We start from the raw sequence: 88207 nt of genomic DNA, 5'->3' as shown, positions 1-88207 counted from the left end.
GAACAGCGCACCGCCGCCGAGGCGTACGCCGCCGACGTCCGGGCCAAGGCCGAACAGGCCGCCACCGAACTCACCGAACGCACCACCGCCGAGACCGCCGAACAGCGCGAGACGACCGAACAGCACGTCGCCGAACTGCGGGCCCTCGCCGAACGCGAGACCGCCGAACAGCGCGAACTCGCCGAGCGGGAGAGCGCCGAACTGCGCGAACTCGCCGACCGCGAGACCACCGAACAGCGCACCGCCGCCGAGGCGTACGCCGCCGACGTCCGGGCCAAGGCCGAACAGGCCGCCACCGAACTCACCGAACGCACCACCGCCGAGACGACCGAACAGCGCGAGACGACCGAACAGCACGTCGCCGAACTGCGCGCCCTCGCCGAACGCGAGACCGCCGAACAGCGCAAGGCGACCGAACAGCACGTCACCGCCCAGCGCGCCGAAGCCGAGGAACTGCTGGAGGGCGCCCGGAGCGCCGCCGAGCAGCGCCGGGCCGAGGCCGCCCGGGACGCCAAGGCCGTGCGGGAGAAGGCCGCCGCCGAGCTGGCGTTCGCCGCCGAGCAGGCCGAGACGGTCCGCGCCGAGGCCGGCCGCGAGCTGTCCGAGGCCCGCGCCACCGCCGACGGCATCCGGGCCGAGGCCACCGCCGTCCTGGAGCAGGCCCGGGTCGACGGCGAGGAGCTGGTCGCCGCCGCCGGCGTCGAGGGCGCCGCCCTGGTCGAGGCCGCCGAGGAGGAGGCCGCCGAGGTCCGCCAGTCGGTGGCCGGCATGCACGAGGCCGCCGCCGAGCAGATCGCCGAGCGGAAGGCCGCCGCCGAGCGGGAGGCCACCGAGGTCCGCGACCGGGCCGAGCAGGCCGCCGCCGAACTGCGCGAGCTGGCCGAGCGCGAGACCGCCGAGCAGCGGGCCCTCGCCGACGCCGAGACCACCGCCCTGCGCGAACTCGCCGACGCCGAGACCGCCGAGCAGCGGGCCCTCGCCGACCACGAGACCACCGAACTGCGCGCCCGCACCGACGCCGAGACCACCGCCCTGCGCGAGCTGACCGACCGCGAGCTGGCCGCCGAACGCGAGGCCCACGAGGCCGAGTTGGGCCATCAGCGCGCCGAGGCCCAGGCCTACGACGAGCACCTGCGGGCGGAGGCCGACGCCGTGCTGCACGCGGCCCGGGAGGGCGCCGGGCAGCTGCGCGCGGACGCCGAGGCCCAGGCCGTCCGGACGATGGCCGCCGCCGACGAGCGCTCGGCCGGCCTGGTCGCCGACGCCGAGGAGCTGGCCGCCGCCCTGCGCGCCGAGGCCGAGGAGTACGCGCTCGCCACCCGCACCCTCGCCGACGAGTACGACGCAGCCGCCCACGGCCGCGCCGACGCGTACGACGCGGAGACCCGGGAGGCCGCCGAGCAGTTCGACAAGGCCACCCGCGAGCAGGCCAACTCCGTCCTGGAGAAGGCCTTCGCGGATGCCGAGTCGCTCGGCGAGGACGCCCAGACCACCGCCCTGGCCACCACCGCTGCCGCCGAGGAGCAGGCGGACGCGATGGTCGCCGCCGCCCGCAAGGAGGCCGACCGGCTGGTCGCCGCCGGCGAGGCGGCCGGCCAGGCCGAGGTGGAGAAGGGCCGCTCCGACGCCGACACGCTGCTCGCCGAGGCCCGCCGGGACTCCACCGCGATCCGCGAGCGCGCCGAGGAGTTGCGCGAGCGCACCGACGCCGAGGTGGAGGCGCTGCACGAGCGCGCCCGCAAGGAGAACGCGGCGGCCATGAAGTCGGCCGGCGAGCGGGTCGACGCCCTGGTGACGGCCGCTCAGGAGCAGCTGACCGAGGCCGAGGAGCAGGCGGTGGCCACCGTCGCCGAGGCCGAGGACCGGGCGGCGGCCCTGGTCGCGGCCGCCGAGGACCGCGCGGGCGAGCTCACCTCGGAGGCGTCCGCGGAGGCCAGCAAGGTCCGGATCTCGGCCGTCCGCAAGGCCGAGGGGCTGCTGAAGGAGGCGGAGACCAAGCTCTCCGACTCCACCAGCCGCGCCGAGGCGCTGATCGTCAAGGCCGAGGCCAGGCTCCAGTCGGCCGAGGCCGAGTCCGAGGAGCGGTTGGAGAACGCCGCCACCGAGGCGGAGAAGCGGCTGCAGGACGCCGACCGCAGCGCCGACGAGCAGGTCGAGCTGGCGAAGGCGGAGGCCGAGCGGCTGCTCGCCGAGGCGCAGGCCGAGGCGAAGCGGGTCACCGACGAGGGCCGGCGCGAGCTGGACGAGCTGGTGCGGCGGCGCAAGGACATCAACACCGAGATCTCCAGGGTGCAGGACGTGCTGTCCGCACTGGAGGCGTTCGAGGCACCGGCACCGGTCGCCCAGACCAACGGGGGAAGCAGCACCAAGAAGGACGGGGGTGCCAAGGCGGGTGCCGGAATTGGTTCCCCCCGGTCGGGTGGCAATCGCTCCAAGAACGCACCACCCGATTGAGCGGACATTGTCCGCGGGACGACGGCATCTCGCCGTCGACACTCCGGTACCGTGTCAGGATTCCCTCAACCACCTCAGCGGTTTGACGACAGGAAGCCCAGAACCCCATGAGCGACAGTCACTCCCCTCACGGCTTCGACCTGGTGCGCCGTGGGTACGAGCGCGCCCAGGTCGACGAGCGGATCACCAAGCTGGTGGCCGACCGTGACAGTGCCCTGACCCGGATCAGCGCGCTCGAGAAGCGCATCGAGGAGCTCCACCTGGAGACCCAGACCGCGCAGGCGGCGGTCACCGAGGCGGAGCCCTCGTACGCCGGTCTCGGCGCCCGGGTCGAGAAGATCCTGCGACTGGCCGAGGAGGAGGCCAAGGACCTGCGCGACGAGGCGCACCGCGCCTCCGAGCAGCACCGCGAGCTCGCCGAGGCCGCTGCCCAGCAGGTCCGCACCGAGGCCGAGAACTACGCCAAGGACCGCAAGGCCAAGGCGGAGGACGAGGGTCTGCGGATCGTCGACAAGGCCAAGAGCGACAGCGCCCAGCTGCGCGCCGAGGCCAACAAGGACGCCCAGAACAAGCGCGAGGAGGCGGACGCCCTCTTCGAGGAGACCCGCACCAAGGCCGCCCAGGCCGCGCTGGAGTTCGAGACCAACCTGGCCAAGCGCCGCGAGCAGTCCGAGCGTGACCTGGCCGCCCGTCAGGCCAAGGCCGAGAAGCGCCTGGCCGAGATCGAGCACCGGGCCGAGCAGCTGCGCCTGGAGGCCGAGAAGCTGCGCACCGACGCCGAGCGCCGCGCCCGCCAGACCGTCGAGACGGCGCAGCGCCAGTCCGAGGACATCGTGGCGGACGCCAACGCCAAGGCCGACCGGATCCGCAGCGAGTCCGAGCGCGAGCTGGCGGCGCTCACCAACCGCCGCGACAGCATCAACGCCCAGCTGACCAACGTCCGCGAGATGCTGGCGACGCTGACCGGCGCGGCCGTGGCCGCCGCCTCGCTGCCGGGCGACGACACCATGGGCGTGCCCGCCCAGCAGTCGCGCTGACGCCGCCGCCGGGCGCCTGCGCCCGGCGGTACGTGCGCAACGGACGGCACGTGCGGAACAGCAGACAGGCCCTCACCCACCCGGGTGAGGGCCTGCCGTCTTTCCACCGTCATCATCTCGGGTGACCTGGGTGAGCGGGCGTCACCTGGGGTAGGCCCCGTCGGGCCGCTGGTACCCGCTGCTGAGCTGGTTGCCCTCGTCGTCGGAGACGGTGCCGAACCACGAGGTGCACCAGACCGACACCGAGTCCGGCCAGTACTGCACCTCGAACGGGTGGCCGGAGCCGTGGTCGCCGTACGAGGTGACGATGAAGGTCTCGCCGGGGCGCAGCCAGTAGTCCTCGCCGAGCGGTTCCAGGGTCAGTTCGACCAGGCCCTCGCCGCGGTTGGTCACGGGCATCCGGCCGGTCACCTCCAGCGCCGAGAAGTCCCAGCCGGTCGCTTCCTCCCTCATCCGGCCGCCGCCCGGGCCAGCAGGTCGCGGACGGCGGTGTTGAACGCCTCCGGCGCCTCCAGGGCGCTCAGATGGCCCGCCCCGGGGATGACGGTCAGTTCGGCGTCCGGCCGGGCCCGGAGCATCAGTTCGGCCTCCTCCGGCGCCACCAGGCCGTCCTGCGCGCCCGCGACGACGGCGGTGGGCACCCGCAGCCCGGCCAGCACGTCCAGCGCGTCCGGCCGGGCCGCCATGGCCCGCTGGGCCCAGGCGACGGCGGCCGGCGACGCGGCGGCGACCAGCGACCGCACCCGCTCCACCAGGTGCCGCGAGTCCGGCCCGAGCTGCCCGGCGGCGACCTCCTCGTCGAGCAGCAGTTGGACGCTGCCCCGGGCGGTGACGGCGGCCGCGATCCGCTCCCGGTTGGCCCGGACGGCGTCGGTGTCGGCGGTGGCGCGGGTGCCGGCCAGCAGCAGTCCGGCCAGCCGGTCCGGGTGGCGGCGGGCGAAGGCCAGCGCCACGTAGCCGCCCATGGAGAGCCCGCCGACCACCGCGCGTTCGATCCCGGCCGCGTCCAGCAGCAGGGCGAGGTCGTCGGCGACCAGGTCCAGCGAGGGTTCGTCGGTCCCCAGCTCGGTGCCGCCGAAGCCGCGCTGGTCCGGGGCGAGCACCCGGGCCTCGTCGCCGGTCAGACCGGGCAGCGCGTCCAGTTGGGCGGACCACATCGAGGCGTTCAACGGAAAGGCGTGCAGCAGTACGAGGGGTGTTCCGGTGCCGCTCTCGCGGACGGACACTGCGGAGGGGGGCTGGGTCATGGGCCCACCGTATTCCGGCACGCCCGGCGGGCCCACTCAGCGGGCCGCGATATCCGCTTTGTCCGGGGGCCTGTCTCGTGGTTTCCGCCGGGCCCACGGCGCCCTGGCACGCACCTCGCCGCGTTGTCGTCGGTCGCCAATGCTCCGCAGTGACTCCCTCCTCCGCCTTGCGATGCACGCACCCGGACGCCGCAGTCTGATCCGGCGGAAACCACGAGACAGGCCCTAACCTGACCAGGAGTAAGGGAGCGCGAATGATCGAGTTGCACGACCTGACAAAACGTTACGGCAGGACCCTCGCGGTGGACCGGCTCAGCTTCCAGGTCCCGCAGGGCGTGGTGACCGGCTTCCTCGGCCCCAACGGCGCAGGCAAGTCCACCACCATGCGCATGATCCTCGACCTCGATCGCCCCACCAGCGGCCGGGTCACCATCGACGGCAAGCGCTACGGGCAGCTCAGCGAACCGCTCAAGTACATCGGCGCGCTGCTGGAGGCCAAGGCCGTCCACCCCGGCCGCACCGCCCGCGACCACCTGCTCTGGCTCGCCCAGAGCAACCGCATCCCGACCCGCCGGGTGGACGAGGTGCTCAACCTGGTGGGCCTCACCCCGGTCGCCCGCAAGCGGGCCCGCGGCTTCTCGCTCGGCATGGGCCAGCGCCTGGGCATCGCCTCCGCCCTGCTCGGCGACCCGGAGATCGTCATGTTCGACGAGCCGGTCAACGGGCTGGACCCGGAGGGCATCCTCTGGATCCGCAACCTGATGAAGCGGCTCGCCACCGAGGGCCGGACCGTCTTCGTCTCCTCCCACCTGATGAGCGAGATGGCCGTCACCGCCGACCACCTGGTGGTCATCGGCAAGGGCCGGCTGCTCGCCGACCTGCCGATGCCGGAGTTCATCCGACGCAACTCCCGCTCCGCCATCCGGCTGCGCACCCCGCACCCCGAGCGCCTGCTCGACGCCCTGTCCGGCGTCGGGCTCCGGCCCGAGCCCGGGCCCGGCGGCTCCTACGAGGTGGTCGACGGCGATCTCGCCCGGCTCGGCGACCTGGCCGCGGCGCACGGCGTCGTCCTGCACGAACTCAGCCCGCAGCAGGCCTCGTTGGAGGAGGCGTTCATGCAGATGACGGCCGACTCGGTGGAGTACCACGCGGGCGACGGCCCGGGCCGGGACGCGGCCGGCGCACCCGGCGTCTGGGGCGCCGGCTGGAAGGCGGACGGCGCCCCGCAGACCGCGGCGGCCCGGCAGGAGGAGAACTGAGATGACGTCCTTCCCGGCGATCCTGCGCTCCGAGTGGACGAAGATCCGCAGCGTCCGCTCGACGGTCTGGACGCTCGCGCTGACCTTCGTCGTCACCGTCGGCATCGGCGCGCTGCTGTCCCTGCTCACCAACAACAACTTCGGTGAGTTCCGGCGGGGCGACCAGTCCGTCTTCGACGCCACCGGCACGGCCTTCTCCGGCATCATGCTCGGCGAGCTCGCCATCATCGTCTTCGGCGTGCTGGCCATCGGCAACGAGTACAGCACCGGCATGATCCGGGTCACCCTGGCCGCCGTCCCGCAGCGCGGCACTCTGCTCACCGGCAAGGCGGTGGTGCTCGGCGCGATGGCCCTGGCGGTCTCGGTGGTGACGGCCTTCGTCACCTTCTTCACCGGCCAGGCGCTGCTCGGCTCGCACTCCACCAGCCTCGACCAACCGCACGTGCTGCGCGCGGTGTTCGGCGCCGCGCTGTACCTGACGATGCTGTGCCTGTTCTCGGCCGGCGTCACCACGATGCTGCACAGCCAGACGCTGGCGCTGGGCGTACTGGTCCCGTTCTTCTTCCTGCTCTCGCCGATCCTCTCGGCGGTGCCGAAGGTCAAGACCCTGGCCCACTACTTCCCGGACTACGCGGGCTCGCGGATGCTGCTGGTGTACGAGCAGTACGGCCAGCCGTACGGGCCGTGGGCGGGCTTCGTGATCTGCCTGGCCTGGACGCTCGCCGCCCTGCTCGGCGGCGCGCTGGTGCTCAAGAACCGGGACGCCTAGGGGGCGCGCAGCCGGCTCAGTACCGCGGAGCGCCGCGGCCCCGCAGGACGTTGGAGGCCCGGCGCTCCCGCGCGCCCCAGCAGGCGCGGTGCCAGTGCCGCCGGTCGTCCACGCCCGCGCCGTGCATCGGCCAGGCCACCACGTGGCCCATCCCCGGCGGGATCTCCTGGTCGCAGCCCGGGCACCGGTAGTGCCGCCCGGCCGTCCCGGCGACCGTCTGGACCACCCAGTCGTCGCCTTGGTGGCTCTCGGTGCGGCGCAGCGATCCACCGAGCGGGGAGGCCTGCTCGGCGCTCCCGCTCGGGTCGGCGCTCTTGATCCGGTTGCGGCGCGGCGACACGTCGGACTACCTCTCTTCCGGGGTTTCGGGGCCGTTCCAGCCTACGGCCGGCCACCCCTCCGGCAGGCCACTATCACGGCATCGTCCGACGCTCCCGCGTTTTTGCCGAGATCCACCCGATCTCCGACGAAATCCGGGTTTCCGCGTGCCGTTGGCACATGACATCGGATACCCACAAGGGGAACAGGCGGGGCCCGCAGACCCTGCGCGCACCCGAGGAGGCCCCACCATGACCAAGACCAGCGCCCGCGCCGAGACCCGTCGGCCCGTCGGAGTCCGGCCGCCCGCCCCCGGCCCGGTGCTGACCTCGCCCGCCCCGGTCACGGCCGCGGCGGGCGAGCCGCTGCCCGCGCCGCAGCGGGCGGGCGCGCTCCCGCCGGACACCGCGCCGGTGCGGGTCGGCGCGTTCCTGCTGTCCGCGCAGTTCCCCGGGCAGAGCCACCGCGAGGCGCTGGACCGCACCGTCCGGGCCGCCGTCGAGGCCGAACGCGCGGGCCTGGACAGCGTCTGGCTGGCCGAGCACCACTTCGTCCCGTACGGGGTCTGCCCCAACGCCGCCACGCTGGCCGCGCTGCTGCTCGGCCGCACCCGCCGGATCGGCGTCGGCACGGCGGTCAGCGTGCTCTCCACCGCCCACCCGGTGGCGCTCGGCGAGCAGGCCGCGCTGCTGCACCTCACCTCGGACGGGCGCTTCACGCTCGGGGTGGGCCGCGGCGGCCCCTGGATCGACCTGGACGTGTTCGGCGGCGGCGTGGACGCCTTCGAGAACGGCTTCCCGGAGCGGCTGGACCTGCTGCTGCGCTGGCTGCGCGGCTCCCGGGTCGGCGCGGACGGCCCGCAGTTCGCCTTCCCCGAGGTGGCGGTGGTGCCGCGCGCCACCGAACCGGTGCGCCGGCCGGGACTGGGCAGCTGGCTCGGTCTCGGCGAGCAGTCCGGCCCGGTGCGCTTCCCGCGCCAGCGCCAGGACGTCGAGGGCCTCGGCGAGGGCGTCGGTGAGGAGCTCGACCCGTCCGGGCGGCCGGTGGCCGGCCCGCCGATGGTGGTCGCGTGCACCTCGCCGAGCGGGGTGCGGCTGGCCGCCGAACGCGGCCTGCCGATGCTGCTCGGCATGCACTCCGGCGACGACGACAAGCTGCGCATGCTGGAGCTGTACCGCACCGCCTGGCTGGCCGCCGGGCGCGGCGAGGAGCAGCTGCGCCGGGTGAACCGCCGGCACGTCGCGGCCGGGGTGGCCCAGGTCGACGACCGCACCTCGGCGGCCCGCGCCACCCTGCTGAACGCCATGCCGGGCTGGTTCGAGTACGGGCTCGGCGCCCACCGCACCGTGGACGGCCGGGAGCGCAAGATGCGCGACCCGCGCGAGTACACCGAACTCCTCTGCGACCTGCACGCGGTGGGCACGCCGCGGCAGTGCGCCGACCGGCTGCTGGCCACCGCCGAGCGGACCGGCATCCGCCGCTTCGCGCTGCTCGCGGAGGGCAGCGGCGAGCGCGAGGCGACCCTGCACAACATCGCCCGGCTCGGCTCCGAGGTGCTGCCGCAGCTGGGGTGAGCCCGGGGGTGGAGCGGCCGGGCCCGGTCCGGGCCGCCGCCCCTCCCCCCGCACCGGGGGACGGGGGCGGCCCGACGACCTTCAGGACCGCTAGGGCCGATCAGGACCCAGGGCCCGGGATCGGCGGTGCTGCCGGGTCAGCAGTCCCGCAGTTCCTCGGACTGGTTGAGCAGCTGCTCCCGGACCGAGGTGAAGCGTGCGTGCCGTGCCTCGTTGGCGTCCGACGGCAGGAAGACCGCCACCCGGTGACAGTTCTGGAAGGCCAGCCGCACCCCGAAGTGCCGCTGCAGGGCCCCCCGGATGGCGTCGCTGGCGAGGGCCCGCAGGAGCTGGCCGCGGGCCTGCTCGCTGGGCGGCGGTACCTGGTTGTCGGCGAAGTCGGTACCGTCGACCTTCGCCTGGGCGACCAGCGAGCTGATCAGGTCCCAGGCGTACGGCAGCGAGACGCGGACGCAGTCGACGAATTCCCGCTCGTCGACCTCGCCCCGCTCGGCCTTTTCCAGCAGGGCCGGTGAGACGTCGAGCGACATGGATTCTCCTCTCGCGGTCCACCCGCGCGGCGCCCGGGTGGTCGTGCGTAGTCCAAGCTCACAGTGAGGGTGGGCGGATCGCGCGTGGTGTCCGGAACGCCGTGGAACGGGCGTTTTTGACACCCTGCGAAGGCGGCGGCACCACGGGACGTGACGTCCCGGACACCGACCGCGCTCGGAACAGCGTGGCAGTCAACGGCGGGACGGGCCGGTCATTCCTGTGGATTGCTTTGGAAATACGCGGTGGTGCACCACATTGGCCGGATCCCGTCGGATCGTTCATCTGAAGTCTCCGTCCCCGTTGACAGCGATCCCGCACGCGTGCCGTCACGTACGGTAGCGACCCCAGGGGGTGGGCGCCAGACCGCGACGGGCGGTGCGCGGAATTGCCGAACCTCCATGTTCGCGGGGTTCCCGGTTTCTTCACCCGGTCGTCGTGGAATCGCATCAACTGGCCCCGGTGGGCTAGCGTGGTCGACCGTGCGTCTCGTAATTGCCCGCTGCTCAGTCGACTATGCCGGTCGGCTCTCCGCCCATCTGCCCTCCGCCACCAGGCTCATCCTGGTCAAGGCCGACGGCAGCGTCAGCATCCACGCCGACGACCGCGCCTACAAGCCGCTCAACTGGATGTCCCCGCCGTGCGCGCTCAAGGAGGCGGACGGGGTCTGGACGGTGGTGAACAAGGCCGGCGAGAAGCTCATCATCACGCTGGAGGAGGTGCTGCACGACTCCTCCCACGAACTCGGGGTGGACCCGGGCCTGATCAAGGACGGCGTCGAGGCGCACCTCCAGGAGCTGCTCGCGGACCGGATGGAGGTGCTCGGCGCCGGTTGGTCCCTGATCCGCCGCGAGTACCCCACCGCGATCGGCCCGGTCGACATCCTCTGCCGCGACTCGGACGGCACCACGGTGGCCGTCGAGATCAAGCGCCGCGGTGAGATCGACGGCGTCGAGCAGCTCACCCGCTACCTCGAACTCCTCAACCGGGACCCGCTGTTGGCCCCGGTCAAGGGCATCTTCGCCGCCCAGGAGATCAAGCCCCAGGCCCGCGTGCTGGCCACCGACCGGGGCATCGGCTGCGTGGTGCTGGACTACGACGAGCTGCGCGGCATCGACGACGACAAGCTCAAGCTGTTCTGACCGGTCAGCTCGCGGGCGGCGAGGACGCCGTCGACGACGGACTGGGCGTCCCGGTCGCGGGGCCCGTCGTGGCGGGCGGCGGTGTGGTCGCGGTCGCCGAGGGCGACGTGGTCGACGGCTTCGGCGGGGGCGGCGTACTGGCGCCTCCGCCGGGCTGAGTGCCCCCGGAGTTGCCACCGCCACCGCTGCCACCACCGGCACCACCACTGCCGCCGCTGCCACCACTGCCACCGCCCGGCGGCGGGCCGGACTGCTGGGCCGGCGGCTGCGACTGTCCCGGTGCGGGCGGCTGCGACTGCGACTGCTGCGGCTGCTCGGTGGCCCCCGCGGTCTCGCTCGGCCCACGGCTCGGCTTCTTCGACGCACTCGGCGAGCGCGACGCGCCACCGCTCTGCGACGGCTCCGGGCTGGTCCCGTCCGCCGCCGGACCGCCGCCCGCGTCCGTCCCCGGCGCCCCCGTACCGGTGGCACCGGTGGCGGCGGTCGGGCCGCCGGCGTGCGGCGACGGGAGCGGCCCGCCCTGCCCGCCGTCGGGGTCGTCGAGCCGGGTGTGCGGGTCGTTGCCCGGGTGCTGCTCCGGACCGGTGGCGCTCATCGCCACCGCCGTCCCGAGCGCCCCGAGCGCGAGGACGGCCGCCGACGCGGCGATCACCCGGCGCCTGGTCCCGGAGCGCAGGCTGGACGGCACCTTGGCTATCGCGCGGATGACGGGCCGCCGCACGGGCGCCGGCCCGGGGGTCGCGGCGGGCGCCAGCTGCCGCCCGTCGGCGCGCAGCAGGTCCAGCATCCGGCCGGCTGCCGCGACGCCGCGCTGCTCGCCGGCGGCGGACCGCAGGGTGAGCGCCGTCTCCAGCTCGGCCATCGCCCGGGACGGCTCCTGGACGCAGAACGCGTGCACGCCCGCCTCGTGGTGGAACCAGGCCTGGTCGGTACCGGAGCCCGTCCTGCGGGCCGCCTCCAGCCCCAGGTGCAGGACCCGCTCCCAGGCGCCCCAGCGCAGTGCCAGCGCCAGCGCGGGCGCGGCCGCCCGGGCCAGGCGCACGACCGCGTCGTGCCGGCCGGCCTCCCGGTCCGCGACCAGCACGCCGACCACCACCTCCGCCTCGGCCGCGACCTGCGCCAGCGACACCGAGCTGTGCCCGACCCACCAGGAGAAGTGCTGGGCGGCGCCGTCCAGGCAGCCGCGGGCCGGCCAGTGCGGGGCGAGCAGGTCCAGCACCCCGGCGGTCAGCCGGTGGTGCCCGCCGATGGACACCGCCAGCCCGGCGTCGGCGAGTTCGGCGAGGGCGCTCTCGCCCTGGCCGACGTCGATCAGCGCGGGCAGGTGCGGCGCGGTGGGGCACTCGCCGCCGAGCGCGACGGCGAGCCTCAGGACGGCCTGGGCGGGCTCGCTCAGACCCTCCGCGAGCCGGACGGCGGGTGAGGCGGTCTCGGCGACGGACGGCAGCGGGACGGTGCGGCGCAGCGCGTTCTCGCGGACGGCCGGGTCGGGGTCGTGGACGGGCTCCTCGACCGCGCCGAAGACCCCCATCCGGTCCTCCTCGGCGGCGACCAGCGCGTCCACCGCGACGTCCCGCTGGCGCAGCAGCGCGGCGGCCTGGACGAAGCGCAGCGGCAGTCCCTCGGACTCGAACCAGAGGTCGACCGCCCAGGCCTTCTCCTCGACGTCCAGCGGCCGACCGGCCTGGCGGGCGGCGAGGGCGAGGCAGGCGGAGCGGGAGAGCCCGGCGACCAGGTGGTCCTGCAAGCGGGAGCCGGGCGACAGCGCCGGGCTCCCGGGGGCGACGGAGATCAGGAAGGCGCAGCCGGGGGCGATGGCGAGCAGGCCCTCCAGCTCGGCGCCGGACTGCTCCGCGCCGTCGACGACCACGATCGCGCCGACCTCGGCGAGGTGCACGGCCAGCCGGCCCGGGTCGGGCCGGTAGCCGGGGGCGTGATGGGTGGCCGCGAAGAGGTCCTGGAGCAGGTCGGCGGTGGTGCGGCGGTGCCCGCAGAGCTGGACGACGCCGCCGGGGGCGAGGTCGGCGGCGGCCTCGGCGACGGCCGACAGCAGCGCGCTGCGGCCCGAGCCGGCCTGGCCGACCAGGCGTATCGAGCGGCCCTCGGCGAGCAGGCCGAGGAGTTCGGCGACGTCGGCCTCGCGGTCGAGCAGCGGCAGGTCGGCGGGCCCGGCACCGAGGGCGAGCGGGCCGACCGCGCGGCCGACGCCGCCGACCGGGCCCCGGGCGGGCTCGCTGCGCTCGATCCGGCGCGGGCGGGGCCGCCACTCCTCGGGGCAGGGCCTGACCTCGGAGCCGTCCGGGGCGCCGACGCCGACCAGCAGGGCGCCGGAGACGAGTTCGCCGCCTCGGGTGCGGGCGGCCTCCTGCCGGAACTCCCCGGTTGGCTGTGCCACGTTCTGCTCCGCATCCTGCTCGGCCGCCGGCGCCCCGCGCCGGTCGGCTGACGTCTCGGTCGCGGCCGCGCGCGGGCTGGGGGCAGCTGGCTGAGGCGGCCGTCATCTGACGGGCAGACTCTTGCACATCCGGGCCCGCCCGCGCAGGGGCAGTCCGGTCGGGGGCCGGGCGACGGCCGATCCGGGCCGGGTCGGAGCCGGACGAAGACCGGGCAGGGGACGAACGCGGGCTGGGAACGAGCAAGGGCAGAGGCCGAACGAGGGCAGGGCGGGACAGGCCCTAGAGGGCGATCCCCTGGGCCTCGGTGACGCCGTCCACGGCCAGGATGCGGTGCAGCTTGGTGGCCACCAGCAGCCGCTGGAGCTGGGCCGGGACGGAGCGCAGCACCAGCCGGCGGCCGATCCGGCCGGCCCTGCGGTGGGTGCCCATGATCACGCCGAGGCCGGTGGCGTCCCAGAACTCCAGCCGGGCGAGGTCGAGCACGAGGTCGCCGAGGCCGCCGTCCACGGCCTGGTGCAGCCGGGCACGCGCGTCGGCGGCGGTGCGCACGTCGAGGCGGCCTTCGATGGCCAGCGCCCTGTGGTCGCCGGTGATGCGCATGCTCTCCTCCTTCGCCTGACCGGTCCGGTACGGGGGTGGTCCGACCCGGCCGTGCCGGGTCGGGGGGTGGGGTGTCCATCCGGGCGGGCCGTGGCCCCTCGCCCGGGTCCGGTCGCAGCCTCGTCGTGCTGGGCCGGGTCTCCCTCTTCTGACGGCGAACCAGCAGCGCAGGTTGCTGGTTCCGGCCAGATCTGAAGCAACTTCACTCGTCCGAGGGAATATACGCAGTCAGTCTCCACACCTACGCTCGATTACCGCCCAAATCACCCGTCTGCGGCACCTGGCGTGAGGAAACTCACCCGCCCCCGACCGGGCGGGCCGTACGGTGTTCGGCCGCACGGCCCGCCCGGTCGCCGGGCGTCGTCGTTCACCCGTTCCGGCGGGGGCTCACTTGCCCTCGTACGGGTAGAAGCCGCGGCCGCTCTTGCGGCCGAGGTCGCCGGCGGTGACCATGCGCGCCATGATCTCCGGGGCGGCGAACTTCTCGTCCTGGGTCTCCTCGTAGATGTTGCGGGCGGCGTGCAGCAGGATGTCCACGCCGGTCAGGTCGGCGGTCTCCAGCGGGCCCATCGGGTGGCCGAAGCCGAGGCGGCAGGCGGTGTCGATGTCCTCGGCGGTGGCGACGCCCGACTCGTACAGCTTGGCGGCCTCGACGACCAGTGCGGTGATCAGGCGGGTGGTGACGAAGCCGGCCACGTCCCGGTTGACCACCACGACGTCCTTGCCGACGCCCTCGGCGAAGGCGCGGGCGGCGGCCAGGGTCTCGTCGCTGGTCTTGTAGCCGCGGACCAGCTCGACCAGCTTCATCAGCGGCACCGGCGAGAAGAAGTGCACGCCGACGACCGACTCGGGGCGCCGGGTGGCGGCGGCGATCCGGGTGATCGGGATGGCGGAGGTGTTGGAGGCCAGCACCGCGCCGTCCTTGGCGAGCTTGTCGAGCTCCCGGAAGACGGCCTCCTTGACCTCGAACTGCTCGAACACGGCCTCGACCACGATGTCGGCCTCGGCGACGGCGCCCAGGTCGGTGGTGGTGGTGATCCGGCCCAGCGCGGCCTCGGCGTCCTCGGCGCTCAGCCGGCCCTTGGCGACGAACTTCGCGTAGGAGGCGCGGATGCCCGCGAGACCGCGCTGCAGGGCCTCCTCGGTGACGTCCCGCAGCACCACCGGGTGGCCGGCCTGCGCGGACACCTGGGCGATGCCGGCGCCCATCAGGCCGGCACCGATCACGGCGATCTGCTTGCTGGACGCATTGCTCATGGCTGGGTCTCCCGATGCCGTCGCCGCCCTGGGGCGGGCCCTGAAGGCGGCTCAGGGCAGGGGTCACCGCCGGAGAGCCGCGTCGCTCGTTGCCGGGACTCTAATGCCCAATCCGGCCCCGTGGTGTCAATCGGGAGTGTGATCTGCGCCCGACCTGGTCGGGCGACCCAGACCCGCCGTGACCAGCTGATCAGACCAGCCGATCGGACCATCCGACCGGACCGGATGGCCAGACCATCAGACGGTCAGACGGTCAGACACTCAGCCCGAGGTCCTGCGCCAGGATCGCCGCCTGCACCCGGTTGCGCAGCCCCAGCTTCGCCAGGATCCGGCTGACGTGCGTCTTGGTGGTCGCCTCCGCCATCTCCAGCCGGGCCGCGATCTCCCCGTTGGACAGCCCGGCCCCGATGCAGGCCAGCACCTCCCGCTCACGCGGGGTCAGTCCGGCCACCGCCTCCCTGGCTTCCGGCCCGACCGCCCGGTCCGGCCGGGCGAAGGCGCCGATCAGCCGCCTGGTCACCGAGGGCGCCAGCATGCCGTCCCCGCGCGCCACCGTCCGGACGCCCTCGACCAGGGTGTCCGCCTCCAGGTCCTTGAGCAGGAACCCGGCCGCGCCGGCCCGCAGCGCGCCGTAGACGTACTCGTCCAGGTCGAAGGTGGTCAGCACGAGCACCTGGCCGGCCCCGGCGGCGACCACCTGCCGGGTCGCCGAGACGCCGTCCAGCCGGGGCATCTGCACGTCCATCAGCACCACGTCGGGCCGCAGCTCCAGCGCCAGCCGGACGGCCTCCTCGCCGTCGGCGGCCTGCCCGACCACCTCGATGTCCGGTTCGGCCCGCAGGATCATCACCAGCGCCGCCCGTACCGCCGCCTGGTCCTCGGCCACCAGCACCCGGATCGTCATGCCCCTGCCCCGCTCTCCCGCCCGCGCGGCAGTACCGCGCGCACGCTCCAGTAGTCGTTCCGTGGCCCCGCCTCGAAGCTGCCGCCGAGCAGCCCGGCCCGCTCCGCCATGCCGACCAGCCCGGCCCGGGCGCCGGGCAGTTCGCGGCCCGGGCCGTGCCGGTACGGGCTGTCCACGGCGATCCGCAGTTCCTCGGGGCCGAACTCCATCCGCACGCTGACCAGTCCGGGCCCGGCGTGCTTGAGCGCGTTGGTCAGCGACTCCTGGACGATCCGGTACGCGGCCAGCCGGACCGGCACCGGGACCTCCCCGCGCTCGCCCTGCTCGGCGAGTTCGAAGTCCAGCCCGACGTCCTGACCGGCCGCCCGGGCCTTGGCCAACAGGGCGTCCACGGCGGCCAGGTCGGGCGCCGCGTACGACTCGTCCGCCTCTCCCCCGCCGCTGTCGCGCAGCAGTCCGATCATGCGACGCATTTCGGCCAAACCCTGGACGCTGCTCTCCCGGATCACCGCCAGCACCTCCACCAGCGGGTCGTCCCCGGCCAGCCGACGGCGCCGGGCGACGGACTGCGCGCCGGTCGCGTGGATCGCGATCGCCGACAGGTGGTTGGCCACCACGTCGTGCAACTCCCGTGCCATCCTGGCGCGTTCGGCGACGACGGCCTCACGCCGGTCCATCTCCGAGAGCAGCGCGGTCTGTTCGGCCCGCAGCCGCTCGCTCACCGCCCGGTCGCGGTGCTTGCGGACCACGTCACCGGTCCAGACCGGCGCCAGGTAGATCAGCACGGTGAGCACCACCACCGCCACCGCGTTCGAGGCGTCGCTGTAGATCAGCACCAGGGTGGACAGCACCAGCACCGAGCCCGTGCCGGTCAGGTGCAGGATCCGGGACATCCTCGGGGTGCCGTAGAGCACCGCCGCGTAGAGCAGGTCGGTGTACATCAGGCTGGTCGCCAGCAGGGCGCCGGTGAAGATGCTGTACCCGAAGGCGAGCCCGCCCAGCGTCGTGGTGAGCACCGGCCTGGTCCGGCGGAACAGCTCCAGCACCGCCATCACCAGCAGCGACGGCACCACCGCCCAGCGCGGGATCCGCGACGAGTTGTCGTAGACCTGGAGCGCGATCAGCAGCGCTCCGCCGAGCAGACCGAGCAGGGCGATCCCCCGGTCCTCCTGGCGCGGGGTGAGGGTCGGTCTCAGCACACCCCCATCTCACCATCCCCGGGCGCCGGGCGGCTCCCGTCCCCGGAGGAGCAGCCGTACATCGAAAGGTGCAGGCCGGGACGGCACCCGGCGACGACGACGCGGCCACGCCCGCGCGCCAGGCTGGAGGCACCGCCGACCGCCCGGGAGCACAACGTGATCGTCACCCTCATCGTCGCGGCCGAGATCTCCTTCTGGATCCTGCTCGGCCTCGGTCTCGCCGCCCGCTACCTGCTGCGGTGGCGCCGCACCAGCACCGCCCTGCTGGTCGGCCTGCCGGTGGTGGACCTCACCCTGTACGCGCTCACCGTGCTCGACCTGCGCGGCGGCGCCGCCGCGAGCTGGACGCACGCCCTCGCGGCGAGCTACGCGGGCTTCTCCATCGGGTACGGGCCCTCCCTGGTCCGCTGGGCCGACCGGCACTTCATGTACCGCTTCGCCGGCGGCCCCAAGCCGCCGCGCTCACCGAAGTACGGTGCGGAGCGGTCCCGGTACGAGTGGCAGATCTGCCGCCGCACGGTGGTCTCGGCCGTGATCACGCTGAGCCTGATCACCCTGCTGGTGCCGCTGTCGGGAGGCTCCGCGCACTTCGGCACCTTCCTCCAGTGGTACCTCAAGCTGGGCATCGCCGCCGTGGTCAACGTGGTCATCGCCGTCAGCTACACGCTCTGGCCCAAGCAGCCGCCGGCCGGCGAGCAGGGCGCGCACGCCCCGATCGCCGAGCAGCCCGTCGCCGGCGTCCCGGAGAAGCGGCTCTGAGTGACTCGCCCTAGCGGTTCTCGCCCGGCACCCAGAGCACGTCGCCGCGCTCCTTGTTGGCCGCCCGGGCCAGGATGAACAGCAGGTCGGAGAGCCGGTTGAGGTACTTCGCGGTCAGCGGGTTGACGCTGTCCCCGTGCTCCGCGATCGCCGCCCAGGTGGCCCGCTCGGCCCGCCGCACCACCGTGCAGGCCAGGTGCAGGTAGGCCGCGCCGGGCGTACCGCCGGGCAGGATGAAGCTGCGCAGCTTCTCCAACTGCTCCAGGTAGTGGTCGCAGTCCCCCTCCAGCCGGTCGATGTACGACGGCAGCACCCGCAGCGGCGGGTACTTCGGGTCCTCGACCACCGGCGTGGACAGGTCCGCGCCGACGTCGAACAGGTCGTTCTGGATCCGGACGAGCACCGTGACGATGTCCTCGGGCAGCGATCCGGCCGCGACGGCCACCCCGATCGCCGCGTTCGCCTCGTTGGTGTCGGCGTACGCCGCCAGGCGGGGATCGGTCTTGGTGGTCCGGCTCATGTCGCCGAGCGCGGTGGTGCCGTCGTCGCCGGTACGGGTGTAGATGCGCGTCAGATTCACCATGCGGCCAGCGTAGCCGGACGGGTTAGGCGGCGTTAACCCCGAGCGGGGATCAGCCCGGCGGCCGGGGGTGCCCCCACCCCGAGGGTCCGTCGCTACGCGACGTTCACCTCCCCCAGCCTCCGGCCGGGGGTACCCCCACCCCGAGGGTCCGTCGCTACGCGACGTTGACCCTCTGCCCGGGTGGGGCGGCCTCCAGCCAGGCGAGGAAGCCGGTGAGCGCGTCCTCGCTCATCGCCAGCTCCAGCGGCTCCCCGTTGTGCAGGCAGCGCAGCACCACCGAGCCGGAGAGCAGGGCGAGCTCCTCCTGGCCCTCCGGGTAGCGCCGGCCGAGCACCTCGATCTCCCGGCGCGGCAGCACCCTGCGCGGGCGCGGGGCGTACGAGAAGACCCGGAACCACTCGATCGAGTCACCGCTGTAGCGGCCGATACCAAAAACCCACCCCTTGCCGTCGGTCTGGGGGACCGGGGCCGAGGTGGGTTTGCCGTTCTCGTCGAGGTCGGGCTGCGTCGAGGCGTCGGCGGGCATTTTGAGTCGGTAACTGCAGTCGAACGTGCCGCCGACCCGCTGGATCAGGCGGCGTCGTACCGCGAACGCCACCAGGCCGATCACACCCAGCGCCACGACCGCCGCACACACCACAAGCGCGAGGACCATGCTCACCTACCTCCTCGCTACCCGCGTTCCCCGTATCGGTCGTATCAAGCGACCGCGTTGACCTACCAACTACGACGACAGTCCCGGGGTCACGCTCACGCGTCCCCGGGACCGTCGGTCGACCCCGCTGAACCGGGGTCTCGGCGCACTCAGACGTGGGCCTTGAGGCCGCGCGCCGCGAACAGGCGGACCTCGGCGCGCCGCTCGGCGTGCTCGTCCAGGCCCGACTTGGCCTGCTCCAGCGCGCGCTCGGCGCGGGCGACGTCGATCTCGTCCGCCAGCTCGGCGATCTCCGCGAGCAGAGACAGCTTGTTGTCGGCGAAGGAGATGAAGCCGCCGTGCACCGCGGCGATCACGGTGCCGCCGTCCGTCGTGCGGATGGTGACCGGACCGGTCTCCAGCACACTCAGCACCGGGGTGTGACCCGGCATGATGCCGGTGTCGCCGGAGGCCGTACGGGCGACGACGATGGTGGCCGCACCGGACCACACCTTGCGGTCGGCTGCGACCAGCTCGACGTGCAGCTCAGCCAACGTGGGCTCCTAGGCTCATGCAACCCCCGATTACTCGGGAGTTTCGGTAAGAATAACGGCCGCGCGCCCCCGGCATGAAACCGGCGGCACGGATTTGACCGGAATCACAGCCGATGCGACGCGAGGGGTGGTCCCGGGCTCGGGGCCACCCCTCACGGTCACTCAGCTGCTACCGGCCGCGATTACTTCTTCGCCAGCTCGGCGGCGTTCTTCTCGAGGTCCTCGATGCCACCGCACATGAAGAAGGCCTGCTCCGGGACGGAGTCGTACTTGCCGTCGGCGATCGAGTTGAAGGCCTCGATGGTCTCCGACAGCGGCACGGTCGAACCCTCGACACCGGTGAACTGCTTCGCCACGTAGGTGTTCTGCGAGAGGAAGCGCTCGATGCGACGGGCCCGGTGGACCGTGATCTTGTCCTCCTCCGACAGCTCGTCCATGCCGAGGATGGCGATGATGTCCTGGAGGTCCTTGTACTTCTGCAGGATCCCCTTGATACGGAGGGCCGTGTCGTAGTGGGTCTGCGCGATGTACCGCGGGTCGAGGATGCGGGACGTGGAGTCCAGCGGGTCGACGGCCGGGTAGATGCCCTTCTCCGAGATCGGGCGCGACAGAACGGTCGTCGCGTCCAGGTGGGCGAAGGTGGTGGCCGGGGCCGGGTCGGTCAGGTCGTCCGCGGGGACGTAGATCGCCTGCATCGAGGTGATCGAGTGACCGCGGGTCGAGGTGATGCGCTCCTGGAGGAGGCCCATCTCGTCGGCCAGGTTCGGCTGGTAGCCCACCGCGGAGGGCATGCGGCCGAGCAGGGTCGACACCTCGGAACCGGCCTGGGTGAACCGGAAGATGTTGTCGATGAAGAGGAGCACGTCCTGCTTCTCGACGTCACGGAAGTACTCCGCCATGGTCAGCGCGGAGAGCGCGACGCGCAGACGGGTGCCCGGCGGCTCGTCCATCTGGCCGAAGACCAGCGCGGTCTTGTCCAGAACGCCCGAGTCGACCATCTCGTCGATGAGGTCGTTGCCCTCACGGGTGCGCTCGCCGACGCCGGCGAACACCGACACACCACCGAAGTTCTCGGCGACGCGGTAGATCATCTCCTGGATCAGAACGGTCTTGCCGACACCGGCACCACCGAACAGACCGATCTTGCCACCCTGGACGTACGGGGTGAGGAGGTCGATGACCTTGATGCCGGTCTCGAACATCTCGGTCTTGGACTCGAGGTCCTTGAACTCCGGCGCCTTGCGGTGGATCGGCCAGCGGACCTCGACCTGCTGGTTGAACTCCTTCTGGTCCACGTTCAGCACGTCGCCGAGGGCGTTGAAGACCTTGCCCTTGGTGATCTGGCCGACGGGCACCGAGATGGCGGCACCGGTGTCGGTGACCTGGGTGCCACGGACCAGACCGTCGGTCGGCTGCATCGAGATGCCGCGGACCATGCCGTCGCCCAGGTGCTGGGCGACCTCGAGGGTCAGGGTCTTCTTGCCCGAGCCGTCGGGGTTCTCCACCTCGACGTGCAGGGCGTTGAACATGTTCGGAATGGCGTCGACGGGGAACTCCACGTCGACGACCGGGCCGATGACCCGCGCGACGCGGCCCGTCGCCGTGGTCGGCTCAACAGTGGTGGTCATTCTCATTCGCTCCCGCGGCTAGCGTCGGCGAGGGCGTTGGCACCGCCGACGATCTCGCTGATTTCCTGGGTGATCTCGGCCTGACGGGCCGAGTTGGCAAGCCGCGTGAGCGACTTGATGAGCTCGCCGGCGTTGTCCGTCGCGCTCTTCATCGCGCGGCGGCGGGCGGCGTGCTCGGAGGCGGCCGACTGCAGCAGCGCGTTGTAGATCCGGCTCTCGACGTACCGCGGCAGCAGCGCGTCGAGGACGCCCTCCGCCGACGGCTCGAAGTCGTACAGCGGGAAGATCTCGGCCTTGGCCGACGTCTGGTCGCTGAGCTGGACCTCGTCCAGCTTCAGCGGCAGCAGTCGGGCGTCCACCGCGTCCTGCGTCAGCATCGACACGAACTCGGTCGAGACCACGTGGAGTTCGTCCACGCCGCCGGTCTCGGCCGTGAAGGCCTCGATCAGCTCGCCCGCGACCGTCTTCGCGTCACCGTAGGTCGGCTTGTCCGAGAAGCCCGTCCACGAGTTCCCGACCGCCAGGTCACGGAAGGTGTAGTACGACAGACCCTTCCGACCGACGATGTAGGTCACCACGTCCTTGCCCTCGCCGCGCAGGCGCTCGGTGAGCGCCAGCGCCGCCTTGATGGCGTTGGACGAGTAACCGCCCGCCAGGCCGCGGTCCGCCGTGATCAGCAGGACGGCGGCACGCGTGGCGTTCGGGTTCTCGGTGGTGAGCGGGTGCTTGGCGTTGGACCGGGTGGCCACCGCCGTCACCGCCCGGGTGAGCTCATCGGCGTACGGGGCGGAGGCGGCCACCGCGCGCTGCGCCTTGCCGATGCGCGCCGCGGAGATCATCTCCATCGCCTTGGTGATCTTCTTCGTCGCGGTGACAGAGCGGATCCGGCGCTTGTAGACCCGAAGCTGTGCTCCCATGGGTCGTTACGTCCTTTCCCTCGCTACCGGACTCAGGCCTGCTCGGAGAGCAGCTTGCCGTCGGCGGTCTGGTACCCCTGCTTGAAGGCGTCGATGGCCGTGGTCAGCGCGTCGACGGTGCCCTCGGCGAGCAGACCGGTCTCGACGATGCCCGCGAGCAGGTCCTTGTGCTGGAGGCGCACGTGGTCCAGGAACTCGCGCTCGAAGCGGCGGATCTCGGCGACCGGGACGTCGTCCAGCTTGCCGGTGGTGCCGGCCCAGATGGAGACGACCTGCTCCTCGACCGGGAACGGCTGGTACTGGCCCTGCTTCAGCAGCTCGACCATGCGCGCACCGCGCGCCAGCTGGGCCTTGGAGGCCGCGTCCAGGTCGGAACCGAAGCCGGCGAAGGCCTCCAGCTCGCGGTACTGGGCGAGGTCCAGACGCAGACGGCCGGCGACCGAGCGCATGGCCTTGATCTGGGCGGAGCCACCGACGCGGGAGACCGAGATGCCGACGTTCACGGCCGGGCGGATGCCGGCGTTGAACAGGTCGGACTCCAGGAAGCACTGGCCGTCGGTGATGGAGATGACGTTGGTCGGGATGTACGCCGAGACGTCGTTGGCCTTGGTCTCGATGATCGGCAGACCGGTCATCGAGCCGCCGCCCAGGGCGTCGTTCAGCTTGGCGCAGCGCTCCAGCAGGCGGGAGTGCAGGTAGAAGACGTCGCCCGGGTAGGCCTCGCGGCCCGGCGGACGGCGCAGCAGCAGCGACACGGAGCGGTAGGCCTCGGCCTGCTTCGACAGGTCGTCGAAGATGATCAGGACGTGCTTGCCGTCGTACATCCACTCCTGGCCGATGGCCGAACCGGTGTACGGGGCGAGGTACTTGAAGCCGGCCGGGTCGGAGGCGGGAGCAGCCACGATGGTGGTGTACTCCAGCGCGCCGGCCTCCTCCAGGGCGCCGCGGACGGACGCGATGGTGGAGCCCTTCTGGCCCACGGCGACGTAGATGCAGCGGACCTGCTTCTCCGGGTCGCCCGAGCGCCAGTTGTCGCGCTGGTTGATGATCGTGTCGACGGCCACCGCGGTCTTGCCGGTCTGGCGGTCACCGATGATCAGCTGACGCTGGCCACGGCCGATCGGGGTCATCGAGTCGATGGCCTTGATGCCGGTCTGCAGCGGCTGCTTGACCGACTTGCGGGCCATGACGCCGGGGGCCTGCAGCTCCAGGGCACGACGGCCGGTGGAGGCGATGTCACCCAGACCGTCGATCGGGTTGCCCAGCGGGTCCACGACGCGGCCGAGGTAGCCGTCGCCGACCGGAACCGAGAGGACCTCGCCGGTGCGGCGCACGGTCTGGCCCTCTTCGATGCCACCGAACTCGCCGAGGATGACGACACCGATCTCGCGGGTGTCGAGGTTCAGCGCGAGGCCGAGCGTGCCGTCCTCGAACCTCAGCAGCTCGTTCGCCATGACCGAGGGCAGGCCCTCGACATGCGCGATGCCGTCCGCCGCGTCAGTGACCGTGCCGACCTCTTCCACAGAAGCGGCGTCCGGCTGGTACGACTGGACAAAGTCGGCCAGCGCGTCCCGGATCTCCTCCGGACGGATCGTAAGCTCCGCCATCAGGCTTCCCTGCTCTCCTAGTTTGCGATCCTCGGCCCGCCATTGAGGGCCGCAAGTATTCGACTCTCGGCCGGGTCTGCCGAACCGGCCGTCCGATGTGCCGGCTCCTTGGGGAGCCGGTTTCCCGACCGAGGGTCGGATGTGCTGCTGCTTCGGTGCTCAGCCTTCGAGCGACTGGCGAGCGCCTTCGAGGCGGCTCGACACGGTGCCGTCGATGATCTCGTCGCCGACCTGCACCCGGACACCGCCGACGACCTCGGGGTCGACATCGATGTTCAGGTGGACCTGGCGGCCGTACATCCGGGCCAGAGCACCGGACAGGCGCTCCTTCTGGGTGTCCGACAGCGGCACCGCGGTGGTGACCAGGGCCACCACGCGGCCGCGGCGCGCGGCGGCGAGCTTCGAGTAGGACTCCAGGCCCTGCTCCAGGCTACGGCCACGCGGCGCGTTGACGATGGCCGTGACCAGCCGGACGGTGCCCGCGTGGGCGCGGCCGCCGAGCAGCTTGTTGATCAGCGCGGCCTTCGGGGCGATGCCGGCCTTCGGCTCGGTCAGCGCGGCGCGCAGCTCGTGCGAGCCGCTCACCACCCGGCTGAACCGGAACAGCTCGTCCTCGACGTCGTCCAGGGCACCTGCCCTGTCCGCCGCGATGACCTCGGCGTACGCGGCCAGCTCCTCGGTCCCGTCCACCAGGTCGCGCGAGCCCGACCAGCGGGAGCGGACCAGACCGGAGACGAGGTCGACGGTCTCGCCGGAGACCTGACCGGTCAGCAGCGAGGAGACCAGCTGGGCCTTGTCCTGACCCGACCGGGACGGGTCGGTCAGGACACGGCGCAGCGACACCTCACGGTCCAGCACGGCCGTGACGGCGGTGAGCTCCTCGGCGAGCTTGGCCGCGTCCACCGAGGTGGAGTCGGTCAGGCTCTCCAGGTTCTGCCGGCCGGCGGCGAGGGCCTCGCGGCTGGCGCCGATCACTTGGCCGCACCCTGAGCAACGGCGGCCTTGGCCTCCAGCTCGTCCAGGAAACGGTCGATCACGCCGCTCTGCCGAGCGCTGTCCTCAAGGGACTCACCCACGATGCGGGAAGCCAGCTGGGAGGCCAGCGAACCCACGTCCTGGCGCAGGACGGCGGTCGCCTGCTTCTTGTCGGCCTCGATCTGCGCGTGGCCGGCGGCGACGATGGCCTCGCGCTGACGCTGGCCCTCCTCGCGCATCTCGGTGAGCTGGGCAGCGCCCTGCTCGCGAGCCTGCTCGACGATGCGGGCAGCCTCGTGACGCGCCTCGGCGAGCTCGGCGCGGTACTGCTCAAGCAGGGCCTGAGCCTCGGCCTGGGCGGCCTCGGCGCGCTCCATGCCGCCTTCGATGGCGTCCCGACGCTCCGACAGCACCTTCTCGATGCTGGGGAGGAGCTTCTTGCCGAGCAGGCCGAAGACGATGAAGAAGCAGAGCAGGCCGATGATGATCTCGGGCCACGCGGGCAGGAGAGGATTCATGATCTCCTCCGTCTCCGCAAGCTGAGCCACGACGCTCATATCTGGACCTTCCTCGAAGGGTCTACGCCGGGGATTACTTGGGGCCCTGGCCGAAGACGAACGGCATGACGATGCCGATGAGGGCGAGCGCCTCGGTCAGCGCGAAGCCGATGAACATGTTGGAGCGGATCAGGCCGGCAGCCTCGGGCTGGCGGGCCATCGCCTGCACACCGTTACCGAAGATGAGACCGACACCGATGCCGGGGCCGATCGCGGCGAGGCCGTAACCGATCGAAGCGACGGAACCGTAGACGCCGACCTCAGCGAGCATGCTCATTGCAGTGTGTCCTTTGCGGGGATGGTGTACCGGTGGTGATTGGCCACCGGGCGTTCCGGGAGTGGTTCAGGAGGGCCGGGGCCCCCTGGCTCAGTGCGCCTCTTCGAGGGCACCGGCGATGTAGCTGCTGGCGAGCATCACGAAGATGTAGGCCTGCAGGAACTGGACCAGCAGCTCGAAGGCGGTCAGGCCGACGGCGACGACGAACGAGGCCGAGCCGTAGAGCGCACCCAGGGTCGGGCTGAGCAGGTACCAGGAGGCAACGGAGAACATCACGACCAGCAGGTGGCCCGCGAACATGTTCGCGAAGGCTCGGACCGCGAGCGTGAAGGGGCGCACGAAGATGTTCGAGAAGAACTCGATCGGCACCAGGATGAACATGACCCAGCCGGGGATGCCCGAGGGCCAGCAGAGGTTCTTGAGACCGCCGACGAAGCCGTGCTTCTTGAAGGTCAGCGTCATGTAGGTGATCCACACGACCGCCGCGAGGCCGGCCGGGAACGCGATCGCCGCCGTCACGGGGAACTGTGCGAACGGGATGATCGACATGATGTTCATCAACCAGATGAAGAAGAACATCGAGACGAGCATCGGGACGTACTTCTCGCCCTTCTTGCCGATCGTCTCCAGCACGATGGAGCGCTTGACGAAGTCGTAGCCGATCTCGCCGACCAGCTGCAGCTTGCCGGGGACCAGGCGCGGCTTGGCGAAGGCGGCCCAGAAGAAGACGACGACCAGGAGCGCAACGATGACCGACAGCAGCATCGGCTTGTTGAACTCGATGCTGCCGATCGAGAAGATCGGCTTGAACTGGAACTCGTTCAGACCCGGGGCCGGGAAGCCGCAGCCAGCGTCCCCGAAGTGGCAACTGCCTGAGGCGAGGAACGTGAGCTGATCAGCACTCACCACGGACTCCTTCGTCGTGACGCATGGTTACGGCAACCTCGGTGTGTCGGCGTGGCCTGCGGCCACGGAGCGGCACTGAAACTTGATGGGTTTCTCGCGGATCCCGCGCGCCGGTGCGCCGCACCACAGCGGGATCATCGAAGACTGCGCGGATTCGGGGGGCGATCCGTCCGCTGTTCGGACAGACCTGGCCGCTTCCCGTACTCCGTTGTTGCGACGGACGATAGCAGTCCGTCAGTGCGGCATAAACACCGCCCCCCTCGTTGGGGGGACAGTCGGGCCTCGTCACTGTTGACGCCCCGAGTCGGAAGGCTTGTCACCCTTCTTTTCCGAGGCGTCGGGGTCGACGTAGAAGGTCTTGGCCTTCAGCGCGCCACGCACCTGGAACCCCGTCCAGATCAGCGCGCAGCCGAGCAGCGTGAAGGCGAAGGCCTGCCGGTTGAAGAGCCCGGTGTCCTTGAAGACGGCCAGGACGATGCCGACCAGCAGGATCTGCGTGGTGTACACCAGGAGCGCCGCGGCCATCATGATCTGCGGGTTCGACCTGGTCAGGCGGTCGAGCGCGACCTGGCCGGAACTGAAGAAGGCCATCACCAGCAGCGCGCCGAAGAGGGCGCCGAGCAGCCCCTTCCCGCCGGCGACGGCGAACGAGATCGCCATGGCGATGATCCCGGCGGCCGCAGTGGGAATCGCGGCGCCTCGGAGGATCCGGGCGTCGGTGGACGGCATGTCGGCAGCTCCGGCGGCATGTCGATGAGACGGGGGGACGGGGCACAGAAGGTGGTGGGTGACACCGGACCGAGAGGCCGCCGCCCGGGCCGCCCGCTGGAGCGGCGGGCCCGTCGAGGGAGACCGACCAGGGACGGAAGTCCTCCACCTGTCAGGTCTTTCGGCGTGTTCTCGGTACTCGTGAACGGTATCACAAACTATTTGATGAGAGCTTTACCATGAATGTGTGGCACCTGTCACACCGACGGCGCAACGGTACAGCCGAACGGGTGAGGCCATCCGACGGAACATCAACTGCCTTGCTAGCGGCGGCCGGTGGTCCGGCCGTGGTCGTCGAGCGCGGAGGCTCCCCGGTCGGCTTCACCGAGAAGTTGCTTGTCCTTTGCCGACAGTTCGGCCATGGGGGCGGGCGGACGGCGCCGGTAGCGCGGCGGGACGAAGGCCTGCACCGCCTTCGGCGCGCGCGGCCGGAACTGCGGCGTCAGCAGCACCACCAGGCCGACCAGGCAGAGCCCGGCGAGCGTCAGCACCACCGTGCGGCCGGTGTTGGTGACCGAGAAGGCCACCGTGCCGAAGGCGATCAGCGCGGCCCAGAAGTACATGATCAGGACCGCACGGCTGTGCGAGTGCCCGACCTGGAGCAGCCGGTGGTGCAGGTGGCGCTTGTCCGCGGCGAACGGCGACTGGCCGGCCCAGGTGCGGCGCACCACCGCGAGCAGCAGGTCCGCCAGCGGCAGCGCGATGACCGTCAGCGGCAGCAGCAGCGGGATGTAGATCGGCACCAGGGCGTGCACGGTCGCGGTCTGCGAACCGGTCTCGCTGCTGATCAGGTCCGGGTCGACGCGGCCGGTGATGGAGATCGCGGCCACGGCCAGCATCAGGCCCAGCATCATCGAGCCGGAGTCGCCCATGAAGATTCGCGCGGGGTGCATGTTGTGCGCCAGGAAGCCCAGGCACATGCCGATCAGCAGCACGCTGAACAGCACCGCGGGCGCCGCGTCGGTGATCGTGTAGCCGTACCAGAGCCGGTAGCTGTACAGGAAGAACGCCATCGCGGCGATGCAGACCATGCCGCCCGCCAGGCCGTCCAGGCCGTCGATGAAGTTCACCGCGTTGACCATGACGACGACCAGGGTGACCGAGATGACCATGCCCTGGGTGGGGCTCACCGCGACCGCGCCGACACCGGGCACCGGGAGGGTGATCACCGTGACGCCCTGCCAGACCATCACACCGGCGGCGATCATCTGGCCGCCGAGCTTCACCAGCGCGTCCACGCCCCACTTGTCGTCGAGCACCCCGAGCAGCCACATGATCCCGGCGCCGGACAGCAGCGCGCGGATGTCGGTGCCCTGGGAGAACACCTTGCTCAGGTTGTCCAGCTGCGAGGCGACCAGGATGCCCGCGCACAGCCCGCCGAACATGGCGATCCCGCCGAGCCGCGGCGTCGGCTCGCGGTGCACGTCCCGGGCGCGGACCGGCGGCATGGCGCCGGCCGCGATGGCGAACTTCCGGACCGGGCCGGTCAACAGGTAGGTGACGGCGGCGGTGCAGAACAGCACCAGCAGATACTCACGCACCACCGGCCTCCTGCGTCACTGTCCAACGGGGAGGTACCGAAGGTACTCCCCTGCGTTCCCGGGGTTCGAGGTGCGTCGCCACGCCCCACACCTTATTGAGTCGGACGCTCAAGGCACGCATCGCGGTTCGCTCTCCCGGGTAGGAGATCCGAATATCCGTCGACGAGGCTCTCGTCACCGTCGGTCGGCGAAGGACAGGGCCAGCTCCCGGACCCGGTTCGCCACCCGCGCGCCCGTGCCCCCGGCGAGCGCCTGAGCGATCAGCCCGGCGAGCTCGGCGAGTTCCGCCTCGCCCATCCCCTGGCTGGTCACCGTGCCGGTGCCCAGCCGGATCCCGGAGGCCTCGGCCGCCGGAGCCGGGTCGAAGGGCAGCGCGCACTTGCCGAGCAGCAGTCCGGCCACGGCGCAGCGCCGCTCGGCCTCCGCGCCGGTGACGCCCAGCGGGCTCACGTCCGCCGTCACCAGGTGGGTGTCGGTGCCGCCGGTCAGCAGGCGCATCCCGGCCGCCGCGAGCCCTGTCGCCAGCACCCGCGCCCCGTCCACCGTCCGCTGCGCGTACGCCCGGTAGCCGGGCGTCGCCGCCTCGGCCAGTGCCACCGCCTTGCCGGCCACCTCGTTCATCGCCGCCCCGCCCTGGCTGAACGGGAACACCGCCCGGTCGATCCGCTCGGCCAGCTCCGCGGTGGACAGCAGCAGGCCCCCGCGCGGGCCGCGCAGCAGCTTGTGGGTGGCCGCCACGGTGACGTCCGCGTACGGCACCGGGGAGGGCGCCACGCCGGCCGCGACCAGGCCGGCGGTCTGGGCGACCGAGGCGATCAGGTAGGCGTCCACCTCGTCGGCGATCTCCCGGAAGGCGGCCCAGTCCGGGTGCCGGGGGTGCGAGATCGAGCCCGCCACGATCGCCTTCGGGCGGTGCTCGCGGGCCAGGTCGCGCACCTGGTCGAGGTCGATCAGGCCGTCGGCCTCGCGCACCCCGTACCCGGTGAAGGCGAACCAGCGGCCGGAGAAGTTCGCCCGCGAGCCGCAGCTGAGGTGGCCGCCGTGCTCCAGCGACATCGCCAGCACCCCGTCGCCGGGCCGCAGCAGCGCCGCGTACGCCGCCAGCATCGCCGAAGTCGCCGACCGGGGCTGGACGTTGGCGTGCGGGGCGGCGAACAGCTCACGGGCCCGGTCGATCGCCAGCAGCTCGGCGGCGTCCGCGAGGGCGCAGCCGGTGTGGTGCCGGCGGCCCGGGTAGCCCTCGGCGTACTTGTCGATCAGCGGCCCGCTCAGCGCCGCCAGGACGGCCGGGGAGGTCAGGTTCTCCCCCGCCAGCAGCTGGACCGTCTCGGCCCGCCGCTCGGCCTCGGCCGCCAGCAGGTCGGCCACCTGCGGATCGGCCCGGTGCAGTGCCTCGGAGGCCCACGGGCGCCCTCTGGTCGCGGTCGGGCCGGTCGGGGCGTCGGTGACGGTCATGGCGGGGCTCCGGGGCGGCGTGGGGGCGCCTCCCGGCGTGGGGGCCGGGAAGGGTGGGTTCCTCCAGCGTAGGACCGGCCGGGCCGGGCGGCTCGTCGGCGCGGGGCCATTCGGCGCTCGGCCGCCGCGGGCCGTCCCCGGGCCGCCGGGGGGCCTTCGGGCCGCTCGCGGCGCGGGTGGTCAGCGCAGCGCGGGCACGCCGGTGAGCGCGGTGACCACCGGGTCGACCGCGTGGAATATCTCCTCGCCGCAGTTGCGGAACATGCCGATCGGGGCCCCGTACGGGTCGTCCAGTTCGTCGGACTCCGGGGTGGCGGCGAGCAGCCAGCCGCGCAGCGCGGCGGCCGCCCGGACCAGGGCGCGGGCGCGCTCGGTGACGTCGGCGCCGCGGCGCGGGTCGGGCAGGGTGCCCGGGTCGATCGTCCGCACCAGGCGGGTGAACTCCTTCAGGGTGAAGGTGCGCAGCCCCGCCTCGTGGCCCATCGAGATGACCTGGGCGCGGTGGTCCAGGGTCGCGGTGAGCACCAGGTCGGCCTCGACCACGTGCTCGTCCAGCAGCTCGCGGCCGGTGAAGCCGCCGCTGTCGGCGCCGTACTCGTCCAGGACGGTCACGGCGTGGTCCTCCATCGGCGCGCCCACGTGGCCCCAGGTGCCGGCGCTCTCCACCAGGATCCGGCCGGCCACCCGGGGGCTGAGCCGGGTGTCCAGCTCACGCCGGGTGAGCCGCTCGGCGATCGGCGAGCGGCAGATGTTGCCGGTGCAGACGAACAGGATCCGGAAGTGGTCCAGCGGCCTGGGGCCCACACTCAGGTACGGCGCTATGCCGGGCCCGGCATGGAGCGAGGCGATGGGCGTCAACTGCCGGCCTCCAGGTCGGGGACGACCTCCCTCAGCTGCTCGACGCTGATCGCGCCCGCCCGCAGCAGGACCGGGACCTTGCCCGTGACGTCGACGATGGACGAGGCGGTCGCGTGGTCCGCCTGTCCGCCGTCCAGGTAGACCGAGATGGCGTCGCCGAGCTGCGCCTGCGCCTCGTCGCAGGTGGCCGGGGACGGGCCGCCGGTCTTGTTGGCGCTGGACACGGCCAGCGGGCCGGTGGCGTTCAGCAGCTCGATGGCGACCGGGTGCAGCGGCATCCGGACGGCGACGGTGCCGCGGGTCTCGCCGAGGTCCCAGCGCAGCGAGGGCTGGTGCTTGGCGACCAGGGTGAGCCCGCCCGGCCAGAACGCGTCGACCAGCTCCCAGGCCTGCTCGGAGAAGTCGGTGACCAGGCCGTGCAGGGTGGTCGGCGAGCCGACCAGCACGGGCGAGGGCATGTTGCGGCCGCGGCCCTTGGCGGCCAGCAGGTCGCCGACGGCCTCCGGCGAGAAGGCGTCCGCGCCGACCCCGTACAGGGTGTCGGTGGGCAGCACGACGAGTTCGCCCCGGCGAATGGCCGAGGCGGCCTCGCGCAGGCCGGTGGCGCGGTCCCCGGCGTCGGCACAGTCGTAACGGCGGCTCATCGGTGCGGTCCCCTTCCGGAATGGCTCATCACAGCGTTCACAGCACGGTCTTCACGGCGCGGCCGGGCGAGCGGCGCTGCCGCGGCCCGGCTGGTCACAACGACGCCCTGCGGGCTGTCGTGAAGCGCGGTCGGTTGTTCAGGTCGCGGTGGTCGGCGGTGTCCGTCCAGCCGCGTTCCTCGTTGAAGATCCACGGGACCTGCCCGCCCTGCTGGTCGGCGTGCTCGATCACCACCGCGCCGCCGGGGCGCAGCAGCCGGGCGGCCACCCGCTCGATGCCGCGGATGGTGTCCAGGCCGTCCTCGCCGGAGAACAGCGACATCTGCGGGTCGTGGTCGCGGGCCTCCGGGGCGACGTACTCCCACTCGGTGAGCGGGATGTACGGCGGGTTGGAGATCACCAGGTCGAAGCGGCCGTCCCAGGAGCGGTCGTCGGCGAAGGCCCGGGTGGCGTCACCGGCGTGCAGGGTGACCCGGGCGCGGTCGGGGCTGGCCTCGATGTTGCGCCGGGTGTACTGCAGCGCGCCCTCGTCGAGTTCGAAGGCGTGCACGGTCGAGCGCGGCAGCTCCTGGGCCAGGGCGAGCGCGATGGCGCCGGAGCCGGAGCACAGGTCGACGACCAGCGGCTCGGCCACGTCCATGTCGCGGACGGCGTCTATGGCCCACTCGACGACCGTCTCGGTCTCCGGCCGGGGCACGAACACCCCGGGGCCGACCTCCAGTTCGAGGTAGCGGAAGAACGCCCGCCCGGTGATGTGCTGGAGCGGTTCGCGCGCCTCGCGGCGGGAGACGGCCTCCCAGTAGCGGGCGTCGAAGTCGGCGTCCTTCACCGAGTGCAGCTGGCTGCGCTTGACGTTGTGGACGTAGGCGGCGAGTTCCTCCGCGTCGAAGCGCGGCGACGGCACGCCGGCCGCGGCCAACCGCTGGGTGGCCTGGGCCACCTCGGCGAGCAGCAGGTTCATCCGTACGACCTCTTGTTTCTGCGCTCCGGCTCGCGCCGTCGCTCGGGCTGGGGCGCGCCGGTCTCAGTTCTGTTGGGCCGAGGCGAGCTTGGCCGCCGCGTCCGCGTCGACGCAGGACTGGATCACCGCGTTCAGTTCGCCGTCCAGGACCTGGTCCAGGTTGTACGACTTGAACCCCGTGCGGTGGTCCGAGATGCGGTTCTCCGGGTAGTTGTACGTCCGGATCCGCTCGGAGCGGTCCACCGTACGGACCTGGCTGCGACGCGCGTCCGAGGCCTCGCGCTCGGCCTCCTCCTGCGCGGCGGCCAACAGGCGCGACCGCAGGATGCGCATCGCCTGCTCCTTGTTCTGCAGCTGGCTCTTCTCGTTCTGGCAGGACGCCACGATACCGGTCGGCAGGTGGGTGATCCGGACCGCGGAGTCGGTGGTGTTGACCGACTGGCCGCCGGGGCCGGACGAACGGTAGACGTCGATCCGCAGGTCGTTGGCGACGATCTCGACCTCGACCTCCTCCGCCTCGGGGGTGACCAGCACGCCCGCCGCGGAGGTGTGGATGCGGCCCTGGGACTCGGTGGCGGGGACGCGCTGCACGCGGTGCACGCCGCCCTCGTACTTCAGCCGGGCCCAGACGCCCTGCCCGGGCTCGGTGTTGCCCTTGGTCTTCACGGCCACCGAGACGTCCTTGTAGCCGCCGAGGTCGGACTCGTTGGCGTCGATGATCTCGGTCTTCCAGCCGATCCGCTCGGCGAAGCGCAGGTACATCCGGAGCAGGTCGCCGGCGAACAGCGCGGACTCCTCGCCGCCCTCACCCGCCTTGATCTCCAGGATGACGTCCTTGTCGTCGCTCGGGTCGCGCGGCACGAGCAGCATCCGCAGCTCCTCGGTCAGCCCCTCGCGGCGCTGCTCGCCCTCCTTCACCTCGGCGAGGAACTCCGGTTCCTCGGCGGCGAGTTCGCGCGCGGCCTCGATGTCCTCGCCGGCCTGTCGCCACTGCCGGTAGACCCGGGTGATCGGGGTCAGCTCGGCGTACCGCTTGGCCAGCTTGCGAGCGTTGGCCTGGTCGGCGTGGACGGACGGGTCGGCCAGCCTCTTCTCGAGGTCGGCGTGCTCGACGAGGAGCTCTTCGACTGCCTCGAACATGGAGTGGGCCTTCTTCCCGTGAGAACCGTTGGGAGCCGGTGAGGACCGGCCGGTCGTGCGAACCGCTGGAGGGGGTGCTGGGGGGATGCGAACGGCGCCGGCCCCCAGCGCCCCCGGAACGAGTACGGGGGCACCGGGAACCGGCGCCGTGGGAGCGCTAGGCCTTCGCGCTGTGCTGCTTGCCGAAGCGGGCCTCGAAGCGGGCCACGCGGCCACCGGTGTCGAGGATCTTCTGCTTGCCGGTGTAGAACGGGTGGCACTGCGAGCAGACCTCGGCGCGGATCTCGCCACTGGCCTCGGTCGAGCGGGTCGTGAACTCGGCACCGCAGGTGCAGGTCACACGGGTGACCACGTACTGGGGGTGAACGTTGGGCTTCAAGGGGTTCTCCTAGGTTCGGGAGGGCACCGGGTCGGCGGCGGGAGCGCCGCACGTGAACCGGGACCGACGGACCAGTCTGCCAGGACCGGCCGCATCTTCCCAAACCGGGTCGTGTTCCGGGATATTCCGGGCGCAGCTCAGCGCCGGGCGGGAGCCTTCGCCGGGGCCGTGGGGGCGGCCGTGGGGGCGGCCTGGGCGGGGTTCTCGGGCTGCGCCGAGACGATCGCCTGCGGGACCGGCTGGTCGGCCTTGAGGGCCGCCCAGAGCTGGTCCGCCTGCGGCTGCTGCTCGACCACCCGGTTGGGGTCGCCGGGCGCGGTCACCACCGGCAGGGTCACCATGCCGAGCTGGTCCGGCCCGATCCCCTTGAGCTCCTGGACGAGCCCCACCAGGGCGTTCACCGAGCCCAGCGCGGAGTCGGTGGTGATGCTGCGGGTCATGGTGTCGCCGATCGACCAGAGCTTGACCGGGTTGGAGTAGAGCCCGATCCCGCCGGCCTGCTGGAGCAGCGACTTCACCATCTGCTTCTGGAGTTCGATCCGGCCGAGGTCGCTGCCGTCGCCGACGCCGTGCCGGGTGCGGACGAAGGCCAGCGACTGCTGTCCGTCGAGGTGGTGCTCGCCCGGTGCCAGGTCGAGCCCGCTGTCCTTGTCGTGGATGGCCACCGTGGTGCTCACGGTGGCCCCGCCTATCGCGTCCACGACGCGGGCGAAGCCGGCGAAGTCGATCTGCACGTAGTGGTCCATCCGCAGCCCGGTGAGCTGCTCGGTGGTCTTGACCGCGCAGGCCGCGCCGCCGGCCTCGAAGGCGCTGTTGTACATCGCGCGCTTGGCGCCGGCCACCGCCTTGCCGCCGGCATCGGTGCAGTCGGGCCGGGTGACCAGGGTGTCGCGCGGGATCGAGACGACCTCGGCGTGCGAGTGGTCCTGGTTGACGTGCAGCACCATCGCGGTGTCCGAGCGGGCGGTGTCGCCGGTGTCGCCGCCGGCCAGGTCGCCGTTCTCGCCGTTGCGCGAGTCGGAGCCCAGCACCAGGACGTTGAACGAGCCGTCGGTGGCGGCCGGCGGGCGGGCGTCGCCGAGGCGGGCGTTGATGTCGACGCTCTTGATGTTGCCGTTGAGTTTGACGTACGCGTAGCCGGCCGCTCCGGCGCCGAGGACGACGAGCGCGGCGAACGCGCAGGCGGCCGCCCGCAGGATCTTGCGGCGGCGGGTCAGGACCCTCTTGTGCTCGGCCATACGGTCCAGAGTAAAACGGACAAGATGATCAAAAAGCCTCATGATGTCCCAACTCTGGAACAAAGCCGGGTGGACGCACCGAACCCCGGACCGCTCGCGCGATCCGGGGTTCGGTGGGCGACAACCGTCCGGCTACGGTCAGTCGTTGGAGCCGGGGGTGGTCTTGGCGATCTGCATCAGGAACTCGGCGTTGCTCTTGGTCTGCTTCATCTTGTCCAGGAGCAGCTCGATCGCCTGCTGCGAGTCGAGCGCGTGCAGCACCCGGCGCAGCTTCCAGACGATGGCCAACTCCTCGCTGCCGAGCAGGATCTCCTCCTTGCGGGTACTGGAGGCGTCCACGTCGACGGCCGGGAAGATGCGCTTGTCCGAGAGCTTGCGGTCGAGCTTGAGCTCCATGTTGCCGGTGCCCTTGAACTCCTCGAAGATCACCTCGTCCATGCGCGAGCCGGTCTCGACCAGCGCGGTGGCCAGGATGGTCAGCGAGCCGCCGTTCTCGATGTTGCGCGCGGCGCCGAAGAACTTCTTCGGCGGGTACAGCGCGGTCGAGTCGACACCACCGGACAGGATGCGGCCGGAGGCCGGCGCCGCCAGGTTGTAGGCGCGGCCGAGGCGGGTGATCGAGTCCAGCAGGATGACCACGTCGTGGCCCAGCTCCACCAGGCGCTTGGCGCGCTCGATGGCCAGCTCGGCGACGGTGGTGTGGTCCTCGGCCGGGCGGTCGAAGGTCGAGGAGATGACCTCGCCCTTCACCGACCGCTGCATGTCGGTGACCTCTTCCGGACGCTCGTCGACCAGGACGACCATCAGGTGGCACTCGGGGTTGTTGTGGGTGATCGCGTTGGCGACCGCCTGCAGCACCATCGTCTTGCCGGTCTTCGGCGGCGCGACGATCAGACCGCGCTGGCCCTTGCCGATCGGCGACACCAGGTCGATGATCCGGGTGGTCAGGATGCCCGCCTCGGTCTCCAGGCGCAGCCGGTCCTGCGGGTAGAGCGGGGTGAGCTTGTTGAACTCGGGGCGGCCGCGGCCGCTCTCCGGGTCCATGCCGTTGACGGAGTCCAGCCGCACCATGGCGTTGAACTTCTCGCGGCGCTCGCCGTCCTTGGGCTGGCGCACCGCGCCGGTGATGGCATCGCCCTTGCGCAGGCCGTTCTTGCGGACCTGGGCGAGCGAGACGTAGACGTCGTTCTGGCCCGGCAGGTAGCCGGAGGTGCGCACGAACGCGTAGTTGTCGAGGATGTCGAGGATGCCCGCGACCGGGATCAGGACGTCGTCCTCGCCGACCTGCGGCTCGGCGGGGCCGGCCTCGAAGCCCTCGCGGCGGGCGCCACGGCCCCGGCGGTCGCGGTAGCGGCCACGGCGGCCGCGGCGGCCGTCACCGAACTCGTCGTCGTCGTAGCCGCCCTGCTGGACCTGCGGCTGCTGGGTCTGCTGGCCGCCCTGGCGGGCCTGCTGGCCGTCGCCCTGAGCGGCCTGCTGCTGGCCGCCGCCCTGCTGGGGCTGGCGGTCGGTGCGCTCGCGGCGGTTGCGGCGGTCGCGGCGCGACTCGCGGGAGTCGCCGTCCTGGGCCTCGCCGCCGTCCTGGCGCTCGGCGCGCTCGGGGCGCTCCGCCCGCTCCGGGCGGTCGCTGCGGTCCCGGCGGTCCCGGCGGTCGCGACGGGTCTCGGTGCGGCCCTCCTCGCGGCCCTCGAAGGCGCGGGTCTCGGCCTGGCGGGTCTCGGCCTGCTTGGGCTCGGCCACGACGACGGCGGCGTCGGCCGTGACGTCGGCGGTCGGGGCGCCGGCGGCCGAGGTGGCGCGGCGGCGGGTGCGCTCGGCACGGGCGGGCGCGGCGGTCTCGGCGGCGGCCTGGACCGGGATCTCGATCTGGGCCTGCGACTCGGCGGCGGCCGGGGCCGCGGCGGCCGCAGCGGCGGCGGCCTTGGTGCGGCGGGCCGGCTTCTCGGCCGGCGCCTCGGCGGCGTCCGCCTTGGCGGCGGTGCGCTTGGTGGCGGCGGCCGGAGCACCACCGGCGGCGAGCAGCGGGTCTCCGCCGCTCTTCTCCTTGATGGTCTCGATCAGCTGGCTCTTGCGCATGCGTCCGGTACCGGTGATGCCCAGGTCCCCGGCGAGCTTCTGCAGCTCGGCCAGGACCATGCCGTCCAGGCCAGCGGCGGCGGTACGGCGGCGCCGCGCCGGGGCCGCGGGGGCGGCGGCTGCGTCCGACGCCTCGGCGTCCTGGCGCGCGCCCATCAGATCGGTGGAGTCGCTCACTAAGGGTCCTTCCCTGGAGCGGACGTCGGCCTGTCTGGCTCGGCGACCGGTTGTGCTGTCCTGACCGACGCTCGACTGCGTCGGTCCGAGGCGGTGATCCCCCGAAAGGCGGAAGCCGGTCGAGGGAGAGCTGCGAGGTGCGGTGCGTGAAGCACGGTGGTGCTGAGTGGCGCGGCGGGCCGGTCGGTCGTGTGCCGACCGGGCGTACCCCCACGCTTGCCTGCGAATCCCGGGCCCCCGTCGCGTGACGGTGGACCGCGCTCCGCCCGTCCTGGCCTCAAGGTGGGAGGCCGCGAGTGGGAGTCAGGTGCCGTCACGGCTTCGGGATGCGGCCGCGTGTCGCGCAGGCAGGCTGCGTACGCGCTGCGGTGGGCTCCCGGAGAATCGTCGCCCCGTGCATCGCCGCGACTCCACGGCAGTGGAGTGCTGGGATCGGGACGCGGCGCACCGAGCCCCGGAGGGCACCTGGTGCAGCAATGAGGTTAACACTACCGACCCCCTCAGACATTCCCCAGCCTTGCGCTTGCCAATCGTGTCCGGACGGCCCGGCTCGGCAGGTGGCCGGGCCGGGCCGGACGAGCAGCCCGGACGGGCCGTTCAGCCGTCCAGCGGGAGCACGGTGGCCCCGATCCGGTCGAGCTCCAGGCGGTGCGCGGCGAACGCCGGGTCGCCGCCGTGGCCGTGGTGCCCGGCGAAGGAGAGCACCTTGTCGGCGCCCGCCTCGTCGGTGAGCGCGAGGACGGTCGGGCCGGCCCCGGAGATCACCGCGGGGACGCCCTCCGCGCGCAGCGCGCCCACCAGGGCGGCGCTGTCGGGCATGGCGGAGGAGCGGTAGTCCTGGTGCAGGCGGTCCTCGGTGGCGGCGAGCAGCAGCTCGGGCCGCCTGGTCAGCGCCTCGACCAGCAGCGCGGCGCGGCCGGCGTTGACGGCGGCGTCGGTCAGCGGGACGGTCTTCGGCAGCAGGCCGCGGGCGGTCTCGGTGAGCACCTCGTCGGCGGGGACGAACACCACCGGGACGACCTGGTCGGAGGGCTCCAGGCTGACCGCCTTGGCCGACTCCTCGTCCGTCCAGGCGATGGTGAAGTTGCCGCGCAGGCAGGCCGCGACGTTGTCGGGGTGGCCCTCCAGCTCGGAGGCGAGGGCCAGCAGCGCGTCGTCGTCCAGCGCGGACGGGCCGCCGATGGTGACCGCGCGGGCGGCCACGATGCCGGCGCAGATCGCGGCCGAGGAGGAGCCGAGGCCACGGCCGTGCGGTATCCGGTTGGCACAGACCACTTCGAGGCCGCGCGGCTGGCCGCCGAGGCGGTCGAAGGCGGCGCGCATCGAGCGGACCAGCAGGTGGCGCTCGTCGCGGGGCAGCGTCTCGGCGCCCTCGCCGGCGATGTCGATGGAGAGCCCGGAGTCGGCGACCCGGACGACCACGTCGTCGTACAGGCCCAGCGCGAGGCCGAAGGCGTCGAAGCCCGGGCCGAGGTTGGCGCTGGTCGCGGGAACCCGGACCCGGACGGCGGCGGCACGGAACGCGGGACCGGCCATGCGGTGGACTCTCCTGGGGAAATCGGGCGGCGCGGATCGCGTCGTCGGTGCGAAGGCGGGGAATGGACCGCAGGCCCCGGCGGGGCGGGCGGTCACGGTCGTTGGCGCGGCCTGGAGAAGGCCGGACCCGGGGCATGTGCCACACGGCCGAACCCAGAGTATCGAAGAGAGGTTCCCCAGTGGTACACCCCGTGGTCCTCCGATCTGGTGTGTTGCCGCTTCTGGCCGGAATGCGTACCGGAATCGGATCGGAATGCGCGGCGTAATTGACACAAAAGTGTCACCGGAGAACATCGACGGGCCGACCCCCGAAAGGGTCGGCCCGTCGAGGCGTCGGGCGCCCGCGGGGCCCGACGGCAGGTCAGTCCAGCAGGCCCAGGCGCTGCGCCGCCGCCTCCGGGTCGATCGGGACGATCTGCGGCTGCGGTGCGCCGGCCACCGCCCAGTCCGGGTCCTTGAGGCCGTTGCCGGTCACGGTGCAGACGATGCGCTGGCCCGGGTCGACCAGGCCGGCCTCCGCCTTGGCCAGCAGGCCGGCCACCGAGGCGGCCGAGGCGGGCTCCACGAAGACGCCCTCCTGCGCGGCCAACAGCCGGTAGGCGGACAGGATCTGACGATCCGTCACCTTGTCGATGAGGCCGCCCGACTCGTCCCGCGCGGCGAGCGCGAAGTCCCAGGAGGCGGGGTTGCCGATCCGGATCGCGGTGGCGATGGTCTGCGGCTTGAGCACCGGCGCGCCGTCCACGATCGGGGCCGAGCCGGAGGCCTGGAAGCCCCACATCCGCGGGGTGCGCGTGGCCAGGCCGTCGGCGGAGTACTCGCGGTAGCCCTTCCAGTACGCGGTGATGTTGCCCGCGTTGCCGACCGGCAGGACGTGGATGTCCGGGGCGTCGCCGAGCATGTCGACGATCTCGAAGGCCGCGGTCTTCTGACCCTCGATCCGCACCGGGTTCACCGAGTTGACCAGCGCCACCGGGTACTTCTCGGACAGTTCACGCGCGAGGGTGAGGCAGTCGTCGAAGTTCCCGTCCACCTGGAGGATCTTGGCGCCGTGCACCAGCGCCTGGCCCATCTTGCCGAGGGCGATCTTGCCCTGCGGGACGAGCACCGCGCAGACCATCCCGGCCCGCACCGCGTACGCGGCGGCGGAGGCCGAGGTGTTGCCGGTGGAGGCGCAGATGACGGCCTGCGCCCCCTCCTCCTTGGCCTTGGAGATGGCCATCGTCATCCCGCGGTCCTTGAAGGAGCCCGTCGGGTTGGCGCCCTCGACCTTGAGGTAGACCTCGCAGCCGGTGCGCTCGGACAGCACCTGGGCGGGGACCAGCGGCGTGCCGCCCTCCAGCAGGGTGACCACCGGGGTGGCCGCGGTGACCGGCAGGCGGTCCCGGTACTCCTCGATCAGGCCGCGCCACTGGTGGGTGTGCGCGCCTCGGACGACGTTCTCGGCAACGGCGTTCATGGCTGTTCCTTACTCCCCTTCGACCCGCATGATGCTGGCCACGTCCCGCACGCTGTCCAGCGCGCGGAGCTTGTCGACCGTCGCCGACAGCGCGGCGTCGGTGGCACGGTGAGTGACCACGACGAGCGAGGCGTCGCCGTCGCGGCCCTGCTGGCGCACGGTGTCGATGGAGACGCCGTGCTCCGCGAAGACGGACGCGACCTGGGCGAGGACGCCCGCACGGTCGTCCACGTCCAGGCTGACGTGGTAGCGGGTGACCACCTCGTCCATCGGCTTGGCGGGCAGCTGCGTGTACACCGAGTCACCGGGACCGGTGGCGCCGGCCAGCTTGTTGCGACAGACCGCGACCAGGTCGCCGAGCACCGCGGAGGCGGTCGGCGAGCCGCCCGCGCCCGGGCCGTAGAACATCAGCCGGCCGGCCGCCTCGGCCTCGACGAACACCGCGTTGTACGCCTCGCGGACGGAGGCCAGCGGGTGCGACAGCGGGATCATCGCCGGGTGGACCCGCGCGGTGACGGACTCGCCGTCCGCCGCCCGCTCGCAGATCGCGAGCAGCTTGACCACGCAGCCCATCTCCTTGGCGGAGGCGATGTCGGCGGCGGTCACCTCGGTGATGCCCTCGCGGTAGACGTCCGCCGCGGTGACCTTGGTGTGGAAGGCGATGCCGGCCAGGATCGCGGCCTTGGCGGCGGCGTCGAAGCCCTCGACGTCGGCCGTCGGGTCGGCCTCGGCGTAGCCCAGCGCGGTGGCCTCCTCCAGCGCCTCCGAGTAGCCGGCGCCGGTGGTGTCCATCTTGTCGAGGATGAAGTTGGTGGTGCCGTTGACGATGCCCAGCACCCGGTTGACCTTGTCCCCCGCGAGGGACTCGCGCAGCGGGCGCAGCAGCGGGATCGCGCCCGCCACCGCGGCCTCGTAGTACAGGTCCACCCCGGCCCCGGCGGCCGCGGCGTGCAGCTCGGTGCCGTCCTTGGCGAGCAGCGCCTTGTTGGCGCTGACCACCGAGGCGCCCCGCTCGAACGCCGACAGGATGAGGTGTTTGGACGGCTCGATGCCGCCGACGACCTCGACCACCACGTCGATGTCGCCCCGGTTGACCAGGGCCTCGGCGTCGGTGGTGATCAGGTGCTCGGGCACGCCCGGACGCACCCGGCCGGCCCGGCGGACCGCGATCCCGGCGAGCTCGACCGGGGCACCGATGCGCGCGGCGAGGTCGTCGGCCGTCGTCGTCATGATGCGCGCCACCTCGGAGCCCACCACACCACAACCCAGCAACGCCACCTTCAGCGGGCGCGTACGCATCATCCGACTCCGCTCTGCATTCTTCGTGCTTCGGTAATTCCGGCGGGATTCTGGGGGCCGCCGGGAACTTCGGTCCGTACCAGTCTCGGGGACTTCCCGCACGGATCTACGGTCGTTCCATGATCTGAGACAAGGATTTCGTCATCCGATATCGAGACGCAGGAGATCCTCCTCCGTCTCGCGCCGGACGATCACCCGCGCGGCACCGTCCTTGACGGCCAGCACGGGAGGCTTCAGGGCGTGGTTGTAATTGCTCGCCATCGAGCGGCAGTACGCGCCGGTGGCGGGCACCGCGACCAGGTCGCCCGGGGCCAGGTCGGCCGGCAGGAAGGCGTCCCGGACCACGATGTCGCCGGACTCGCAGTGCTTGCCGACCACCCGCACCAGCATCGGCTCGGCGTCGCTGCGGCGCGACACCAGGGCCACCGAGTACTCGGCGTCGTACAGCGCGGTCCGGATGTTGTCGGACATCCCGCCGTCCACGCTGACGTAGGTGCGCAGGCCCTCCAGCGGCTTGACGGTGCCGACCTCGTACAGCGTGAACGCCGTCGGGCCGACGATCGCCCGGCCCGGCTCCACGCTCAGCCGGGGGGTGTCCAGGTTCGCGGCGGCGCACTCGCGGCGCACGATGTCGGCCAGCGCGGCCGCGATCTCGGCCGGCTCGCGCGGGTCGTCCTCGCTGGTGTACGCGATGCCCAGGCCGCCGCCCAGGTCGATCTCGGGCAGCTCGACGCCGTGCTCGTCGCGGATCTCGGCCAGCAGGCCGACCACCCGGCGGGCGGCCACCTCGAAACCGGCGGTGTCGAAGATCTGCGAGCCGATGTGCGAGTGGATGCCGCGCAGCTCCAGGCCCTCGTGCCCGAGCACCCGGCGCACCGCCTCGGCCGCGGACCCGTTGCCCAGCGACAACCCGAACTTCTGGTCCTCGTGCGCCGTGGCGATGAACTCGTGGGTGTGCGCCTCGACGCCGACGGTGATCCGGATCAGCACCTGCTGGCGGACGCCCTGGCGGGCCGTGACGGCGGCCAGCCGCTCGATCTCCTCGTAGGAGTCGACCACGATGCGCCCGACGCCGGTCTTCACCGCGTGTTCGAGCTCGTCCGCCGTCTTGTTGTTGCCGTGCAGCGCGATCCGCTGCGGCGGCATCCCGGCGGCCAGCGCCACCGTCAGCTCGCCGGAGCTGCACACGTCGAGGTTCAGGCCCTCCTCGTGCAACCAGCGCACGATCGCCTTGGAGAGGAACGCCTTGCCGGCGTAGAAGACGTCCGCCTCGGTGCCGAAGGCGTCGCGCCAGGCCCGCGCCCGGGCCCGGAAGTCGTCCTCGTCGAGCACGTAGGCCGGCGTGCCGAACTCGGCCGCCAGGGACTTGACGTCGATCCCGCCGACGGTGGCCACGCCCTCGGCGTCGCGGGCGACGGTGCACGACCAGACCTTGGGGTCGAGCGCGTTCAGGTCGGCCGGCGGGGCGGAGTAGTGGCCCTCGGGCAGCACGTCACCGTGACGGGGGCCTGCGGGGTGTGCGGAGCGAGACATGTCCTGCTTCCTTGACCTATGGCGAGGGGCGGCGACGGTCTCCGTTGACCGTCAGCCGCCCCCGCTGCGCACTTGGGGGTGGTGCCTACATCCGCTCGGGCGCCGTGACGCCCAGGAGCGTCAGGCCGTTGGCCATCACCGTTCGCGTGGCCTCGACCAGCCAGAGCCGGGCGCGGTGCGTGTCCGTGAGCTCCTCGTCGCCCTTGGGCAGGAACATGCAGTTCTCGTACAGGCGGTGGTACTTGCCCGCCAGGACCTCCAGGTAGCGGGCGACCCGGTGCGGCTCGCGCAGTTCGCCGGCCGTGGCCAGGACCCGCGGGAACTCGCCGAGGGCACCGAGGATGTCGTTCTCCCACTCGGTGGCGAGCAGCTCGGGCTTGAAGTCCTGCGCCGCGCCCTTGTCGACGCCGAGCTGCGCGGCCTTGCGGGCCACGCCGCACATCCGGGTGTGCGCGTACTGGACGTAGTAGACCGGGTTCTCGTTGGACTGGCTGGTCAGCACGTTGATGTCGAGCGTGATGGTGGAGTCCGTGGGGGACCGCGTCAGGGTGTAGCGGGCGGCGTCCACGCCGATCCACTCGATCACGTCGTCGATCGTGATGATGTTGCCGGCCCGCTTGGACATGCGGACCTCTTCGCCGTCGCGAAGCATCTTCACGAACTGGCCGATCTTGACCTCGATGTTGCGGTCCATGTCGTCGCCCGCGCAGGCCACGATGGCCTTCAGCCGGTTGACGTAGCCGTGGTGGTCGGCGCCCAGCATGTAGACGGAGACCTCGGCACCGCGGTCCCGCTTCGACAGGTAGTACGCGGCGTCGGCGGCGAAGTAGGTGGTCTCGCCGTCGGCCTTGACCAGGACGCGGTCCTTGTCGTCGCCGAAGTCGGTGGTGCGCAGGAAGACCGCGCCGTCCTGCTCGAAGACGTGGCCCTGCTCGCGCAGCCGGTCCATGGCCTTCTCGACCGCGCCGGAGTCGTGCAGCGACTTCTCCGAGAACCAGACGTCGAAGTGGGTGCCGAACTCCTGCATCGAGCGCTGGATCTCGGCCACCATGAGCTTGAGGCCCTCGGTGCGGAAGGCCTCCAGCTGCTCGGCGTCGGGCAGGTCGAGCACGCCCGGGACGCCGTCGGTGATCGCCTTGGCGATGTCGCCGATGTACTCGCCCACGTAGCCGTCGGCGGGGACGGGCTGACCGTTCGCGGCGGCCTTCAGCGAGCCGGCGAACTTGGAGATCTGCACGCCGGCGTCGTTCAGGTAGTACTCGGTGGTGACGTCGGCGCCGCTGGCCCGCAGCACGCGCGCCAGCGAGTCGCCGACGGCGGCCCAGCGGACGCCGCCGATGTGGATCGGGCCGGTCGGGTTGGCGGAGACGAACTCCAGGTTGATCTTCAGGCCCTTGAGCGCCTCGTTGCGCCCGTAGGCCTCGCCCGTCTCGACGATGGTGCGCGCCAGCGCGCCCTGGGTCGCGGCGTCCATGGTGATGTTCAGGAAGCCCGGCCCGGCGATGTCGACCTTGGCGACGCCGGTGATCCCTCGCAGGCGGTCGGCCAGCAGTTCCGCCACGGCTCGCGGCGGGCGGCCGGCCGCCTTGGCGAGCTGGAGGGCCACGTTGATCGCGTAGTCGCCGTGGTCCCTGTTCTTGGGTCGCTCGACCGTCACGTGCTCGGGCACGGCGACGGTCAGCTCGCCCGCCTCGACGGCGGCGCTCACTGCGGCCTGGACTGCCTGGGAAAGCTCTGCGGGTGTCACGACGCCAAGCGTAGGCGAGACGGGGTACCCGCCCGCCACCCGGTTTGCCGGTCGGGACGCCCGCGGGCGCTCCCGTCAGCGGTGTCAGCCTCGATCCGTCCGCTCTGTTCGCTCAGGGCGAAACCCGCTCGGCTGTCCGCCCAGGGTCATCAGCCGCCGCACCAGCGCCACCAGATCGGCCGGGTCGAAGGGCTTGCCGAGGTAGCCGTCCACCCCGACGGCCTCCCCCAGGTCCAGATCGGCCGGGGTGCAGGCGCTCACGATCGCGATCGGCAGCCGGCTGGTCCCCGGGGTCGCGCGCAGCCGGGCCGCCGTCCGCAGGCCGTCCAGGCGCGGCATCATCACGTCCAACGTCACCACGTCCGGCTTCACCCGGCGGACCACCTCCAGGCACTCGGCGCCGTCGGCGGCGGTCACCACCTCGAAGCCCTCAAGCTCCAGGTTGACCCTGATCAGCTGGCGGATCACCTCGCTGTCGTCCACCACGAGGACCCGCCCGGACACTCCCGACACCTCACCGAGGGTATCGGCGCCCCCGCCGCCCCGTCCGGCCTTTGGGCACTTCCACCGCCCCCGCGCCCGCCGCCGACGCACCCCGCACCCGCTCCTGCTCCCCCGCCGCAAACCCGTGCACGGACCACGCCCGGAGCCTGGTAGTGTTCTTCAAGTCGGAGGCCGAAACGCCGACGACATCGAGCAGGCCCCCGTAGCTCAGGGGATAGAGCACCGCCCTCCGGAGGCGGGTGCGTAGGTTCGAATCCTACCGGGGGCACTTCGCAAGAAGTGCAACTGAGGCCCAGATCAGTGGAGTTGATCCACGGATCTGGGCCTTCGTCATGTCCGGGCCCGGTCGGCGGCGCGCGCTGCGGGCCCGACCGGGCTCAGGACGAGGTGCCCTCGACCTGGGAGACCAGCCCGGCGATGGTGTGGTCGAAGTAGGCGCTGTAGGACACGTCGTCGCTGTCGCCGCCCTGCTGGTAGCCGCCGATGGCGCCGACCACGTCGCCGGTGGCGACGTTGATCCAGGGGCCGCCGCTGGTGCCGGACGGGTAGGCGGGGCAGTCGATGACGCGCTGGTAGGTGCTCTGCCGGCCGGTGGTGTTGGTGCACAGGAGGGGCTCCTCGGCGTCGCCGGGGTAGCCGTAGAGGCGGACGGTGGCGCCGAAGGGCTCGTCGGCGCCGAGCCGGTTGCCGCCGACCACGTCCTCGACGTTGCGGCCGTTGTTCGGGGCCGTCTCCAGGATGGCGAAGTCCTCGTCCTGGTCGCCCTTCTGGGACCAGCCGGTGGTGGTGTGGACCGCGGTGACCTGCCAGCTGCCGTACGGGGCGGAGCCGTCCCGGTAGCCGGGGACGAAGGTGACGCCGCCGGCGCTGCCGAGGCAGTGCGCGGCGGTCAGCAGCAGGTTGCCGCCGGGACTGTGCAGCACGCTGGCGGTGCAGAAGTGGTTGCCGGCCGCCGCGGCGCCGCTGAACAGCGCGCCCACGGTGGCCGCTTCGGGGGTGGCGGCGGCGGTGGCGGTGGTGCCGAGGACGACGCCGCGGGTGTCGGGGGTGGCCGGCGCGGAGGGCGTCGGGGTGGCCGCCGGGGCGCTGCCCGGGTCGGCGCTCGCGCCGGCGCCCGCACTGCCGGTCGGGCCGTCCGTCGGGCCGTCCGTCGGGGCGGCGGAGGGGCTGTCGGTCGGAGCGGGGGCGTCGACCGGTGCGGGTGCGGCGGGCGCCTCGGACGCGGGCGCGGTCGCGGCCGGCGCGACGGCGGCCCGGGAGCTGCGGGCCGCCTTCCCGGCGGCCGTCGCGTCGGACAGGCTCAGCCCGTGCGTGCCGGTGACCACGGCGGCCACCACCACCGCCGAGAGCGCGGTGAACAGGGTCGGCCCCAGAAGGCTGCGGCGGCGGCGCGACGTCGGGCGGCTGTGCTGACCCATGTCTGTCTCTCCTGCCAGTGATCGACGGCTTCCCGGGGGCTGCGTGCGATCAACGACTATGCCGCTTCAGCCTGGAAAGGTCGTTACCGGTGGCTGGGATATCCATGAGAAAAAGCTCACCCGTCGGCGCGTAAGCGGTCCAGCGCGCTCCCCAGTTCCTCGGCCCCGATGAAGGCGGTGTGCGTCCCGGCGACGGTGCAGGTGAAGGCACCGGCGACCGAGCCGGCCCGGGCGCACTCCAGCGGCGGGCGGCCCCGGAACCAGGAGGCGAGGAAGCCCGCGACGAAGGCGTCCCCGGCGCCGTTGGTGTCCACCACCGGGCGGCCCGGGTCGACGGCCGGCAGGTGGCGCACCTCGTCGTCGTCCCGGGTGAGCAGGTAGCAGCCGTCGGCGCCCGCGGTGGCGGTGACGACACCGGCGCGGCCCTCGGCGAGGATCGCGCGCATCACCTGCTCGTGCCGGCCGCGGCAGCCGGCCACCGAGAGGAACACCAGGTCCGAGCCGAGCGCGTAGTCGCGGTGGTGCGGGTTGCTGCCGTCCCAGTCGTGCAGGTCGGTGGAGGTGGTGCGGCCGAGCCGGTGGAGGTCGGCGTACATGTCCCGGTTGACGCCGGTGATGGAGAGGTGGACGTGCCGGCTGCGCCGCGCGTACGGCAGGTAGAACTCGGGCGGCAGCCGCAGGTCGGCGGGGTGGCGGCCGTCGAAGAAGGAGAACCGGCGGCCGGCGGCGTCCACCAGGTTGACCCCGCGCGGGGTGCCGTGCGGGCTCACCAGGTGCGCGAAGTGCAGGCCGTGGTGCTCGTAGGAGGCGCGGACCAGGGCGCCCTGCGGGTCGTCGCCGAGGAAGTCGAGGAAGGCGGTGCGCAGGCCGAGGCGGTGGGCGCCGAGGGCGACGCCGTTGCCGGTGTGGCCGACGTAGTCGCGGACGGGTCCGACGAACAGCGAGTCGCCGGGCGGGACCTCCAGCCGGTCCACCCGGACGATGGTGTCGACGCCGGAGCCGCCGACGACGAGCAGGTCGAACTCGGGCAGCACGACGGCGCCTCCTCGGTCCCTGGACGGTGGCCAGGAGTCAAGCAGGCGCCGGAGGTTGACTGCAAGGTCTTGCTGAAAATTTCAGGGTTCTCGTCGGGGCTCTGCCGGGACGGCCGGGTGGGCCCCCGCCTGCGCCTCGACCGGGGCGACGGTCGTCACGGCGGGCGCCGGCCGGTGGTCGATCACCCGGAAGGCGATCAGCGCGGCCAGCAGCAGGACGCCCGTCGACACCCAGTTCGCGACCACGTAGCCGTGCACCGTGGCCTGGGCCCGCACCACCGGCGACGAGGCGATCCGGGTCGCCAGGAACGACGCGGTGGCACTGGCCGCGACCGTGTTCAGCAACGCCGTGCCGAACGAACCACCCACCTGCTGGGCCGAGTTGATGGTGGCCGAGGCCGCGCCCGCCTCGCGCGGGGAGACCCCGAGGGTGGCCAGGTTCATCGACGGCATGAAGACCAGGCCCATGCCGGAGCCGAGCAGCAGCTCGGCGGGCAGTACCGTGCCGGCCCACGGGCTGTCCACCGTCATCCGGGTCAGCCAGGCCATGCCGGCCGCGGCGAGCAGCAGCCCGGGGCAGACCAGGTTCCGGGTCGGCACCCTGGTCATCAGCCGGGCCGCGAAGCCGGTCGAGCTGAGCACGATGGCGGCCGTCATGGGCAGGAAGGAGACGCCCGACAGCACCGGCGAGAAGTGCTTGATGACCTGGAGGTAGTAGGTGAGGAAGAGGAACAGGCCGAACATGCCGATCATGGCCAGGCCGACCGAGAGGGCGGCCCCGCCGCGGTTGCGGTCGGCGACGATGTGCAGCGGCAGCAGCGGGTGCGCGGTGCGCCTCTCGACCAGGACGAACACCGCGAGCAGCACCAGGCCGAGGGCCAGCGAGCCGAGCACCAGCCCGTCGCCCCAGGTCCGGGTGACGGCCTCGGAGGTGCCGAAGACGATCGCCAGCAGGCCGCCGCAGCCGAGCAGCGCGCCGGGCAGGTCGAGCCGGACCCGGCGCCCCCCGGCGGCGTGGTCGCGCTCCAGGAGGCAGGTGGCCGCGAGGGCCGCGGCGGCGGCGATCGGGACGTTGACGAACAGGCACCAGCGCCAGTCCAGGTACTCGGTCAGCAGCCCGCCCAGGATCAGGCCGAGGGCGGAGCCGCCGGCGGCGATCGCGCCGAAGACGCCGAAGGCCGTACTGCGCTCCCTGGGGTCCGTGAAGGTGGTGGAGAGCAGTCCCAGGGCCGAGGGGGCGAGCAGGGCGCTGAACCCGCCCTGGAGGGCGCGGGCACCGAAGAGCATGGCCGGGCCGTCCGCCGAGCCGCCGAGGGCGGAGGCGGCGGCGAAACCCAGCAGGCCGACGGTGAAGACGCGTTTGCGGCCGAAGAGGTCGCCCAGCCGTCCGCCGAGCAGCAGCAGGCCGCCGAAGGCGAGCGTGTAGGCGGTGATCACCCATTGCCGGTCGGCGTCGGAGATGCCCAGGTCCCGCTGGGCCGACGGCAGCGCGATGTTCACGATGGTGACGTCGAGGACGATCATGAGCTGGGCGACGGCGATGACCGCCAGCGCCCACCAGCGGCGGCTGTCCGCGTTCTCATGACCGGTGGCGGTTCGCGCAGACACTGGTCAGCCTTCCGGAGGGGTACGGAGGGGTCACGCAGTCGGGGAAGTCACGCAGTCGCCTTCAAGCGAAGCTCCCGCACGGACGGATGGCAAGGAAAAACCTCACCAAATCGACCTTTTCGGGCCAAAGGACCAGCGGCCCCGGGACTCGCGGACGAGGCCCGGGGCCGGCGGCCGACCTACAGTGCGGACAGCTCCTCGACCAGGTCGTCCAGCCCCAGCGAGCCCTGCGAGAGCGCCGCCATGTGCCAGGCCTTGAGGTCGAACTCCTCGCCGCGCGCCTCGTGCGCCGCCCGCGCCGCCGCCCGGCCGCGCAGCCAGGCGCGCTCGCCCAGCTTGTAGCCGATCGCCTGGCCGGGCATGCCCAGGTAGCGGACCAGCTCGCTGTCCAGGTAGTCGGGGGTCAGGCCGCAGTACCGGCCGAAGAACTCCCGGGCCGCCTCCGGGCTGACCGGCTCGCCCGGCAGGTACGGGGAGTCGGCCGGGAAGTCCAGGCCCGCGTGCATGCCGATGTCGACGATCACCCGCAGCGCGCGCATCATCTGCGCGTTGAGGTAGCCGAGGCGGTGGCCCGGGTCGGTGAGGTAGCCGAGCTCGTCCATCAGGCGCTCGGCGTACAGCGCCCAGCCCTCCAGGTTGGCGCTCACCCCGCCCAGGCTGACCTGGTAGGTGGAGAGCCGGTCCGCGACGTAGTTCCACTGCGCGAGCTGCAGGTGGTGGCCCGGGACGCCCTCGTGGTACCAGGTGGAGACCAGGTCCCAGACCGGGAAGCGCTCCCGGCCGAGCGCCGGCAGCCAGGTCCGCCCGGGGCGGCTGAAGTCCAGCGAGGGCGCGCTGTAGTACGGCGCGGCCGCACTGCCGGGCGGGGCGATCCTCGACTCGACCCGGGTGATCGGCTCGGCCAGGTCGAAGTGGGTGCCCTGGAGGTCCCGGACCGCCTGGTCCATCAGCTCCTGGAGGTACACCCGGGTGGCCTCGGCGCCCTCCACGGCCGGGCCGTCCGCCTCCAGCCACTTCATCGCCGCCATCGGGCCGGCGCCGGGGCGGACCTTCTCGGCCTCGGCCTCCATCTGCGCGAGCAGGTCGCGGAACTCGCCCCAGGCCCATGCGTAGGCCTCGTCCAGGTCCAGGTCGGAGCCGGTCCAGAAGCGGACGAAGCGGCGGTAGCGCTCGCGGCCGGTGGTGTCGGAGGTGTCGGCGGCGGCCGGGCCGTAGACGTCGCGCAGCCAGTCGCGCAGGGCGGCCAGCGCCTCCCCGGCGGCCAGCGCGGGCCCGGACAGCTCGGCGCGCAGGCCCTCCGGCGCGCCCTGGACGAACGCGCCGAACCAGCCGCCGGGCACGTCCCCCTCCAGCCACTCGCCGAGCTGCCCGACCACGGTGGCCACCTGGCGCGGGCCGGACAGCAGGCCGCGCTCGATGCCGGCGGCCAGCGTCTCCCGGTACTGCGCCAGCGCGAGCGGGACGCGGGCCAGCCGGCGGCCGACCACCTGCCACTCGGCCTCGGTGTCCGTCCCCATCAGGGTGAAGACGTCCCGGACCTCGTGCACCGGGGAGCCCAGGTTGCGCACCGCGCGGAAGTTCTCCCCGGCCTCGTGGACGGCGAGTGCGGCGGTCAGCCGCTCGCGCAGCAGCCGGGCGCAGCGGCGCTCCGCCTCGTCCTGCGCGGCGTCGGAGCGTTCGGCCTCGGCGAGGGCCGCCAGGGTGCGGCGGCCGAGGTCGGCGATCGCCTCGGCGCCGACCGGCGAGAGGTCGGGCAGCCGGTCGTCCTCGGGGCTGAACCCCAGGTAGACCGCGGTCAGCGGGTCGAGTTCGGCCAGGGCCCGGACGTAACCGTCGGCGACGCGGCGCGGGGTGGTGGCGTCGGAGGTGATCAGTTCTTCAACCATTCGGACATCATGGCGCGGCGAGGGCCGATTGCAAGCCTTTACCGGGCGATCGGTGACATGCACCGGCCGACCGCCGCCGGGCGGGCCCACACAAACACACGTTCGGGAAACCGCCGCGCGCGACAGGATCCGATCGGGCCCACGCCCATTACGCTGACCGCCATGGAAGCCCGCCCCGCCACGGCAACCGACCAGGTGCCCGCCCCGGCCGCACCCGGCCCCCGCCCGCGCCGCACCGGCTACCGGCGGCTGCCGGTGCAGCAGCGCCGCGAACAGCTGATCGCGGTCGCCCTGGAACTGTTCGCCGCCCGGCCGCCCGAGGAGGTGGGCCTGGACGACGTCGCCGAGGCCGCCGGGGCCTCCCGCCCGCTGGTCTACCGCTACTTCGCGGGCGGCAAGCAGCAGCTGTACGAGGCCGCGCTGCGCAGCGCGGCCGACGAGCTGACCAGCCGCTTCACCGTCCAGCTGGCCGGGACCCCGTCCGAGCAGCTGGCGGCCGTCCTGGACGGCTACTTCGCCTTCGTGGCCGAGCACGACGCCGGCTACTCGGCGCTGCTGCGCGGCGGTTCGGTGGTGGAGACGGCCCGCACCTCGGCGATCGTCGACGACGTCCGGCGGGCGGCGCTCAAGCGGACCCTGCGGCACCTCGGCGTGCGGGAGGCCGGGCCCCGGCTGACACTGCTGGTGCGCTCGTGGATCGCGGTGGTCGAGGGCGCGTCGCTGACCTGGCTGGACGAGGGGCGCACGCTGCCGGTGGGCGAGCTGCGCGACTGGCTGGTGGACCAGTTCACGGCGATGGCGGCGGCGACCGCGCTGCACGACCCGCAGACCGCGCAGGTGCTGGCCGTGCTGCTCGCGCTGGAGGGGCCGCAGGCGTCGCGGGCCGAGCGGCTGCGCGAGGTGCTGGCGGCCCGGTGACCCGACCCCCGTGCCCGGGGTCGGGGCGGCCGGTGCCGCGCCGGCGGGGTTGTCAGGGAGTGTCAGGCACGCCCTACGCCTTGCCGAGGACCTGCCGCTGGCGGCCGAGGCCCTCGATCTCGATCTCGACGATGTCGCCCGGGGCCAGGAACGGCGCGCCGGGGTGGCCCAGGGTGACGCCGGCCGGGGTGCCGGTGACGATCACGTCGCCCGGCTCCAGGACCATGAACTGGCTGACGTAGCGGACCAGTTCGAGCACCGGGAAGATCATCTTGCCGGTGTTGCCGTCCTGCCGCAGCCCGCCGTTGACCCACAGCCGCAGCGGCAGCTGCTGCGGGTCGGCCACCTCGTCCGCGGTGACCAGCCAGGGCCCCAGCGGGGTGAAGGTCTCCGCCGACTTGCCCTTGTCCCACTGGCCGCCGCGCTCGAACTGGAAGGCCCGTTCGGTGACGTCGTTGGCGATCGTGTAGCCGGCGATCACCGCCGCGGCCTCCTCGTGCCCGGCCAGGTAGCGGGCGGTGCGGCCGATCACGACGGCCAGCTCGGCCTCGTAGTCGGTCTTCTCGCCGCCACGCGGCACCAGCACCTCGTCGTACGGGCCGACCACGGTGCAGCTCGGTTTGAGGAAGATCACCGGCTCGTCCGGGGGCGCGACCCCGGCCTCGGCGGCGTGGTCGCGGTAGTTGAGCCCGATGCCGACCACCTTGCCCGGGCGGGCGACCGGCGCGCCCACCCGCTGCCCGGCGAGGTCCACCCGGGGCAGCGCCCCGGCGGCCACGTCCCGCGCCAGGGCGGCGGCGTCCAGCCCGGCCAGGAAGGCCCCGTCAATGTCCCGGGCACGCCCGGAGAGGTCGTACCCGATGCCGTCCTGGCCCAGCACGACCGGGCGCTCGGCGCCCGGGGGTCCGACGCGGAGGAGCTTCATCGATCCGTCACCAGCCTTTTCGTCGCAGCTCACCGGGGCGGCCGAAGACACCGCACCCGACTCTGGCAACGAGGTATATCAACGCCGCCGGCCGTGAACCAGACCGTCCCGGTGGGCGGATTCCTCTCAATTCCCACAGTCTCCGCAGACGCCGAATCAGCGGCCCGCACGGTTGACAGCCTCCCGCCCGTACGGCGCCGAGGGCCCTCAGCCGCCCTGCGGACCGCCGCCGAGCAGGCCGGCCAGGCTCAGCGCCCGCGGCCGGCCCGGCCCGCTCCGGGCCGCCTCCCGGTGCCAGCGGTCGAGGTCGCGCAGCGCGTCGGCCCGGACGTCCGGTTCGGCGGCCGGCTCCGCGGCCAGCTCGCGCAGCAGCGCGACGGCGGCGCCCGGGCTGCCGTCCTGGGCCAGCCACAGGGCCAGGTCGTGGCAGGTGCGCAGGGTGCGCGGGTCGGCCGGGCCGCAGATCCGGGCGAGGTCGGGGATGAGCGCGGTGAGCATCTCGACGGCCTCCCCGGGGGCGCCCTGCGCGCCGCGTAGCCAGGCCTGGTCGGCCCGGCGGCGCAGCTGCTCCGGGCTGGGGTCGTCCGGGCGGAGCACCCCGGGCCGGATCCGGCGCAGCCGTTCCAGCACCTCGGCGGCGGTGGCCGGCCGGTCCGCGGGCCGTTTGGCGAGCAGCCCGGCGACCAGGTCGGCCAGCGCCGGATCGGTGCTGCGCACCCGGGGCGGGGTCTCCTCCAGGTGCTTGTACATGTACTCGGCGGCCGAGGAGGCGCGGAACGGGCGCCGCCCGGTGCAGAGTTCGTACAGCATGACGCCGAGCGCGTAGAGGTCGGCCCGACCGTCCACGGCGGCGCCGGACCAGCACTCGGGCGCCAGGTACGGGACGGTGCCGACCACGCTGCCGGTGGAGGTGAGCACCGCGGACTGGGTGAGCAGCCGGGCGATGCCGAAGTCCAGCACCTTGGCCTTGCCGCCCGCGTCGACCATCACGTTCTCGGGCTTGATGTCGCGGTGGACGACGCCCGAGCGGTGCGCGGCGTCCAGGGCCTTGCAGACCTGGCGCATCCACTTCAGCGCGGCCTCCTGATCCGGGACGCCGTCCTTGAGGATGTCGGACAGGGCCCGGCCGCGGACCAGTTCCAGCACCAGGTAGTGGGTCCCCCCGGTGGCGGTCGCGACCAGGCCGTAGTCGTACACGGTCACGATGTGCGGATTGGAGAGGCCGCCGGCCGTGCGGGCCTCGCGGACGAACCGCCCGACGGCCTCCCGGTCGGCGGCGTGCTCCGCCAGCAGCAGCTTGACCGCGACCTCGCGGTCGAGCCGCTGGTCGGTCGCCTTCCAGACCACCCCGAAGCCGCCCCTGCCCAGCCACTCGTCCAGCCGGTACCGGCCGTCGAGCACCTCCCCCTGCTGCATGTCCTCCCCCAAGTCCGCCGTGTCCGGGCGGTGTTCGCCGTCGGATCGGAGGGGTCACCATAGCGGCGGGGGGCGGCGAACGGGTGAACGGACGGGCCCTACGGCTTGGGCAACCCGGGCGGGTTGACCTCGGAGGTCGGCACCGCCTCGTTGTCCAGGCCCCAGCGCTTGAGCACCTGGCCGTAACTGCCGTTCCTGATCACCTCGTTCAGCGCCCCGTTGAGCGCCTGGACCAGCCCGTTGCCCTTGCGGGTGGTCGCGGCGATCTTGCCGAGGACGTCCGCGCCGCCGCCCGAGTAGGTGCCGACGATCTCGGTCTCGCCGGTCTGCGCGACGTGGAAGGCCAGGTTGGGATTGGGGCCGACGTAGGCGTCGATCCGGCCGGAGGAGAGCGCCAGGTAGAACTCGGCGCCCTGGAAGTACTTGATGTCGATCGGCTTGAGGCCGTTCCTGGTGTTCTCCTCGCTCCAGGAGATCAGCAGCTTCTCCTGGTTGGTGCCGGAGGAGACGCCCACCGACCTGCCCGCCAGGTCCTTGGCGCCGGTGACCTTGAGACCGCTGCCCTTCCTGGCCTCGAAGCCGAGGACGTCCAGCCGGTAGGTGGCGAAGTCGTACTTCTCCTTGCGCGCCTCGGTGACGGTGATGTTGGAGAGGCCGACGTCGTACTTGCCGCTGTCCAGGCCGACGAAGATGTTCTCCCAGGAGACCGGGTTGAACTCGACCTTGAGGCCGAGCACGTTGCCGACCAGGGCGGCGATGTCCGGCTCGACGCCGATGATGGTCCTGTCGTCGTTGGCGTAGAAGTCCAGCGGCGGGGTGGTGCCGAGGGAGTCGACGACGGCCAGGGTCCCTCTCCTCCTGATCTCCTCCGGGACGAGCGCCGCGATCGCGTCGACCTTGGCCGTGGTCACCCGCTTCTGGTCGGCCGTCAGGTTCACCACGGCGCCGTTCGGCGCGGTGCTGCCCTTGGCCGGGGCGAGTTCCGCCGTGGCCCCCGAGGACGCGCCGCCGCAGGCGGTCAGGGCGAGGGCGGCGGCGAGCGCGCCGGCGGCGGTCACGAGGGCGCGACGGGGTAGGGGCATGGCGGAACTCCTGCTCGGTGAAGGGGGTTTCGGTGCGGCGGGAAGGGCTGGAGGCCCTCGGCTCAGGGCAGATCGGCTCGGGGCAGCTCGGCTCGGAGCACCTCGGCTCAGAGCACCTCGGCTCAGAGCACCTCGGCTCAGAGCACCTCGGCTCAGAGCACCTTGGCGAGGAAGGCCCGGGTGCGTTCGTGCCGGGGGCGGTCCAGGACTTCGGCCGGCGGGCCCTGCTCGACCACCACGCCGCCGTCCATGAAGACGACGGTGTCGGCGACCTCGCGGGCGAAGCCGATCTCGTGGGTGACCACGATCATGGTGGTGCCGGTCCGGGCGAGGTCCTTGATGACGTCCAGCACCTCGCCGACCAGCTCCGGGTCGAGCGCCGAGGTGGGCTCGTCGAACAGCAGCACCTTCGGCTCCAGGGCCAGCGCCCGGGCGATCGCCACCCGCTGCTGCTGGCCGCCGGAGAGCTGCCGGGGGTACGCGGCGGCCTTGTCCGCCAGCCCGACCCGCTCCAGCAGCGCCAGCGCCGTAGCCCTGGCCTCGGCCCTGGGGCGGCGCAGCGCGGCGATCGGTGCCTCGACCAGGTTCTCCAGCACGGTGAGGTGCGGGAACAGGTTGAAGTTCTGGAACACGAAGCCGATGTGGGTGCGCTGGCGCAGCACCTCGCGCTCCTTGAGCTCGTACAGCCGGTCGCCGGAGCGCCGGTAGCCGATCAGCTCGCCGTCGATGGCGACGTAGCCGCCGTCGAGCTTCTCCAGGTGGTTGATCGCGCGCAGCAGCGTGGACTTGCCGGAGCCGGACGGGCCGAGCACCACGGTGACCGAGCCGGCCGGGACGTCCAGGTCGACGCCGCGCAGCACCTCCAGTGGCCCGAAGCTCTTGTGCAGGCCGCGGACCTGCACCATCGGTGCGGCCGCCGGTTCGGTCCTGGTGAGCGTGGTCATCGACGTCCTCCGGTGGTGCGGGCGGTCGCTGCGCGGGCGGTCGGCGTGCGGGTGGTCGGCGTGCGGGTGGTCGGCGTGCGGGCGGGCAGGCTCCGGACGAAGGCCCGGGCGCGCTGGAGCGGGGTGGGCGGCGGGGTGCGCTGCGCGCCGCGGGCGAAGTAGCGCTCGACGTAGTACTGGCCGATGGACAGCACCGTGGTCAGCAGCACGTACCAGACGGTGGCGACCATCAGCAGCGGCACCACCCGGCCGGTCCGGCCGTAGACCACCTGGGCCTGGTAGAAGAGCTCGCCGATGGCCATCACGTAGACCACCGAGGTGCCCTTGAGCAGCGAGATCACCTCGTTGGCGGCGGCCGGCAGGATGCCGCGCATCGCCTGCGGCAGCACGATCCGCCAGCTCTGGCGCCAGCGCGGGATGCCGAGCGCGGTGGCGGCCTCCCGCTGGCCGACGTCCACCGCGATGACGCCGCCGCGGATGATCTCGGCGGCGAACGCGGCCTGGTGCAGCCCGAGGCCGAGCACGGCGGCGCCGAGCGCGCTCAGCACGCCGACCGTCTCGAAGTCCCCGAAGGTCGGGCCGAACGGGATGCCGATCCCGAACCGCTTGTAGAGGTACGACAGGTTGAACCAGAACACCAGCTGGACGATCAGCGGGATCGAGCGGAACACCCACACGTACGCCCAGGCGATGGACTGGAGGATCGCGCTGCGGGACAACCGCATCGCGGCCACCACGGCGCCCAGCAGGAAGCCCAGCCCGGTGCCGTAGACGGTGAGTTCGAGGGTGCGGCCGACCGCCTGGACGATCGTGTCGGCGGTGAAGTAGAGGCGGAAGGTGGCCCAGTCCCAGCCGGGGTTGGTGGCCAGGCCGTGGGCGAACTGGGCGAGCACGACGAGGGCGGCGACCCCGATCCCCCAGCGCCAGGGGTGCCGGGCGGGGACGGCCCGCAGAGCGGCCAGTTCGTCGAGGTCCAGGCGGGGGCCGGAGCCCGGACCGGGATCGGGTCCGGTCGCCGGTGCCCGCTCGGCCCGGACCGGGACCGGGGCCTGGGCTTGGGCTTGGGCCTGGGCTTGGGACGTCGCGGTGGTGCTGGCGGTCATCGGGAGGCTCCTTCGGCAGACCCGGGGATCACTGGTGTTCGGGCGGGCTGATCAGGGACTCCTTGATCGCCGATTCGGCGACCCCCCACTTCCTGAGGATCCGCTCGTACGTCCCGTCCTTGATCAGCTGGTTGACCGCCGCCTGGAAGGCCGGGGTGAGCTTCGAGCCCTTCTTGAACGCGAAGCCGACGTCCAACCGGTGGAACTCGCCGAGGAAGCGCGTCCCGGAGGCCTCCTGCGCGGCCTGGTAGCGCAGGCCGTTGATGGTGGACATCAGGACGTCGACCCGGCCCTGCTGGAGGCCGGTGAGCACGGCCCCCGGGTCGCTGAACGCCTTGACCTCGTACGGCTTCTTCCCGGCGTCGGTGCAGGCGGTGCGCTTCGCGTTCAGCGTGGTCTCGAAGGTGGTGCCGGCGCCGGTGCCGATGGTCAGCCCGCAGAGCTGGAGCAGGTCGGTGACCGGCTGGACGGCCTGGTTGTCCTTGCGGACCGCGAAGCCCTGGCCGTCGTCGATGTAGGTGACGAAGTCGATGGTCTTCAACCGGGCCGTGGTGACCCCGAAGTTGCCGGTGCCGACGTCGAACTTGCCGCTGTCCAGGGCGGGCAGGATGGTCTCGAAAGCGGCCTCCTGGCGCTGCACGGTCAGCCCGAGCAGCCTGGCCACCGCATCGGTGAAGTCCACGTCGATCCCGGCCGGCTTCTTGGTGGCCTGGTCGGCGTAGAAGGCGGTGGGCGGCGAGCCGAAGGACGCGCCGAAGGTCAGCGTGCCGGCCTTGCGGACCTCCTCGGGCAGCAGCGCGGCGGCGGCGTCCGACTTCGCGAGGCCGGAGACGACGTCCTGGGAGACGGCGGTGGCGGCGGGCCCGCTCGCCCCCGCCGGGCCCGCGATCTTCGGGTCCGAGCCGCACGCGGCCAGCGCCAGCACCGGCAGCAGGGCGGTGGCCGCGAGCAGGCGGCGGCGGACGGTGGTGCTTCTCACGGGGGGCCTTTCAGGGGGTCGGAGCCAGCACCGGCAGGTGCTTCTCGAACGGGAGCGGGCCGATCGTCAGGGGGTCGGCGGCGACGTCGAACAGCGGGGTGTAGCCGGACGCCAGGTAGAGGCCCCTGGCCTCGGGCTGGCGCGGACCGGTGGTGAGGTAGATCCGGGCGTAGCCGGCGGCGGCCGCCGTCCGCTCCAGCTCGGCCAGCACCCGGCGGGCCAGGCCGCGGCGGCGGTGCGCGGAGTGCGTCCACATCCGCTTCAGCTCGGCGGTGCGCTCGTCGTACCGCTTGTACGCGCCGCCGGCGACGGGCTCGCCGTCCTCCAGCAGGAGCAGCAGGACGCCGTGCGGCTCGGCGAAGGCGTCCCGGGGGTAGCGGGTCATCTCCTGGTGCGCCTCGGGGCCGTAGCGGCTGACGTACTCGTGGGTGAGCTCGCGCAGCAGCGGCTCGACCAGCGGGTCGTCGATGGTGACCCGGCGGAACCCGGCCGCCGGGCCCGCCCCCCGGTCCGGAGCGCTCACGCCTGCACCGCGATCAGCTGGTGCCGGTCCCGCTCGGCACGCTCGGCGTGCTCGGCCGCCGCCGCGGCCTTGGCGGCGTCCCGCTTGGCGACCTCCTCGCGGACGATCGGGATGACGTGGCGGCCGAAGTCGATCGCGTCGTCGAGCAGGTGGTAGCCGCGGGCGGAGAGGATGTCCACGCCGAGGTCGTAGTAGTCGAGCAGCGCCTCGGCGACCGTCTCCGGGGTGCCGACCAGGGCGTTGGAGTTGCCGGCCCCGCCGGTGGCCGCGGCGGTCGGGGTCCACAGCGCGCGGTCGTAGCGCTCGCCGGCCTCGGCGATCTCGATCAGCCGCTGGGAACCAGTGTTTTCGGGCGCTGCGGCGCCGAGCGGGCGGCCCCGGCGGACCAGTTCCCCGGACTCCCGGCGGGCCTTGATCGCGGCCACCGTCCGGTGCGCCTTCTCCCAGGCCAGTTCCTCGGTCGGCGCGATGATCGGCCGGAACGCCACCTGGATCCGCGGCACGTCGGTGCGCCCGGCGGCCCGGGCCGCCTCCTTCACCCGCTCGATCTGCTCGGCGGTGCGGGCCAGCGGCTCGCCCCACAGGCAGTAGACGTCCGCCTCGGCGCCGCCGGCCGCGTAGGCGGCGTCCGAGGAGCCGCCGAAGGAGACCCCGGGGCGCGGCTGCTGGACGGGGAAGACGTCGGAGACGAAGTCGTTGAAACGGTAGTGGGCGCCCTCGTGGTCGAAGGGCTCCCGGCTGGTCCACGCCTTCTTGACGATGCCGATGTACTCACGGGTGCGCTCGTAGCGCTCGTCCTTGGACAGGAAGTCGCCCTCGCGCTGCTGCTCGTGGTCGCTGCCGCCGGTGATGAAGTGGACGGTCAGCCGCCCGTCGCTGATCTGGTCCAGGGTCGCGAAGGTCTTGGCGGCGAAGGTCGGGTAGGAGACGTTCGGCCGGTGCGCCAGCAGGATCTGCAGCCGGTCCAGGTGCGAGACGAGGAAGGCCGCCGCGGCCGCGGGTTCCGGGGAGCCGGCGCCGTACGCGAAGAGCACCCGGTCCCAGCCGTGGTCCTCGTGGGCCCGGGCCAGCCGCAGGGTGTAGTCGCGGTCGAAGGCGGCGGTGGAGCGGGGGGTGGTCTCCGAGCCGTCGCCGGTGGCGGCGATACCGAGGAATTCGACGGGCATGGCGGAACCTTTCGGGGTGAGCGGAGTCCGGTGGACTGCGGGTGGGCAGGCCGGAACCGGCCGGGGCGGGGCGGCCGTGAGCACGGGTGCGCGGCGGCCGCGCCGACGGTGGGGTCGGCGCTCGCGCGGCGGGAGGAGGTGGGAGGCAGGCGTGGACGAGGGAGTACTGCCGGAGTTCAGTGCGCGGTCGTCGGACGGCAGCGTGCGCCTGGGACGCCGTCAGCTGCGGACGGCTGGTCCCGGCCCGCGGCGGGGCAGACCGAGGGAGGGCTCCCCGCGGGAGATCAGAGGGCCGGACGGGCGGCCCGCTGCCGGGTCAGCCGCGACACGCCGCGGACCACACCCGACCGAAGTCGATGTGGTCGCGGGTGACCAGGGGCTGCTCGGCGTACATGGTCTCAAGTTGAACAGCCTGCCAAGTGGTCCGTCAACCATCCATCATTGCCGCTCTGTTGCGATCTCCTGTCGCCCTGCGACCGGTCCGCGCCGGGCCCCGGTCAGGGCCCGGACCACCCTTGACAGCCGTCGATCGCGCATGCGTACGATCACGGCGGAGTGCAGTGCACAGCGCCGGCCGTGTTGAGGGACACGGGCCGGTGCGACGGCCGTACGTGACCACACCCGTACCTCCCGCCCGCCCGCACCTCCGCCAGGAGCCGCCGCCATGGCCAGCCCGCAGGACCTCCTCCCCGCCCGCTCCACGCCCACCCCCGCCGCCGCCTCCTCCGCCTCCGCCTCCGACCGCCCCGGCCCGCCGCCCGACCCCGGCGCCCGGATCGTCGCCCGCCGCCGACCCGGGCAGTGGGTCTGCGCCGGGATCGCGCTGCTGCTGACCGCGATGGCCGTCAACTCCGTGGTGCGCAACAAGGCCTTCCAGTGGGACGTGGTCGCCGACTGGTTCACCGCCGGGTCGGTGCTCAACGGCCTCACCCTGACCCTCTGGCTCACCGCCGTCACCCTCGCCCTCGGCTTCGTCCTCGGCACCGGCCTCGCCGTCATGCGGATGTCCGGCAACCCGGTGCTGCGCACCCTGAGTTGGGGCTACATCTGGATCTTCCGCTCCACCCCGCCGCTGGTGCAGCTGCTGTTCTTCTTCAACATCGGCGCGCTCTACCCGACCCTCGGCCTCGGCATCCCGTTCGGCCCCGAGTTCGTCACCGTCAAGACCGTCAACCTGATCGGCCCCACCCTCACCGCCGTCATCGGCCTCACCCTGCTGGAGACCGCGTACGCCGCCGAGGTGATCCGCGGCGGCATCCTGTCCGTCGACCGCGGCCAGCTGGAGGCCGCCTCGGCGCTCGGCCTCGGCCGGTGGCGGGTGCTGCGCCGGATCGTCGTCCCGCAGGCGATGCGCTCGATCGTGCCGACCGCCGGGAACATGCTGATCAGCGCGCTCAAGGGCACCAGCATCGTCAGCGTGCTGGCCGTCTCCGACCTGCTCTACTCGGTACAGCTGGTCTACCTGCAGTCGTACCGAGTCATCCCGATGCTGGTGGTCGCCACCATCTGGTACCTGGTGGTCACCACCCTGCTGTCCGTCGGGCAGTACTACGTCGAGCGCCACTACGCCAAGGGCGCCACCCGGGACGGCCTGCCGCCCACCCCGCTCCAGCGGACCCGGGCCGCCCTGCGACGGCTGCGCGAGGTGGCGGCATGAGCGAGCGGAGCGAGCGAATCATCGAGAGGTGCGTGTTGCGCGAAGCGCCTGCCGAGCGAAGCGAGGTGGCCGCATGAGCGAGCGGAGCGAGCGAATCATCGAGAGGTGCGTGTTGCGCGAAGCGCCTGCCGAGCGAAGCGAGGTGGCCGCATGAGTGTCCTGGTGATCGTCGGCGCGGGCCCGCGGGGCACCGGGCTGCTGGAACGGATCGCCGCCAACGCGGCCGAACTCCTGCCCGCCGAACGCCCGTTGCACGTCCACCTGGTCGACCCGCACCCGCCCGGCGCGGGCCGGATCTGGCGCCACGAGCAGTCCCCGCTGCTGCGGATGAACTCGATGGCCGAGGACGTCACCATGTTCACCGACGAGCGCTCGACCATCGACGGGCCGGTCCGCCCGGGCCCCTCGCTGGCCCAATGGGCGCTCCGGCGGCGGGAGTTCGCGCCCTACCGGGAGGTCGCCGATCCGGCCGTCCGGGCCGAACTGGACACCCTCGCGCCCACCGACTTCCCCACCCGCCGGGCCCAGAGCGCCTACCTGGACTGGGCGTTCCGCCGCGCCGTCGCCGACCTGCCGCCGCACGTCACGGTCACCGTGCACCGGGACACCGTCCGGCGGATCGACGGCCCGCCCGGCGGCCCGCAGACCGTCCACCTCACCGGCCGGACGCTCACCGCCGACCACGTCGCCCTCACCCTCGGCCACCTCGACTCCACCCCGCACCCCCGGTACGCCGCCGACGCCGACTTCGCCGCCCGGCACGGCCGCTTCCACCTCCCGCCCGCCTACTCCGCCGACGCCGACCTGGACGGCATCGCCCCCGGCGAGCACGTCGTGCTGCGCGGCCTCGGCCTGGCCTCCGTCGACCTGGTCGCCCTGCTCGCCGAAGGGCGCGGCGGCCGCTTCGAGCCCACCGGGGACGGGCTGCGCTACCGCCCGTCCGGCCGCGAACCGGTGCTGCACCTCGGCTCCCGGCGCGGCGTCCCGTACCACTCCAAGACCGACTACCGACTCCAGGGGCCGCCCGCCCCGCTCCCCCGGTACTTCGACGCGGCCGCCGTGGACGCCGTCCTCGCCACCGACGGGCCGCTCGAACTCCGGCGCGACTTCTGGCCGTTGATGGCCAAGGAGACCGCCTTCGGGCACTACCACGAGCTGTTCCACGCCCACCCCGAACGCACCGCGCTGCCCTGGCCGGAGTTCCTGGCCCGGTTCGACCGGCACGACTGGTACTCCCCCGACCTGGCCGCCCTGGTCGCCGAGGCGGTACCCGACCCGGCCGACCGGATCGACTTCGAACGGCTCGACCACCCGCTGGCCGGCCTCGAACTCGGCTCCGCCGAGGAACTCCAGCAGCACCTGCGCGCCTACGTCACCGCCGACGCCGACCGCCGCGCCGACCCCGCGCACAGCGCCGACCTCGGCGCCTTCCTCGCCCTGCTCTCGCTGTTCGGCCAGCTCCCGCGCATCCTCGCGACCGGCCGGCTCACCGCCCGCTCGGTCGCCGAAGAGGTGGACGGGTGGTTCTTCGGCTACTTCAGCTACCTCGCCTCCGGCCCGCCCGGCTTCCGGCTGCGCCAGCTGCTCGCCCTCTCCGAGGCCGGGATCGTGCACTTCCTGGGCGCGGGCGTCCGGGTCGAACGGGACGAGACCACCGGCACCTGGCGGGCCGGCGGCGACACCGTGCCGGGCCACCGCATCACCGCCACCGCCCTGGTCGAGGCGTACCTGCCCAAGCACCAGCTGACCCGCACCCTCGACCCGGTGCTGCGCGAACTGCACCGCGCCGGGCGGCTCGTGGAGGAGGTGGTCGCCGACGAGGAGTACACCCACCGCTCCGGCCTGGTCACCATCGCCCCCGGCGACAGCCGACTGCTCGACCCGGCCCTGGGCGGCGCCCCGCACCCGCGGCGCACCGCACTCGGCCCGCACACCAGCCTGCGCGCCGCCGCCGCCTTCGCCCGGCCCCGCACCGATTCCCCGGGATTCCGACAGAACGACGCCGCCGCCCGCGCGCTGCTGCGGGCACTGGCCGCGCTCCCGGCCGCCGCCCCGGCGCCCGTCGTCGATCCCCCGCCCGCCCGCCGCCGCCAAGGCACCCGCCTCGCCGCGCGGTCGGCGGTCGCCGCCCCTGCTCCGCCGTGCGGTCAGCGCACCCCGCCACCGCCGCGCCCGCCCTCCGGCCGGACGAGGGGGGCCTGACGGCGGGCCCCGGGAGCGGCCCGGTCGCAGGTTCGGGGCCCGAAGACCCGTTCGACCCCCCTCCCCCCGTCCGTACCCGGGTGGAAGGATGGGCCCTCAGCCCCCGCGCCGAAGCGGCGGGCCCGGCGGGCCCGGTGTCACCCCGGTGTCACGGCCGCCGGACGAGCAGAGCCGAGGAGAAGCGGTCATGGCCAAGCAGGCCCCGCAGAGCGACCCGGCGCAGGACGCCCCCGAGGTGTCCGCGCCCCAGCACGCGGCGGCCGGGCTGCCCGCGGTCGGCCACAGCCTGCGGATGGCCGCCGAGCAGATGGGCCCCCTGCGCACCCTCGCCACGCTGCGCAAGGTCAACCAGCCGGACGGCTTCGACTGCCCCGGCTGCGCCTGGCCGGAGCCGGGCAAGACGCACACGGCGGAGTTCTGCGAGAACGGCGCCAAGGCCGTCGCCGAGGAGGCCACCGAGCGCCGGATCCGCGCCGAGTTCTTCGCCGCCCACCCGGTCGCCGAGCTGGCCGAGCGCTCCGGCTACTGGCTGGGCCAGCAGGGCCGCCTCACCCAGCCGATGCTGCTCGACGAGGGCGCCACCCACTACACGCCGGTCTCCTGGGACGACGCCTTCGCGCTGATCGCCGAGGAGCTGCGCGCCCTGGACACCCCGGACGGCGCCGCCTTCTACACCTCCGGGCGGACCAGCAACGAGGCCGCCTTCGCGTACCAGCTGTTCGCCCGCCGGCTGGGCACCAACAACCTGCCGGACTGCTCCAACATGTGCCACGAGTCGTCCGGCTCGGCGCTCACCGAGACGCTCGGCGTCGGCAAGGGCAGCGTCAGCCTCAAGGACCTCTACCAGGCCGACCTGATCATCGTGGCCGGCCAGAACCCGGGCACCAACCACCCCCGGATGCTCTCCGCGCTGGAGCGCGCCAAGCGGGCCGGCGCCACCATCGTGAGCGTGAACCCGCTGCCGGAGGCCGGCCTGGAGCGCTTCAAGAACCCGCAGCACGCGCGCGGCCTGGTCGGCCACGGCACCAAGCTGACCGACCTGTTCCTGCAGATCCGCCTCGGCGGGGACCTGGCGCTGTTCCGCGCGCTCAACCGGATGATCCTGGAGCAGGACGGCGTCGACCGCGCCTTCGTCACCGAACACTGCCACGGCTTCGAGGAGTTCGAGGCGCAGGCGGGCACGACCGACCGCGCCGAGGTGCTCGCCGCGACCGGCCTGCCGTGGGAGCAGATCGAGGAGCTCGGCCGGCTGGTGCTGGGCTCCCGGAAGATCATCGTCTGCTGGGCGATGGGCCTCACCCAGCACAAGCACGCCGTCCCGACCATCCGCGAGGTGGTCAACTTCCTGCTGCTGCGCGGCAACGTCGGCCGCCCGGGCGCCGGGGTCTGCCCGGTGCGCGGGCACAGCAACGTCCAGGGCGACCGGACGATGGGCATCTTCGAGCGGCCCTCGACGGCCTTCCTGGACGCGCTCGGCAAGGAGTTCGGCTTCGAGCCGCCGCGCGCGCACGGCCTCGACTCGGTGGACACCATCCGGGCGATGCGCGACGGCCGGGTCGGGGTGTTCTTCGCGATGGGCGGCAACTTCGTCGCGGCCACCCCGGACACCGACGTCACCGAGGCGGCGATGCGCCGCTGCCGGCTGACCGTGCACGTCTCCACCAAGCTCAACCGCTCGCACGTGGTCACCGGCGCCCGCGCACTGATCCTGCCCACCCTGGGCCGCACCGACCGGGACGTCAGCGGCGCCGGCGCCCAGTTCGTCAGCGTCGAGGACTCGATGGGCCAGGTGCACTCCTCGCGCGGCGGCCTGCGCCCGCCCGCCCCGGGCCTGCTCTCCGAGACCGCGATCGTCTGCCGACTCGCCCGCAGCGTCCTCGGCCCCGGGGACACCGTGCCGTGGGAGGACTTCGCCGCCGACTACGACACCCTGCGGGACCGGATCGCCCGGGTCGTCCCCGGCTTCGAGGACTACAACGAGAAGGTCCGCCGCCCCGGCGGCTTCACCCTGCCGCACGGCCCGCGCGACTCCCGGACCTTCCCCACCGCGACCGGGAAGGCCAACTTCACCGTCAACCCGCTCACCGCCCCCGAGGTCCCGCCGGGCCGCCTGCTGTTGCAGACGCTGCGCTCGCACGACCAGTACAACACCACCATCTACGGCCTGGACGACCGCTACCGGGGCATCAAGGGCGGCCGCCGGGTCGTCCTGGTCAACCCGGCCGACGCCGCCGAACTGGGCCTGGCCGAGGGCGCCTTCGTCGACCTGGTGAGCGAGTGGCGGGACGGCGTCGAGCGGCGCGCCCCGCACTTCCGGGTGGTCCACTACCCGGTGGCCCGCGGCGGCGCGGCGGCCTACTACCCGGAGACCAACGTGCTCGTCCCGCTGGACTCCACCGCCGACATCAGCAACACGCCGACCTCCAAGGCCGTGGTCGTCCGCTTCGAGCCGGACACCGGCGCCCCGGCGTGACGCACGCGAAGGCCGCCCGGTGTCCGTGGACGCCGGGCGGCCTTCGTCATGGCTCAGGCCCTGTCCGGACCTAGGGCCTAGTTGCTGCCGAGCGGCAGTGTCGCGGTGGCGCTGCCCGGGGCCCCGGCGCTCGCCGAGCCGGTGGTGGTGGAGGCCGCGGTGCCGGTGGAACCCGGGGTGCCGGTGCCGGTGCCGGTGCCGGTCGGGGCGGGCGTCGCCGGGCCCGTGCCGGTCGGCGCCGGGGTGCCCGTCCCGGTCGGGGTGGGCGTGCCCGTCCCGGTCGGGGTCGGCGTGGGCGTGGGCGTGCCGGGGGCGGTGGTGCCGGTGCCGGACGGCGTCCCCGGGTCGGTGGGCGTTCCGGTCCCGGTGCCGGACGGCGTGCCGGTGCCGGTGTCCGCGGGCGTGCCCGGGGTGGTGGACGGCGTGCCCGGGGTGGCCGGCGGGTTGGCGGGCGTGCCGGGGGCCGGGGCGGTCGGGACCTGGTTGGCCGGGCTGGGCGCGATCGGGGTGACGGTGTCCCAGCCGGCGGGCAGGTCGGGCACCTTCCAGCTGCCGCCGGCCTCGTCCGCCGCGCCGGACGGGTCGGGCCGCACCGCCCCGAGGATCGGCATCGAGCCGATCGGCGACACCTTGATGACGGCGCCCGGCCGGGGTGCCTGGACGACCAGCCCGCCGCCGATGTACATCGCGACGTGCGTGGCGCCCTCGAAGTAGATGACCAGGTCGCCGGGGCGCAGCTGGTTCAGCGCGATGTGCGGGAGCTGGGCCCACTGCTCCTGGCTGGTGCGCGGGATCGGCAGCCCGGCGTGCAGCCAGGCCTGCGAGGTGAGGCCCGAGCAGTCGTAGGAGTCCGGCCCCGCACCGCCCCACAGGTACGGCTTGTTGAGCTGGGCGAGCGCGAAGGCGATGGCGGTGCGGCCGGCCGCCGACGGGGTGCGCTCGCCCTTGCCGAGGGCGCCGGAGGCGAGGAAGGCGAGCTGGGCCTCGTCGGCCTTGGCCTTCTCCAGCTTCTCCAGTTCGGTGCGCTGGGCGCCGGTGAGCGAGGAGACCAGCTGCTCGACGGAGGCGAGGTCGGTGGCGACCTTGGCCTTGGCGGCGTCCTGCTGGGTGACCAGCGTCTGGGAGGTCTTGAGCGCGTCCTCGGTCTGCTTCGTCAGGCCGGCGAGGGCCTCGCGGTCGGTCTTCAGCCGGTCCAGGAACTCGGACTGCGAGCGGCTGGCGGCGGTGAGCAGTTCCGCGATGGTGACGGCCTCGTACGGGTCCTTGGAGAGCAGCAGTTCGGCGTAGGCGGAGGCGGCGCCGTTGCGATACTGGGCGGCGGCGAGCTGGGAGGCGATGTCGGTGCCGGCGTCGACCTGCTTCTGCTGGCGGTCCATCCGGCCCTGGAGGTCGGTGAGCGCGGCCTGCTGCTCGGCGACCTTGGCGACGGCGCCGTTGTACTGCTCGGTGGCGGTCTCGGCGCTCTGGTAGAGCGCGTGCAGCTGGTCGAGCAGCGGGCCGAGGGTGGCCTTGGCGGCGGCGAGCGGGTCGTCGCCCGGACTGGCCGCGGTGATCGAGGCGCCCGGGTCGGGGGCGGCGTACGCGGCCTGCGCGGCGAGCGGGAGGGCGAGCGCGGCGGCCGCGAGGGCGGCTCCGCAGCGCAGTGCCGCCCGCAGCCAGGGCCGTACGACTGCCGTTTCAGTGCGCTGTGCAGCCCCGCCCATGGGTTGGTCCTCCCCGCCCCAGCCTGTCACCGGCGTCCCCGGATCCCGCAGATCCTCCCACGGGTTACTCACCGGAAACAGGGCGCATCCGGACTGGGAGGTTAATTCTCGGTTGATCTGTGAGACAGCTCTCAGCAAACCGGAGCGAACCGGGGCGAACTTCGCTAATGTCCAGCTCAGCGCGACCGCCGACACCCTTCCGAAAGCTTCCGGACACCACCGGGACACCAGCGGAACCACGATTCCCGGCTCAGTTCACCTTCCGTTTACCAAACAGACCTACGGTCGCGACGACACCAACGTCCGTGCGACAACTACGACGATTGTTTGGGTATGGAACACATCTCGTTCCTGGTAGCCGTTGTGATCATCACGGCGCTCGCCTTCGACTTCACCAACGGGTTCCACGACACCGCCAATGCGATGGCCACCTCCATCGCGACGGGAGCCCTCCGGCCGAAGGTCGCGGTCACCATCGCGGCCGTCCTCAACTTCGCGGGCGCGTTCCTGTCCGTGAAGGTCGCCACCACCATCTCCGGCGGCATCGTCAACGAGAAGAGCGGCATCCACCCCGAGATCATCTTCGCCGCACTGGCGGGCGCGATCCTCTGGAACCTGCTGACCTGGCTGCGCGGCCTGCCGTCCAGTTCCTCGCACGCGCTGTACGGCGGCCTGATCGGCGCCACCGTCGTCGGTGTCGGCATGAACGGCGTCAACTTCGACACCGTCCTCTCCAAGATCCTGATCCCCGCGATCGCCTCCCCGCTGGTCGCCGGCCTGGCCTCCTGGGGCGCCACCAAGCTGGCCTACGCGATCACCCGCAAGGGCAACGAGACCACCGCCACCAAGGGCTTCAAGACCGGCCAGATCTTCTCGTCCTCGCTGATCTCGCTCGCGCACGGCACCAACGACGCCCAGAAGACGATGGGCATCATCACCCTGACCCTGGTGTCGGTCGGCGCCCTGCCGCACGGCGCGCTGCCGCCCACCTGGGTGATCATCTCCGCGGGCGCCGCGATCGCGCTCGGCACCTACATGGGCGGCTGGCGGATCATCCGCTCGATGGGCAAGGGCCTCGCCGACATCAAGGCGCCGCAGGGCTTCGCCTCCGAGTCGGCCGCCGCGACCGTCATCCTGACCTCCTCGCACATGGGCTTCGGCCTCTCCACCACCCAGGTCTGCTCCGGCGGCATCATGGGCGCCGGCCTCGGCGGCCCGAAGGCCGAGCTGCGCTGGAGCCTGGTGCGCCGCATGGTCTACACCTGGGCGCTGACCCTGCCGGCCGCCGCGCTGGTCTCGGGCGGCGCCGCGCTGCTGGTCCGCCAGGGCACCTGGGGCATCGTCCTGGTGGGCGCCGTGCTGGTGGCCGGCTCCGGCGCGATGTGGCTGATCTCCCGCCGCCAGCCGATCAGCGCGGACAACGTCAACGACGTCAACGACGTCACCCCGGTGGAGGTCCCCACCACCGCCGCCCCCGCGAACGCCCCCACCCCCGCCTCGACCACGGTCGCGGCCTGAGCGCCGCAGGCTGAGGAGCACCCGCCATGCACATCAAGTGGAACGCCCTGGCCCAGACCGCCGGTGCCAGCTTCGGCATCACCGTCGCCGTGGTCTCCGTCTTCGCACTCGGCATCCTGGCCCTGTCCCGCCGCGAGGCCGCGCTGAGCGCCCGCGAGGGCGAGGCCGCCCAGGAGCCGGGCGGCGGCCGGCTGGCCCTGGCCGGCGCCTACGCCTGCTTCGGCCTCTGCGCCGCGGCCGTCGTCTACGGCCTGGTCCTGATCGCCGCACCGTAGCGCGTGGTCCTGGTCGCCGCGCCGTAGCGCGTGGCCGACGGTTCCCGCCGTCCGCGCGCGCGGGACGAACCGAACGGGCCGGGGAGTGTGATCCACACTCCCCGGCCCGTTCGCGCATCCCCGCCCGGAGTCAGCCCTGCTGGCTGGTCTTCAGCGCGGTCTCCCGGATGAACAGCACCGTGACGAAGGCCAGCGCCGCGAACGGCGCGGCCCACAGGAAGACGGTGCCGACGCCGTGCCCGAACGCGTCCGTCACCAGCGGGACGATCGGGGCGGGCAGCTTGTGCAGGTCCGGGATGCCCCCGCCGCCGGCCGCGCTCGCGGCCGGGATGTGCGCGGCGGCCAGGTTCTCCGCGAGGTAGTGGGTCACCTTGCTGTTCATCAGCGCGCCGAGCGCGGAGACGCCCATCGCGCCGCCCATGGTGCGGAAGAACGTCACCACGGAGCTGGCCGCGCCGAGCTCGTGGCGCGGCACCGTGTTCTGCACCGCGAGCACCAGGTTCTGGCTGGTCAGGCCGAGGCCGATGCCGGTGATCGCCATGTAGACGCAGAGCAGCTTGTAGTCGGTGTCGGCGCGGGCGGTGGCGAGCAGGCCGAAGCCGATCGCGAGCAGCGCCGTGCCGGCGACCAGGTAGGCCTTCCACTTGCCGTACTTGGTGATCAGCCGGCCGGCGACGGTGGAGGCGAGCGCCAGGCCGAGGATCATCGGCAGGGTCATCAGGCCGGCCATGGTCGGGGACTTGGCGCGGGCCAGCTGGAAGTACTGGCTGAGGAAGGTGGTCGCGCCGTACATCCCGACGCCGACCAGCACGCTGGCCACCGCGGCCAGGGTGACGGTGCGGTACTTGAAGAGGTCCGGCGGGATGATCGGCTCGGCGGCGCGGCGCTCGATCACCACGGCGAGGGCGCCCAGCAGCAGGCCGCCGCCGACCATCGCGGCGGTCTGCCAGGACAGCCAGTCGTAGTTCGTGCCGGCCAGCGTGATCCAGATCATCAGCAGGCTGACGGCGCCGGTGATGACCAGCGCGCCCAGGTAGTCGATCTTCGCCTTGCGCTTGACCACCGGCAGCTTGAGGGTGCGCTGCACCACCAGGATCGCGGCCAGCGCGAACGGGATGCCGACGTAGAAGCACCAGCGCCAGCCCAGCCACGAGGTGTCCACGATGACGCCGCCGATCAGCGGTCCGCCGATGGTGGCCAGCGCGAAGACCGCGCCGAAGTAGCCGCTGTAACGGCCGCGCTCGCGCGGCGGGACCATCGCGGCCAGGCAGATCTGGCCCAGCGCGACCACACCGCCGGCACCGATGCCCTGGAGGGCGCGGCAGGCGATCAGCTCGGCGGTGTTCTGGGAGAGGCCGGCCAGGGCGGAGGTGGCGATGTAGATCAGCAGGGCTATCTGGAGCAGCAGCTTCTTGCTGACGAGGTCGGAGAGCTTGCCCCAGATCGGGGTGGAGGCGGTCAGGGTCAGCAGGGCCGCGGTGATCACCCAGGTGTAGGCGGACTGGCCGCCGTGCAGGTCGGTGAGGATGTGCGGCAGGGCGTTGGAGACGACGGTCGAGGAGAGCACGGCCACGAAGAGGCCGAGCAGCAGGCCGGACAGCGCCTCCATCACCTGCCGGTGGGTCATCGGTTGATCGTCGACGGCGGCTCCGACGGTCGCCTCGGCTGTGACGGTCATCTGGGTCCTTCGGCGGGAGGAGTGAGCGGGGGCGGGGAGTGCGCAGGCAGGGAAAATTGTTGCCTTACGCAACCATAGGCCCGATGGTTGACTAAGGCAACTTTCTTCAAGCCCAAGTAAAGGCCGCGCCCCAGCCGTCGCGAGCGCGGCCCAGACCGCCGCGAGCCCGACCCCCGACCCGGGCCCCGCCCCCGGTCACTCCGCCGGCGGCTCCCCGATCACGTCGTTGAAGCGGTGCAGCAGCACCGCGAAGCAGTCCACGTCCTCCGGCGACCAGCTGCCCAGCAGCTCCCGCACCCGCCGCATCCGGACGTCCCGGGCCGCCAGGTAGCGCCGCCGCCCGTCCTCGGTCAGCGAGACCAGCGCGGCCCGGCGGTCCAGCGGATCCGTCTCCCTGGCCACCAGGCCCAGCTCCTCCAGCGCCCGGATCTGCCGGCTCACCGTGGCCTTGCCGACCGCGAAGTGCACGCCGACGTCCGTCACCCGCACCCGCCCGGCCTGCTCGATGTAGCCGAGCATGCTGTACGCCATCCCCTCCAGCTCGGGGTGCACCCGGCGTGAGAGCTCCGCCACTCGGGCCCGGCCCCGCCGGAACATCAGCGCGACCTCGCGCTCCACCGCCAGCAGGGATTCCTCGTCACTCACCGCGCCAGTATCCCGCAGCCGCACTGGCTGGAAGGCGGCGCGTGGGGTGCGACAAGCTAACTAGTTCATGGTATGAAGTATCCGTTTTCCCCCAATACACAAGGAGATGTGGATGGCCGCCCCGGGGCAGGGTTTCGTCGCTGAACTGAAGGGCGCGGTCACACCGCGTGCGGCACTGCTCGTGATCGGCGTGCTGCTGCTGCAGCTCGGCTTCATCACCTCGTACGTCGGGGCGCTGCACCACCCGGCCCCGCACGAGCTGTCGATCGCGGTGGTCGCCCCGCCGCAGGTCGCCCCCAAGCTGGTCCAGGCGCTGGAATCCGTGCCGGACGACGCCGTCAAGGCCGTCACCGCCCCGGACGCCGAGACGGCCACCCAGCAGATCAAGGACCAGAAGATCTACGCCGCGCTGGTCGTGAACCCGACCGGCACCGAGGACACCCTGCTGGTCGGCGGCGCCCGCGGCACCTCCGCCGCCAAGGCCGCCGAGTCCATCACCACCGCGCTGGACAAGGCCCAGGGCCGCACCGTCAAGGTCGAGGACGTCGTGCCGCTCGCCAAGGGCGACACCAACGGCCTCTCCGCGTTCTACCTGGTCATCGGCTGGTGCGTCGGCGGCTACCTGGTCGCCTCGATCCTCGGCATCAGCGCCGGCTCCAAGCCCGCCAACGTCCACCGCCTGCTGATCCGCCTCGGTGTGCTGGCGCTGTACTCGGTCGGCGCCGGCCTCGGCGGCACGATCATCGCCGGACCGGTGCTGGACGCGCTGCCCGGCTCGATCCTGGCCCTGACCGGCATCGGCGCCCTGGTGGTGTTCACGGTCGGCGCGTTCACCATGGCGCTGCAGTGCCTGTTCGACGTCATCGGCATCGGCGTCGCGGTGCTGATCTTCGTGGTGCTGGGCAACCCGAGCGCCGGCGGCGTCTACCCGGCACCGATGATGCCGCCGTTCTGGCGGGCCATCGGCTCGCTGATCCCGAACGGCGCCGGGACCAGTGCCACCAAGTCGATCGCCTACTTCGGCTCCACCAACCTGGGCATGCCGATCGTGGTCCTGGTGGTCTGGGCGCTGATCGGCATCGGCGTCGCCTACCTGGCCGTACTGCGCGGCCCGCGCTCCGGCGGCCGCGAGATCGTCGCCGCCGAGGCGTCCTCCGAGGCCTGATCCCCCGCGTTCCTGCGCCCGAGCCCCCGGCCGCCCGGCCGGGGGCGCGGGCGCGCCCCGGGCCGGGAGGTCAGCCGCCGGCGAGCCGGCCCGGGTCCGCGACGACGGCCCGCACCACGCCCACCGCGGCGCCCAGCAGCGGCCCGCGCCGGCCCAGCCGGGACACCGTCAGCCGCTCGTCCGACCAGGGCCGCACCGTCACCCGGGCGGCCAGCTCGGCCCGCATCGCCGGCAGCAGCCAGGGCGCCAGCCGGGCGTAGCCGCCGCCCAGCACCACCTCGGCCGGGTCCAGCAGGTTGACCGCCCCGGCGGCCGCGATGCCCAGCGCCGAACCGGCCCCGGCCAGCACCGCGAGGGCCGGCTCGTCCCCGGCCCCGGCCCGCCCGGCGAGCAGCGTCACCCAGTCGCCCCGCGCGCCCGCCGGCCCGGCCGCCCGCAGCACGGCCGCCTCCCCCGCGTACTGCTCCAGGCAGCCGTGCGCGCCGCAGGCGCAGCGGTGGCCGTCCGGGTGGACCGGTACGTGGCCGAACTCGCCCGCGTAGCCGCGCGCCCCGCGCAGCAGCCGCCCGCCGACCACGATCGCCGCGCCGACGCCGGCCTCGGCCGAGACGTACAGGAAGTCCTCCGGCCCGCCGCCCAGCCACCGTTCGGCCAGCCCGCCCAGGTTGGCCTCGTTGTCCGCCTCGACCGGCAGCTCGGCCAGTTCGGCCGCGCCGGCCGCGCGCAGCGCCGGGCGCAGTTCGGCCGCCAGCGGGACATCCCGCCAGCCCAGGTTGGCGGCCCGCTGGAGCACCCCGCCGGAGGTGCCGACCAGCCCGGGGACGGCCAGGGTCAGCCCGGCCGGGCGCAGGCCCGCCTCGGCGACGGCCGCGTGCAGCAGTTCGGCGAGGTCGGCCATGACCGCGGCGGGCCGGCGGCCCCGGTTGCGGACCTCGCGGCGGCGCCAGGTCCGGACCTCCCCGCTCAGGTCGACCACGCAGGCGCCGAGGTGCTCCACGCCGATCTCGGCGCCGAGGCCGCCGGGCCCGAGCGGGTTGAGCCCGAGCGCGGTGCCGGGGCGGCCGACCTTGCCGCTGGGCGCGGCCGGGCCCTCCTCGACGACCAGGCCGCCGGCGATCAGCTGCTCGGCGAGCGAGGAGACGGCGGCCCTGGTCAGCCCGGTCTCGGCGGCCACCTCGGCCCGGGAGCGCGGGGCGCGCGCGATCACCCCGAGCACCAGGGCCAGGTTGGCCCGGCGCATCCCCTGCTGGCTGGCGGGCCCGCTCCGAACCGCGTCCGGTTCCCCGCGCATAACCCTCACCTCACGGCCTTATGGGGCATCCCGTGGCATCTCGGGTGCAGCGTAACCGGGTTCGTACCTCGGGTGCGCCCGTTCGGCGGGCCGGGTGAAGACCCACCGCTGCATCGCCCAGAAGCGGAACAGCATCGCGGCGAAGGTGCCGACGACCATCCCGCTGAGGAAGTCCGCGGTCTCCTGGACGAACGGGCCGACGTACGGCTCGCGCAGGTCCAGGGCGTAGCGGGAGAGTGCCAGCGGCAGGTCGTTGACGGCGATCGCCATGGCGCTGACCAGGAAGAACAGCAGTGCCTCGCGCGGGTGCCCGGCCGTCCGGAAGGCCCAGCGACGGTTGAGCACGTAGGAGACGACGGTCGAGATCACGGTCGCGACCGTCAGCGCGACCACCGGCTTGTGCTCCAGCACGGTGAACTTCAGCTCGAAGTCGGTCACCGTGGTGAGCACGAAGCAGGCGCCGCCGACCAGCAGGAACTTCACCAGCCGGCGGTGCCGCAGCAGGAACGGACGCAGCCGGGCCGGCACCCGGGCCAGGGCGCGCTGCGTGGGGGACGGCATCTCCGCAGTGTGGCACGCGCAGACGCCGTCCTCCCGTCGATCCTCCCGCCGACCCGGCGCGGCCGGGTCAGGCCGCCGCGGCCAGGACCTTGGCCGGCTCCAGGGCCAGCTCCAGCACCTCCCGCACGTCCGCCACCGGGTGCACGGTGAGCCGCTCCAGCACCTCGGCCGGGACGTCGTCCAGGTCGGCCTCGTTGCGCTTGGGGATGATCACCGTGGTGACGCCGGCCCGGTCGGCGGCGAGCAGCTTCTGCTTCACCCCGCCGATCGGCAGCACCCGCCCGGTCAGCGACACCTCCCCGGTCATCGCCAGGTCGGTGCGCACCTTGCGGCCGGACAGCAGCGAGGCGAGCGCCGTGGTCATGGTGATGCCGGCGCTCGGCCCGTCCTTGGGGACGGCCCCGGCGGGGACGTGCAGGTGCACGCCGCGGTCGCGCAGCGAGGTGACCGGCAGCTCCAGTTCGGCACCGCGCGAGCGCAGGTAGGAGAGCGCGATGTGCGCGGACTCCTTCATCACGTCGCCCAGCTGCCCGGTGAGGGTGAGCCCGGTGCCGCCGGTCTCGGCGTCGGCGAGCGAGGCCTCGATGTAGAGGACGTCGCCGCCGGCGCCGGTCACGGCGAGGCCGGTGGCCACGCCGGGGACGGCGGTGCGCCGCTCGGCCGGCGCCTGGGCGGCCTCCGGCACGTGGTGGGGCCGGCCGATCAGGGCGCGCAGGTCGTCCGGGCCGATCGCGGCGGGCAGTTCGCGCTCGCCGAGCTCGGCCTGGGCGGCGATCCTGCGCAGCACCCGGGCGATCGAGCGCTCCAGGTTCCGTACGCCGGCCTCCCGGGTGTACTCCCCGGCCAGCCGGCGCAGCACCGCCTCGTCGACGCTGACCTGCTCGCCGCCCAGTCCGGCCTTCTCGCGCTGGCGCGGGAGCAGGTGGTCGCGGGCGATGACGACCTTCTCGTCCTCGGTGTAGCCGTCGAGGCGGACGAGCTCCATCCGGTCGAGCAGCGCCTCGGGGATAGCCTCCAGCACGTTGGCGGTGGCGAGGAAGACGACGTCCGAGAGGTCGAGCTCGACCTCCAGGTAGTGGTCCCGGAAGGTGTGGTTCTGCGCCGGGTCCAGCACCTCCAGGAGGGCGGCGGCCGGATCGCCCCGGTAGTCGGAGCCGACCTTGTCGATCTCGTCGAGCAGGACGACCGGGTTCATCGAGCCGGCCTCCTTGATCGCCCGCACGAGCCGGCCGGGCTGCGCGCCGACGTAGGTGCGCCGGTGGCCGCGGATCTCGGCCTCGTCCCGGACGCCGCCGAGCGCGACCCGGACGAAGGTGCGGCCCATGGCGCGGGCCACGCTCTCGCCGAGCGAGGTCTTGCCGACGCCGGGCGGGCCGACGAGTGCCAGCACCGCGCCTCCGCGCCGGCCGCCGACCAGTCCGAGCCCCTGGTCGGCCCGGCGCTTGCGCACCGCGAGGTACTCGACGATGCGGTCCTTCACGTCGGCGAGGCCGGCGTGGTCGGCGTCCAGCACGGCGCGGGCACCGGCGATGTCGTACGCGTCCTCGGTGCGCTCGTTCCAGGGCAGCTCCAGGACGGTGTCCAGCCAGGTGCGGATCCAGGGGCCCTCGGGGGACTGCTCGGAGGCCCGCTCCAGCTTGTCGACCTCCTTGAGGGCCGCGTCGCGGACCTTCTCGGGCAGGTCGGCGGCCTCGACCCGGGCACGGTAGTCGCCCTCCTCGTCGGCCGGGTCGCCGTTGAGCTCGGCCAGTTCCTTGCGGACGGCCTCCAGCTGGCGGCGGAGCAGGAACTCCTTCTGCTGCTTGGCCACGCCCTCCTCGACGTCCTTGCGGATGGTGTCGTTGACCTCCTCCTCGGCGAGGTGGTCGCGCAGCAGGGTCAGCGCGTACTCCAGGCGGGCGACCTGGTCGGCCTCCAGCAGCACCTTGAGCTTCTGCTCGGCGGTGGCGAAGGGCGCGTAGCCGATGTTGTCGGCGAGCTCGCCGACGCCCTCGATCTGGGCCACCCGGTCGACGATCTGCCAGGCGCCGCGCCTGCGCAGCCACTGGGTGGACAGCGCCTTGTACTCCTTGACCAGCTCGGCGGCCCGGCCGGCCACCGGGGTGTCCACCGAGGACTCCCGGAAGGGCGTGGTCTCCACCCAGAGGGCGGCGCCGGGGCCGGTGGTGCCGACCCCGATGCGGACCCGGCGCACGGCGCGCACCAGCGCGGCCGGCTCCCCGTCGGCCAGCCGGCCGACCTGCTCGACGGTGGCCAGGGTGCCGACCGCCGCGTACGAGCCGTCCACCCGCGGGACCAGCAGGACCTGCGGCTTGCCGGTGCCGGTGGCCGCCGCGCGGGCGGCCTCGACCGCGGCGCGCACCTCGGTGTCCTTCAGGTCCAGCGGGACGACCATGCCCGGCAGGACGACCTCGTCGTCGAGCGGCAGCACGGGCAGGGTGAGCGGTGTGGACGTCGATGCCATGATCTCTCCCCAGTCAGTGAAGTTGAGTCGACCTGACTAAGGCCTGGCGTGCGCCGGATGTTCCCGGGGCGGTGTTCGCCATGAGCGAACAGGAGGAGGGTGTGGAGCGAACGGGGGGAGGGTGCGGGAAGCGCCGTCAAAAGCACGCGGGAGCGGCACCCGGAAGGGTCAGCGCGCGTCCAGGACCGGAGCGCCGCCCGGCGCGGGCGAGGAGCCCGCGGCCGGCGCCTCGACCCGGCGCGTCCGCGGCTTCGGCCGCGGCCGGCGGGCCTGGGCCCGGCGCAGCCAGCGCCACAGCGCCACCCCGGTGAGCACCGCGGCGGGGTGCCCCACGGCGGTGACCAGGTCCCGCTCGGTGAGGATCTGCTCGGCGATCAGCAGCCCGGCGCCGCCGAGCGCGACCAGCCGACCGCGCCACGGCAGCAGCCCGGCCACCGCACCCAGGCAGGTGAGCACGCCGTAGCTGACGCCGATGTCCAGGTAGTCCAGCGCCGCGGTCTCCATCCGCCCGGTCTCCACCGCGGTGATCACCACGCCCTGGGACAGCAGCGTGGCCGTGACGTGCCCGATCGCGAAGACCGCCGCCGCCCGGGCGGGGCCGATCCGGCGCTCCAGCGGCGCGAGGGTGACGGCGAATCCCCACAGGTAGGGCATCCACACCTCGCCGGCCACCCAGAAACCGCTGAGCAGCAGCGCACGCAGGGGGTGCTGCAGGAGGTTGTGGCCGTCGGAACTGGAGGCCTCCTGCAGCCGCTGCACGAGTTCCGGATCGGCGAGTTTGGCAAAGGTCGTGGTGGCGCCCACCACGGCGAGATAGCCGAGGGTGAAGGGGTTTCGCCGGGGTGTCGGCACCCGCGCCAGCAGCCACTCGACGACGCCGGTGCGCAGACCGTGCCGGAGCATGCCGTACGGCGGGCCGGCGGGCGACGCCCCGACCCGTCCGGCACCTCGCCGCAGTCCAGCCATGCCGCCCTCCGCTCCACGCCGGCAGCCACCGGCCCCTCACCAGGTGCCCAACGTACCGGCGCGCGCCGCGGATCCCGCCCTGCGGGGCGTTGTCGTGGCCACGTTACGTCGAGGTTCTGAGAGGCATCTGAGAAAAGCCGGTGAAGACCGTCAGGAAACCGGTCGACCGGATTCCCGATATTGGTCCAGACCTTCTTCCGGCGGGCGCGCCGGCAGGGGCTCTGACCGGCGACTTGGCGTCAACTCGACTGCATACGTACCGTTACGCAGAGAAAAATCGCCGGGTAAGGTATCGGCCCGTGCCCACTCGTGCAGTGGGCTCCGAGGGCGGCCCGACAGCCGGCCCACGGGCCGGAAACGTCCGGTCCACCTGCCGGGAGGCATCCGCTGTCCGTACGCTGCGAAGTGCGCGGGAGAAGTGGGCGGGCGACAATCCGCCCGCCGACCCGCACGCACGACGGGACGGCGGACCCGGCACAGTCCACGACGGAACAAGACTACGAGCGGAGCCCGCCATCCCCACAGGTGGCCGGCCCGCAGCCCTGGGGGCGGTGGCGTGACCGTGACAGAACTTCAGCAGGACAACAACCACAGCGGCGGCACGGTGAGCAGCCAACGCAGAGTGCTGGTGGTGGAGGACGAGCCGACGATCGCGGAGTCGATCGCGGCCCGGCTGGGCGCGGAGGGCTTCAAGGTCGCCGTGGCCCACGACGGGCCGGGCGCGGTCGACGGCTTCCACACCTGGCAGCCGGACCTGGTGGTCCTCGACATCATGCTGCCCGGCTTCGACGGCCTTGAGGTGTGCCGCCGGATCCAGGCGCAGCGCCCGGTGCCGGTGCTGATGCTGACCGCGCGCGACGACGAGACGGACCTGCTGGTCGGCCTCGGCGTGGGCGCCGACGACTACATGACCAAACCGTTCTCGATGCGCGAACTGGCCGCCCGGGTCAACGTGCTGCTGCGCCGCGTCGAGCGCGCCCAGCAGGCGGCCCGCACGCCCGCGCTCGGCTCGCTGCGCTTCGGCGAGCTGGAGATCGACCACGTGCAGCGCCGGGTCCGGCTCGCCTCGGGCGACGTCCACCTGACGCCCACCGAGTTCGACCTGCTCGCCTGCCTGGCCGCGCAGCCGCGCGCCGTGCTGACCCGCGAGCAGCTGCTGGCCGAGGTCTGGGACTGGACGGACGCGTCCGGCACCCGCACCGTGGACAGCCACGTCAAGGCGCTGCGCCGCAAGATCGGCGCGAGCTGGATCCGTACCGTCCACGGCGTCGGGTACGCGCTGGAGGCCCCGCTCTCCTAGCGGCGAGCCTCGGGCGACGGGCCTCCGGGGGGCCCGTGTCCCGAACTGCCGCGCACCACGCGGGGGACGTACGCGGGGATCACAGGGGACCAATGACCTTTCCACAGCAACGCAACGGGGACACCGGCGGCACGCGGTCGCAGACGTTGGCCGCCCGCGCCGCCCGCCGGGTCTGGGCCGACATCAGGCCGCTCGACCCGGTCCGCTCGATCAAGGGCAAGCTCGCCCTGCTGGTGATCGTCTCCGTCTTCCTGGCCACCGGCATGGTCGTCGTGGCGATCCGGTCCGAGACCCAGATCCGGATCATCATGGTCTTCTCCATGATCGCCTCGCTGCTCTTCATGCAGTTCCTCGCGCACGGGCTGACCGCCCCCCTGCGCGAGATGACGGCCGCCGCCCGCGCGATGGCCTCCGGCGACTACAGCCGCCGGGTCGAGGTGAACTCGCGCGACGAGATCGGCGAGCTGGCGACCACCTTCAACCAGATGGCCGCCGACCTGGGGGCCGCCGACCGGCACCGCCGCGAGCTGGTCGCCAACGTCTCGCACGAGCTGCGCACGCCCATCGCCGCGCTGCGCGCCGTGCTGGAGAACGTGGTGGACGGCGTCGTCCAGCCCAATCCGGCGACCCTGGGGGCCGCCCTGGAGCAGACCGAGCGGCTCGGCCGCCTGGTCACCCACCTGCTGGACCTCTCCAAGATCGACGACGGCGTGGTCGACCTGGACGCCCGCCCCTTCGAGGTGCGCGAGTTCCTGGACGGCGTGCTGCGCGGGGTCACCGTGGACGGCGCGACGGCCGGCGGGGCGTTCTCCCGGCGCGGCGACGTCCGGCTGGCGCTGGAGGTCAGCCCGACCGGTCTGACCGGCGTGGCGGACCCGGAACGGCTCCACCAGGTGGTCGCCAACCTGGTCGACAACGCCTGCAAGCACTCCCCGCCCGGCGGCACCGTGACGGTGCGCGCGCGGCCCGACGGCGGGCCCGGCGGCCTGCTGCTGGAGGTCGAGGACGAGGGCCCGGGCATCCCGCCGGCCGACCGCGGCCGGGTGTTCGAGCGGTTCAGCCGCAGCGGCACCGCGACCGCCCAGGGGCCCGGCTCGGACGGCGGCACCGGCCTCGGCCTGGCCATCGCCCGCTGGGCGGTGGACCTGCACGGAGGTCGGATCGCGGTCGCCGAGTCGCCGCGCGGCTGCCGGATCGAGGTCCGGCTGCCGGGGCAGCGCTGAGGGTCGGATGTGTCACAGAAGCGACACAGACGTACACGAAGATCATTGGATGATCTACATGCGCCTTTGTCCGGTTTTGCCCGGATATGCCCTATGGGTGGGCGTGATCGCTTCCCCTCAGATACGGCTTTCTAACGCACATTTTCAGCCAAACTGCAGGTCAGGACTGTGATCTGGGCGACGCCTGGGGCCCGGGGACTGCGCGATCACTGGTCAGGGGCGTAGCCTTAATCCCCGCTGTCCAAACATCCCAAAAGGAAGCGGAAGAGGGCGGTTGCCGCCGTGTCGCCACAGTCCCCTGAAACCCCCAATAGCTCGGCTAGCTCCACTGGCTTCGGTCCCAATGAGTGGCTCGTCGATGAGATCTACCAGCAGTACCTCCAGGACCCGAACTCGGTCGACCGAGCCTGGTGGGACTTTTTCGCCGACTACAAGCCCGGTACCGAGGTGACCCCAGTGACCCAGGCCGCGACCCAGGCCGGCCCCACGCCGACCCCTGCCGCTGCCCCCGCGCCCGCTGCTGCTGCTCCGGCCGCGACCGCCCCCGCCGCACCGGCCGCCCCGGCCGCTCCGGCGCCGGCGCCCGCGCCGCTCGCCGCAGCTCCCGTCGCGCCCCCGGCTCCGGCCCCGGCCCCCAAGGCCGCCGCCCCGGCCCCTGCGGCCGCTCCGGCCGCCGCCGCGGCGGACGCGCCCGCCGGCCCCGAGCTGATCCAGCTGCGCGGCCCGGCCAAGGCCGTCGCCACCAACATGGACGCCTCGCTGGAGGTGCCGACCGCGACCTCGGTCCGCGCGGTGCCCGCGAAGCTGTTGATCGACAACCGCATCGTCATCAACAACCACCTGCAGCGCGCCCGCGGCGGCAAGGTCTCCTTCACCCACCTGATCGGCTACGCCCTGGTCCAGGCCATCAAGGCCGCCCCGGGCATGAACTACAGCTACAAGGTGGAGAACGGCAAGGCCTTCCTGGTCAAGCCCGAGCACGTCAACCTCGGCCTGGCCATCGACCTGGTCAAGCCGAACGGCGACCGCCAGCTCGTCGTCGCGGCCATCAAGAAGGCCGAGACCCTCGACTTCTTCGGCTTCTGGCAGGCCTACGAGGACATCGTCCGCCGGGCCCGCGCCAACAAGCTGACCATGGACGACTTCACCGGCGTCACGGTCTCGCTGACCAACCCCGGCGGCATCGGCACCGTGCACTCCGTGCCGCGCCTGATGCAGAACCAGGGCACCATCGTCGGCGTCGGCGCCATGGAGTACCCGGCCGAGTTCCAGGGCTCCGCCCCGGAGACCCTGTCCCGGCTGGGCGTCTCCAAGATCATGACGCTGACCTCGACCTACGACCACCGCGTCATCCAGGGCGCGGCGTCCGGCGAGTTCCTGCGCGAGATCCACCGCCTCCTCCTCGGCGAGAAGGGCTTCTACGACGAGATCTTCGAGTCGCTGCGGATCCCGTACGAGCCGGTCCGCTGGGCCACCGACGTCGCCACCACCCACGACGACGAGGTCAACAAGACCGCCCGCGTCATGGAGCTGATCCACGCGTACCGTGTGCGCGGCCACCTGATGGCCGACACGGACCCGCTGGAGTACAAGCAGCGCAAGCACCCCGACCTGGACGTCACCACCCACGGCCTCACCCTGTGGGACCTGGAGCGCGAGTTCGCGGTCGGCGGCTTCGGCGGCCAGAAGATGATGAAGCTCCGCGACATCCTCGGCCTGCTGCGCAACACGTACTGCCGCACCGTCGGCGTCGAGTACATGCACATCCAGGACCCGAAGCAGCGCAAGTGGCTGCAGGAGCGCCTGGAGAAGCCGTACTCCAAGCCCGAGCGCGAGGAGCAGCTGCGCATCCTGCGCCGGCTGAACTCGGCCGAGGCCTTCGAGACCTTCCTGCAGACCAAGTACGTCGGGCAGAAGCGCTTCTCGCTGGAGGGCGGCGAGTCGCTCATCCCGCTGCTGGACGCCACCATCGACGCCGCCGCCGAGCACCGCCTCGACGAGGCCGTCATCGGCATGGCCCACCGCGGCCGTCTGAACGTGCTGGCCAACATCGTCGGCAAGCCGTACGGCAAGATCTTCGGCGAGTTCGAGGGCAACCTCGACCCGAAGTCGATGCACGGCTCCGGCGACGTGAAGTACCACCTCGGCTCCGAGGGCACCTTCACCGGCCTGGACGGCGAGACCATCAAGGTCTCGCTCGCCGCGAACCCCTCCCACCTGGAGACGGTCGACCCGGTCGTCGAGGGCATCGCCCGCGCCAAGCAGGACATCCTGGACCAGGGCGGCACCACCTTCCCGGTGCTGCCGATCCAGATCCACGGCGACGCGGCCTTCGCCGGCCAGGGCGTCGTCGCGGAGACCCTGAACATGTCGCAGCTGCGCGGCTACCGCACCGGCGGCACGATCCACCTGGTGGTCAACAACCAGGTCGGCTTCACCGCCGCCCCGGCGTCCTCGCGCTCCTCGATGTACTGCACCGACGTGGCCCGGATGATCGAGGCCCCGATCTTCCACGTGAACGGCGACGACCCGGAGGCCGTGGTCCGCGTCGCGCGGCTCGCCTTCGAGTTCCGCCAGGCGTTCCACAAGGACGTCGTGATCGACCTCATCTGCTACCGCCGCCGCGGTCACAACGAGGCCGACAACCCGTCGTTCACCCAGCCGCTGATGTACGACCTGATCGACAAGAAGCGCTCGGTGCGCAAGCTGTACACCGAGGGCCTGATCGGTCGCGGCGACATCACCATGGAAGAGGCGGAGCAGGCGCTCCAGGACTTCCAGGGCCAGCTGGAGAAGGTCTTCGCCGAGGTCCGCGACGCCGCCCAGACCCCCGCCCCGGCCATCGCCGGCAAGCCGGTCGCCGACTTCCCGGTCAACATCCAGACCGGCATCTCCCAGGAGATGGTCAAGCGGATCGCCGCCTCGCAGGTCAACCTGCCGGACTGGCTGACCGTCCACCCGCGCCTGCTGCCGCAGCTCCAGCGCCGCGCCGCCTCCGTCGAGGACAACACCATCGACTGGGCGACGGGCGAGACCCTCGCCATCGGCTCGCTGCTCATGGAGGGCCACCCGGTCCGCCTGGCCGGCCAGGACAGCCGCCGCGGCACCTTCGGCCAGCGGCACGCCGTCCTGATCGACCGCAACACCGGCGAGGACTACACCCCGCTGCAGTACCTCACCGAGGACCAGGCCCGCTACACCGTCTACGACAGCCTGCTGTCGGAGTACGCGGCGATGGGCTTCGAGTACGGCTACTCGCTGACCCGCCCGAACTCGCTGGTCATGTGGGAGGCGCAGTTCGGCGACTTCGTCAACGGCGCGCAGACCGTGGTGGACGAGTACATCGCCTCCGCCGAGCAGAAGTGGGGCCAGCACTCGGGCGTCACCCTGCTGCTGCCGCACGGCTACGAGGGCCAGGGCCCGGACCACTCGTCCGCCCGCCCGGAGCGCTTCCTGCAGCTGTGCGCGCAGAACAACATGACGGTCGCCATGCCGACCCTGCCGTCGAACTACTTCCACCTGCTGCGCTGGCAGGCGCACAACCCGCACCACAAGCCGCTGGTCGTCTTCACCCCGAAGTCGATGCTGCGTCTCAAGGCCGCGGCGAGTGCGACCGAGGAGTTCCTGTCCGGCTCCTTCCGCCCGGTCATCGGCGACAACACCGTCGACCCGGCACAGGTGCGCAAGGTCGTCATCACCGCCGGCAAGTTCTACTACGACCTGGCGGCGGCCCGCACCGAGCGCGGCGTCACCGACACCGCGATCGTCCGGGTCGAGCGGCTCTACCCGCTGCCGGTGGCCGAGCTCCAGGAGGAGCTCGCCCGCTACGGCGACGACGTCCAGTTCGTCTGGGCGCAGGAGGAGCCGGACAACCAGGGCGCCTGGCCGTTCATCGCGATGAACCTGGTCGACCACCTCCAGGTCGTCGTCGGCCGCAGCGCCAACGGCTCGCGGCTGCGCCGCGTCGCCCGCACGACGGCCTCGTCCCCGGCGGTCGGCTCGGCCAAGCGGCACGCCGCCGAGCAGCAGGCGCTGATCGAAGAGGTCTACTCGCTCTGAGGCCCTGAGGCCCCGAAGCGCTGGAGCACCGAAGCCCGCGGCCCCCGTCCTCCCCTGGGAGACGGGGGCCGCGGGCGTCCCCGACTATCCTGACCAGGTCAATCCCCATCGGACCGGAGTGAACCCGTGTACTTCACCGACCGCGGCATCGAGGAGCTGCAGAACCGGCGCGGCGACGAGGAGGTCACCTTCGAGTGGCTGGCCGAGCGACTGCGCGAGTTCGTCGACCTCAACCCGGACTTCGAGATCCCCGTCGAGCGGCTGGCCACCTGGCTGGCCCGGCTCGACGACGAGGACGACGAGTGACCGGTGCGGTGCCGTTGCACTGAACCGCTGATGAGGGGCCCGGGAGGCGATCGCCTGCCGGGCCCCTCACGTATCCGCGCCCGCCCGTAGGGGGCGCCTCGGGGGCCGCTCCGGGGCGGCTCAGGGGCGGCTCAGGGGCGGGATCCGGGACGGCACGCTTGACTTGCGCGTCACGCGATATATCGTCTTTAAAAGAGAACGCGATACATCGCGATCGGCAACGGGAGGCGGCAGAGATGAGCCAGTGGACGGTCGAGGGACCCGAGAGGATCACCATCGACGAGACGGTCCGGGCGCTGCACGTGCGGATCATCGAGGGCACGGTGAACGTGGTGGCGGCCGAGGGCCCGGCCCGCCTGGAGGTCACCGAGCTCCAGGGCGAGCCGCTGCACGTGACCCTGGTGGACGGCGTCCTGACGGTCACCTACAAGGACATCAACAGCTGGGGCGAGTTCGGCGACCGGCTCAAGTCGGTCGACGCGGTCAAGGGCTTCTTCAGCTCCTTCAAGCGCAAGCGGGTCGCCGGCGTCACCCTGACCGTCCCGGCCGACGCCGAGGTCAAGGTCGGCACCGTCTCGGCCGACGCCACCGTCTCCGGGATCACCGGGCACGTCTCGGTGCAGAGCGCCAGCGGCGACGCCACCCTGGTCGGCCTGACCGGCCGCACCGAGGCCAACACCGTCACCGGCGACGTCGACGCCCAGTCGGTGGCCGGCCAGCTCAAGGTCAACACCGTCTCCGGCCAGCTCACCGTCGTCGCCGGCACCGCCGACCGGGTCCAGGCCAACGCCGTCACCGGCGCCGTCACCCTGGACCTCGACGTCGCCAGCCCGGCCGACGTCAAGGTCACCACCGTCAGCGGCCCGGTCGTCATCCGGATCCCCTCGCTGGCCGACGCCAAGGTCGAGGCCGGCTCCACCAGCGGCGACATCTCCAGCACCTTCGACGGCCTCAAGCTCAGCGGCAGCTGGGGCGCCAAGCGCCTGTCCGGCCAGCTCGGCGACGGCCGGGGCAGCCTCGCCGTGACCACCGTCTCCGGCGGCGTCACCGTGCTGCGCCGCCCCGACCCCGAGGACGAGTCGCCGGTGGTCGTCAAGGAGCTCCCGGCCGGACTCGGCAAGCCCGACCTCACCAAGGAGGCGTGAGATGACGCCCGTGTTCGGCCACGGCCGGCTCCGGCTCTACCTGCTGAAGCTGCTCGACGAGGCCCCGCGGCACGGCTACGAGGTGATCCGCCTGCTGGAGGAGCGCTTCCAGGGCCTGTACGCGCCCTCCGCCGGGACGGTCTACCCCCGGCTCGCCAAGCTGGAGCAGGAGGGCCTGGTCGCCCACAACACCGAGGGCGGCCGCAAGGTCTACCGGCTGACCGACGCAGGGCGTGCCGAACTGGAAGCCCGCCAGGGCGAGTTGGACGACCTGGAAGTGGAGATCCACGACTCCGTGGCGCAGTTGGCCGGGGCGATCCGCGAGGACGTCCGGGACAGCGCCAAGGACCTGCGCGAGGAGCTGTGGCAGGCCGCCCGGCAGGCCCCCCGGCCGGACCGCGCCGAGGGCGGGGACCCGTGGTCCGGCCCGTGGGGCGACAACGAGTCCTGGCAGCGCGCCAAGGAGGAGTTCGCCCAGTTCAAGCGGCAGGCCAAGGACCAGGCCAAGCGCGCCCGGGAGCAGGAGAAGGCCGCCAAGGCCAAGGCGAAGGCCGCCGAGGAGGAGGCCCGCAGGCTGCGCGAGCAGGCCAAGGCCTCGCGGACGGCCGCGCAGCAGGAGGCGCTGCGGATCAAGCGCCGGGTCGAGCAGCAGGTGCGCGAGCACGCCGCGAAGGGCGACTGGCCGACCGGCCTGGCCGAGGGCCTGGCCGAGCTGACCAAGGGCCTGTCCGGGCTGGCCGACGCGGCCCGCTGGGGCCATCCGGCCGACGGGTCGGCCGAGGAGGTCACCGTCACCCGGATCGACCTGGACAAGGACGAGCCGACCACCCCGACCGCCCCGGCCGACCTGCCGCCGTGGGCGCGGACCGACCCGGCCGGCGACCCGGCCCGCGAACTGGAGCGGCTGCTCGACCGCTTCCGCGACCAGGTCCGCGACGCGGCCCGGGACGGCGGCGTGAGCACCGACAAGCTGGCCGAGGCCCGCTCGGTGCTGGGCGCGGCCGGCGAGCGGCTGAAGCGCCTGCTCGGCTGACCGGCAGGCCGCCGGACCACCACCGGCCCGGCACGCTCGGCGGGGCGGGGCGGGGCGGGGCGCCCCCGGGGCGCCCCGCGCCCCGGGGAAAAACAGTCACCGGGGCACCGCCGGACCGGCGGACGGCGGGACGGCGGGGAGGCGG

73 protein-coding genes, 1 tRNA gene and 1 pseudogene are annotated in these 88207 nt (G+C 72.8%); 21 read left to right on the top strand and 54 right to left on the bottom strand.

From position 1 onward, the window contains the following. Both ACFWPI_RS13450 and ACFWPI_RS13445 read left to right on the top strand, forming a co-directional pair. Nucleotides 1–2454, top strand: a pseudogene (locus ACFWPI_RS13450) (hypothetical protein); the annotation flags it as partial. A gap of 107 nt (nucleotides 2455–2561) precedes the next feature. Continuing rightward, a complete protein-coding gene (locus ACFWPI_RS13445) occupies nucleotides 2562–3491 on the top strand; it encodes a hypothetical protein (protein ID WP_063347784.1) in 930 nt (309 codons plus the stop codon). Between the two features lie 141 nt (nucleotides 3492–3632). On the opposite strand, the gene ACFWPI_RS13440 is transcribed toward ACFWPI_RS13445, so the two are convergent. Together ACFWPI_RS13440 and ACFWPI_RS13435 are read right to left on the bottom strand one after the other, a co-directional pair. Beyond that, on the bottom strand, nucleotides 3633–3944 hold the full coding sequence (locus ACFWPI_RS13440; RefSeq protein ID WP_063347785.1) for a hypothetical protein: 312 nt from the start codon (nucleotides 3942–3944) through the stop codon (nucleotides 3633–3635). Further along, nucleotides 3941–4738: an alpha/beta fold hydrolase gene (locus ACFWPI_RS13435; protein ID WP_107452867.1), complete on the bottom strand. Its 798-nt coding sequence runs from the start codon at nucleotides 4736–4738 to the stop codon at nucleotides 3941–3943. Before ACFWPI_RS13435 ends, ACFWPI_RS13440 begins: the two co-directional genes overlap by 4 nt. A gap of 254 nt (nucleotides 4739–4992) precedes the next feature. On the opposite strand from ACFWPI_RS13435, the gene ACFWPI_RS13430 reads away from it, so the two are divergent. Then, on the top strand, nucleotides 4993–5997 hold the full coding sequence (locus ACFWPI_RS13430) for an ABC transporter ATP-binding protein (protein WP_380372662.1): 1005 nt from the start codon (nucleotides 4993–4995) through the stop codon (nucleotides 5995–5997). Between the two features lies 1 nt (nucleotide 5998). Continuing rightward, nucleotides 5999–6766: an ABC transporter permease subunit gene (locus ACFWPI_RS13425; RefSeq protein ID WP_063347788.1), complete on the top strand. Its 768-nt coding sequence runs from the start codon at nucleotides 5999–6001 to the stop codon at nucleotides 6764–6766. 16 nt (nucleotides 6767–6782) lie between these two features. Here ACFWPI_RS13425 and ACFWPI_RS13420 read toward each other — a convergent pair whose 3' ends face one another. After that, on the bottom strand, nucleotides 6783–7106 hold the full coding sequence (locus ACFWPI_RS13420; RefSeq protein ID WP_063347789.1) for a hypothetical protein: 324 nt from the start codon (nucleotides 7104–7106) through the stop codon (nucleotides 6783–6785). 391 nt (nucleotides 7107–7497) lie between these two features. Between ACFWPI_RS13420 and ACFWPI_RS13415 the strand changes: the two genes are divergently transcribed. Continuing rightward, nucleotides 7498–8658, top strand: a complete 1161-nt coding sequence (locus ACFWPI_RS13415; protein ID WP_380372668.1) for an LLM class flavin-dependent oxidoreductase — start codon at nucleotides 7498–7500, stop codon at nucleotides 8656–8658. 137 nt (nucleotides 8659–8795) lie between these two features. Here the strand turns inward: ACFWPI_RS13415 and ACFWPI_RS13410 are convergent, their stop codons facing one another. Next, the gene (locus tag ACFWPI_RS13410; RefSeq protein WP_063347790.1) at nucleotides 8796–9188 is read right to left on the bottom strand and encodes an SCO5389 family protein; all 393 of its coding nucleotides are present in this window, start codon (nucleotides 9186–9188) and stop codon (nucleotides 8796–8798) included. A 480-nt stretch (nucleotides 9189–9668) separates the two neighbouring features. On the opposite strand from ACFWPI_RS13410, the gene nucS reads away from it, so the two are divergent. After that, complete coding sequence (gene nucS, locus ACFWPI_RS13405; RefSeq protein WP_063347791.1) at nucleotides 9669–10328, top strand: endonuclease NucS; 660 nt, start codon at nucleotides 9669–9671, stop codon at nucleotides 10326–10328. 4 nt (nucleotides 10329–10332) lie between these two features. On the opposite strand, the gene ACFWPI_RS13400 is transcribed toward nucS, so the two are convergent. From ACFWPI_RS13400 to ACFWPI_RS13380, 5 genes are all read right to left on the bottom strand, one after another. Further along, nucleotides 10333–12723, bottom strand: coding sequence for an ATP-binding protein (locus tag ACFWPI_RS13400; RefSeq protein ID WP_380372658.1), 2391 nt, complete (start codon nucleotides 12721–12723; stop codon nucleotides 10333–10335). A 280-nt stretch (nucleotides 12724–13003) separates the two neighbouring features. Then, nucleotides 13004–13324 (bottom strand): STAS domain-containing protein, encoded by a 321-nt coding sequence (locus ACFWPI_RS13395; RefSeq protein WP_063347793.1) that lies wholly within the window; start codon nucleotides 13322–13324, stop codon nucleotides 13004–13006. Nucleotides 13325–13711: 387 nt separating this feature from the next. Then, nucleotides 13712–14581 carry a 3-hydroxyacyl-CoA dehydrogenase family protein gene (locus tag ACFWPI_RS13390; protein WP_063347794.1) on the bottom strand — a complete coding sequence of 290 codons (870 nt, stop codon included), beginning with the start codon at nucleotides 14579–14581 and terminating at the stop codon, nucleotides 13712–13714. A 253-nt stretch (nucleotides 14582–14834) separates the two neighbouring features. Further along, nucleotides 14835–15485, bottom strand: a complete 651-nt coding sequence (locus tag ACFWPI_RS13385) for a response regulator transcription factor (protein ID WP_063347795.1) — start codon at nucleotides 15483–15485, stop codon at nucleotides 14835–14837. Continuing rightward, nucleotides 15482–16684, bottom strand: coding sequence for a sensor histidine kinase (locus ACFWPI_RS13380; RefSeq protein WP_380372653.1), 1203 nt, complete (start codon nucleotides 16682–16684; stop codon nucleotides 15482–15484). The genes ACFWPI_RS13385 and ACFWPI_RS13380 overlap by 4 nt, the downstream gene beginning before the upstream one ends. Before the next feature lie 156 nt (nucleotides 16685–16840). Between ACFWPI_RS13380 and ACFWPI_RS13375 the strand changes: the two genes are divergently transcribed. Beyond that, nucleotides 16841–17443 (top strand): hypothetical protein, encoded by a 603-nt coding sequence (locus ACFWPI_RS13375; protein ID WP_380372650.1) that lies wholly within the window; start codon nucleotides 16841–16843, stop codon nucleotides 17441–17443. A 10-nt stretch (nucleotides 17444–17453) separates the two neighbouring features. On the opposite strand, the gene ACFWPI_RS13370 is transcribed toward ACFWPI_RS13375, so the two are convergent. The 26 genes from ACFWPI_RS13370 to ACFWPI_RS13245 form a co-directional block, all read right to left on the bottom strand. Then, on the bottom strand, nucleotides 17454–18026 hold the full coding sequence (locus ACFWPI_RS13370) for a cob(I)yrinic acid a,c-diamide adenosyltransferase (protein ID WP_063347797.1): 573 nt from the start codon (nucleotides 18024–18026) through the stop codon (nucleotides 17454–17456). A 154-nt stretch (nucleotides 18027–18180) separates the two neighbouring features. Further along, complete coding sequence (locus ACFWPI_RS13365) at nucleotides 18181–18681, bottom strand: DUF2550 domain-containing protein (RefSeq protein WP_063347798.1); 501 nt, start codon at nucleotides 18679–18681, stop codon at nucleotides 18181–18183. Between the two features lie 149 nt (nucleotides 18682–18830). Further along, entirely contained in the window at nucleotides 18831–19214 is a 384-nt protein-coding gene (locus ACFWPI_RS13360; RefSeq protein WP_063347799.1) for a F0F1 ATP synthase subunit epsilon, read from the bottom strand. 182 nt (nucleotides 19215–19396) lie between these two features. Next, nucleotides 19397–20842, bottom strand: coding sequence for a F0F1 ATP synthase subunit beta (gene atpD, locus ACFWPI_RS13355; RefSeq protein ID WP_380372645.1), 1446 nt, complete (start codon nucleotides 20840–20842; stop codon nucleotides 19397–19399). A 2-nt stretch (nucleotides 20843–20844) separates the two neighbouring features. Then, nucleotides 20845–21759: a F0F1 ATP synthase subunit gamma gene (locus ACFWPI_RS13350; protein ID WP_063347801.1), complete on the bottom strand. Its 915-nt coding sequence runs from the start codon at nucleotides 21757–21759 to the stop codon at nucleotides 20845–20847. Between the two features lie 32 nt (nucleotides 21760–21791). Further along, nucleotides 21792–23366, bottom strand: coding sequence for a F0F1 ATP synthase subunit alpha (gene atpA / locus ACFWPI_RS13345; protein ID WP_063347802.1), 1575 nt, complete (start codon nucleotides 23364–23366; stop codon nucleotides 21792–21794). A gap of 159 nt (nucleotides 23367–23525) precedes the next feature. Then, entirely contained in the window at nucleotides 23526–24341 is an 816-nt protein-coding gene (locus ACFWPI_RS13340) for a F0F1 ATP synthase subunit delta (protein ID WP_063347803.1), read from the bottom strand. Then, entirely contained in the window at nucleotides 24338–24898 is a 561-nt protein-coding gene (locus ACFWPI_RS13335) for a F0F1 ATP synthase subunit B (RefSeq protein WP_063347804.1), read from the bottom strand. The genes ACFWPI_RS13340 and ACFWPI_RS13335 overlap by 4 nt, the downstream gene beginning before the upstream one ends. A gap of 34 nt (nucleotides 24899–24932) precedes the next feature. Continuing rightward, nucleotides 24933–25175 carry an ATP synthase F0 subunit C gene (atpE, locus tag ACFWPI_RS13330; protein ID WP_030302757.1) on the bottom strand — a complete coding sequence of 81 codons (243 nt, stop codon included), beginning with the start codon at nucleotides 25173–25175 and terminating at the stop codon, nucleotides 24933–24935. Nucleotides 25176–25265: 90 nt separating this feature from the next. Further along, entirely contained in the window at nucleotides 25266–26081 is an 816-nt protein-coding gene (gene atpB, locus ACFWPI_RS13325) for a F0F1 ATP synthase subunit A (RefSeq protein ID WP_063347805.1), read from the bottom strand. 285 nt (nucleotides 26082–26366) lie between these two features. Further along, nucleotides 26367–26810 (bottom strand): hypothetical protein, encoded by a 444-nt coding sequence (locus ACFWPI_RS13320; protein ID WP_063347806.1) that lies wholly within the window; start codon nucleotides 26808–26810, stop codon nucleotides 26367–26369. A 302-nt stretch (nucleotides 26811–27112) separates the two neighbouring features. Continuing rightward, nucleotides 27113–28390 carry an MraY family glycosyltransferase gene (locus ACFWPI_RS13315; protein WP_063347807.1) on the bottom strand — a complete coding sequence of 426 codons (1278 nt, stop codon included), beginning with the start codon at nucleotides 28388–28390 and terminating at the stop codon, nucleotides 27113–27115. Between the two features lie 174 nt (nucleotides 28391–28564). Beyond that, nucleotides 28565–29845 (bottom strand): serine hydroxymethyltransferase, encoded by a 1281-nt coding sequence (gene glyA / locus ACFWPI_RS13310; protein WP_063347808.1) that lies wholly within the window; start codon nucleotides 29843–29845, stop codon nucleotides 28565–28567. 180 nt (nucleotides 29846–30025) lie between these two features. Next, nucleotides 30026–30667, bottom strand: coding sequence for a protein-tyrosine-phosphatase (locus tag ACFWPI_RS13305; protein WP_063351136.1), 642 nt, complete (start codon nucleotides 30665–30667; stop codon nucleotides 30026–30028). Nucleotides 30668–30699: 32 nt separating this feature from the next. Beyond that, entirely contained in the window at nucleotides 30700–31347 is a 648-nt protein-coding gene (locus tag ACFWPI_RS13300) for an L-threonylcarbamoyladenylate synthase (RefSeq protein WP_063347809.1), read from the bottom strand. A 94-nt stretch (nucleotides 31348–31441) separates the two neighbouring features. Beyond that, on the bottom strand, nucleotides 31442–32308 hold the full coding sequence (gene prmC, locus ACFWPI_RS13295) for a peptide chain release factor N(5)-glutamine methyltransferase (RefSeq protein WP_063347810.1): 867 nt from the start codon (nucleotides 32306–32308) through the stop codon (nucleotides 31442–31444). A gap of 63 nt (nucleotides 32309–32371) precedes the next feature. After that, a complete protein-coding gene (prfA, locus tag ACFWPI_RS13290) occupies nucleotides 32372–33448 on the bottom strand; it encodes a peptide chain release factor 1 (protein ID WP_380372636.1) in 1077 nt (358 codons plus the stop codon). A gap of 157 nt (nucleotides 33449–33605) precedes the next feature. Then, nucleotides 33606–33827 carry a 50S ribosomal protein L31 gene (gene rpmE, locus ACFWPI_RS13285; protein WP_063347812.1) on the bottom strand — a complete coding sequence of 74 codons (222 nt, stop codon included), beginning with the start codon at nucleotides 33825–33827 and terminating at the stop codon, nucleotides 33606–33608. A 137-nt stretch (nucleotides 33828–33964) separates the two neighbouring features. Then, on the bottom strand, nucleotides 33965–35065 hold the full coding sequence (locus tag ACFWPI_RS13280; RefSeq protein WP_380372633.1) for an LCP family protein: 1101 nt from the start codon (nucleotides 35063–35065) through the stop codon (nucleotides 33965–33967). Nucleotides 35066–35203: 138 nt separating this feature from the next. Continuing rightward, nucleotides 35204–37318, bottom strand: coding sequence for a transcription termination factor Rho (gene rho, locus ACFWPI_RS13275; RefSeq protein WP_380336756.1), 2115 nt, complete (start codon nucleotides 37316–37318; stop codon nucleotides 35204–35206). 597 nt (nucleotides 37319–37915) lie between these two features. Beyond that, the gene (gene thrB / locus ACFWPI_RS13270; RefSeq protein ID WP_063347815.1) at nucleotides 37916–38854 is read right to left on the bottom strand and encodes a homoserine kinase; all 939 of its coding nucleotides are present in this window, start codon (nucleotides 38852–38854) and stop codon (nucleotides 37916–37918) included. A 361-nt stretch (nucleotides 38855–39215) separates the two neighbouring features. After that, nucleotides 39216–40313 (bottom strand): threonine synthase, encoded by a 1098-nt coding sequence (gene thrC, locus ACFWPI_RS13265; protein WP_063347816.1) that lies wholly within the window; start codon nucleotides 40311–40313, stop codon nucleotides 39216–39218. A 9-nt stretch (nucleotides 40314–40322) separates the two neighbouring features. Continuing rightward, nucleotides 40323–41615: a homoserine dehydrogenase gene (locus ACFWPI_RS13260; protein WP_363371883.1), complete on the bottom strand. Its 1293-nt coding sequence runs from the start codon at nucleotides 41613–41615 to the stop codon at nucleotides 40323–40325. A gap of 138 nt (nucleotides 41616–41753) precedes the next feature. Beyond that, nucleotides 41754–43145 carry a diaminopimelate decarboxylase gene (gene lysA, locus ACFWPI_RS13255; RefSeq protein ID WP_380336760.1) on the bottom strand — a complete coding sequence of 464 codons (1392 nt, stop codon included), beginning with the start codon at nucleotides 43143–43145 and terminating at the stop codon, nucleotides 41754–41756. A gap of 85 nt (nucleotides 43146–43230) precedes the next feature. Further along, entirely contained in the window at nucleotides 43231–44892 is a 1662-nt protein-coding gene (gene argS / locus ACFWPI_RS13250; protein WP_380372626.1) for an arginine--tRNA ligase, read from the bottom strand. 84 nt (nucleotides 44893–44976) lie between these two features. Then, nucleotides 44977–45396 (bottom strand): PleD family two-component system response regulator, encoded by a 420-nt coding sequence (locus tag ACFWPI_RS13245; protein WP_063347820.1) that lies wholly within the window; start codon nucleotides 45394–45396, stop codon nucleotides 44977–44979. A gap of 196 nt (nucleotides 45397–45592) precedes the next feature. Between ACFWPI_RS13245 and ACFWPI_RS13240 the strand changes: the two genes are divergently transcribed. Beyond that, nucleotides 45593–45664 (top strand) — tRNA-Arg (locus ACFWPI_RS13240). 109 nt (nucleotides 45665–45773) lie between these two features. On the opposite strand, the gene ACFWPI_RS13235 is transcribed toward ACFWPI_RS13240, so the two are convergent. From ACFWPI_RS13235 to ACFWPI_RS13220, 4 genes are all read right to left on the bottom strand, one after another. After that, entirely contained in the window at nucleotides 45774–46814 is a 1041-nt protein-coding gene (locus ACFWPI_RS13235) for a trypsin-like serine protease (protein WP_380372623.1), read from the bottom strand. A 116-nt stretch (nucleotides 46815–46930) separates the two neighbouring features. Beyond that, complete coding sequence (locus ACFWPI_RS13230; protein WP_380336769.1) at nucleotides 46931–47848, bottom strand: carbohydrate kinase family protein; 918 nt, start codon at nucleotides 47846–47848, stop codon at nucleotides 46931–46933. A gap of 81 nt (nucleotides 47849–47929) precedes the next feature. Further along, the gene (locus ACFWPI_RS13225) at nucleotides 47930–49456 is read right to left on the bottom strand and encodes an MFS transporter (RefSeq protein WP_380372619.1); all 1527 of its coding nucleotides are present in this window, start codon (nucleotides 49454–49456) and stop codon (nucleotides 47930–47932) included. A 179-nt stretch (nucleotides 49457–49635) separates the two neighbouring features. After that, nucleotides 49636–51342, bottom strand: coding sequence for a DUF885 domain-containing protein (locus tag ACFWPI_RS13220; protein WP_380372616.1), 1707 nt, complete (start codon nucleotides 51340–51342; stop codon nucleotides 49636–49638). Between the two features lie 162 nt (nucleotides 51343–51504). Here ACFWPI_RS13220 and ACFWPI_RS13215 point away from each other — a divergent pair, with 162 nt between their 5' ends. Then, entirely contained in the window at nucleotides 51505–52260 is a 756-nt protein-coding gene (locus ACFWPI_RS13215) for a TetR/AcrR family transcriptional regulator (RefSeq protein ID WP_380372613.1), read from the top strand. Between the two features lie 73 nt (nucleotides 52261–52333). Here ACFWPI_RS13215 and ACFWPI_RS13210 read toward each other — a convergent pair whose 3' ends face one another. The 8 genes from ACFWPI_RS13210 to ACFWPI_RS13175 all read right to left on the bottom strand — a co-directional run bounded on the left by ACFWPI_RS13210 (nucleotide 52334) and on the right by ACFWPI_RS13175 (nucleotide 60398). Further along, nucleotides 52334–53185, bottom strand: coding sequence for a fumarylacetoacetate hydrolase family protein (locus ACFWPI_RS13210; protein ID WP_380372610.1), 852 nt, complete (start codon nucleotides 53183–53185; stop codon nucleotides 52334–52336). Nucleotides 53186–53392: 207 nt separating this feature from the next. Then, entirely contained in the window at nucleotides 53393–54601 is a 1209-nt protein-coding gene (locus tag ACFWPI_RS13205) for a serine/threonine-protein kinase (protein ID WP_363371862.1), read from the bottom strand. Between the two features lie 98 nt (nucleotides 54602–54699). After that, complete coding sequence (locus ACFWPI_RS13200; protein WP_380372606.1) at nucleotides 54700–55683, bottom strand: ABC transporter substrate-binding protein; 984 nt, start codon at nucleotides 55681–55683, stop codon at nucleotides 54700–54702. A 152-nt stretch (nucleotides 55684–55835) separates the two neighbouring features. Further along, nucleotides 55836–56627 (bottom strand): amino acid ABC transporter ATP-binding protein, encoded by a 792-nt coding sequence (locus ACFWPI_RS13195; protein ID WP_350879624.1) that lies wholly within the window; start codon nucleotides 56625–56627, stop codon nucleotides 55836–55838. Further along, nucleotides 56624–57730: an amino acid ABC transporter permease gene (locus tag ACFWPI_RS13190; RefSeq protein WP_380372602.1), complete on the bottom strand. Its 1107-nt coding sequence runs from the start codon at nucleotides 57728–57730 to the stop codon at nucleotides 56624–56626. The genes ACFWPI_RS13195 and ACFWPI_RS13190 overlap by 4 nt, the downstream gene beginning before the upstream one ends. 28 nt (nucleotides 57731–57758) lie before the next feature. Continuing rightward, nucleotides 57759–58709, bottom strand: coding sequence for an ABC transporter substrate-binding protein (locus ACFWPI_RS13185; protein ID WP_063347827.1), 951 nt, complete (start codon nucleotides 58707–58709; stop codon nucleotides 57759–57761). Nucleotides 58710–58719: 10 nt separating this feature from the next. Further along, on the bottom strand, nucleotides 58720–59232 hold the full coding sequence (locus tag ACFWPI_RS13180; protein ID WP_380372598.1) for a GNAT family N-acetyltransferase: 513 nt from the start codon (nucleotides 59230–59232) through the stop codon (nucleotides 58720–58722). Further along, nucleotides 59229–60398, bottom strand: coding sequence for an LLM class flavin-dependent oxidoreductase (locus tag ACFWPI_RS13175; protein ID WP_380372595.1), 1170 nt, complete (start codon nucleotides 60396–60398; stop codon nucleotides 59229–59231). The genes ACFWPI_RS13180 and ACFWPI_RS13175 overlap by 4 nt, the downstream gene beginning before the upstream one ends. Before the next feature lie 664 nt (nucleotides 60399–61062). On the opposite strand from ACFWPI_RS13175, the gene ACFWPI_RS13170 reads away from it, so the two are divergent. The 3 genes from ACFWPI_RS13170 (at nucleotide 61063) to ACFWPI_RS13160 (ending at nucleotide 66730) form a co-directional block, all read left to right on the top strand. Continuing rightward, nucleotides 61063–62055, top strand: coding sequence for an amino acid ABC transporter permease (locus tag ACFWPI_RS13170; RefSeq protein WP_380372592.1), 993 nt, complete (start codon nucleotides 61063–61065; stop codon nucleotides 62053–62055). Nucleotides 62056–62205: 150 nt separating this feature from the next. Next, nucleotides 62206–64257, top strand: coding sequence for an FAD/NAD(P)-binding protein (locus ACFWPI_RS13165; RefSeq protein WP_380372589.1), 2052 nt, complete (start codon nucleotides 62206–62208; stop codon nucleotides 64255–64257). A 187-nt stretch (nucleotides 64258–64444) separates the two neighbouring features. Further along, on the top strand, nucleotides 64445–66730 hold the full coding sequence (locus ACFWPI_RS13160; protein ID WP_380372586.1) for an FdhF/YdeP family oxidoreductase: 2286 nt from the start codon (nucleotides 64445–64447) through the stop codon (nucleotides 66728–66730). Between the two features lie 77 nt (nucleotides 66731–66807). Here the strand turns inward: ACFWPI_RS13160 and ACFWPI_RS13155 are convergent, their stop codons facing one another. Continuing rightward, a complete protein-coding gene (locus ACFWPI_RS13155; RefSeq protein WP_380372583.1) occupies nucleotides 66808–68433 on the bottom strand; it encodes an NlpC/P60 family protein in 1626 nt (541 codons plus the stop codon). 333 nt (nucleotides 68434–68766) lie between these two features. Between ACFWPI_RS13155 and ACFWPI_RS13150 the strand changes: the two genes are divergently transcribed. Together ACFWPI_RS13150 and ACFWPI_RS13145 are read left to right on the top strand one after the other, a co-directional pair. Further along, on the top strand, nucleotides 68767–69951 hold the full coding sequence (locus tag ACFWPI_RS13150) for an anion permease (RefSeq protein ID WP_380372581.1): 1185 nt from the start codon (nucleotides 68767–68769) through the stop codon (nucleotides 69949–69951). Between the two features lie 26 nt (nucleotides 69952–69977). Beyond that, on the top strand, nucleotides 69978–70226 hold the full coding sequence (locus ACFWPI_RS13145) for a hypothetical protein (protein ID WP_063347835.1): 249 nt from the start codon (nucleotides 69978–69980) through the stop codon (nucleotides 70224–70226). Between the two features lie 130 nt (nucleotides 70227–70356). Here the strand turns inward: ACFWPI_RS13145 and ACFWPI_RS13140 are convergent, their stop codons facing one another. Next, nucleotides 70357–71904: an MDR family MFS transporter gene (locus tag ACFWPI_RS13140; RefSeq protein WP_063347836.1), complete on the bottom strand. Its 1548-nt coding sequence runs from the start codon at nucleotides 71902–71904 to the stop codon at nucleotides 70357–70359. Between the two features lie 195 nt (nucleotides 71905–72099). Next, entirely contained in the window at nucleotides 72100–72549 is a 450-nt protein-coding gene (locus ACFWPI_RS13135; RefSeq protein ID WP_380372577.1) for a MarR family winged helix-turn-helix transcriptional regulator, read from the bottom strand. A 112-nt stretch (nucleotides 72550–72661) separates the two neighbouring features. On the opposite strand from ACFWPI_RS13135, the gene ACFWPI_RS13130 reads away from it, so the two are divergent. Then, nucleotides 72662–73714: an ABC transporter permease gene (locus ACFWPI_RS13130; protein WP_063347837.1), complete on the top strand. Its 1053-nt coding sequence runs from the start codon at nucleotides 72662–72664 to the stop codon at nucleotides 73712–73714. 70 nt (nucleotides 73715–73784) lie between these two features. Here the strand turns inward: ACFWPI_RS13130 and ACFWPI_RS13125 are convergent, their stop codons facing one another. From ACFWPI_RS13125 to ACFWPI_RS13110, 4 genes are all read right to left on the bottom strand, one after another. Then, the gene (locus ACFWPI_RS13125) at nucleotides 73785–75005 is read right to left on the bottom strand and encodes an ROK family transcriptional regulator (RefSeq protein ID WP_063347838.1); all 1221 of its coding nucleotides are present in this window, start codon (nucleotides 75003–75005) and stop codon (nucleotides 73785–73787) included. An 18-nt stretch (nucleotides 75006–75023) separates the two neighbouring features. Further along, the gene (locus tag ACFWPI_RS13120) at nucleotides 75024–75566 is read right to left on the bottom strand and encodes a GtrA family protein (RefSeq protein ID WP_380372573.1); all 543 of its coding nucleotides are present in this window, start codon (nucleotides 75564–75566) and stop codon (nucleotides 75024–75026) included. 67 nt (nucleotides 75567–75633) lie between these two features. Next, nucleotides 75634–78030, bottom strand: coding sequence for an endopeptidase La (lon, locus tag ACFWPI_RS13115; RefSeq protein WP_380372570.1), 2397 nt, complete (start codon nucleotides 78028–78030; stop codon nucleotides 75634–75636). Between the two features lie 168 nt (nucleotides 78031–78198). Continuing rightward, nucleotides 78199–78996 (bottom strand): rhomboid-like protein, encoded by a 798-nt coding sequence (locus ACFWPI_RS13110; RefSeq protein WP_380372567.1) that lies wholly within the window; start codon nucleotides 78994–78996, stop codon nucleotides 78199–78201. Nucleotides 78997–79558: 562 nt separating this feature from the next. Between ACFWPI_RS13110 and ACFWPI_RS13105 the strand changes: the two genes are divergently transcribed. From ACFWPI_RS13105 to ACFWPI_RS13080, 6 genes are all read left to right on the top strand, one after another. After that, entirely contained in the window at nucleotides 79559–80296 is a 738-nt protein-coding gene (locus tag ACFWPI_RS13105) for a response regulator transcription factor (RefSeq protein ID WP_063351140.1), read from the top strand. 92 nt (nucleotides 80297–80388) lie between these two features. After that, nucleotides 80389–81519 (top strand): cell wall metabolism sensor histidine kinase WalK, encoded by a 1131-nt coding sequence (locus ACFWPI_RS13100; RefSeq protein WP_063347842.1) that lies wholly within the window; start codon nucleotides 80389–80391, stop codon nucleotides 81517–81519. Nucleotides 81520–81801: 282 nt separating this feature from the next. Further along, a complete protein-coding gene (locus ACFWPI_RS13095; RefSeq protein ID WP_063347843.1) occupies nucleotides 81802–85578 on the top strand; it encodes a multifunctional oxoglutarate decarboxylase/oxoglutarate dehydrogenase thiamine pyrophosphate-binding subunit/dihydrolipoyllysine-residue succinyltransferase subunit in 3777 nt (1258 codons plus the stop codon). Between the two features lie 126 nt (nucleotides 85579–85704). Further along, nucleotides 85705–85884, top strand: a complete 180-nt coding sequence (locus tag ACFWPI_RS13090) for a DUF6104 family protein (protein ID WP_063347844.1) — start codon at nucleotides 85705–85707, stop codon at nucleotides 85882–85884. Between the two features lie 236 nt (nucleotides 85885–86120). Beyond that, nucleotides 86121–87029, top strand: coding sequence for a DUF4097 family beta strand repeat-containing protein (locus ACFWPI_RS13085; protein ID WP_063347845.1), 909 nt, complete (start codon nucleotides 86121–86123; stop codon nucleotides 87027–87029). A gap of 1 nt (nucleotide 87030) precedes the next feature. After that, on the top strand, nucleotides 87031–88062 hold the full coding sequence (locus ACFWPI_RS13080; protein ID WP_063347846.1) for a PadR family transcriptional regulator: 1032 nt from the start codon (nucleotides 87031–87033) through the stop codon (nucleotides 88060–88062). Nucleotides 88063–88207: the final 145 nt, after the last annotated feature.

This window comes from Kitasatospora sp. NPDC058492, assembly GCF_042720685.1.
In the GTDB taxonomy this organism is placed as follows: domain Bacteria; phylum Actinomycetota; class Actinomycetes; order Streptomycetales; family Streptomycetaceae; genus Kitasatospora.
The sequence above is the reverse complement of the archived record's forward strand: the minus strand, read 5'-3'. Positions and strand labels throughout refer to the sequence as shown.

Excerpts from the sequence above, each read along its gene's own strand:
- ACFWPI_RS13220 (WP_380372616.1), bottom strand. The coding sequence starts at position 51,342 with ATGGTTGAAGAACTGATCACCTCCGACGCCACCACCCCGCGCCGCGTC.
- ACFWPI_RS13320 (WP_063347806.1), bottom strand. The coding sequence starts at position 26,810 with ATGCCGTCCACCGACGCCCGGATCCTCCGAGGCGCCGCGATTCCCACT.
- ACFWPI_RS13170 (WP_380372592.1), top strand. The coding sequence starts at position 61,063 with ATGGCCAGCCCGCAGGACCTCCTCCCCGCCCGCTCCACGCCCACCCCC.
- ACFWPI_RS13235 (WP_380372623.1), bottom strand. The coding sequence starts at position 46,814 with ATGGGTCAGCACAGCCGCCCGACGTCGCGCCGCCGCCGCAGCCTTCTG.
- ACFWPI_RS13120 (WP_380372573.1), bottom strand. The coding sequence starts at position 75,566 with ATGCCGTCCCCCACGCAGCGCGCCCTGGCCCGGGTGCCGGCCCGGCTG.
- atpD (WP_380372645.1), bottom strand. The coding sequence starts at position 20,842 with ATGACCACCACTGTTGAGCCGACCACGGCGACGGGCCGCGTCGCGCGG.
- ACFWPI_RS13195 (WP_350879624.1), bottom strand. The coding sequence starts at position 56,627 with ATGACCACGCTCACCAGGACCGAACCGGCGGCCGCACCGATGGTGCAG.
- ACFWPI_RS13300 (WP_063347809.1), bottom strand. The coding sequence starts at position 31,347 with ATGAGCCGCCGTTACGACTGTGCCGACGCCGGGGACCGCGCCACCGGC.
- ACFWPI_RS13145 (WP_063347835.1), top strand. The coding sequence starts at position 69,978 with ATGCACATCAAGTGGAACGCCCTGGCCCAGACCGCCGGTGCCAGCTTC.
- ACFWPI_RS13110 (WP_380372567.1), bottom strand. The coding sequence starts at position 78,996 with ATGGCTGGACTGCGGCGAGGTGCCGGACGGGTCGGGGCGTCGCCCGCC.
- ACFWPI_RS13150 (WP_380372581.1), top strand. The coding sequence starts at position 68,767 with ATGGAACACATCTCGTTCCTGGTAGCCGTTGTGATCATCACGGCGCTC.
- ACFWPI_RS13085 (WP_063347845.1), top strand. The coding sequence starts at position 86,121 with ATGAGCCAGTGGACGGTCGAGGGACCCGAGAGGATCACCATCGACGAG.
- thrB (WP_063347815.1), bottom strand. The coding sequence starts at position 38,854 with ATGGCCGGTCCCGCGTTCCGTGCCGCCGCCGTCCGGGTCCGGGTTCCC.
- ACFWPI_RS13100 (WP_063347842.1), top strand. The coding sequence starts at position 80,389 with ATGACCTTTCCACAGCAACGCAACGGGGACACCGGCGGCACGCGGTCG.
- ACFWPI_RS13440 (WP_063347785.1), bottom strand. The coding sequence starts at position 3,944 with ATGAGGGAGGAAGCGACCGGCTGGGACTTCTCGGCGCTGGAGGTGACC.
- ACFWPI_RS13365 (WP_063347798.1), bottom strand. The coding sequence starts at position 18,681 with ATGGTCCTCGCGCTTGTGGTGTGTGCGGCGGTCGTGGCGCTGGGTGTG.
- prmC (WP_063347810.1), bottom strand. The coding sequence starts at position 32,308 with ATGAACCTGCTGCTCGCCGAGGTGGCCCAGGCCACCCAGCGGTTGGCC.
- thrC (WP_063347816.1), bottom strand. The coding sequence starts at position 40,313 with ATGAACGCCGTTGCCGAGAACGTCGTCCGAGGCGCGCACACCCACCAG.
- ACFWPI_RS13335 (WP_063347804.1), bottom strand. The coding sequence starts at position 24,898 with ATGAGCGTCGTGGCTCAGCTTGCGGAGACGGAGGAGATCATGAATCCT.
- ACFWPI_RS13410 (WP_063347790.1), bottom strand. The coding sequence starts at position 9,188 with ATGTCGCTCGACGTCTCACCGGCCCTGCTGGAAAAGGCCGAGCGGGGC.
- lysA (WP_380336760.1), bottom strand. The coding sequence starts at position 43,145 with ATGTCTCGCTCCGCACACCCCGCAGGCCCCCGTCACGGTGACGTGCTG.
- glyA (WP_063347808.1), bottom strand. The coding sequence starts at position 29,845 with ATGACCGTCACCGACGCCCCGACCGGCCCGACCGCGACCAGAGGGCGC.
- ACFWPI_RS13260 (WP_363371883.1), bottom strand. The coding sequence starts at position 41,615 with ATGATGCGTACGCGCCCGCTGAAGGTGGCGTTGCTGGGTTGTGGTGTG.
- ACFWPI_RS13280 (WP_380372633.1), bottom strand. The coding sequence starts at position 35,065 with ATGGCCGAGCACAAGAGGGTCCTGACCCGCCGCCGCAAGATCCTGCGG.
- ACFWPI_RS13430 (WP_380372662.1), top strand. The coding sequence starts at position 4,993 with ATGATCGAGTTGCACGACCTGACAAAACGTTACGGCAGGACCCTCGCG.
- ACFWPI_RS13200 (WP_380372606.1), bottom strand. The coding sequence starts at position 55,683 with ATGCCCCTACCCCGTCGCGCCCTCGTGACCGCCGCCGGCGCGCTCGCC.
- ACFWPI_RS13390 (WP_063347794.1), bottom strand. The coding sequence starts at position 14,581 with ATGAGCAATGCGTCCAGCAAGCAGATCGCCGTGATCGGTGCCGGCCTG.
- ACFWPI_RS13125 (WP_063347838.1), bottom strand. The coding sequence starts at position 75,005 with ATGCGCGGGGAACCGGACGCGGTTCGGAGCGGGCCCGCCAGCCAGCAG.
- lon (WP_380372570.1), bottom strand. The coding sequence starts at position 78,030 with ATGGCATCGACGTCCACACCGCTCACCCTGCCCGTGCTGCCGCTCGAC.
- ACFWPI_RS13210 (WP_380372610.1), bottom strand. The coding sequence starts at position 53,185 with ATGAAGCTCCTCCGCGTCGGACCCCCGGGCGCCGAGCGCCCGGTCGTG.
- ACFWPI_RS13205 (WP_363371862.1), bottom strand. The coding sequence starts at position 54,601 with ATGCAGCAGGGGGAGGTGCTCGACGGCCGGTACCGGCTGGACGAGTGG.
- ACFWPI_RS13080 (WP_063347846.1), top strand. The coding sequence starts at position 87,031 with ATGACGCCCGTGTTCGGCCACGGCCGGCTCCGGCTCTACCTGCTGAAG.
- ACFWPI_RS13175 (WP_380372595.1), bottom strand. The coding sequence starts at position 60,398 with ATGCCCGTCGAATTCCTCGGTATCGCCGCCACCGGCGACGGCTCGGAG.
- ACFWPI_RS13425 (WP_063347788.1), top strand. The coding sequence starts at position 5,999 with ATGACGTCCTTCCCGGCGATCCTGCGCTCCGAGTGGACGAAGATCCGC.
- ACFWPI_RS13165 (WP_380372589.1), top strand. The coding sequence starts at position 62,206 with ATGAGTGTCCTGGTGATCGTCGGCGCGGGCCCGCGGGGCACCGGGCTG.
- ACFWPI_RS13160 (WP_380372586.1), top strand. The coding sequence starts at position 64,445 with ATGGCCAAGCAGGCCCCGCAGAGCGACCCGGCGCAGGACGCCCCCGAG.
- ACFWPI_RS13215 (WP_380372613.1), top strand. The coding sequence starts at position 51,505 with ATGGAAGCCCGCCCCGCCACGGCAACCGACCAGGTGCCCGCCCCGGCC.
- atpE (WP_030302757.1), bottom strand. The coding sequence starts at position 25,175 with ATGAGCATGCTCGCTGAGGTCGGCGTCTACGGTTCCGTCGCTTCGATC.
- atpA (WP_063347802.1), bottom strand. The coding sequence starts at position 23,366 with ATGGCGGAGCTTACGATCCGTCCGGAGGAGATCCGGGACGCGCTGGCC.
- ACFWPI_RS13190 (WP_380372602.1), bottom strand. The coding sequence starts at position 57,730 with ATGACCGCCAGCACCACCGCGACGTCCCAAGCCCAGGCCCAAGCCCAA.
- ACFWPI_RS13155 (WP_380372583.1), bottom strand. The coding sequence starts at position 68,433 with ATGGGCGGGGCTGCACAGCGCACTGAAACGGCAGTCGTACGGCCCTGG.
- ACFWPI_RS13140 (WP_063347836.1), bottom strand. The coding sequence starts at position 71,904 with ATGACCGTCACAGCCGAGGCGACCGTCGGAGCCGCCGTCGACGATCAA.
- ACFWPI_RS13350 (WP_063347801.1), bottom strand. The coding sequence starts at position 21,759 with ATGGGAGCACAGCTTCGGGTCTACAAGCGCCGGATCCGCTCTGTCACC.
- ACFWPI_RS13130 (WP_063347837.1), top strand. The coding sequence starts at position 72,662 with ATGGCCGCCCCGGGGCAGGGTTTCGTCGCTGAACTGAAGGGCGCGGTC.
- ACFWPI_RS13370 (WP_063347797.1), bottom strand. The coding sequence starts at position 18,026 with ATGGTGAATCTGACGCGCATCTACACCCGTACCGGCGACGACGGCACC.
- ACFWPI_RS13395 (WP_063347793.1), bottom strand. The coding sequence starts at position 13,324 with ATGCGCATCACCGGCGACCACAGGGCGCTGGCCATCGAAGGCCGCCTC.
- ACFWPI_RS13445 (WP_063347784.1), top strand. The coding sequence starts at position 2,562 with ATGAGCGACAGTCACTCCCCTCACGGCTTCGACCTGGTGCGCCGTGGG.
- ACFWPI_RS13385 (WP_063347795.1), bottom strand. The coding sequence starts at position 15,485 with ATGACGATCCGGGTGCTGGTGGCCGAGGACCAGGCGGCGGTACGGGCG.
- ACFWPI_RS13435 (WP_107452867.1), bottom strand. The coding sequence starts at position 4,738 with ATGACCCAGCCCCCCTCCGCAGTGTCCGTCCGCGAGAGCGGCACCGGA.
- prfA (WP_380372636.1), bottom strand. The coding sequence starts at position 33,448 with ATGTTCGAGGCAGTCGAAGAGCTCCTCGTCGAGCACGCCGACCTCGAG.